The organism is Acidovorax sp. Root275 (assembly GCF_001428965.1).
GTDB classification, from domain to species: domain Bacteria; phylum Pseudomonadota; class Gammaproteobacteria; order Burkholderiales; family Burkholderiaceae_C; genus Acidovorax; species Acidovorax radicis.
Map to the genome: position 1 here is coordinate 1,574,459 of NZ_LMJH01000001.1, position 114,789 is coordinate 1,689,247.

Annotated in this window: 101 protein-coding genes, 1 tRNA gene, 1 other RNA gene and 1 pseudogene (1 of these 104 running past the window's edge); 30 read left to right on the forward strand and 74 right to left on the reverse strand. The window is 63.4% G+C overall.

All coding sequences use genetic code 11. The features are described 5' to 3' along the window. Nucleotides 1–216 precede the first annotated feature (216 nt). Both ASE52_RS06995 and ASE52_RS07000 read left to right on the forward strand, forming a co-directional pair. The gene (locus tag ASE52_RS06995) at nt 217–543 is read left to right on the forward strand and encodes a hypothetical protein (RefSeq protein ID WP_198928066.1); all 327 of its coding nucleotides are present in this window, start codon (nt 217–219) and stop codon (nt 541–543) included. A 183-nt stretch (nt 544–726) separates the two neighbouring features. Beyond that, the gene (locus ASE52_RS07000; protein WP_241776934.1) at nt 727–1,110 is read left to right on the forward strand and encodes a sugar-binding protein; all 384 of its coding nucleotides are present in this window, start codon (nt 727–729) and stop codon (nt 1,108–1,110) included. 67 nt (nt 1,111–1,177) lie between these two features. Here the strand turns inward: ASE52_RS07000 and ASE52_RS07005 are convergent, their stop codons facing one another. Together ASE52_RS07005 and ASE52_RS07010 are read right to left on the reverse strand one after the other, a co-directional pair. Next, nucleotides 1,178–2,380 (reverse strand): multidrug effflux MFS transporter, encoded by a 1,203-nt coding sequence (locus ASE52_RS07005; RefSeq protein ID WP_010465582.1) that lies wholly within the window; start codon nt 2,378–2,380, stop codon nt 1,178–1,180. Nucleotides 2,381–2,491: 111 nt separating this feature from the next. Beyond that, nucleotides 2,492–3,514, reverse strand: a complete 1,023-nt coding sequence (locus ASE52_RS07010) for a diguanylate cyclase (RefSeq protein WP_057224762.1) — start codon at nt 3,512–3,514, stop codon at nt 2,492–2,494. A gap of 364 nt (nt 3,515–3,878) precedes the next feature. Between ASE52_RS07010 and ASE52_RS07015 the strand changes: the two genes are divergently transcribed. Both ASE52_RS07015 and ASE52_RS07020 read left to right on the forward strand, forming a co-directional pair. After that, the gene (locus ASE52_RS07015; RefSeq protein WP_057224763.1) at nt 3,879–4,733 is read left to right on the forward strand and encodes a GGDEF domain-containing protein; all 855 of its coding nucleotides are present in this window, start codon (nt 3,879–3,881) and stop codon (nt 4,731–4,733) included. Between the two features lie 132 nt (nt 4,734–4,865). Continuing rightward, a complete protein-coding gene (locus ASE52_RS07020; protein WP_241776935.1) occupies nt 4,866–5,483 on the forward strand; it encodes a BON domain-containing protein in 618 nt (205 codons plus the stop codon). Between the two features lie 56 nt (nt 5,484–5,539). Here ASE52_RS07020 and ASE52_RS07025 read toward each other — a convergent pair whose 3' ends face one another. The 6 genes from ASE52_RS07025 to ASE52_RS07050 all read right to left on the reverse strand — a co-directional run bounded on the left by ASE52_RS07025 (nt 5,540) and on the right by ASE52_RS07050 (nt 18,040). Next, a complete protein-coding gene (locus tag ASE52_RS07025; RefSeq protein WP_057224766.1) occupies nt 5,540–6,241 on the reverse strand; it encodes a Crp/Fnr family transcriptional regulator in 702 nt (233 codons plus the stop codon). 172 nt (nt 6,242–6,413) lie between these two features. After that, a complete protein-coding gene (locus ASE52_RS07030; RefSeq protein WP_057224768.1) occupies nt 6,414–7,088 on the reverse strand; it encodes a Crp/Fnr family transcriptional regulator in 675 nt (224 codons plus the stop codon). 195 nt (nt 7,089–7,283) lie between these two features. Next, the gene (locus ASE52_RS07035; RefSeq protein ID WP_057225290.1) at nt 7,284–15,932 is read right to left on the reverse strand and encodes a glucoamylase family protein; all 8,649 of its coding nucleotides are present in this window, start codon (nt 15,930–15,932) and stop codon (nt 7,284–7,286) included. Between the two features lie 59 nt (nt 15,933–15,991). Beyond that, on the reverse strand, nt 15,992–16,234 hold the full coding sequence (locus ASE52_RS07040) for a hypothetical protein (RefSeq protein ID WP_010465589.1): 243 nt from the start codon (nt 16,232–16,234) through the stop codon (nt 15,992–15,994). 383 nt (nt 16,235–16,617) lie between these two features. Further along, nucleotides 16,618–17,067 (reverse strand): type II 3-dehydroquinate dehydratase, encoded by a 450-nt coding sequence (locus ASE52_RS07045; protein ID WP_010465590.1) that lies wholly within the window; start codon nt 17,065–17,067, stop codon nt 16,618–16,620. A gap of 19 nt (nt 17,068–17,086) precedes the next feature. Next, nucleotides 17,087–18,040, reverse strand: a complete 954-nt coding sequence (locus ASE52_RS07050) for a TRAP transporter substrate-binding protein (RefSeq protein ID WP_050812563.1) — start codon at nt 18,038–18,040, stop codon at nt 17,087–17,089. Between the two features lie 242 nt (nt 18,041–18,282). Here ASE52_RS07050 and ASE52_RS07055 point away from each other — a divergent pair, with 242 nt between their 5' ends. Beyond that, nucleotides 18,283–19,065 (forward strand): IclR family transcriptional regulator, encoded by a 783-nt coding sequence (locus tag ASE52_RS07055; RefSeq protein ID WP_010465592.1) that lies wholly within the window; start codon nt 18,283–18,285, stop codon nt 19,063–19,065. Nucleotides 19,066–19,070: 5 nt separating this feature from the next. Here ASE52_RS07055 and ASE52_RS07060 read toward each other — a convergent pair whose 3' ends face one another. The 20 genes from ASE52_RS07060 to ASE52_RS07155 form a co-directional block, all read right to left on the reverse strand. Continuing rightward, nucleotides 19,071–19,661, reverse strand: coding sequence for a methylated-DNA--[protein]-cysteine S-methyltransferase (locus ASE52_RS07060; RefSeq protein ID WP_057224770.1), 591 nt, complete (start codon nt 19,659–19,661; stop codon nt 19,071–19,073). Nucleotides 19,662–19,711: 50 nt separating this feature from the next. Further along, the gene (locus ASE52_RS07065; RefSeq protein ID WP_057224772.1) at nt 19,712–20,617 is read right to left on the reverse strand and encodes an SDR family oxidoreductase; all 906 of its coding nucleotides are present in this window, start codon (nt 20,615–20,617) and stop codon (nt 19,712–19,714) included. Then, nucleotides 20,618–21,553, reverse strand: a complete 936-nt coding sequence (locus tag ASE52_RS07070) for a glutathione S-transferase family protein (RefSeq protein WP_057224773.1) — start codon at nt 21,551–21,553, stop codon at nt 20,618–20,620. A 30-nt stretch (nt 21,554–21,583) separates the two neighbouring features. After that, the gene (locus ASE52_RS07075) at nt 21,584–23,275 is read right to left on the reverse strand and encodes an isovaleryl-CoA dehydrogenase (RefSeq protein ID WP_057224775.1); all 1,692 of its coding nucleotides are present in this window, start codon (nt 23,273–23,275) and stop codon (nt 21,584–21,586) included. Continuing rightward, nucleotides 23,272–23,724 carry a GNAT family N-acetyltransferase gene (locus ASE52_RS07080; protein ID WP_057224777.1) on the reverse strand — a complete coding sequence of 151 codons (453 nt, stop codon included), beginning with the start codon at nt 23,722–23,724 and terminating at the stop codon, nt 23,272–23,274. The genes ASE52_RS07075 and ASE52_RS07080 overlap by 4 nt, the downstream gene beginning before the upstream one ends. Continuing rightward, nucleotides 23,724–24,740 carry an NADP-dependent oxidoreductase gene (locus tag ASE52_RS07085; protein WP_010465598.1) on the reverse strand — a complete coding sequence of 339 codons (1,017 nt, stop codon included), beginning with the start codon at nt 24,738–24,740 and terminating at the stop codon, nt 23,724–23,726. Before ASE52_RS07085 ends, ASE52_RS07080 begins: the two co-directional genes overlap by 1 nt. Before the next feature lie 95 nt (nt 24,741–24,835). Continuing rightward, on the reverse strand, nt 24,836–25,267 hold the full coding sequence (locus ASE52_RS07090) for a PaaI family thioesterase (RefSeq protein ID WP_010465599.1): 432 nt from the start codon (nt 25,265–25,267) through the stop codon (nt 24,836–24,838). Between the two features lie 153 nt (nt 25,268–25,420). Continuing rightward, nucleotides 25,421–26,212: an SDR family oxidoreductase gene (locus ASE52_RS07095; RefSeq protein ID WP_010465601.1), complete on the reverse strand. Its 792-nt coding sequence runs from the start codon at nt 26,210–26,212 to the stop codon at nt 25,421–25,423. 114 nt (nt 26,213–26,326) lie between these two features. Then, nucleotides 26,327–26,536, reverse strand: a complete 210-nt coding sequence (locus ASE52_RS07100) for a hypothetical protein (RefSeq protein ID WP_010465603.1) — start codon at nt 26,534–26,536, stop codon at nt 26,327–26,329. After that, nucleotides 26,536–28,401 carry an acyl-CoA dehydrogenase gene (locus ASE52_RS07105; RefSeq protein WP_010465604.1) on the reverse strand — a complete coding sequence of 622 codons (1,866 nt, stop codon included), beginning with the start codon at nt 28,399–28,401 and terminating at the stop codon, nt 26,536–26,538. Before ASE52_RS07105 ends, ASE52_RS07100 begins: the two co-directional genes overlap by 1 nt. 55 nt (nt 28,402–28,456) lie before the next feature. After that, on the reverse strand, nt 28,457–28,939 hold the full coding sequence (locus tag ASE52_RS07110; RefSeq protein WP_010465606.1) for a hypothetical protein: 483 nt from the start codon (nt 28,937–28,939) through the stop codon (nt 28,457–28,459). A 184-nt stretch (nt 28,940–29,123) separates the two neighbouring features. Continuing rightward, complete coding sequence (locus tag ASE52_RS07115) at nt 29,124–29,591, reverse strand: PaaI family thioesterase (RefSeq protein WP_010465608.1); 468 nt, start codon at nt 29,589–29,591, stop codon at nt 29,124–29,126. Between the two features lie 27 nt (nt 29,592–29,618). Continuing rightward, nucleotides 29,619–30,794: an acetyl-CoA C-acyltransferase gene (locus ASE52_RS07120; protein WP_010465610.1), complete on the reverse strand. Its 1,176-nt coding sequence runs from the start codon at nt 30,792–30,794 to the stop codon at nt 29,619–29,621. Nucleotides 30,795–30,871: 77 nt separating this feature from the next. Next, entirely contained in the window at nt 30,872–32,971 is a 2,100-nt protein-coding gene (locus ASE52_RS07125; RefSeq protein WP_057224779.1) for a 3-hydroxyacyl-CoA dehydrogenase NAD-binding domain-containing protein, read from the reverse strand. Between the two features lie 440 nt (nt 32,972–33,411). Then, on the reverse strand, nt 33,412–34,107 hold the full coding sequence (locus ASE52_RS07130; protein ID WP_057224781.1) for an ABC transporter ATP-binding protein: 696 nt from the start codon (nt 34,105–34,107) through the stop codon (nt 33,412–33,414). Nucleotide 34,108: 1 nt separating this feature from the next. Further along, a complete protein-coding gene (locus ASE52_RS07135) occupies nt 34,109–34,900 on the reverse strand; it encodes an ABC transporter ATP-binding protein (protein ID WP_057224782.1) in 792 nt (263 codons plus the stop codon). Nucleotides 34,901–34,902: 2 nt separating this feature from the next. Then, complete coding sequence (locus ASE52_RS07140; protein ID WP_057224784.1) at nt 34,903–36,231, reverse strand: branched-chain amino acid ABC transporter permease; 1,329 nt, start codon at nt 36,229–36,231, stop codon at nt 34,903–34,905. A 4-nt stretch (nt 36,232–36,235) separates the two neighbouring features. Further along, entirely contained in the window at nt 36,236–37,189 is a 954-nt protein-coding gene (locus ASE52_RS07145; RefSeq protein WP_010465619.1) for a branched-chain amino acid ABC transporter permease, read from the reverse strand. Nucleotides 37,190–37,263: 74 nt separating this feature from the next. After that, nucleotides 37,264–38,496 (reverse strand): branched-chain amino acid ABC transporter substrate-binding protein, encoded by a 1,233-nt coding sequence (locus tag ASE52_RS07150; RefSeq protein WP_010465621.1) that lies wholly within the window; start codon nt 38,494–38,496, stop codon nt 37,264–37,266. 267 nt (nt 38,497–38,763) lie between these two features. Next, complete coding sequence (locus ASE52_RS07155; RefSeq protein WP_057224786.1) at nt 38,764–40,407, reverse strand: 3-(methylthio)propionyl-CoA ligase; 1,644 nt, start codon at nt 40,405–40,407, stop codon at nt 38,764–38,766. A gap of 222 nt (nt 40,408–40,629) precedes the next feature. On the opposite strand from ASE52_RS07155, the gene ASE52_RS07160 reads away from it, so the two are divergent. Beyond that, nucleotides 40,630–41,316: a Crp/Fnr family transcriptional regulator gene (locus tag ASE52_RS07160; RefSeq protein ID WP_010465625.1), complete on the forward strand. Its 687-nt coding sequence runs from the start codon at nt 40,630–40,632 to the stop codon at nt 41,314–41,316. A 40-nt stretch (nt 41,317–41,356) separates the two neighbouring features. Here the strand turns inward: ASE52_RS07160 and ASE52_RS07165 are convergent, their stop codons facing one another. Then, the gene (locus tag ASE52_RS07165; protein WP_057224788.1) at nt 41,357–43,063 is read right to left on the reverse strand and encodes a carboxylesterase family protein; all 1,707 of its coding nucleotides are present in this window, start codon (nt 43,061–43,063) and stop codon (nt 41,357–41,359) included. Nucleotides 43,064–43,246: 183 nt separating this feature from the next. On the opposite strand from ASE52_RS07165, the gene ASE52_RS07170 reads away from it, so the two are divergent. The 6 genes from ASE52_RS07170 (at nt 43,247) to ASE52_RS07195 (ending at nt 47,958) form a co-directional block, all read left to right on the forward strand. Next, a complete protein-coding gene (locus tag ASE52_RS07170) occupies nt 43,247–44,296 on the forward strand; it encodes an AraC family transcriptional regulator (RefSeq protein WP_057224790.1) in 1,050 nt (349 codons plus the stop codon). 67 nt (nt 44,297–44,363) lie between these two features. Next, nucleotides 44,364–45,848, forward strand: a complete 1,485-nt coding sequence (locus ASE52_RS07175) for a protein adenylyltransferase SelO (RefSeq protein WP_057224792.1) — start codon at nt 44,364–44,366, stop codon at nt 45,846–45,848. Next, nucleotides 45,845–46,258, forward strand: a complete 414-nt coding sequence (msrB, locus tag ASE52_RS07180; RefSeq protein WP_010465633.1) for a peptide-methionine (R)-S-oxide reductase MsrB — start codon at nt 45,845–45,847, stop codon at nt 46,256–46,258. Before ASE52_RS07175 ends, msrB begins: the two co-directional genes overlap by 4 nt. A gap of 24 nt (nt 46,259–46,282) precedes the next feature. Next, complete coding sequence (locus ASE52_RS07185; protein WP_010465636.1) at nt 46,283–46,831, forward strand: septation protein A; 549 nt, start codon at nt 46,283–46,285, stop codon at nt 46,829–46,831. Nucleotides 46,832–46,844: 13 nt separating this feature from the next. Beyond that, complete coding sequence (locus ASE52_RS07190) at nt 46,845–47,105, forward strand: BolA family protein (RefSeq protein WP_057224794.1); 261 nt, start codon at nt 46,845–46,847, stop codon at nt 47,103–47,105. Between the two features lie 67 nt (nt 47,106–47,172). After that, entirely contained in the window at nt 47,173–47,958 is a 786-nt protein-coding gene (locus ASE52_RS07195) for a peptidylprolyl isomerase (RefSeq protein WP_029414250.1), read from the forward strand. Between the two features lie 146 nt (nt 47,959–48,104). Here the strand turns inward: ASE52_RS07195 and ASE52_RS07200 are convergent, their stop codons facing one another. From ASE52_RS07200 to ASE52_RS07215, 4 genes are all read right to left on the reverse strand, one after another. After that, nucleotides 48,105–48,899 (reverse strand): heparan-alpha-glucosaminide N-acetyltransferase, encoded by a 795-nt coding sequence (locus ASE52_RS07200; protein ID WP_057225292.1) that lies wholly within the window; start codon nt 48,897–48,899, stop codon nt 48,105–48,107. Between the two features lie 172 nt (nt 48,900–49,071). Beyond that, nucleotides 49,072–49,148: transfer RNA gene (locus tag ASE52_RS07205), tRNA-Pro, on the reverse strand. Nucleotides 49,149–49,356: 208 nt separating this feature from the next. Beyond that, complete coding sequence (gene infA, locus ASE52_RS07210; RefSeq protein WP_010465645.1) at nt 49,357–49,608, reverse strand: translation initiation factor IF-1; 252 nt, start codon at nt 49,606–49,608, stop codon at nt 49,357–49,359. A 228-nt stretch (nt 49,609–49,836) separates the two neighbouring features. Continuing rightward, complete coding sequence (locus ASE52_RS07215; protein ID WP_140426191.1) at nt 49,837–50,862, reverse strand: HPP family protein; 1,026 nt, start codon at nt 50,860–50,862, stop codon at nt 49,837–49,839. A 725-nt stretch (nt 50,863–51,587) separates the two neighbouring features. Here ASE52_RS07215 and ASE52_RS07220 point away from each other — a divergent pair. From ASE52_RS07220 to asd, 7 genes are all read left to right on the forward strand, one after another. Then, nucleotides 51,588–52,775: an ABC transporter substrate-binding protein gene (locus tag ASE52_RS07220; RefSeq protein WP_057224798.1), complete on the forward strand. Its 1,188-nt coding sequence runs from the start codon at nt 51,588–51,590 to the stop codon at nt 52,773–52,775. Nucleotides 52,776–52,932: 157 nt separating this feature from the next. Next, nucleotides 52,933–53,574 (forward strand): LysE family translocator, encoded by a 642-nt coding sequence (locus ASE52_RS07225; RefSeq protein ID WP_010465650.1) that lies wholly within the window; start codon nt 52,933–52,935, stop codon nt 53,572–53,574. Nucleotides 53,575–53,595: 21 nt separating this feature from the next. Continuing rightward, a complete protein-coding gene (locus tag ASE52_RS07230) occupies nt 53,596–54,459 on the forward strand; it encodes a branched-chain amino acid ABC transporter permease (RefSeq protein WP_010465652.1) in 864 nt (287 codons plus the stop codon). Between the two features lie 58 nt (nt 54,460–54,517). Further along, nucleotides 54,518–55,516, forward strand: a complete 999-nt coding sequence (locus tag ASE52_RS07235) for a branched-chain amino acid ABC transporter permease (protein ID WP_010465654.1) — start codon at nt 54,518–54,520, stop codon at nt 55,514–55,516. Beyond that, on the forward strand, nt 55,509–56,282 hold the full coding sequence (locus ASE52_RS07240; protein WP_057224800.1) for an ABC transporter ATP-binding protein: 774 nt from the start codon (nt 55,509–55,511) through the stop codon (nt 56,280–56,282). Before ASE52_RS07235 ends, ASE52_RS07240 begins: the two co-directional genes overlap by 8 nt. A gap of 1 nt (nt 56,283) precedes the next feature. Beyond that, complete coding sequence (locus ASE52_RS07245) at nt 56,284–56,997, forward strand: ABC transporter ATP-binding protein (protein ID WP_057224802.1); 714 nt, start codon at nt 56,284–56,286, stop codon at nt 56,995–56,997. 63 nt (nt 56,998–57,060) lie between these two features. Then, nucleotides 57,061–57,912 (forward strand): archaetidylserine decarboxylase, encoded by an 852-nt coding sequence (asd, locus tag ASE52_RS07250; RefSeq protein ID WP_057224805.1) that lies wholly within the window; start codon nt 57,061–57,063, stop codon nt 57,910–57,912. Between the two features lie 36 nt (nt 57,913–57,948). Here asd and ASE52_RS07255 read toward each other — a convergent pair whose 3' ends face one another. From ASE52_RS07255 to ASE52_RS25005, 23 genes are all read right to left on the reverse strand, one after another. Further along, nucleotides 57,949–58,158: a hypothetical protein gene (locus tag ASE52_RS07255; protein WP_010465662.1), complete on the reverse strand. Its 210-nt coding sequence runs from the start codon at nt 58,156–58,158 to the stop codon at nt 57,949–57,951. A gap of 176 nt (nt 58,159–58,334) precedes the next feature. Further along, entirely contained in the window at nt 58,335–59,156 is an 822-nt protein-coding gene (hutG, locus tag ASE52_RS07260) for an N-formylglutamate deformylase (RefSeq protein WP_057224806.1), read from the reverse strand. A gap of 29 nt (nt 59,157–59,185) precedes the next feature. Then, nucleotides 59,186–60,583, reverse strand: a complete 1,398-nt coding sequence (locus ASE52_RS07265; RefSeq protein WP_057224807.1) for a formimidoylglutamate deiminase — start codon at nt 60,581–60,583, stop codon at nt 59,186–59,188. Further along, the gene (hutI, locus tag ASE52_RS07270; protein WP_057225294.1) at nt 60,573–61,907 is read right to left on the reverse strand and encodes an imidazolonepropionase; all 1,335 of its coding nucleotides are present in this window, start codon (nt 61,905–61,907) and stop codon (nt 60,573–60,575) included. Before hutI ends, ASE52_RS07265 begins: the two co-directional genes overlap by 11 nt. A gap of 88 nt (nt 61,908–61,995) precedes the next feature. After that, a complete protein-coding gene (locus ASE52_RS07275; RefSeq protein ID WP_241776936.1) occupies nt 61,996–62,634 on the reverse strand; it encodes a HutD family protein in 639 nt (212 codons plus the stop codon). After that, a complete protein-coding gene (locus ASE52_RS07280) occupies nt 62,634–63,521 on the reverse strand; it encodes a phytanoyl-CoA dioxygenase family protein (RefSeq protein WP_057224808.1) in 888 nt (295 codons plus the stop codon). Before ASE52_RS07280 ends, ASE52_RS07275 begins: the two co-directional genes overlap by 1 nt. Before the next feature lie 58 nt (nt 63,522–63,579). Next, nucleotides 63,580–64,374 (reverse strand): amino acid ABC transporter ATP-binding protein, encoded by a 795-nt coding sequence (locus ASE52_RS07285; protein ID WP_277814399.1) that lies wholly within the window; start codon nt 64,372–64,374, stop codon nt 63,580–63,582. Beyond that, complete coding sequence (locus tag ASE52_RS07290; protein ID WP_010465675.1) at nt 64,371–65,039, reverse strand: amino acid ABC transporter permease; 669 nt, start codon at nt 65,037–65,039, stop codon at nt 64,371–64,373. Before ASE52_RS07290 ends, ASE52_RS07285 begins: the two co-directional genes overlap by 4 nt. A 29-nt stretch (nt 65,040–65,068) precedes the next feature. Further along, nucleotides 65,069–65,818: a glutamine ABC transporter substrate-binding protein gene (locus ASE52_RS07295; protein ID WP_010465677.1), complete on the reverse strand. Its 750-nt coding sequence runs from the start codon at nt 65,816–65,818 to the stop codon at nt 65,069–65,071. Nucleotides 65,819–65,848: 30 nt separating this feature from the next. Then, a complete protein-coding gene (locus ASE52_RS07300; RefSeq protein WP_241776937.1) occupies nt 65,849–66,595 on the reverse strand; it encodes an IclR family transcriptional regulator in 747 nt (248 codons plus the stop codon). Between the two features lie 106 nt (nt 66,596–66,701). Beyond that, nucleotides 66,702–68,438, reverse strand: coding sequence for a urocanate hydratase (gene hutU / locus ASE52_RS07305; protein WP_057224812.1), 1,737 nt, complete (start codon nt 68,436–68,438; stop codon nt 66,702–66,704). A gap of 161 nt (nt 68,439–68,599) precedes the next feature. Further along, nucleotides 68,600–70,141, reverse strand: a complete 1,542-nt coding sequence (gene hutH / locus ASE52_RS07310) for a histidine ammonia-lyase (protein ID WP_057224814.1) — start codon at nt 70,139–70,141, stop codon at nt 68,600–68,602. Between the two features lie 64 nt (nt 70,142–70,205). After that, entirely contained in the window at nt 70,206–70,922 is a 717-nt protein-coding gene (hutC, locus tag ASE52_RS07315; protein ID WP_225585014.1) for a histidine utilization repressor, read from the reverse strand. A gap of 151 nt (nt 70,923–71,073) precedes the next feature. Then, nucleotides 71,074–71,853 carry an ABC transporter ATP-binding protein gene (locus tag ASE52_RS07320; RefSeq protein WP_010465688.1) on the reverse strand — a complete coding sequence of 260 codons (780 nt, stop codon included), beginning with the start codon at nt 71,851–71,853 and terminating at the stop codon, nt 71,074–71,076. Then, nucleotides 71,850–72,686 carry an ABC transporter permease gene (locus ASE52_RS07325; RefSeq protein WP_057224818.1) on the reverse strand — a complete coding sequence of 279 codons (837 nt, stop codon included), beginning with the start codon at nt 72,684–72,686 and terminating at the stop codon, nt 71,850–71,852. Before ASE52_RS07325 ends, ASE52_RS07320 begins: the two co-directional genes overlap by 4 nt. A 21-nt stretch (nt 72,687–72,707) precedes the next feature. Next, nucleotides 72,708–73,673, reverse strand: coding sequence for an ABC transporter substrate-binding protein (locus ASE52_RS07330; protein WP_082606814.1), 966 nt, complete (start codon nt 73,671–73,673; stop codon nt 72,708–72,710). 419 nt (nt 73,674–74,092) lie between these two features. Then, entirely contained in the window at nt 74,093–75,496 is a 1,404-nt protein-coding gene (locus ASE52_RS07335; RefSeq protein ID WP_057224822.1) for a HAMP domain-containing sensor histidine kinase, read from the reverse strand. After that, entirely contained in the window at nt 75,493–76,218 is a 726-nt protein-coding gene (locus ASE52_RS07340; protein ID WP_057224823.1) for a response regulator transcription factor, read from the reverse strand. The genes ASE52_RS07335 and ASE52_RS07340 overlap by 4 nt, the downstream gene beginning before the upstream one ends. Nucleotides 76,219–76,235: 17 nt before the next feature. Beyond that, nucleotides 76,236–76,562 carry a hypothetical protein gene (locus ASE52_RS07345; RefSeq protein ID WP_035198355.1) on the reverse strand — a complete coding sequence of 109 codons (327 nt, stop codon included), beginning with the start codon at nt 76,560–76,562 and terminating at the stop codon, nt 76,236–76,238. A 17-nt stretch (nt 76,563–76,579) separates the two neighbouring features. Further along, on the reverse strand, nt 76,580–77,047 hold the full coding sequence (locus ASE52_RS07350) for a Spy/CpxP family protein refolding chaperone (protein ID WP_057224825.1): 468 nt from the start codon (nt 77,045–77,047) through the stop codon (nt 76,580–76,582). 161 nt (nt 77,048–77,208) lie between these two features. After that, a complete protein-coding gene (locus ASE52_RS07355) occupies nt 77,209–77,484 on the reverse strand; it encodes a hypothetical protein (RefSeq protein WP_010465701.1) in 276 nt (91 codons plus the stop codon). 41 nt (nt 77,485–77,525) lie between these two features. Next, a complete protein-coding gene (locus tag ASE52_RS25575) occupies nt 77,526–77,726 on the reverse strand; it encodes a hypothetical protein (RefSeq protein WP_140426153.1) in 201 nt (66 codons plus the stop codon). Nucleotides 77,727–78,359: 633 nt separating this feature from the next. Further along, nucleotides 78,360–78,620, reverse strand: a complete 261-nt coding sequence (locus ASE52_RS25005; RefSeq protein WP_081474688.1) for a hypothetical protein — start codon at nt 78,618–78,620, stop codon at nt 78,360–78,362. Between the two features lie 1,433 nt (nt 78,621–80,053). Between ASE52_RS25005 and ASE52_RS25010 the strand changes: the two are divergent. Beyond that, nucleotides 80,054–80,343 (forward strand): annotated as a pseudogene (locus ASE52_RS25010) (type I restriction-modification system subunit M N-terminal domain-containing protein); the annotation flags it as partial. A 332-nt stretch (nt 80,344–80,675) separates the two neighbouring features. Here the strand turns inward: ASE52_RS25010 and mcrC are convergent. The 18 genes from mcrC to ompA form a co-directional block, all read right to left on the reverse strand. Next, nucleotides 80,676–81,797, reverse strand: a complete 1,122-nt coding sequence (gene mcrC, locus ASE52_RS07375) for a 5-methylcytosine-specific restriction endonuclease system specificity protein McrC (protein ID WP_057224831.1) — start codon at nt 81,795–81,797, stop codon at nt 80,676–80,678. Further along, complete coding sequence (locus tag ASE52_RS07380) at nt 81,797–84,001, reverse strand: AAA family ATPase (protein ID WP_057224833.1); 2,205 nt, start codon at nt 83,999–84,001, stop codon at nt 81,797–81,799. Before ASE52_RS07380 ends, mcrC begins: the two co-directional genes overlap by 1 nt. Further along, nucleotides 83,998–85,086 carry a hypothetical protein gene (locus ASE52_RS07385; RefSeq protein WP_057224835.1) on the reverse strand — a complete coding sequence of 363 codons (1,089 nt, stop codon included), beginning with the start codon at nt 85,084–85,086 and terminating at the stop codon, nt 83,998–84,000. The genes ASE52_RS07380 and ASE52_RS07385 overlap by 4 nt, the downstream gene beginning before the upstream one ends. Further along, the gene (locus ASE52_RS07390; protein WP_057224837.1) at nt 85,086–86,960 is read right to left on the reverse strand and encodes a restriction system-associated AAA family ATPase; all 1,875 of its coding nucleotides are present in this window, start codon (nt 86,958–86,960) and stop codon (nt 85,086–85,088) included. Before ASE52_RS07390 ends, ASE52_RS07385 begins: the two co-directional genes overlap by 1 nt. Next, on the reverse strand, nt 86,957–88,159 hold the full coding sequence (locus tag ASE52_RS07395) for a restriction endonuclease subunit S (RefSeq protein ID WP_347230958.1): 1,203 nt from the start codon (nt 88,157–88,159) through the stop codon (nt 86,957–86,959). The genes ASE52_RS07390 and ASE52_RS07395 overlap by 4 nt, the downstream gene beginning before the upstream one ends. Nucleotides 88,160–88,536: 377 nt before the next feature. Beyond that, nucleotides 88,537–90,231, reverse strand: coding sequence for a class I SAM-dependent DNA methyltransferase (locus ASE52_RS07400; protein WP_057224841.1), 1,695 nt, complete (start codon nt 90,229–90,231; stop codon nt 88,537–88,539). Nucleotides 90,232–90,246: 15 nt separating this feature from the next. Next, nucleotides 90,247–93,045, reverse strand: coding sequence for a DEAD/DEAH box helicase family protein (locus ASE52_RS07405; RefSeq protein WP_057224844.1), 2,799 nt, complete (start codon nt 93,043–93,045; stop codon nt 90,247–90,249). A gap of 410 nt (nt 93,046–93,455) precedes the next feature. Beyond that, the gene (locus tag ASE52_RS07410) at nt 93,456–94,139 is read right to left on the reverse strand and encodes a hypothetical protein (protein ID WP_057224846.1); all 684 of its coding nucleotides are present in this window, start codon (nt 94,137–94,139) and stop codon (nt 93,456–93,458) included. Continuing rightward, complete coding sequence (locus tag ASE52_RS25580; RefSeq protein WP_140426154.1) at nt 94,136–94,633, reverse strand: hypothetical protein; 498 nt, start codon at nt 94,631–94,633, stop codon at nt 94,136–94,138. The genes ASE52_RS07410 and ASE52_RS25580 overlap by 4 nt, the downstream gene beginning before the upstream one ends. Then, nucleotides 94,633–97,047, reverse strand: coding sequence for a DUF3987 domain-containing protein (locus ASE52_RS25020; protein ID WP_082606788.1), 2,415 nt, complete (start codon nt 97,045–97,047; stop codon nt 94,633–94,635). The genes ASE52_RS25580 and ASE52_RS25020 overlap by 1 nt, the downstream gene beginning before the upstream one ends. Next, complete coding sequence (locus tag ASE52_RS07425; RefSeq protein ID WP_057224850.1) at nt 97,044–97,283, reverse strand: hypothetical protein; 240 nt, start codon at nt 97,281–97,283, stop codon at nt 97,044–97,046. Before ASE52_RS07425 ends, ASE52_RS25020 begins: the two co-directional genes overlap by 4 nt. Before the next feature lie 16 nt (nt 97,284–97,299). Further along, nucleotides 97,300–97,548: an AlpA family phage regulatory protein gene (locus ASE52_RS07430; protein ID WP_057224853.1), complete on the reverse strand. Its 249-nt coding sequence runs from the start codon at nt 97,546–97,548 to the stop codon at nt 97,300–97,302. A 137-nt stretch (nt 97,549–97,685) separates the two neighbouring features. Then, entirely contained in the window at nt 97,686–98,219 is a 534-nt protein-coding gene (locus ASE52_RS07435) for a hypothetical protein (protein WP_057224855.1), read from the reverse strand. A gap of 100 nt (nt 98,220–98,319) precedes the next feature. Next, the gene (locus ASE52_RS07440) at nt 98,320–99,558 is read right to left on the reverse strand and encodes a site-specific integrase (RefSeq protein WP_057224857.1); all 1,239 of its coding nucleotides are present in this window, start codon (nt 99,556–99,558) and stop codon (nt 98,320–98,322) included. A gap of 207 nt (nt 99,559–99,765) precedes the next feature. Further along, nucleotides 99,766–100,152: a transfer-messenger RNA gene (gene ssrA, locus ASE52_RS25025) on the reverse strand. Between the two features lie 12 nt (nt 100,153–100,164). Continuing rightward, entirely contained in the window at nt 100,165–100,830 is a 666-nt protein-coding gene (locus ASE52_RS07445) for an HAD-IA family hydrolase (RefSeq protein WP_057224859.1), read from the reverse strand. Nucleotides 100,831–100,841: 11 nt separating this feature from the next. Further along, on the reverse strand, nt 100,842–101,552 hold the full coding sequence (gene ubiG, locus ASE52_RS07450; protein ID WP_057224861.1) for a bifunctional 2-polyprenyl-6-hydroxyphenol methylase/3-demethylubiquinol 3-O-methyltransferase UbiG: 711 nt from the start codon (nt 101,550–101,552) through the stop codon (nt 100,842–100,844). Nucleotides 101,553–101,643: 91 nt separating this feature from the next. Continuing rightward, nucleotides 101,644–102,285 (reverse strand): outer membrane protein OmpA, encoded by a 642-nt coding sequence (gene ompA / locus ASE52_RS07455; protein ID WP_029414265.1) that lies wholly within the window; start codon nt 102,283–102,285, stop codon nt 101,644–101,646. Between the two features lie 224 nt (nt 102,286–102,509). On the opposite strand from ompA, the gene gyrA reads away from it, so the two are divergent. From gyrA to ASE52_RS07505, 10 genes are all read left to right on the forward strand, one after another. Beyond that, on the forward strand, nt 102,510–105,182 hold the full coding sequence (gene gyrA / locus ASE52_RS07460) for a DNA gyrase subunit A (RefSeq protein WP_057224863.1): 2,673 nt from the start codon (nt 102,510–102,512) through the stop codon (nt 105,180–105,182). A 109-nt stretch (nt 105,183–105,291) separates the two neighbouring features. Beyond that, complete coding sequence (serC, locus tag ASE52_RS07465; RefSeq protein WP_057224866.1) at nt 105,292–106,401, forward strand: 3-phosphoserine/phosphohydroxythreonine transaminase; 1,110 nt, start codon at nt 105,292–105,294, stop codon at nt 106,399–106,401. A 68-nt stretch (nt 106,402–106,469) separates the two neighbouring features. Continuing rightward, nucleotides 106,470–107,567: a prephenate dehydratase gene (gene pheA / locus ASE52_RS07470; RefSeq protein ID WP_010465745.1), complete on the forward strand. Its 1,098-nt coding sequence runs from the start codon at nt 106,470–106,472 to the stop codon at nt 107,565–107,567. A 12-nt stretch (nt 107,568–107,579) separates the two neighbouring features. Beyond that, nucleotides 107,580–108,464 carry a prephenate dehydrogenase/arogenate dehydrogenase family protein gene (locus tag ASE52_RS07475; RefSeq protein ID WP_010465746.1) on the forward strand — a complete coding sequence of 295 codons (885 nt, stop codon included), beginning with the start codon at nt 107,580–107,582 and terminating at the stop codon, nt 108,462–108,464. A gap of 50 nt (nt 108,465–108,514) precedes the next feature. After that, nucleotides 108,515–110,557 (forward strand): bifunctional 3-phosphoshikimate 1-carboxyvinyltransferase/cytidylate kinase, encoded by a 2,043-nt coding sequence (locus tag ASE52_RS07480; RefSeq protein ID WP_057224868.1) that lies wholly within the window; start codon nt 108,515–108,517, stop codon nt 110,555–110,557. A gap of 209 nt (nt 110,558–110,766) precedes the next feature. Continuing rightward, complete coding sequence (gene rpsA, locus ASE52_RS07485; RefSeq protein WP_010465748.1) at nt 110,767–112,452, forward strand: 30S ribosomal protein S1; 1,686 nt, start codon at nt 110,767–110,769, stop codon at nt 112,450–112,452. 85 nt (nt 112,453–112,537) lie between these two features. Then, the gene (locus tag ASE52_RS07490; RefSeq protein WP_010465749.1) at nt 112,538–112,888 is read left to right on the forward strand and encodes an integration host factor subunit beta; all 351 of its coding nucleotides are present in this window, start codon (nt 112,538–112,540) and stop codon (nt 112,886–112,888) included. 121 nt (nt 112,889–113,009) lie between these two features. Continuing rightward, the gene (locus ASE52_RS07495; protein WP_057224871.1) at nt 113,010–113,339 is read left to right on the forward strand and encodes a LapA family protein; all 330 of its coding nucleotides are present in this window, start codon (nt 113,010–113,012) and stop codon (nt 113,337–113,339) included. Further along, the gene (gene lapB / locus ASE52_RS07500) at nt 113,329–114,486 is read left to right on the forward strand and encodes a lipopolysaccharide assembly protein LapB (protein WP_057224873.1); all 1,158 of its coding nucleotides are present in this window, start codon (nt 113,329–113,331) and stop codon (nt 114,484–114,486) included. The genes ASE52_RS07495 and lapB overlap by 11 nt, the downstream gene beginning before the upstream one ends. 46 nt (nt 114,487–114,532) lie before the next feature. Continuing rightward, nucleotides 114,533–114,789 carry the 5' portion of a helix-hairpin-helix domain-containing protein gene (locus ASE52_RS07505; protein WP_057224875.1) on the forward strand. 175 nt of this gene lie beyond the right edge of the window, so 257 of the gene's 432 nt are visible here — the first part of the coding sequence; its start codon is at nt 114,533–114,535; its stop codon lies off the right edge, out of view.

Below are 114,789 nucleotides of genomic sequence, written 5' to 3' on the forward strand. Positions count from 1 at the left end.
GAGGTGCCGCGTCGATCCCGCCGGATCCTGCGTCGGGAAGCGAACCTGACAGGGGAGGACTAACCAAGGCTGGACGAGCGCAACAAAAGCACGGGGATCGAGTAGGTAGCGCCTTCGATCCGGTGAAAGGCACTCCAGAGGATAAAAATACTCAAGGTCAACGAACGTTGGACGGCATTGTGAATTCCCCGGAGCGCGTTGACGGACCAAACCGTCATGGAGGCGTTGACGTTCGCGAAAGCCCTGGTGGGCGTGGCGCTCGGTTTGGGCCGGATGGGAAATTCACAGGGTTCCTTGAACCATAAGAGGCAGCATATGAGAGATGTCAAATGGCAGACGGTAGTTTTGAGTGAACCTGGATATGAGCATCTTATTGCTGAGGTGAGCTATGAGGGACAGTTCTTGCTGCTGTTGGATCGCGAGCAAGGGCGCGATTCAGTATGCATTGCATTCCCAAAGAATGATGGGAAGTTGGGACAACGCATTCTTCTTTCAGAGTTCATTGCGAATCTCAAAAGCGCTGCTGAAAATTTGTGCCAATAACGTTTTCTCAGAGGCCAAGTCAGCTGCAGCCTTTTGGACTTGTGTCCATATCAGCCAGTCATTAGCCACCGATTGCGGAGATAACAGGCCATCCACAATACTGGCTGGTATGCGAAGGTTCGGATGCAGATGACGTCTGTGACTCGGGGCTGGATCTAATGGCTTTGAACTCGAGCTACAGAGGTGTCGCAAAAAACCATGGTGGGCACTGGCCGGTTTTTATCGACCAGGAAAGCCAATCAATCCTACGACGCCATGGGCAACATCATCGTGCGCGGCCCCCGGACTTTCGAGTACGACAGCGTTCCCAACCTCAAGTGCATCAACTGCTCCACCGCCGCCGCCCGGGTGCAGTACACCTACGACGGGGACCAAAAGCGCACGCAGGTCATCCAGGGAGGCATCACAACGCATGAGTTCTACGGCGTGCACGGCAACCTGCTGGCCGAATACTCCCCTGGCTCCCGCAAGCTGGTTCAGTACATCTATCTGAACGGCGAGCGCGTAGCACAGAAAGAGTCCGCACAGTGGCCGTCTCATCGCGGCCAATTACTCCTATATTCATAGCTGTTAGCGCTTACCCATTAAGCGCTAGCAGTATTTTTTCCATGTTTTTACAAGAGTTGCTGCACAGCTAGGCATGTACCAGCGCGCCGCGCTTGCCACCCAGCGTGATCCACGCCAGCGCCACGCCCACCAGTGCGCCGGTGGCCATGCCGATCACCATGGGCAAGGGCTTGCCGGTGGCAAACAGGCCCACCACGCCCATGGCCAGGGCGCCGGTCAGCATCTGCAGTGTGCCCAGAAGGGCCGACGCCGTGCCGGCGATGGCGCCGTGTTTCTCCAGCGCCAGCACCGAGGTGGTGGGGATCACCAGCCCCATGAGCGCGCTGGCCACAAAGTACAAGCCGATCAGCACGGCCAGGTCATCACCCCCGGCCAGGTAATACAGCAGCAAGGACGCCATCACCGCGCCCGACGCCGTGGCCGCCACCTTCACCACCCGCGCCATGCCAAAACGCTCGCCGAGCGTGGCGGTGAACTGGGAGGCGCCGATGAACGCCGCCGCGTTGACCCCGAACGCCACGCTGTACTGCGTGGGCGACAGGCCGTAGTGGTTGATGAGCACAAAAGGCGAGCCCGCCAGGTACACAAAAAACCCGGCCATGGCACAGCCACCAATGAACACCAGGCCCAGGTAGTGCCAGTCGCGCAGCAGCAGCGCATAGGCGCGCAGGGCGCCGCCCAGGCTGCTTTCCACGCGGTCGGACGCAGGGCGTGTCTCGTGCAGGCCGCCGTACACCAGCGCCAGCCCCGCCACGGCGGCCACGGCCACCACCCAAAACACACCACGCCAGCCCGTGAGCGCAATCACCCCACTGCCCGCCAGCGGCGCCAGGATGGGCGACACGCTGAACACCAGGATCAGCAACGACATCAGCCGCGCTGCATCGGTGCCCGTGTGCAGGTCACGCACCACGGCACGCGGTATGGCCATGCCCGCCGCCGCGCCCAGGCCCTGCAGGAAACGCAGGGCCACCAGGGTTTCGATGTCCGTCGCCAGCGCGCAGCCCACGCTGGTCAGCGTGAAAAGGCCCAGGCCCAAGTACAGCGGTGGCTTGCGCCCCACCATGTCGGAGACGGGGCCATAGAACAGCTGGCCCGCCCCCAGCGCCAGGAAAAAAGCCGTCAGGCTCCACTGCACGGCACCCACCGACGCCCCCAGGCTGGCGCCAATGTCTGGCAGCGCGGGCAGGTACATATCGATGGCAAACGGCCCAATGGCCGAGAGCAGGCCCAGGATGAGGGCCATTTTGTAGAAGCGGGAGAAATGCATAGCCGCCCATTGTCACCATTTCGGTGCATGCATTTCGGGTAAACCCTGCATGGACGGCATAAGAGTGCGGCCATGCCACTGCGGGCAGTGGTCGCACCAAAGCCCAACCCCTCAGTCTGGAGCCTGCTCGATGCGATTGCGCCCGCCCTGCTTTGCGCGGTACATGGCGCGGTCGGCGCGGCGCACCAGTTCTTCGGGGGCCTGGTCGCGCTGGGGCACCACGGTGGCCACGCCAAAACTCACGGTCACGATGCCAGAGGGTGCGCCCTCATGCGGCAGGGCCAGCGCCTGGATGGCGTGCTGGATCTGGTGGGCCACGTCCATGGCGGCCTGGGCATCCGACGCGGGCAACAGCACCACGAATTCCTCGCCGCCAAAGCGTGCTGCCAGGTCCCCCTCGCGGCGCCCGCCGGTTTGCGCCAGGGTCAGGGCCAGCGCCTGCAGGCAGGCATCGCCCGCCAGATGGCCGTAGTGGTCGTTGAAATGCTTGAACACGTCCACGTCCAGCATGATCAGCGACAGGGGGGCCTGGGCGCGCTGGGCACGCGCCCATTCGTGCGCCAGGGCCTGGTCAAAGTGGCGCCGGTTGGCGATGCCGGTGAGCCCGTCGGTGTTGCTGATCCATTGCAGCTGTTGGTTGGCCTGGGCCAGGGCCTGGGTGCGCTCGTCAACCAGCGCCTGCAACTCGCGGTTGTGCTCCTGCAGCCGGTCCACCGGGTACACCTCGCCCGCACGGGCCACACCAAACGGGATGGAGATGCTGCTGTGCGCAATCTTCCAGTCATCGCCCTCGTGGCGAAACACCAGCACCAGCCGCGCGGTCTCGCGTGCAAACAATGCGTCGGGGATGGGCAGCTGGATATGAAAGAACGCGGTGACGGCCACCACGTCATCACTCAGCTCCTGGGGGAAAAGGTCCACCACGTCAATGCCGATGCGGCCTGGCACCTGGGCAAAGTCCTGCAGCGTGACCTCGACCCACTCGCTGCGGCTCTTGATCAGCTGGTCGCTGCTGCCCGCAAAGCCGCTGAAGTTATCGCTAAAGCGCGTGACCAGACGTGCATCCCGCGCGGCATACATCTCGATGTACTCATCGAACAACAGGCGGATCAGTCGCTGGCGTTCCGGTGACATGGGCGGGTTCCTCTGGAGCAGCGGTGGGGTGGTGCGCGCAACCCGCAGCGCAAACTGCGGCCGGGCGCTCTGATGAATGTAGCACTCAACGCCCTTCTGTAAAGGCTGTGGTGGCTGCGCGCAACATCCAGCCTGCCAACCGAACTCGGCCACGCCGATCCAGCCCGTACCGCGCAAGACACTTTCACCCACCACCCCGACCCCGCGTTCAGCCTATGTGCGCTGGCAGACAGTGAACGCCCTTTCAAGCCGTCAGACTGTGTCACGAGTAAGGACGTTGTTCTGATGGCGGTGGTTTGGTCCCAGTTCCGCGCTGCCCAGATCTTTCTCAGGCCAAGGCAGCGTCTCCAAAAAGGAGCGGCGCATGGGTATCCACCAACGACAATTCCTGTTCGGCAAGACGCTCACCACATCGTGGCCCAGCGCAATACAGATTCAACACTGGACCCAGGTGCTGGGGACGCTGCGCGCGCGCCTTCTCAATCCCTCTGGCGATACCATCCCGAATGGACTGGCGCCCACACCCACCGCCAAACCAGGGCCGGACTTCAATCTGCGCGAGTGTGTTGCTGCCCTGGAGGAGATGCACCAGGCACTCGAACGAGAGACTGCGCAGCGGCAGGAGCTGGAGCGCACCTACCAAGGCACCCACCTAGCGCTCATTCAAGCCGAGGCCGACCTGGCCTGCGTGCGCAGCGGTGAACGGCGGGCGCGCCACCAGGCACTGCATGACGAACTGACGGCGCTGCCCAACCGCCGGCACCTGCTGCAGCAGCTGGGCCATGCCCTGGCGCAGCGCCGCCCCGGCCACCCAGGGCCCACGGTGATCTACATCGACCTCGACCACTTCAAGGCCGTCAACGACACCCATGGGCATGGCGTAGGTGACGAGGTGCTGCGCATAGCGGCCGCCCGCCTGAGTGCGGCGGTACGCCATGGCGACCTCGTGGTGCGCCTGGGTGGTGACGAATTTGCCTGCCTGCTGCAAGGTATTGCCGACACGGGACCGTTGCGCCAGCTGTGCAGCAAGTTGCTGGACGCTGTGTCCCGCCCCATGAAAGTCGCCAGCCTGCAATTGCGGGTGTGCCCAAGCATTGGCGTTGCCATCTGCCCGCAGCACGGCACGGCGGCCGAAGACCTGCTGGCATGCGCCGACGCGGCGATGTACGCGGCCAAGCGAGACCGGCGTGGATTCGCGTTTTATGGTGAAGCGAGCTGATCCAGTGAGCGCTTTTCGCACAAAGTAATACACCCCCGTGGGTACGGTTACGAACAGACGGCCGCTGCGCACCATGGGACAGTGCAAACAACAGCCACCACCATGGTGGCCGCCTTTCCAAAGGACTGTTTCATGCGCCATCCCACACCCCGCCAATTTTCTGGCGCCCTTCTGGGGGCGCTTGCTGTCATGTCGCTGCAGGGCTGCAAGCGCATCGACATGGTCACCGACTGGGCACCTGCCAGTCCCTCACCTACCGCGTACCTGGAGGACAGTGTGCTGACCTCCCGGGTTCGGGCCGCACTCATCCTCTCGCCGGTGGTGAACAGCTTTCACATCGGTGTCGAATCGCACCGGGGCGTGGTGCTGCTCAGCGGCATGGCGGCAGACCCCACACAGATTGATCTGGCGGTGTTTGTGGCGCAAACCGTGCCCGGCGTGAGCTCGGTGGACAGCTTCATGTTTTCCACGGGCATACCCCCCGCTCTGGCCATCGGCAAGAACTACACCCCCAGCCCGACAGCCCTGCGCACCCAGCGCCTTCTGGGCCATGCCCCCCACCCTGAAGCCACCCATCCTGAGGAGCCGCCTTCGGTCCCGCCCCCCGCCGTGGTGCCATTGAGCGATCCCCTGGCGCTGGAAACCGATCAGTCCGCAGACAATACCCCCAAGCAGAGCCGCTGGGTGAGCCTGGCCCACAGCGTGTTAGGCGTTCGCAGCATTCAGGACGAACTGTTGATCAAGCAGTAAGCCCCACCTGGCCCCATCACAGGGGCGCCGGGACCTGCCAACGGGCGCAGCGTGCCTCAGCGCTGGGCCTTCATCAACCGCTGGTAGATCTGCTTGTCGGCGGCATAGCAACTGCAGGCCTCGGCCTCCAGCGCCGGGCGGTCGAGCACGGTGAGTTCGCCCCGGTGGTAGGTAATAAGCCCATCGTCCTGAAAGTGGCTCGCCGCCTCGGTCACCCCCACCCTTCGCACGCCGAGCATCAGCGCCATGAATTCCTGGGTGACATGAAAGTGCTCTGACTGCGACCGGTCCTGGCTCATCAGCAGCCAGCGCGCCAGGCGCGGCGCAATCAGGTGATAGCGCTGGCACGCCGCCGCCAGCGTCTGCTGGTGCAGGCGCGCCAGCAGACAGGCCTGGAGCAGGGTTTCCAGTGCCGGAATCTCTGTGATCTGTGCCCGGAGTTCGTGGGCGCCAATGCGCCAGCTGGACCCAGCCCCCTGCACCAAGGCACGCCAGGGTGTGGCGGCCAATCCCAAGATCAGCTCTGACCCGAGCATGGCCTCGGCCCCCACCATGCCGACTTCCAGCGGGGGGTGGCTGTCCACATCGATCACCAGGGACAAAAAACCTTCAATGGGGAAGTGGGCATATTCGAGCGGCTTGCCCCGCACGCTCAATTCTGCGGAAAGCACGAGTTCGAACGGCTCGCAATGGTCCAGCAGTTGCTGGCGCGCAGCCGGGGGCAGCCGGTGAAGAAGGGCGTTTTCGGGGCGGTGCATCCAGGTGTCTCACGGGTCGGCCAGCGCCGCTCAAAGAAGCGGCATCATGACAACCGCGTGGAGGCTTTCCCCGCGCAGGTCTTCGGCCAGTGTGGGCGCCCCTTGGCACCCTGACTGTCTGCCAGCGCACACAGCACGCCCCGCCCGGCCCTCCCATCAGTGGGGAGGCGCGCTAACTGGCAACGCCCTTGGGCAGCAACCGGTCGTATTCCTTTTTGACGACTTCGTAGCACTCGCAGGTGCGGCCCTCCAGGCCCGGGCGATCCAGCACATTGATGTGCCCCCGGGCGTAGCTGATCAGCCCCGACCGCTGCAGCTTGAGGGCCGCTTCGGTCACGCCTTCCCGCCGTACGCCCAGCATGTTGGCGATCAGTTCCTGTGTCATCACCAGCTGGTTGCTTTGCAGACGGTCCAGGCTCAGCAGCAGCCAGCGGCACAGCTGCTGATCCAGCGAATGGTGGCGGTTGCACACGGCGGTCTGCGCCATCTGGGTGATGAGCGCCTGCGTGTAGCGCAGCAGCAGGTGCATGACGGGCCCCGAGCGGGCAAACTCTTGCTTCATGACATCGGCGCGCAAGCGGTAACCCGAACCCGCGCTTTGCACCACAGCCCGGCTCGGGGTTGAGCCGCCGCCCATGAAGATGGAGACGCCCACCAGCCCCTCAAAACCGACCACTGCAATCTCTGCCGAAGCCCCGTCCTCCAGCACATAAAGCAGGGACACGATGGCGTTGGTAGGGAAATACACATACGGCATGGCCGCACCGGATTCATACAACACCTGCCCCAACGGCAGCTCCACCGACTCCAGTTGCGGCAGCCAGCGCTGCAGCTCCAGCTCCGGCAAGGCGGCCAGCAGCTGATTCTGAAGGGGCGAATTGGATCTTTTGATGGTGGCACCTTTGGTAACGCGAGGCGCACGGCCGTCGCGGTTGGGCCTGCCACGCTGGGCAAGCAGCCAGTTTGCGGGGCTGAACCCTTCTGGTCTGTACGGTATCGCACATACACACATTTACCAAATGGCGCCCATCCGTGGGTGGTACTACGCAGCGCCAGAAACCGTGTTCGCATGCACCGGAAGGGGAATCACACAACACAGGTCCGAAGACAGATCGATCCATCGCAACCGTTCACCCACCTGAAGCCAGCGCGCACCAGCCGGGGCATTCATGGGCAGGCTGGGTGGCCCAGCCCCTGGGGACATCCGCACCAGAATGAATCGCAGCGTGCACCCACCGCGCACCAGGGTCAGTTCGGCACCCGGCCATTGCGATGGCAGGCAAGGCGTGAAAAACAGCTCCTGTGCCCGCATCTGCAGCCCTACGATGGACTCCACCGCCGCCCGGTGCAGCCAGCCCGCCGCGCCGGTGTACCAGCTCCAGCCGCCCCGCCCCACATAGGGCGGCTGGCTGTAGATGTCGGCCGCCATCACATAGGGCTCCACGGCATACACCGGCCCCCACACGGGGTGCTGGGCCCGGTGCGCCGGGCTCAAGTAGGTGAAGTAGCGGTAGGGCACATCGAACGCACCGGGGTGCTCATCAAGCCCCTGCACTGCCAGTTCTGCGGCGGCCATCAGGGCCCATACGCCGCCATGGGCATACTGCCCGCCGTTCTCGCGCACGCCGGGTGGGTAGGCCTGGATGTAGCCGGCGCTGGGTGAGGCATGGCGCAATGGGGGCGCGAGCAGTTGGATCAAGCCTGCTGCGGGGTTGACCAGATGCGCCTCGACCGCGTCCATCGCGCCGCGCTGCCGCTCAGGCGCTGCGGCGCCCGAAAGCACCGCCCAGGCCTGGGCAATCAGGTCAATGCGACCCTCGTCCCGCGTGGGGCTGCCCAGTGCCGTGCCGTCGTCAAAAAAGGCGCGCTGGTACCAGTCGCCGTCCCACGCCTGGTTTTCCAATGCAGCCCGCCAGCCGGTCAATGCGGTGTCCCAGCGCTGCACGCGGTCCAGATCGCCCTGATCGCGGGCCAGCGGAATCCAGTCGGTGACGATCGCGCACAAAAACCACGCCAGCCACACCGATTCGCCGCGCCCGCCGTCGCCCACGCGGTTCATGCCGTCGTTCCAGTCGCCACCGCCCATCAGCGGCAGACCGTGTGCGCCGGTGCGCAGGCTGCGGTCGATGGTGCGTGCGGCATGCTCATACACACTGGCTGTGGTGGTGCTGGCGCCGGGGGATTCGTAGATGTCCTCAGCGCCCTCAGGAATGGCGGAGCCTTCAAGGAACGCCACCTGCTCCTCCAGCAAACTTTTGTCGGCGGTGCGCTCCAGATACTGCGCGCAGGCAAAGGGCAGCCACAGCAGGTCGTCCGAGAAATGGGTGCGCACCCCTGCCCCGCCCGGCGTGTGCCACCAATGCTGCACATCGCCCGCCTCAAACTGGCGCGACGCGCACAGCACGATCTGCGCGCGCAAGGTGCCCGGCTGCGCCCAGGCCAGCGCCATGGCATCCTGCAACTGGTCGCGGTAGCCCGTGGCACCACCCGCCTGGTAAAAGCCCGCCTTGGCATACAGGCGCGAGGACACCGTCTGGTACAGCAGCCAGCGGTTGACCAGCACATCGAACAGCGGATCGGGCGTGGCCACCTGCGTTGCGCCCAGCAGCAGGTTCCATCCATCGAGGGTCGCTTTCTCCCGCACACGGGCCGCCACGGCCATGGCCTCATGCGCGAGCGTGCGCGCCGCTGCCTCGGTGGGCGCGTAGCCCATCAGGTACACGCGCTCGAACGCCGCCCCGGCCCGCAAGGTCACCATGCGCGACAGGGCTGCACAAGGGTCCAGCCCAAACCCGCTGCGCTGCCCCAGTTGCAGGGGCACCACCAGGTCGCCCTGCGCATCGAAAAACTCGCGGCGGTCGCAGGTCCAGTCCAGGCTCTCGTTGGCACGGTCGTCCGTGCCCGGCCCGGCCGAGGCCTCGCAGAAAAAGGCCGTGCCCCCCCCAAAGCCTGCGGCCGCCTCGGTCTGCGTGCACAACAAGCCCAGCAAGCGGCCATCGGGCAGCGGTGCAAAACACGGTGCGGTGGCCAGCGTGGCACGGTCGCCGCGCTTTTCACCCATCATCCATTCCACCATGCCCACCAGGCGCAGATGCTCGCGCCGATTGCCCAGGTTGCGCACCTGCACATGCACCTGTTTGATGGCAGTGATGGGGTCCACACACCAGCGCACCGCTACATCCAGCGAGCCTCGGCGGTGGCGGATGGTGGTGGTGCCCTGGGCATGTTCCACGCCGTACACCACATCGGATGCGCCCCAGGCCGAGGGCGTCAGGCTCCACACCTCGCGCGTGCGGCGGTCCTGCAGCAGCAGCCATTCGGCGGGCGGGTCGCCCACCGGGTCGTTCGACCAAGCCGTGAGCTGGTTCAGGCGGCTGTTAAGCGCCCAGGTGTTGCCTGCGCCACTTTCAGACACCATGGCCCCCAGCTGGGCATTGGCCAGCACATTGACCCAGGGTTTGGCTGGCCGCAACACAGCCGACACATCGAACCCGAAGGTGCCGGTGACCGGTGCAAAGCCGCCCACCGGTGCGGGCACCCGCGTGCTGCCCTGGTGCGTGGGCACTTCGTCGGTGGCACCGCCGCGCCAGGGGCTGGCCATGGATGCGCCATGGGCCGCCACCCAGGCCTTCACCTGGTGGATCAGTGCATGGCCATCGGCCTGCAGGGTGATGCGGGCCAGGCTCGCCAACGTGCCCAGTTGCGGTGCCGACAGCTCATCGATCCGCAGTACACGCAAGCTGGTCACGGCCGGACCGGTGTGTGTGGCGAGATCGGCATCGTGGTGCTCGCGCAGCAGCGTCAGCTCGCGCTGCAGGGGCATATGGTACGAATGGGATTCACTGCTGAGCACCACCAGGTCGCAGGCCACACCACCATGCGCCCATTCGCGCAGCGCCTGGGCCAGCGTGCGCAGCAGGCCCATGCCCTGGGGCGATCCGGCCATCACCAGCACGATGGGCCGGTCGCCCGACAGGCCCAGTTGCCACAACACACGGCGGTCGCACACGCGGTGGACCACCTGGGGCTCTGTCAACAGGCCCGCAGGCACGGCATGGATCTTGGGCAGCGTGAACACCAGCGCCGTGGTCAATGCCTGCAGTGCGGGCAGGTAGTCGCGGTGCGGGCGGTGCGATGCCCACTGGATGCTGGCCAGCGTGGCCGACATGGCCGAGGCGCGCTCCACATAGGTGGGCTGGCGGTACTTGTCGATGATGGCCAGCAGCGTGGCCGGGTCTGGCGATGCCGCTGTGGCAAATGTGACGCAGGCTTGCGCGCCTGGCGCAATGCGGAGCATCACCCCCAGGGCGGCCACGGGGTCCAGCCCCGTGTCCAGCGCGGCGGGCGCCTCCGGCACACGGCTCAGCAGGGCCAACGGCTGGCCGGGCGTGTGGTTGCGCCCCAGCCAGAGCTGGCGGTCGGTCTGGCAACGCAGGCCCAGTACATGGCCTTGCGTCTCGGCCACAAAGTGGGTGGCCTGCAGCGTGGTCTCGGTCTGCAGGCGGGGCGTTCTGATGAACCGCAGCGCCTGCTGTTCGGGCAGCCAGTCGGCGGCAATGAAAAGGTTGGAGAACGCCGGGTGCGCCTCGTCGGCCGCATGGGTGGCCAGGGTGATGTCCAGGGCCGAGATCAGCTCCAGCTCGACCACCTCGTCGCCCAGGTTGCTCACCACCACCTTGCGCAGTTCGATGTCGTCTTCCGGGCTCACCCACACCGTGGCGTGCACGCGCAGCCCCGGCCACAGTGCGTCAAAACACACGCGGTCGGTGTGGAAGATGCTGCCGTACACCGCTCGCGCATCGGGAGCGGGGTGGCTGGTGACGGACGCGGGCACGCTGGAGCCCATCTGCCGCACATACAGAAAACTGCCGTGCGCATCCCGCAGCGCATCGTCGCGCCAGCGGGTGATGCCCGTCTGGTGCCAGCGGCTCCAGCCCGCCCCATTGGCACGCAGGGTGACGCTGTAGCGCCCGTTGCCCAGCAGGTGTGTCGGCTCCAGCGAGTGGGCACCCGGGGTGACAGAGCGCACATGGTCGGGCGTTTTTTGCTGGCGCGCATGCGGCGGCAGGCGCGGCGGCGTCGCTTGCAAGGTGGGCAGCTCGCGCGGGGCGCGCTCCTGCAGCAGCGGCAGCACGGCCTCGATGCGAGCATGCGCCGTGCCCCAGCGCTGGGCCACTCCACGCAGCAGCACATTGGCCAGCGCCACGATGGTCATGCCCTGGTGGTGGGCCATGTAGGTGCTGACCAGCGTGAGCCGCTCGCCATGGGTCTGGCGTTCGGGCGTGAAGTCCAGTGCTTCGTAAAAGCCGTAGCGCCCACGCGCCGACAGTGCAGCCAGGGTGCGGAAGTTCGCGCAGGCCGCGCGGGCATCCACCTGCGTAGCCAGCGCCGTGGCATAGGGTGCAATCACCAGCTCGCCCACGGGCGCGCGGCGCAAGGCCAGGCGGGGCACGCCCTGCGGGGCGTATTGGTACGCCAGCGTGTGGTCGCGTCCGGAATAGGCACATTCGGAAATGCCCCAGGGCATGTCCTTGCCCAGGCCCTGCACCAGCGCCACGTGCTCACGCAGGGCCGACCGCCCTGCCTCACCCAGGGCGCTGTGATACGGCTCGTCCATGACCAGTGTGGGCATGAGGTACTCGAACATCGAGCCCGACCACGAGCGCAGCACCGCATGGTGGCCGTTGGCAAAAAACGGCCGTCCCAGGGCCGCCCAGTGCCGCACGGGCAGGTCGCCCTTGGCCACGGCCAGCAGGCTGGTGGTGCGCGATTCGGACGCGAGCAGATCGTAGAACGAGGTGTCCAGCTGCTGCTCGTCCACCCGGTAGCCAATGTGCAGCAGGTGCCGCCGCGGGTGGTACAGAAACCGGAAGTCAGCCTGCCAGGCCAGTGCATCCAGCGCCTCGGCCAAGGCCACGAGGCGCCGCGTGGACTCGGGCGCGCCGCCGCTGTGCGCGGCCTGCTGGTCACGGTCCACCGACTGCAGCGTGGCCAGGTGGTCGGCCAGCAGCCAGAGCAGTTCGTCCTGCGCCGTGGGCGGGCTGTGCACGATGGCCGGGTGGCGTGGCTGGGCCATGCTGCGCAGCTCGTCCTGCGCCTGCGCCAGCAGCGCGCGAAACGCCGTGGCCTCAGGCAGGTGCGCGGGGTCGGGCGGGCGCAGGCCCAGCAGGCGGCTCAGCGCGGAGGGGTGCTGCAACCCGCGCATACCCAGGTGGTGGATGCCCAGCCGGGGCTGCAGCCGCGCCAGCGATGCGCGAATGGCCTGCTCACCCGCCTGCGGCGACAGCGGCTGCGCCGCCAGCGCGCTGCAGGCCTGCGCCACGGCCACCAGGTGCGCGCAGAGGTTGCCGCTGTCCACCGTGGACACATAACGCGGGTGCAGGGGCTGCAGGGTTTCGGTGTCGTACCAGTTCAGGAAGTGGCCTCGGTGCCGCTCCATCGCTTGCAGGGTCGCCAGTGTGGCTTCGAGCCGGTCGAGCAGCTCCAGCGTGCCGATCCAGCCGAACTGGCGTGCACAACTGGCACTCAGCAGGTACAGCCCGATGTTGGTGGGCGAGGTGCGGTGCGCCACCATTTCATACGGGGCGGTCTGCAGGTTGTCGGGCGGCAGGTAGTGGTTGTGTGCATCCACACAGCGCTCGAATAAACGCCAGGTGTCGCGCGCCACGCCGTGCAGCAGGTCCTGGTCTTGTGCCGACAGCGTTGGGCTGCCACGGCCAGACGGGACCCTGTTCGCCAGCCATACCAGCAGCGGCGACAGCGCCCACAGCGCCAGCAGCGCCCCCACCAGGGCCCAGGGTGCCTGGGTTCCACCGGCCCACAGCGCCACGCCACAGCCCAGCGCCAGCAAGGATGCCGCCTTGTGTCTGCGCAGCGTGGCGCCCAGGCCTGTGATCAGGGTGTTCTGCGCAGCCTCGGCCGTGGTCCACTCCAGCAGATGCCAACGGCTCACAGCCTGCCGGTGCACGGTGCGCACCACGGCATCGCCCAGCAACAGAGCCTGCTGCGGCAGCAGGGCCAGGTGCCACACGCCACTGGCCAGGGCCCTTAACAGGTCGCCCGATGCTTCGTGCACAAAACGCATGCCGACCAGCCCAAAACGGCTGGGCACCCAGCCCGCCAGTGCCCCCATCAAGGGCGCAGCCGCATAGGCCGCCACCACCAGCGCCAGCGTGCTGGCCAAGGGCAGGCCCAGCCCCGCCAGGGCCAGCACCACCAGCACCAGCGATGCGGGCGCCACGAGCGAACGGCGCAAGTTGTCCAGCAGCTTCCAGCGGTTGGTGGGTGAGAGGCCCCAGCGATGGGCCTGGGCCAGAAAGGGCCACAGCTGCCAGTCGCCCCGCGTCCAGCGGTGCAGGCGGGCGGCGGCGGTGTCGCTGTGCTCGGGCTCCGCCTCCACCAGCGTCACATCGCTCACCACGGCGCAGCGTGCCAGCGCGCCTTCAAGCAGGTCGTGGCTCAGCACCTGGTCGGCGGGCAGGCGCCCGCCCAGCACGGCGTGCACGGTGGCCACATGCAGCAGGCCCTTGCCAGTGAAACTGCCTTCGGCAAAAAAATCCTGGTACACGTCGGAGGTCATGGCGCTGTACGGGTCCAGTCCCTGCTGGCCCGCAAACAGCCACTGCCACAACGAGGTGGTGGCAGACGTGGGCAGTGGCGCGAGCACCCGGGGCTGCAGGATGCCGTAGCCCTGCACCACGCGCTGGCCTGTGGCATCCAGCCGGGGTTGGTTCTCGGGGTGTTCGGCCACGCCCACCAGGCTGCGCAGGCGGCCCGGGGGCAGTTGCGTATCGCTGTCCAGCGTGAGCACATAGCGGGTCTGCGGTGCCAGGTGCGAGAGTTCGTCCAGGTCCAGGAAGGCGCCCTGCCCCCCGGTGGCGAGTGCGGCCACCAGCTGTTCGAGCTTTCCGCGCTTTCGCTCCCAGCCAATCCACTGCTGCTGTGTGGGGCTGTAGGTGCGCGCACGGTGCAGCAGCACAAAACGCAGGGCACTGCTTGGAGTGACGGGGTGCTGCTGGTTCAGGGCCTGCATCTGGCTCTGGGCATGGGCCAGCAGCGCGCCGTCTTCGGGCAGGTCTTGCACATCGGCATCCACTCCGTCGGTCAGTAGCGCAAACTGCGCACAGGGCTCGGGGTTGGCCAGGTAATGCAGGTGCAGGCGGTGCACCAGCCGGTCGATGGTGCCAGTGCTGCTGAGCAGGGCCGGGATCGCTACCAGCACACGTGCCGATGCCGGAATGCCCGCTGGCAGCAGGTAGCGGGGCATGTACGTGGGCCGGACGGATTCGCCAATGAGCCGGTTGACCACGGCCACCACGATCTCGGACACCGGCAGCAGCAACAAGACGGCGAGCAGCGCCAAGCCCGCAAGATGGGCTGCGCTGGTATCGGGCCCCGCCTGCACACCCCACAGGGGCGCCATCAGCCAGGCCAGCAGGCCGAGCGAGCCCAGCAGCAAGGCGCCCAGGTACAGCGGCACACGCGACAGACCCACCGCAGAACGCCACAGGGCTACCGCATCGGCGGCATGGCGGCGTGTACCGAGGGCGTGCTCCAGCTGGCTGCGCCCGACGCCTTGCAGCCAATAGCCTGCCAACGCCTGCGCACTTTCGGGCTCATCCTGAGGCTCGCTGTGGCCGCCCGACATCAGCACCAGCAGCGCCTGTGCCACGGCGGCCTCACCCTGCCCGCTGCGGGCCGACAGGTTTTCAATGCCGTGCAAGGTGGTGTTGCGCGTGGACTCGTCCTCGGCCGCGAACACGGGCGACTGCAGCATGGCGCGCAGCACCAGGCTGGTCTGGCTGATGATGTCGGACCAGTCGGCCGCGCCCACCCGCCGCAGCGCCGTGACGGCATTGCCCATGCTCAGCTGATCCGCCGCCTGGTTGATCTGCTGCTGGGCCTGCAGCGCCACCAGGTCAGGCACAGCGGTCAACAACCACTGTTGCACCGGCAACAAGGGCTGCACCGGTGTATGCCCTCCAGGCGTTCTGCGCCCCGCCATGGATTGCGCCAGATGGGCCAGGAAAACGGGGGCCACGCCGCGCTGCTCCATGGCAGCGCACGCAGCGTCCAGGGTCTGGGTAGTCAGCTCCTCGCAGTGGGTGGCGCACAGGCTGGCCAGCTCCTGCGCAGCCTTGTGGCTGGCCAGGCGCTCGGCCAGGCGGCGCAGGTTTTCGATGAACACCACGCGCAGCGTGGTGGGCAACGCCCACAGCTCCCCCTGGCTCAGCTCACGGGTCTCCTGGTAAGCGTTCAGGTAGTGCACCAGCAGCGATTCATCGAACGCGCTGTCGGTGTGGGCCACAAACGACCAGGCCACACCGTACACACGCGGCAGGCCCACCAACGGGGCGTCTTTGAGCACCGGCAGCGAGCGGTAGTAACGCGGAGGCAGCCCGGCCCGGATCTCCTTGAGCTGGCTTTCGATCAGATGGAAGTTGTCAAACAGCCATTCAGCGGCGGGGCTGATGGCATGCTCGTCGTGGGGCGCGTCGAACAGGTAGCGGTGCGCAGCCCGCAACGCGCGGATGTTGCTCTGCAGACGCGGGTAAAACGTGGTGCGGCCAAAGGGTGCCTTGCCCGCGTCGTGGGAGGAACCGAGGTGCCGGCCATGCTCCTCGAAGCGGGCCGCGCCAAACACTTCGGCCCGCAGGGGTTCCAGCACCGGGCCTGCCCGGGCATCGAGCATGCGATCCATCGCGGAAGGAACCCAGGGCCATGGTGTGCGTAAGCCCATGCGCTTGCCCCCTATCGCACCAGCGATACGGCCCCCACCAGCAACGTGACCAGGAGTGCAACAGTCACGACATGTTCTGCAACCAAGGCCTGCAGCCATGCAGCGCCAGCGAGAAACTGGTCCAACGGCCCCCGCAACGCGCCGCAGTGCACCAGGTGTTCACCCAGGTGGGAGAGTTCCAGCAGCGAGATGTCTGCCGGCTGCCCCACGGAAGACGTGTCCCACGCAGAGGCAAGGGTGGATGGATGGGACATGGGCGGCTCCTGGTACAAGTGAATGGCGTAACCGCGTGGCGGGTACGCTCCGATCCTCTTGTACAAGGGACAGATACTGCGCGTCTGTGCGCTGTCGAACAGACCCCAGCGGGCCTGTTTTTTGCCCAGGCACCTCACCACCTGATGCCTGGCCTTGCCGGCACAGCTTTTGGCGAAGCGGGCTGTGTTGACGCCGCTACATATGCTACTATTTTTATAGCATGTTGCGCAATCCACCAAAGCGCCAGCGGCCTATTTGACCCAAAAATATCGAATCAACCACCGCTCACTAGCAGCACGGCAAAGGGCAGAGCCGGTCCATCGGGGGCCTGTGGCTTTTCAAAGGAGATGTTGAACGCACATCACGGTACATCCCACACCGCTCAGGCAACCTGGGCGGCCTCGCGCAGGCTGTCCACCAACGCCCGCAGCCCGGCCAGGTAGGAGTGGGGCCCGAAGCCCTGCACCGTGGCCTTGACGGCGGGCGAGATGATGGAGTGCGCGCGCCAGGCTTCGCGCGCGGCGATGTTGGACATGTGCACTTCGATCACCGGGAAAGGCATGGCCTTGATGGCGTCGTGCAGCGGCACGCCGTGCTGTGTCAGGCCCGCAGGATTCACGAGTGCGCCCTGCGCTGCATCGATGTTCGCGTGCAGGAAGTCGATGAGCGCGCCCTCATGGTTGGACTGCACGATGTCGAGCTCCACACCCAGCTCTGTAGCGAGCTTGAGCAAACGCTCGTTGATCTGGGCCAGCGTGGTGGTGCCATAGATATGGGGTTCGCGGCGCCCGAACAGGTTGAGGTTGGGGCCGTGGAGGATGAGAATTTTCATAGGTTTCGGACCAGGTGGCTTACTTGCGGATGCGGGCGAGTTCGTCGTTGTAGAGCTTGACGATCGCCGGGTCATAGGTGGCCGCGAACTTCTCGATCACGGGCTTGGCGATCTGCTGCATGCGCGCCAGCTCGGCGGGCGTGATCTCGTTGTAGGCCATGCCTTTGGCCTGCAGGTCACCCACCGAACGCTGCGCTGCGGCGCGGCTCACCTGGCGCTGGTAGCCACGCGACTCGCTGGCCGCGTCGTGCATCATCTTCTGCTCGGCGGGGGTGAGCTGGTCCCAGAACTTCTTGCTCACCAGCACGATGTTGGCGGCGTACACGTGGTTGGTGGCGCTCACGTACTTCTGCACCTCGAACATCTTGTTCGACAGGATCACCGCATAGGGGTTCTCCTGTCCGTCCACGGCCTTGGCTTCCAGCGCGCCGTACAGCTCGGCAAACGGCATGGGCACAGGGTTGGCCTTGAAGGCCTTGAAGGTCTCCAGGAACACCGGGTTGGGGATCACGCGCAGCTTGAGTCCATCAAAATCATCGGCCTTGGTGATGGGGCGCCTGCTGTTGGTCACGTTGCGAAAACCGAGGTCCCAGTAGCCCAGGGCCACCAGGCCCTTCTCGGGCAATCGGGCGATCAGCGCCTGGCCCAGCGGGCCGTCGAGCAGCGCATCGGCCTGCGCAAAGTTGGCCACCGAGAAGGGGAAGTCCACCAACCCGAATTCCTTGACGATGCCGGCCAGCGAGGTGGTGGCCGGGGCCGACATCTGCTGCACACCGCCCTGCAGCGCCGACTGCTGCTGCATCTCGTTGCCCAGCTGCGAGGCGGGGAACTCCATCACCTTCATCTTGCCGCCGCTCTTGGCCGCCAGCAGCTCGCTAAAACGCTTGACGCCAAAGCTCACGGGGTGGTCGGCATTGTTCAGGTGCCCGAAGCGGATCACGCGCTCCTGCTGCGCGGCGGCGGGCAGCGCCATCAAGAAGGACAGGCCAGCGGCCGCCAGGAGGCAAGCAGTTTTTTTCACAGGGACTTCTCCAACAAAAAGAGACCAGGGTTGTGCACCCCAGGCCCGGGGTGCATCTGGGACTGCATCGTATGAATAAAGTGGAAACTGTTTCCACAGTAGAAACCCTTTAACAATTTTTGATACATTGCGCCGGAAGAACCAGCGCTTGGGTATCCCGACAAAACCAGTTCACGATCACAAAAAGCCCCGCCATGAGCAGCATCCTTGAACGCAGTTTCAAAGTCCTGGAGCACCTTGCACCGCACCCGGAAGGCAAGGCCCTGTCGAGCCTGGCCTCGGAACTGGACATGCCACTGAGCGCCACGCACCGCCTGCTGGCCGAGTTGATCCGTTGCGGCTACGTGCGGCAGGACCAGAGCCAGGGCAACTACATGCTCACCATCAAGCTGGTGTCGCTGGGCCTGGGCTATCTGAGCGCCACGGGCGTGGTGGACATTGCCCAGCCCCTGCTGGACCGGCTGGCCGCCGAATCTGGCGAGCTGGTGCGTCTGGCCGTGGTGGACGGTGATGCGCTGACCTTTGTGGCCAAGGCGCAAGGGGCCGTGCGCGGCCTTCGCTACGACCCGGACATGGGCCTGTCGGTCAACCTGTCGTGCAGCTCGGCCGGCCACGCCTGGCTGTCCACGATGAGCGACGAAGAGGCCCTGGCCTTGGTTGCACGCCAGGGCTTTGGCAAGCCCGAAGACTACGGCCCCAACGCCCCCACCACCGTGAAGGCCCTGCTGGCCTACCTGCGCACCGCACGGCAGCAGGGCTTCAGCACCATCGTCGAGGTGTTTGCACCGGCCATGGCGGCCATGGCCGCGCCCATCCGACGGGGCAACGGCACGGTGATCGGGGTGGTGACCATTGCGGGCCCGCTGGTGCGCCTGACGCCCGAGCGCATGCAGGCCCTGGGCCCTGCCCTGCTGAACACCACGCACGAGCTGGCCATGGCCAGCGCGGGGTCGCCCCTGCTCAAAAAGCGCGGTTGATCCGTTCAGCCTCTGGGTGCAAACAGCGCCAGGGTCTCGTGCGCAAACGCGCCCTCGATCTCCAGCATGCGCATCTTGGTGGTGGCGCCGCCACCGGCCGAAAAACCGCCTGTCTTGCCGTTCGCCGCCAGGATACGGTGGCACGGCACCACAGGCGCAAACGGGTTGTGGCCCAACGCCTGGCCCACGGCACGCGCGGCACCCGGCTCGCCCAACGCGGCAGCCATCTCGCCATAGGTCATGGTTTTTCCGGGTGGGATGCGGCGGGCCAGTTCATACACGCGGGCGTTGAAGGGGGCCACGGTGTCCAGCGCCAAGGGCACATCACACAGGTCGTCGTGCGCTCCTTCGAGCAAGGCCACCACACGCGCTGCCCAGGCTGCTACCTCGGGTGGCATCCCGCTTTCAGCGAGCTGCGGAAACCGGCGCTGCATGCGGGCACGCGTTGGCACCTCGCCAGCATCTTCCGGCAGCTGCACACCCACCAGCCGTGCACCCTGCCACGCAATGCCGCAGTGGCCAATGGCGGTTGGAAACAGCGCATAGCCGCTTGTGAAAGCGTGCGCCGTTTCGAGGGTGTGTGGCTCAGCAGACATTTGCTATATTTTTAATAGCTATTCACGCTTCTATATCAAGCGCCAGGGGCTTATTCAGCCCTCAATGCGGCACGCAACTGCTCGCCGACCTCAGGCTTGCTGGCAAACGGATCGGTGGGGTTGCGGCCCAGCATGATGTCTTCCATCCGCGTCTGCACCGAGGCGATGGCCTTGGGATGGCTGTAGATGTAGAACTGGCCCTGGGCCGCTGCGTCAAACACCTTCTGCGCCACCTCGGCGGCCGTCACCTTGCCGCTGCCCACAGCCTTGTCGCTCATGGCCTGGCCGATGAGCTGGCTCTTGGTGGGCCTCTCGGCTGGCATGTCTTCGGGCCGGTTGCGGTGGCTCTGGCTGATACCGGTGGGCACGAAGAACGGACACAACACGCTGGCGCCGATCTGGTCGGTGACCAGCGACAAGTCCTGGTACAGCGTTTCCGACAGGCTCACCACGGCGTGCTTGCTCACGTTGTAGATGCCCATGTTGGGAGCGTCCACCAGGCCCGCCATGCTGGCGGTGTTGACGATGTGGCCGCGCCAGGCGGGGTCTGCCTTGGCGGCGGCCAGCATCATCGGTGTGAACAGGCGCACACCGTGCACCACACCCCAGAGGTTCACGCCCAGCACCCATTCCCAGTCCTTGATGGAGTTCTCCCACACCAGGCCGCCCGCGCCCACACCAGCGTTGTTGAAAACGAGGTGCGGCGCGCCAAAGCGCTGCTGCACATCGGCGGCCAGTTGCTCCATCTGCGCGGCGTTCGACACGTCGACCTTGCGCGCCAGCACCTGCACGCCCGCGGCCTGCATCTCGGCGGCAGCGGCGTCGAGCGCGTCCTGCTGCACGTCCACCAGCGCCAGGTTCATGCCCAGGCGGGCGCCGATGCGCGCGCATTCGAGGCCGAAGCCCGAGCCGGCGCCGGTCAGGACGGCGGTCTTGCCTTTGAAGTCGTCAATCATTTATTTCTCAACCTTTCGCAACGTGTATCCAATGCGGGGGAAATGCACCTGCACGGTGCCTGCGCGCGGGTCGGTGCGGCGCAGGGTGTAGCGGGTGCGGGTGGCGGCGATCAGTTCGCCCTCGGTCGGCTCGGTGCCAAAGCTTTCGGCGGCAATGGCGACCTGCGTGCCCAGGGGGATGCCGTGCTCGTCCTGGAACACGTCATCCATCAGCGGCAGCGGCTCAGCGCCAGCGGCCACGGTAATGGCGTCCTGCGCGGTGAACTTCTCCATGCGCCCGTGGCCCAGGGCCGCGATGCGGTCCATCCATTCGAGCACGGCGGGGGTGGCCGCGAAGATGTCGGCCATCACCGGCACGCACTGGCGCGTGAACCAAAGCGGGTGGTAGGTGGAAAAGTCGGCCAGGCAGGGCTCGGCGCCAAACAGGAAGTCATGCTCCTCGGCCATGTGCGCGATGCGGCGCAGGTACGAGCGGTAGGCGGCCGTGGCGTCTGCCGGGCGCAGGCGCTGCATGCCGGCACTCATCTCACGGCGGTCTTCGCTGAAGGCCTGGGCCACGTTGGGCGGCAGGTTGGCGAACATGGCGGACGCGCCCTTGGGCTGCAGGTTGTAAGCCATGGCCGCCCAGAACAGGCTGCTGTCGGCCCACTGCGCGAACACCCGTGCCACGCCCTTCAGGTGCGGCGGGTACAGCACGGGCTCGGGCTGCTCGTGCTCCAGCACATCGCAGATCAACGCGGAGTCGCAGTAGATGTCGGCACCCACCTGCAGGAACGGCGTCTTGCGGTAGCCGCCCGTGAGCGCCACCACATCGGGCTTGGGCGCGATGCTGGGGATGATCACGGACTTCCAGGCCAGCTTCTTGAAGCCCAGCACCAGGCGGATCTTTTCGGAAAACGGCGACGAGGGGTAGTGGTGCAGGATGAGATGAGACATGGATTTCTCCGCAAAATTCTGTGGGGTGAATCAGATCGGAAGCGCGCGGGCCAAGATGGCGTCAAGGTTCACGCCCGCGCCCAGCGTGCCGAAGCTGTAGCCCCAGTCCCCGCCCAGGCGCGAATCGCAGAAAGCACTGAACACAGCGCCGGGTGCACTGCGGTAGAGCAGTGCGGCCTGCACGGCCAGGGCCACGTCCTGCGCCAGGCGGCGGGCCTCGGCCTCGGTGGTCATCGCGTCCACACGCAAGGGCAGCGCGCTGGCCAGGCGGTCGAGCGCCGGGTGGGCGCCACGCGCGGGGGCCAGTTCGTCGGCCAGGGCCGCGGCGGTGTCGGCGCGGCGCACGGCGCGCAGCAGGTCGAGCGCCATGATGTTGCCCGCGCCTTCCCAGATGGAGTTGAGCGGCATCTCGCGGTAGATGCGGGCCATGGTGCCTTCGCCGCCCTCTTCCACGTAACCGTTGCCGCCCAGGCATTCCATGGCCTCCTGCGCGAACACGCTGCCGCGCTTGCACACCCAGAACTTGGCCACGGGCGTCAGCAAACGGGCCATCACGGCTTCGTGCTCGCTCTTGTCTTTGTGATCGAAAGCGCTCGCAAGCCTTATGGAAAGAGCGGTAGCCGCTTCACTTTCCAGAGCAAGATCGGCCAGCACATTGCGCATGAGGGGCTGCTCGATGAGCTTCTTGCCAAAGGCCGACCGCTGGCGCGTGTGGTGCAGCGCGATGCTCAGCGCCTGGCGCATGAGGCCGCAGGTGCCCAGGGCGCAGTCCAGCCGCGTCATGGTGCCCATCTCCAGGATCTGCGCCACGCCGCGGCCCTCTTCGCCCACACGCCAGGCGGTCGCGTCGATGAACTCGACTTCGGAGCTCGCGTTGGCGTGGTTGCCAAGCTTGTCCTTCAGGCGCTGGATGCGAATCGTGTTGAGCGTGCCGTTGCGGTCGTCCGGCAGCACGCGCGGCAGGAAGAAACAGGTCAGCCCGCCGGGCGCCTGCGCCAGCACCAGGAAGGCATCGCACATGGGGGCCGAGAAGAACCACTTGTGGCCCGTCAGCCGGTAGCGCGGGCCCCAGGCATCCTCGCCATCGGGCACGGCCTGGGTGGTGTTGGCGCGTACGTCCGACCCGCCCTGCTTCTCGGTCATGCCCATGCCCATCGTGAGCGCGGATTTTTGCGAGAACAAGGCCAGGCGCGGGTCGTACCGGGTGCTGGCCAGGCCCGCGCTCCAGTCGGCCCACACCGCGGCGTTGCCGCGCAGTGCAGGCGTGACGGCGTAGCTCATCGACACGGGGCACAGCACCGAGGGCTCGGCCTCGGTAAAGAGCATGAAGCCGGCAGCCCGCTCGGTGTGTGCGTACGCCGCAGCACCGCCGGTGCGCGACCAGGGCGTGGCGTGCAGGCCATGGCGCAGCGCCGCGCCGATCAGCGCGTGGTAGCTGGGGTGAAACTCGACCACATCGGTGCGGTGGCCGAAGCGGTCGTGCGTGTGCAGCTGCGGCGTGTGGGTATTGGCCAGGCGCGCGTGGGTCAACATCTCCGCCGACCCCATCTCTGCGCCCAGGGCCGTCAGGCCCGCCAGCGGCAGGCTGGGGGCGTGCGTGCGCAGCGCGTCCTGCAGGGGCTGGTTGGTGGTGAACAGGTTCACATCCGCCCAGGGCGTGCTCTGGTTGAACACGTCGTGGGTGCGTGCCAGGCTGGCAGTTGGGGCGGTCGCAGTGGTCATGGGGGACTCCACAACATCTCGATATGGGGAATGTCGTCTTCCAGGTATTCGTCGGACACGGCCACAAAGCCCAGGCTGCCGTAAAACCGCTGCAGGTGAGCCTGCGCGCTGATGCGGATGCTTCGGCCGGGCCACGCCTGGCTGCAGCGGGTTATGCCCTCCACCATCAGCGCACGGCCCGTGCCGTTGCCACGAGCCTCCTTGGCGGTGACCACGCGCCCGATGGAAGGCTCGGGGTAGTTCACGCCCGGGTCCACCACGCGCAGGCTGGCCTGGAGCGCACCGGCCTCGTCATAGCCCAGCAGGTGGTGCGACTTTTTGTCGGCGCCATCGGGGTCCTGGTAGGGCCCCTGCTCCAGGATGAAGACCTTGCAGCGCAGAGCGAGCGTGTCGTGCAGCGCGTGCACGCCCAAGTCGTCGAAGCGGGCCCAGATCCAGCGGAGCGTCATCAGATCAGCTTCACCAGTTGCTTGCCGAAGTTCTTGCCCTTGAGCAGACCGAGGAAGGCCTCGGGCGCGGCGGCAATGCCCTGGGCAACCGTCTCGCGTGGGCGCAGCTTGCCGGTGCCCACCAGCGTGCCCAGCTCCTTAAGCGCCTCGGGCCAGACTTCCATGTGCTCGCTGACGATGAAGCCTTCGACCTTCATGCGGTTGATGAGCATGAGCGCGGGGTTGGCCATGGGCAGCGGCGCGCCATCGTAGCCGGCGATCATGCCGCACAGGGCAATGCGGCTGAAGGCGTTCATGCGCAGCATCACGGCGTCCATGATCCAGCCGCCCACGTTCTCGAAGTAGCCGTCGATACCGTTGGGGCAGGCTTCCTTCAAGGCCTTGGACATGGCCTTCACATCGCTGTGTTCCTTGTAGTCGATGCAGGCGTCAAAGCCCAGTTCTTCCACCGCATACCTGCACTTGTCGGCACCACCGGCAATGCCCACGGCGCGGCAGCCACGCGCCTTGGCCAGCGCGGCAAAGGCGCTGCCCACGGCGCCGGTGGCGGCGCTCACCACCACGGTGTCACCCTCCTTGGGGGCGATGATCTTGACCAGGCCGTACCAGGCCGTCACGCCGGGCATGCCCACGGCGCCCAGGTAGTGCGACAGCGGCACGTGCGTGGTGTCCACCTTGCGCAGCGCGCCCACGGCATTGCCGTCCACCACGCTGTATTCCTGCCAGCCACCCATGCCCACCACCTTGTCGCCCACGGCGTACTTGGGGTGCTTGCTCTCGGCCACCTCGCCCACGGTGCCACCGATCATGACCTCGCCCAGGCCTTGAGAGGCGGCGTAGCTCTTGCTCTCGTTCATGCGGCCGCGCATGTACGGATCCAGGCTCAGGAAGTGGTGGCGCACCAGCACCTGGCCGTCCTGCAGCGCAGGCGTGTCGGTGGCCACCAGCTTGAAGTTGCTGGCCACGGCTTCGCCCTGGGGACGGTTGTCGAGAACGATTTGTTGGTTGCGGGGCATGAGAGGCTCCTTCAGAATGTCTATCACTATGAATTCAATAGCTACTAGCGCTTATGGATAAAGCGCCAGAGGCCAATTTGATCTAAAAATTTTGCTCAATCGGTGGAAATCACCTTGAGCCCGTTGGCGCTGCGGCTGTCCAACGGCAGGCGCCGCACGTACTTGAATGTGCCGGTGGCATGGCAACACACCTTGCCCTGCGCGTCGACCACCGTGCCTTCGGTAAAAGCCATGGTGGCCGTGCGATGAATGAGCCGTCCCTTGGCCACCAGCGGCCCGCGCGCGGGCTGCATGAAGCTGGTCTTCATCTCGATGGTGACCACGCCCATGTCGGGCGTGTCGCTGCGCGCAGCCGTGGCCATGGTCACGTCCAGCAGCGTCATCGATGCGCCGCCATGGGTCACATCGAAGGAGTTCAGGTGCTCGGGCTTCGCCTCGTAATGCAGCTCGGACTCGCCGCCCTCCATCCGGTGCAGCGTGAAGCCAAGGTGGCTGACAAAGGGGATTTCGACACCAAAACTTTTCACGGCATGTCCTCAGAACACAGAACTCAAAAACTGGCGCGGCCCCGGCCAGGGCAGCCTAGCAAGGGCCGCCCCGCAGCGAGGGCTGCGTCCCCCTTCCCGGCAAAGCCGAGAGAAGGGGGAAGCCGCGAAGCGGCTCAGGGGGAAGTACCCTGCCTAACCTCCCGTAACGATGCTCACGCCGCCATCCACCGCCAGCCACTGGCCGGTGATGTGCTTGCCCGCATCGGACGCATACAGCGCGCACAGGCCCTTCAGGTCCTCGTCGTCGCCCAGGCGGCCCAGGGGCGCGTGGGCCGCCAGTGCTTCCTCACCCATGGCCTTCAGGGTGCCCACTGTCATCCGGCTCGGGAAGAAACCGGGGCAGATGGCGTTGACACGAATGTTGTACTGGCCCCATTCTGCCGCCAGCGCACGGGTGAAATTGATCACCGCGCCCTTGGAAGTGTTATAGGCAATGGTGTTCATGCCCTTGGGGTTGCCACCGAGGCCGGCAATGGACGCCACGTTGATGATGCTGCCGCTGCGGCGCGCGATCATGCTGTGCTTGGCGATGTGCTGAGACAGGATGAAGTAGCCACGCACGTTGAGGTTCATCACCTTGTCCCACGCGTCCACGGGGTGGTCTTCGGCGGGGGCCCCCCAGGCAGCGCCGGCATTGTTCACCAGGATGTCCACGTGGCCCAGTCGCTCCAGCGTTTCATCGGCCAGGCGGCGGATGTCTTCTTCCTTGGCGCAATCGGCGGCGATCCAGCGGGCATCGATACCCGCGGTCTGCAGCTCGGCCGTGGCCTCTTCCAAGTCGGACGCCTTGCGTGAACTGAGCAGGATCTTGGCGCCCGCCTCGCCCAGCGAATGGGCCAGTTGCAGCCCCAGGCCACGCGAGCCGCCGGTGACCAGCGCGGTTTTGCCAGTGAGGTCGAACAGTTGTTGGATGGTACGGGTCATGCTGAAAGTCTCCTTCGGTGTTGGATGGATCTATTGATGGGTGTTGGCCCCACGCGCCGATGATTGTGCGGCGCAATGCGGGCACTTTGTGTCGCGGTGGTGTCGGGCGTCCAGCTACGGGCCGGGGTCGGCGTGCAACCGGGCCCGCACCGCAATCAGCGCCACGCCCGCTGCAGCCAACGCCCCACCGACCACGATGAAGCTCCAGCCCAGGGCGTCGTTGGTGCGTGCCGTGGCAATGCCCAGGATCAGCGTGAGCAAGCCGCCGTAGATCAACACCCAGATGAGCTTGTGCAGGCGTTGCAGGGTTTGCTGCGCCGCCATCAAAACGCCTCTTCAGGGAAGGCCGCGCAGGTGGCATCGCGCGTGCTGACCACCTGCAGCCAGGCGCCGATTTTCGGCAGTTCGTAGTGAAAGAAAAACCGCATGCCGCCCATGCGCCCCACGCTCGCGGGCTGGGCCAGATTGGCATCCTGGGCCAGCGTGGCCAGGGCCACGTCCAGCCACACCCAGGCCAGCACCATGTGGCCAAAGGCCTGCATGTAGGGCACCGCATTGGCCAGCGCGTCAGCCGGTTGGCCTGTGGCCCAGGCCGCCTTGGTGGCGGCCCCCACCTGCTGCAGCGCGGCACCCAGTGCATTGGCATGCGCGGCCAGCGTGGGCACCTGGATCGCGCGCTCGATGGTGGCGTTGATGCGGCCGGCCAGCAGCTGCAGGCCGCGCCCGCCTTCCATGAGCACCTTGCGGCCCAGCAAGTCCATGGCCTGAATGCCATGCGTGCCTTCGTGGATCATGTTCAGGCGGTTGTCGCGCCAGTACTGCTCCACCGGAAAATCGCGCGTGTAGCCGTAGCCGCCATGGATCTGGATGGCCAGGCTGTTGGCCTCCAGGCACCACTCGCTGGGCCAGCTCTTGGCGATGGGGGTGAGCACTTCCAGCAGCAGGCGGGCTTCGTCGGCCGCCACGGCATCACCGGTATGTTGCTCATCCACGAGCTTGGCGCAGAAGAGATTGAGCGCCAGCGCCCCTTCACCATAGGACTTCTGGGCCAGCAGCATGCGCTTGACGTCGGCGTGTTCAATGATGCGCACCTGGGGCTGGGCGGCGTCCTTGACCACGGCAGCCGCACCCGCGCCTGCAGCGTCCTTGGGGCCCTGCACCGGACGCCCTTGCGGCCGGTTCTTGGCGTAGTCCAGGCTGGCATAGTAGCCCGCCAGCCCCAGCATGGTGGCCGCCATGCCGATGCCGATGCGCGCCTCGTTCATCATGTGGAACATGCAGTGCAGGCCCTTGCCGGGCTGCCCCACCAGGTAACCCACGGCCCCTGCACGCCCATCCACCGGGAACTTGCCTTCACCAAAGTTGAGCAGCGTGTTGGTGGTGCCACGCCAGCCCAGCTTGTGGTTCAGGCCCGCCAGCGCCACGTCGTTGCGCACGCCGGTGAGCTTGCCATCGGTGTCCACGAGCTTCTTGGGCACGATGAACAGCGAGATGCCCTTGGTGCCAGGCACCAGCTTACCGTCCGGCCCCGGGATCTTGGCCAGCACCAGGTGCACGATGTTTTCGGTGAGCTCGTGGTCGCCCGAGCTGATCCACATCTTGTTGCCCGTCAGGCGATACCGCGCGCCCAGCGGGTCGGCCTCAAAGCCGTCGCCATCGGGCACGGCGCGCGTGGCCACATCCGACAGCGAGGAACCCGCCTGAGGCTCGGACAGGCACATGGTGCCCGACCATCGGCCGTTGAATTCATTGAGTGCGAACACCTGCTTTTGCGACTCGGTGCCATGCACCATGAGCAGGTTGGCATTGCCCGAGGTGAGCAGATTCGAGCCGATGCTGATGGACGCCACTGCAAAGAAGCTGTTGGCGGCCGCCTCTACGGTGTAGGGCAGCTGCATGCCACCGACCTCATAGTCCTGCGCTGCGGACAGAAGGCCGGATTCGGCGTAGGCCTTGCGCGCCTCGTAGGTCGCCTGGGGCAGGATGACCTTTTCACCGTCGAAATGCGGCTCCTCGATGTCCACCGTTCGGTTGAAGGGAGCGTACTTCTCACGGGCGATGCGCTCACAGGTGTCGAGCACCGCATCGAAAGTTTCGCGCGAGTGGTCTGTAAAACGCGCACGGGCCGTGAGGGACTGGGCCTCGAGCCATTCATACAGCAGAAAGTCGAGCGTGGAACGCAGGGTCATCAGAAGGTCTCCTTGTGGCTGCGTGCATGCCCGATGTGCCCTCACCCGATGGGGTTCAGCGTGCAGGCAGCACGATGTTCTTGAAACACCAGAACTCCATGTCCGAATCGGGCTTGGGCTGGCAATTGGCTTCTCCGAGCTGCAGGCGCGTGGCGCGTGCAGGCAGTGGCGGGAATGTGATCTTGACGAGCTTGGTGCGGCCGGGCTTGACCACGTCCATCTTCACGTTGCAGAACGTCAGGCCTCCAATCGACTGTTGCTGCAGCACGGCGCCGCTGCCCAGGTCCTTGAGCGTGAACGCATCGGCCGATCCGGTGGGCTGTGCACAGGCCTCAATTGCCTCGTCGGAGGTGTTCTTGACCAGCAACGTTACCCGCGTCTGTTTGGCGTCCACCACGATGTCCTGCAGGACCACATCCGGGTCAGATTCCAGCGGCAGCTGAAGCTTGTAGGTCTGGCTCTGGGCGTGGGCACCACATGCGACGGCAAAGGCCGAGAGGGCGAAAAACTGGCGAAAGGAGGGAAGCAGACAACGCATGGAAGGTACCGGGTTCGGGATGGAGAAAAAGAGACAGCTTCAAGACCACCGGCAAACCGGTGGTCGCGGCGGATTCTGCCCGTGCCAACCGCACCAGCGGGTGCTTCACGCCCCGACAAAGCAACAATTTGTAGCGTGCCCCCGCATCCCCTCCCCGCATCCGTTGGCGTATCCATCCATCACATCAGGCTGCCGCATCGGCAGCATCGCTCTCCGTCTGAGCAGCACCCAGCGCGGCAATCGTGCCCTGCGCCACGGCGCAAAGCTTCTCCTGTCCGTCCTGGATCACCAGCACCTCACACCGGCATACCGCCTGGCGCTTGCCATGGTGCACCGCCTCAGCGCGGGCCAGCAGGCGCTCGCCCACGGCGGGCCGCAGGTAGTTGATCTTGAACTCGGAGGTGACCACCGGCACCTGCATCGCCGTGCCCCCGGCGTAGGTCAGCGCGTTGTCTGCCAGGTAGCTCACCACTCCGCCATGGGCAAAACCGTGCTGCTGGCGCAGCTGCGGGGTGATGGCTAGCGACAGCTCGCACCTTCCCGGCGCCAGCGCCACAAGTTCCGCGCCCAACAACACACTGAAGGGCTGGTTGGCAAGCACCTGCCGCCCCAGCGCCAGAAAAGCCTCGGGCGAGGCCGTCCTGGAATGCATGTCAGTGGGACGGTCTGCGGCCACGGGTTACAGCACTTCGAAGATGCCTGCAGCGCCCATGCCACCGCCAATACACATGGTCACGCACACGCGCTTCGCGCCACGGCGCTTGCCTTCGATAAGAGCGTGGCCCGTGAGGCGCTGGCCCGACACACCATAGGGGTGACCCACGGCGATGGCGCCACCATTGACGTTCAGGCGATCAGCGGGAATGCCCAGCTTGTCGCGGCAATACAGCACCTGCACGGCGAACGCTTCGTTCAACTCCCACAGGTCGATGTCGTTGACCGTGAGGCCCAGCTTCTTGAGCACCTTCGGAACGGCAAACACGGGGCCGATGCCCATTTCATCCGGCTCGCACCCTGCCACAGCGAAACCCAGGAAGCGGCCCAGCGGCTTGAGGCCCTTCTTGCTGGCGTACTCTTCGCTGGTCACCACGCAGGCGCCCGCGCCGTCGGAGAACTGGCTGGCGTTGCCCGCCGAGATCAAACCGCCAGGCAATGCCGAGCGCAAACCGCTGATGGCTTCCACCGTCGTACCTTCACGCGTGCCTTCGTCACGGCTTACGGTCACTTGCTTGGTGATCAGGCCCAGCGTCTTGTCGGCCACACCGGCTGTGACGGTGATGGGGGCGATTTCGGCGTCGAACAGACCGGCCGCTTGCGCAGCGCAGGCCTTCTGCTGGCTGGCTGCACCGTATTCGTCCATGGCTTCGCGACCGATGTTGTAGCGCTTGGCCACTTGCTCGGCGGTCTGCAGCATGCTCCAGTAGATCTCGGGCTTTTGCTTGGCCAGCGCCAGGTCCTGGATCATGTGCAGGTTCATCTCCTGCTGGACGCAGGAGATGCTTTCCACACCACCGGCCACATACACGTCGGCTTCGCCGGCGATGATGCGCTGCGCGGCCAATGCAATGGTCTGCAGGCCCGATGAGCAGAAACGGTTGACGGTGACACCGGAGGCTGTGATGGGCAGGCCAGCTTTCAGCGCGATCTGGCGGGCGATGTTGCTGCCGGTGGCGCCTTCGGGCGTGGCGCAGCCCATGATGACGTCGTCCACGTCAGCGCCATCAATGCCTGCGCGCAGCACAGCCTGCTGCACGGCATGGCCGCCCAGCGTGGCGCCATGCGTCATGTTGAAAGAACCCTTCCAGCTCTTGGCGAGCGGGGTGCGGGCGGTGGAAACAATCACTGCGGAGGTCATGGGGGAATCCTTTCAGGGGGTGGAACGCACCCGTGGCGGCCTGGGGCCTGCGCACGCGGTGCAGCTTCGCATCAATGTCAGTTGAACGCCTTGCCTTCGGCTGCAAGTTTGGCCAGCAGAGGAGCGGGCTTCCAGAACGTCGCATCGTCGTTGGGGTTCTTGGCAAAACGGTCCATGGCCTGCACCACGTTGAAAAGGCCCACTTCGCTGGCGTAGTGCATGGGGCCGCCACGGTGGATGGGGAAGCCATAACCCGTGAGGTACACCATGTCGATGTCGCCGGACTTGCTGGCAATGCCGTCTTCCAGGATGTGTGCGCCTTCGTTGACCAGGGCGAACACCAGGCGCTGCACGATTTCTTCGTCCGAAATCTTGCGGGGCGTGATGCCCAGTTCCTTGCGGTGATCTTCGATCATCTTGTTGACCAGGTCGCTAGGGATCGCATCGCGCTTGCCGGCTTGGTAGTCGTACCAGCCTGCGCCGGTCTTCTGGCCAAAGCGGCCCAGCTCACACAGCTTGTCGGCGGTCCGGCTGTACTTCATGTCGGCGCGTTCAACGGAACGGCGCTTGCGGATCGCCCAGCCAATATCGTTGCCGGCCAGATCGCCCATGCGGAACGGGCCCATGGCAAAACCGAATTTTTCTACAGCCTTGTCCACCTGCTGGGGCGTGCAGCCCTCGTCCAGCAGAAATCCTGCCTGGCGGCTGTACTGCTCGATCATGCGGTTGCCGATGAAGCCGTCGCACACGCCGGAGACCACCGAGGTCTTCTTGATCTTCTTGCCAATCGCCATCACGGTGGCGAGCACGTCCTTGGCGGTTTCTTTGCCGCGCACGACTTCGAGCAACTTCATCACGTTGGCAGGGCTGAAGAAGTGCATGCCCACCACGTCCTGCGGACGCTTGGTGAAGGCAGCGATCTTGTCCACGTCGAGCGTGGAAGTGTTGGACGCCAGGATGGCGCCGGGCTTGGCCACGGCATCCAGCTGCTTGAACACGGCTTCCTTGACGCCCATCTCCTCGAACACGGCCTCGATGATGAGATCGCAGTCCTTGAAGTCGTCGTAGCTCAGCGTGGTGGACAGCAGGGCCATGCGCTGCTCGTACTTGTCCTGCTTGAGCTTGCCCTTCTTGACCTGGGCTTCGTAGTTCTTCTTGATCGTGGCGATGCCGCGATCCAGGGCTTCCTGCTTCATTTCCAGGATCTTGACGGGGATGCCGGCGTTCAGGAAGTTCATGGAAATTCCGCCGCCCATGGTGCCTGCGCCAATCACGCCCACCAGCTTGATGTCGCGCTTGGGGGTGTCGGAGGCCACATCAGGGATCTTGCTTGCGGCACGCTCGGCCATGAACAGATGGCGCAAGGCACGCGATTCTGGCGTCCACATCAGGTTGATGAAAATCTCGCGCTCGACCAGCATGCCTTCGGCAAACTTCTTCTTGGTGGCAGCTTCGACCGCGTCCACGCACTTGGCGGGCGCCGGGAAGTTCTTGGCCATGCCCTTGACCATGTTGCGCGCGAACTGGAAGTAGGCATCGCCTTCGGGGTGCTTGCAAGGGAAGTTGCGGACCAGCGGCAACGGACGGGCATCGGCCACGCTTTGGGCAAAGGCCAGGGCTTCAGCCGCCAGCGACTCAGCCGATGCGGCCAGCTTGTCGAACAACTTCTGGCCGGGCACGCCGGCAATCATTTCGCTCTTGACGGGCTCGCCGCTCACGATGAGGTTGAGCGCAGCCTCCACACCAATCACGCGTGGCAGGCGCTGTGTACCACCCGCGCCAGGAATCAGGCCCAGCTTGACTTCAGGCAGTGCAATCGAGCAGCCAGGCGCCGCAATGCGGTAGTGGCAACCCAGGGCCAGTTCCAGCCCGCCACCCATGGCGACGCTGTGCATGGCGGCCACGACGGGCTTGGCCGAGTTTTCGATGGCGGCAATCACCGACAGCAGGTTGGGTTCTTGCAGGGACTTGTCCGTGCCGAACTCCTTGATGTCCGCACCGCCAGAGAAGGCGCCGCCAGCCCCGGTGATGATGATGGAGGTGACCGCTGGATCGGCATTGGCACGGCTGAGGCCGTCCACGATGCCTTGCCGGGTCGCCAACCCGAGTCCGTTGACAGGAGGGTTGGCCATGGTGATCACGGCAACGGAGCCGTGGACTTTGTATTCAGCGGTCATGCTGGTGTTCCTTGCGTGCTGGGAAAGTGAAAAAGAACGGTCGTGCGTTTTTATTGTAGAGATTTCAAACCCGTTTGGCGTGTCAATTTGTCCCGGGCGGGACAAGGGGGTTTCGGACATCCCCTGAGGAGCACATTCCGGCTGGCAAAAAAAGAGGCGCCACCGAAGACCGGGCACCTCTGTGGATCAAGGCGAGCGGCATGCCTTCCAACGCATCCGCCCTGCCCCGAATCTTTGAAACTGGCGCGCCCCAAGGCCAGGGCAGCTGCGCAAGGGCCGCCCCGCCGCGCTGGCTGCGTCCCCCTTCCCGAATCGCGCAGCGATTTGAGAGAAGGGGCTGAGTGCCGTCCAAACCTGCCTGCGCAGGCTTGGACGGCACAAAGGGCTGCCGCCTCTGGCGGCTGCACCGAGGCGCGCAGCGCCTCAGGGGAATCGCCCTTCTAGACTTCAAGCCACTCTTTACGGATGTAGTTGTCCGCCCGCAGGCTGTCGGGCGTGCCCTGAAAGACGATGGAGCCATGGCCCATCACCAGCGCGCGGTCCGAGATTTTCATGGCGATGGTCAGCTTCTGCTCGATCAACAGCACCGAGATGCCGCGCGCCTTGATGGTCTGCAGGTACTGTCCCACCAGTTCGACGATCTTGGGCGCGAGGCCCTCGGTGGGCTCGTCAATGATGATGAGGTCCGGATCGCCCATCAACGTGCGGCACAGCGTCAGCATCTGCTGCTCACCGCCCGACATCACGCCCGCCTCGGTGTGCTGGCGTTCCTTGAGGCGCGGGAACATCTCGTACATGTCATCGAACGACCAGCGGCTGCCCCTGCCATTGCCCTTCTGGCCCAGCAGCAGGTTCTGGTGCACGGTGAGATTGGGAAACACATCGCGGCTTTCAGGCACATAGCCCAGACCGAGGTGGGCAATCTCATAGGCCTTCTTGCCGTTAAGGTCCTGCCCCTTGAAGTTGAGTGTGCCCTCCCAGTCCACCAGGCCCATGATGGCCTTGGCGGTGGTGGAGCGGCCCGAGCCGTTGCGCCCCAGCAGTGCCACGATCTCGCCGGGTTGCACGTCAAAGGTCACGCCATGCAGCACATGGCTCTTGCCGTAGTAAGCGTGGAGGTTTTCGATTTTCAGCATATCAGTGTCCCGCCCCCTGCTCGTCCGCAACCACCGAGCCCAGATAGGCCTCCTGCACACGCTGGTTGGCGCGCACCTTGTCGGGTGTGTCAAAGGCGATCACCTCGCCATAGACCACCACGGCGATCTTGTCGGCCAGACCAAACACCACGCCCATGTCATGCTCCACCGTCAGCAGGGTGCGACCCTCGGTCACCTCCTTGATGAGGTGGATGAAGCGCGTGGTCTCGGTCTTGCTCATGCCGGCCGTGGGCTCGTCGAGCAGGATCACGTTGGCGCCACCGGCGATGGTGATGCCAATCTCCAGCGCACGCTGCTCGGCATACGTGAGGTTCATGGCCAGCGTGTCGCGTTTCTTGTCGAGCTTGATCATCTCCATGAGTTGCTTGGCGCGCTCGTTGGCATCGTGCAGGTTCGACAGGAAGCGCAGGAACGTGTACTTGTAGCCCATGCTCCAGAGCACGCCGCAGCGCAGGTTCTCGAACACCGAGAGCTTGGGAAAGATGTTCGTGATCTGGAAGCTGCGCGACAGCCCCTTGCGGTTGATCTCGTACGGCGCCAGCCCATTGATGCGCTGGCCGTTGAGGATCACATCCCCACTGGTGGGCGCAAACCGCCCGCTGATCAGGTTGAAGAGCGTGGACTTGCCCGCGCCATTGGGGCCGATGATGGCCACACGTTCGCCAGGGGCTACTGCCAGGTTCGCGCCACGGATGATTTCTGTCTTGCCAAAGCTCTTGCGCAGGTCGCGCAGTTCCAGAGCATAGGCATTGGTTGGGTTGTCAGCTGCCATGTTTACAGCGCCTCCCCACGCTTGATTTCATGTTCGATCTCTTCCTGGATCGTGCTCCACTGCCGCACAAACTGGCGGCGGCAGAGTTCAAAGAGCCCGAAGCCCGTGACCATCACGAAAATGGCACCAAACCAGCTCGTGAAGCCTGCGGCGTTGAGCGTGGCCCCCAGGAACGTGAGCTCTGGCCCCAGGGCTGCGTTGAGCTGGAGGTGGTAGGTCATCTCGATCATGCAGGCCGCACCCATCACGCCCACCAGCGCGGTACCGGCCAGCGCCAGGTACGAACTCCAGAGCTGGCGCAGCTTGCCGTACTTGGCCAGCCGGAGGTTCATCATGATCAGGCTGGCAATGCCGCCAGGGGCATACATCACCATGAACAGGAACACGAGGCCCAGGTACAGCAGCCAGGCCTTGGACAGCTCGGACAGCAGCACCGATGCCAGCACCAGCAACACCGCACCAATGATGGGACCGAAGAAGAACGTGGCTCCACCCAGGAAGGTGAACAGCAGATAGCCACCTGAGCGGATCACACTCAGGCTGTCGGCACCCGTGATGATCTCGAAGTTGATGGTGGCCAGCCCCCCGCCGATGCCCGCGAAGAAGCCTGCAATGATGAAGGCGAAGTAGCGCACCCGCTGCGTGTTGTAGCCGATGAATTCCACGCGCTCAGGGTTGTCCCGCACCGCGTTCAAAATGCGGCCCAGTGGCGTGCCGGTGAAGGCAAACATGGCGGCAGTGCAGACGAAGCAATAGGCCGCGATCAGGTAGTACACCTGCATGCCCGAGCCGAAGTTCAGGCCGAAGAAGGCCTTGCCATACACACGGTCGGTGGTGATACCGCCCTCCCCGCCAAAGAACTCAGGGAACATCAAGGCCATGGAGGCGACCAGTTCGCCGATGCCCAGCGTGATCATGGCGAAGGTGGTGCCCGACTTCTTGGTGGTGACAAAACCAAGCAGGATGGCAAAAAATGCGCCGGCCAAGCCACCCACCAGCGGGATGAGCACCAGAGGAATGTTGACGGTGCCCTTGGTCGCCATGTTCATCGCATGGATGGCAATGAACGAGCCCAGCCCGGTGTACACCGCATGGCCAAAGCTCAGCATGCCCCCTTGGCCCAGCAGCATGTTGTAGGACAGGCAGATGATGATGAGGTAGCCGATCTGCGAGAGCATGGTCAGCGCCAGGCTGCTGCGAAACAGCATGGGAGCGACGACAAGCATGACCGCGAACAGGGTCCAGATGATGAACCGCCCCACGTTCCAGGGCTTGAACCGGTAGTGCGACGTGGCGCTGGAAATGGCAGTGGTTGTTGTTGTGGAATTCATGGCATCAGTCCTCCCGCGTGCCCAGCAAGCCCTTGGGGCGGAAGATCAGGATCAGCACGAGGAACAGGTACGGCAAGATGGGAGCCACCTGGGAAATCGTGAGTTTGAGCAAGGGGTAGCCGAAGGTCTGGTCGGTCACCGCCACGCCCACGGCCTTGAAGACATGGATCAGCGAATAGTCCAGTGCCACGGCAAAGGTCTGGACCAGGCCGATCAGCAGCGATGCCAGGAAGGCCCCTGCCAGCGAGCCCATGCCCCCCACCACCACCACCACGAAGATGATGGAGCCCACAGAGGCGGCCATCGCAGGCTCTGTGATGTAGGTATTACCGCCGATCACACCCGCCAGCCCCGCGAGGGCTGCGCCACCGCCAAACACCAGCATGAACACACGCGGCACGTTATGGCCCAGCGCCTCCACCATCTCTGGGTATTTCAGCGCTGCCTGGATCACGAGACCAATGCGGGTGCGCGTCAGCAGCAACCACACCGACACCAGCATGACCAGCGCCACCAGCATCACAAAGGAGCGCGACTTGGGAAACTGTGTTCCATACAGAGAGAACAGCGGGCCTTGCAGTTGCTCCGGCAGGCCATAAGGCACCGTGGAGCGGCCCCACACCAGTTGCACCAGTTCAAGGATCAGGTAAGACAGGCCAAAGGTCACCAGCAGTTCCGGCACATGCCCGAATTTGTGCACCCGGCGCAAACAGTAGCGCTCAAACGCAGCCCCCAGCACAAATACGACGAGGGGCGCCAGCACCAGCGCTGGCCAGAAGCCCACCACCCCGGAGATGGTGAACGCAAAATAGGCACCCAGCATGTAGAAGCTGGTGTGTGCGAAGTTGAGCACGCCCATCATGCTGAAAATCAGCGTGAGGCCAGAGCTCAGCATGAACAGCAGGAGCCCGTAGCTCACTCCATTCAGCAGCGAGATCACGAAAAACTCAGGATTCATTGGAATTTTTCACTGCAGGGGTAAAAAAAAGGCCCGAGTGGTCGGGCCTCGAAGCGATTGCGCAGGGCTTACGCTTACGGGCGCTTCATCTGGCACGAGGTGGGCGTGCTCGCCACATAGGGCTCGTAGTACTTCACTGGCACAAAGGTGTAGCCGGTGTTCTCAGAGTCGATAGGGAACTTGCCGCCCGCCTTTTCCCACTTGGAGATGAAAAGGCCCTGCTGCAGCTGGTGGTCGGTCTTGCGCATCTCGACTTCGCCGTTGAAGCTCTTGAACTTCATGCCTTCAAACACTGCAGCCACCTTGACGGGGTCGGTGGACTTGGCCTTGACGAAACCCTCGGACAACATGGTGAAGGCGTGGTACACGGCACCGGTGTACATGTCGTCGTTGAACTTCTTCTTGTAGTCCACCACGATCTTGTTGATTTCGCCCGGCAAGTTGATGTGCGCATAGGCCACCATGTACACACGGCCTGCAGCCGCAGAGCCCATGGCGGTGGGGCTGCCAGTGACCGAGCCGTAGTAGGTGTAGAAATTGACGTTGTTCAAGCCCGCATCGTTGGCCGCCTTGATGAGCAGCGCCAGGTCGGAACCCCAGTTGCCGGTGATCACACTGTCGGCACCCGACTGCTTGATCTTGGCGATGTAGGGCGAGAAATCACGCACCTGGGCCAGAGGGTGCAGGTCGTCGCCGACGAACTGCACGTCAGGGCGCTTGCGCTGCATCATTTCCTTGGCGAACTTCGAGACCTGGTGGCCGTGCGAATAGTTCTGGTTGATCAGGTAGACCTTCTTGACCTCGGGCAGGTCCTTCATGTACGTGGTCAGCGCTTCCATCTTCATGGAGGTGTCGGCGTCCAGACGGAAGTGCCAGTAGCTGCACTTGCTGTTGGTCAGATCCGGGTCCACGGCAGCGTAGTTCAGGAACAGGACTTCCTTGCCGGGGTTGCGCGCGTTGTGCTTTTCCAGCGCATCCATGATGGCCAAGGCAGGGCCGGAGCCGTTGCCCTGCACCACATAGCGTGCTCCCTGGTCCATGGCCGAGCGCAACGCGCTGGTGGTCTCTTGCGGGCTCAGCTTGTTGTCGATGCCGATGATCTCGAATTTGACGCCGGCCGCATTCTTCTTGTTGAACTCTTCGGAGATGAACTGGAAGCTCTTGAGCTGGTTCGTTCCCACTGCCGCCATCAGGCCGGAGAGCGGGTCGAGCCAGGCGATCTTCACAGTCTCACCCTTTTGAGCGAATGCCCCGCCAGCGCTTGCCAGTATTACCGATGCCGCTACAGCCTTAATAGCAAATTTCATGGTCTTGTCTCCTTGTAAATCAACACAACGCAGCGTACCGCGTTGCAACAAAGCGATGCTCAGGGATTGCCCCTACCAGCGTCGCACACGTGACTGGACTCGGTGTCACCCCCTGTGGCGCTGCGCGCCTTCCCCTCTCTCGCTGCGCGGGAGGGGACCGCACCCGGTGGCCCGGCAAAGCCGGCTCCACGGGTGCACTGGCCTGGTCTGCGCCAGATTCGGTGGCCACGACGATGGCTATGCATTGAGGCCACCGCCGTCATGCTTTCAGAGGCCCGGAAGCTTGTAATCCTTCAATTGCTCGCGCAGTTTGGTCTTGAGCATCTTGCCGGTCGCCCCCAGCGGAATCGCATCGACGAACACCACGTCATCGGGGATCTGCCACTTGGCGGTTTTCCCCTCGTAGAAGGCCAGCAGCGCTTCGCGCGTGACCTCGGTGCCGGGCCGCTTGACCACGGCCACGATGGGGCGTTCGTCCCACTTGGGGTGCGGCATGCCCACGCAGGCGGCCATGGCGATCGCCGGGTGCGCCATCGCGATGTTCTCGATGTCGATGGAGCTGATCCACTCGCCGCCGGACTTGATCACGTCCTTGCTGCGGTCGGTGATCTGCATGAAACCATCGGCGTCGATGGTGGCCACGTCACCCGTGGGGAACCAGCCCCGGCCCTGCGCGTCCTTGACGAGCGGGTGACCGCCCTCGCCCTTGAAGTAGCTGTCCACGATCCACGGGCCTTTGACCAGCAGGTCGCCGTAGGTCTTGCCATCCCACGGCAGCTCGCCGCCGTCGCCGCCCACGATCTTCATGTCCACGCCGTAGATCGCGCGGCCCTGCTTTTGCAGGACCTTCATTTGCTCGTCCTTGCTCAGCGCCAGGTGCTTGTTCTTCAGGGTGCACAGCGTGCCCAGCGGGCTCATCTCGGTCATGCCCCAGGCGTGTAGCACCTCCACGCCGTAGTCTTCCTTGAAGGCATGGATCATGGCGGGTGGGCAGGCCGAACCGCCGATGACGGTGCGCCTGAGTGTCGAGAACTTCAAGCCCGCAGGCTTCATGTGGCCCAGCATCATCTGCCACACGGTGGGCACGCCAGCGGCGTAGGTCACCTTCTCGGACTCGATCAGTTCGTAGATCGACTTGCCGTCCATGGCCGGGCCGGGGAACACCAGCTTGCAGCCGGTGAGTGCCGCCGAATACGGAATGCCCCAGGCGTTGACGTGGAACATGGGCACCACGGGCAGCACCGAGTCGCGCGCCGACAGGCACATCACATCGGGCAGCGCCGCGGCGTAGGCATGCAGCGTGGTGGAGCGGTGGCTGTACAGCGCAGCCTTGGGGTTGCCCGTGGTGCCACTGGTGTAGCACATGCTCGACGCCGAGTTCTCGTCGAATTCGGGCCAGGCGTAGTCGGGCGACTGCGCACCAATCCAGGCTTCGTAGCTGGTGAGGCCAGGGATACCGGAATCCGCAGGCAGCTTGTCGGCGTCGCACAGCGCCACCCACTTCTTCACCGTGGGGCACCTGGCATGCACGGCCTGCACCAGCGGCAGGAAGGTCAGGTCAAAACACAGCACCTGGTCTTCGGCGTGGTTCATGATCCAGGCGATCTGGTCGGGGTGCAGACGCGGATTGACGGTGTGCAGCACTCGGCCCGAGCCGGAGACGCCGAAGTACATCTCCATGTGGCGGTAGCCGTTCCAGGCCAGCGTGGCCACGCGGTCGCTGAACTGGAGCTTGAGCTCATCCAGTGCATTGGCCAGCCGGCGCGCCCGCGTACCCAGGTCGCGGTAGGTGTAGCGGTGGATGTCGCCCTCGACCCGGCGCGAGACGATTTCAGCGTCGCCATGGTGGCGCTCGGCGAACTCGATCAGCGACGAAATCAAGAGCGGTTGGCTCTGCATCAGACCCAGCATGGGTGCTCCTTGGATGTTGTGGTGAATGGAAAGATCATCGTAGCGCGGCACAGGCCTTCGGGGGTGTCACGCCGGTGGTGAAAACCCGCATCCTGCAACGTGCGCTCCGTCAATGCGAGGGCAGTGTGCGCCGCAGGCGCGGGCTTGCCAACACCTGTCGTCCCGTTGACAAACGCACAGGGATTACCCTGCATGGCGTGCGGAGCAAGGACAATGCGGCGCATGCTCTGCTTTGCGCCCACCGCCCAGCGATTCATCGAAGCCCAGCCCTGGTTCGCCAGCGTGCCCGCGGCCCTGCAGGAGCGGCTGCGGGGGGAGGTGCTCTCCACCCAGGGCGACAAGGGCGCCGTGATGATGCCCGCCGGCAGCCCCGTGCAGGGCTGGCATGCCGTGCTGTCAGGCCTGGTGATGCTGCAAAGCCCGGCCAGCAAGGGCCGGTCGTCGGCCTTCATCGGCGTGCCCGACGGCGAATGGTTTGGCGAGGGCTCGGCCATGAAGCCCGAGCCGCGCAAGTACAACGTGGTCGCGCTGCGGCCCACCACCTTGCTGTGCCTGCCGCTGCCGCTGTTTGATGTGCTGCGCGAGACGCACTTGGCGTTCAACCAGTTTCTGGTGCTACATCTCAACATGCGCCTGGGCCAGGCCATGACGATCATCGAGGCCGGGCGCACACAATCCCCCGAGCACCGTGTGGCGCTGTACCTGAGCCGCCTGTTCTGGCGCAGCACACGGCGGTTGAATCTCACGCAGGACGAGCTGGGCCAATTGGTGGGTCTGTCACGCCAGACGGTGAACAAGGTGTTGCGCGTGCTGGAAGACAGGGGCATCGTTTCGCTGGACTTCGGGCGTGTAGCCATCGTGGACGACGAGGCGTTGAACGCGTACCTCGCCGCCACGGCGGCACGCTGACACTCTGCAGATTGCACAGGCACGTTCACCAACACCCGCCTCACTGCACGCTCAGGCGCACGGCCTTCTGGTCTGCGTCGAATACAAGCCGGCTGGGCCACGGTGTCCAGCTTTGGTTGACCGTTGCGTTGTTCGGGTTGCCCGTGTGCACAAAGGCCCGCACGCTGTCCATCATGGCGCGCGATAGCGCCAGGCGGCCGGGCTGATTGGCCGTGCTGTTGGTGGCCTTGGCAAAGACCGAAGGCCCGAAATTGCCAAACACGAACGGCAGGTCAAACGCATGCGCTGCACCGTACACATCGTTCCAGGGTGCGGGTTGCTGAGCCCAGTTGAACTGGTAGCTCCATACCGTGGATTGCTGGCTGCGCAGGGTATTGAGCAGGCTGTCGCGGCTCGGGTCGATGAACACGCTGCCCAGCAACCGGGTGCGCGCGTTGTAGCCCGTGCTGGGCGCCGTGACCGGCAGGTAGGAGGCATCCAGGATGTCGCCGGCCGTGAGGGTAGTGGGCGCATCGGGGTTGAAGTTCTGCATCATCACAAAACGCTCGGCATCGGAGATTTTCATGCCCGGCTTTCCGCCCAGCAGTGCCAGGAACGGCGCAAACAGCTTGCCCTCCTCGGCCGTATATCCGGACAGCACGGGTACCTTGTGATAGCGGCCCGCACCGATTTCTGCAATCGGGTCTGCGGGCACCACCACACCGTCGGGGATGGGGCCGGAGCCCGTGAGCCCGTTTTTGAGCACCGCCTGCAGAACCACCCGTGCATCCTTGCCGCGCAGGTAGCTGGCCGCCTGCGCGGCAGGCCAGCCCGCCACCAATGCCTGGGCAGCGGGCAAGGCAGGCGCCAGGCCGTCGGCCAGCGCCAGGTGCGCCAGCAGCATGCCGGACTGGGTGGCATACCGCGATGCCGGGTTGAGCGTGGGAATCGAACCCGGCGGCAAGTTGGTCGCCAGCGAAATGCCGCCGCTCACCGGCAAGAGCTTGTGAAACAGTCCTGCGGCCTGAGGCGCCACCAGCAGCGCCAGCGCATTGATGGCGCCAGCGGACTGCCCCATCAGCGTGACATTGCCCACATTACCGCCAAAGCTGGCGATGTTGTTCTGGATGAAGCGAAGTGCCTGCACGTTGTCGAGCAGCGCGTAGTTGCCGGTGTAGGGCTGCGTGCCGGTGTGCAGTGGTGGCATCTGGAAGTAGCCCAGGACATCGAGCCGGTAGTTGGCCGTCACCACCACCGCGTTGGCAGAGCGCGCCAACGCTGCACCGTCGTAGACCGGGTCGGCCGTGTAGCCCGAGATGGCACTGCCGCCATGCAGAAACAGGAGTACCGGAAGGTTGTCCTGTGCTGTGGCAGGGCGCCAGATGTTGAGGGTCAGGCAGTCCTCGCTGCCCACCGGCGTGCCCAGGGTCTCGCCGATGGTGTTGTCAAAACGGTTGTTGGCACCGGGGCCGTAGATGCGCCCCATTTGCAGGCAGGCACTGCCAAAACGCGTGGCGTCGCGCTGGCCGGACCAGGCGGCAGGGGCCACGGGCGGCTGCCAGCGCAGCTCCCCCACAGGCGGTTTGGCGAACGGAATCCCCTTCCACGCGTAGGTGCCGGTCACCGCGCTGTCGTCCACGCCGCGCAAGGTGCCGTACGCGGTCTCGCGCACTTCGGGCGACGAACCCGCGCCACCGCCGCAGCCCGCCATCGCCGCCACGGAAAACACTGCTCCCAACCATTGCAAACGCCAGCGCGAATCGACCATGTCTTGTCTCCTTGGGGGTTTTCAGGAATGGGTCGAACCTCTGTCTGGAGTCACACTACCGCCAGGGCTCAACCTCGAAAGCGATTGTGTGAACTGGGTGGCCTTTGGCTACTATCGCAACCTTGCCAAAACACTGACTTCAGACCACCACCCCGCGTAAACCCTGAATCGAATGGCCACCCCATGACACCCCGCACTAGCTCTGCCGCCTGGGTACGCGGAATCACCGACATGATGTCTGCGGAAGGCTTGCCCGCTGCCGAGTTGTGTGCTGAAGCGGGCATCGATCTGGCGGCGCTCCAGCTGCCGCAAACCCGCGTGGACGTAGACAAGATAAGCCGGCTGTGGGAGCTGGCGGTAGCGCGCTCGGGCAAGGTGGCGCTGGGGCTGTGCCCGAAACTCACCGCCCGCTATGGCAATGTGGACGTGGTGGGCTATGCGCTGGCATCGGGCACCAATCTGCTGACCGGTTTTCAGCACCTCACGCGCCACATGGCGGTGATCTCGGACTGCACCACTTTCACGCTGGAGCGCGATGCACGCGGGTACTGGATCTCCATCGCCCATATCGGCGCCACCCGCCCCATTCCGCGACAACGTGTCGAATACGCCCTGCTCACGCTGTTCACGCTGTGCTGCTGGCTCACGCGCCGCGAGCTCCGGCCTCTGGCGGTGGAGCTGGTCACGCCGCAGCCCGCCACCACCAACGAGGCGCCCTACCACGTGGCGTTTGGCATGTTGCCCCGCTTCGGGCAGGCAGCCAACCGGTTTCTGCTGGCCGAGGCCGACCTGCTCGCCGATATCCCCACCCACAACCCCAGCCTGTGGGCCCTGCACGAGCGGCTGGTAGAGACCGAGCTGGACCAACTGGGCCAGTCTCTGATCAGCACCCGTGTGCGCACCGAGGTAGCCCGCATCCTGCATCGGGGCGAACCCCGCCGCGAGGACGTGGCCGCGCGCCTGCACCTGACCGACCGCACGCTGCAGCGGCGCCTGCAGGCCGAATCCGTGAGCTACCAGCAGTTGCTCGACGACACCCGCTGCGAACTGGCACGCCAGTACCTCAGCGATGAGCGCCGCAGCCTGGCCGAGGTGGCGGACCTGCTGGGCTTTGCCGACCAGAGCAATCTGTTTCGGGCTTGCAAGCGCTGGTTTGGCCTGCCACCGGGCCAGTACCGCGCGCAGGTATTGCACCCGGAGGCCGAAGGCCAAGGCTCTACCCAGGCCGCATAGGCCGCGCCGCGCCGCGCTTCAAGGCCCTGCAAGCGCCGGGGCATCCCTGGTGCGAGACAATCGGCCCATGAACCTGCCCGCCGAAAGCGAGACCCCCACCGCCGACCTCGGCCTGGCCTGGAACCACGGATTCGCAGCCTTGGGGCCAGACTTTTTCACCGAACTGCGCCCCACCCCGCTGCCCGCCCCCCACTGGGTGGGCACCAGCACCGCCGTCGCGCAGCTGATCGGCCTGGACACAGACTGGCTGCAGCGCGACGAAGCCCTGCAAGCCTTCACGGGCAACACGCTGCTTGCTGGCTCGCGGCCCCTGGCCAGCGTCTACAGCGGCCACCAATTCGGCGTGTGGGCCGGCCAACTGGGCGACGGCCGCGCCATCTTGCTGGGAGAGACGGAAAAGGGCCTGGAAATCCAGCTCAAAGGTGCCGGTCGCACCCCCTACTCCCGCATGGGTGACGGGCGGGCCGTGCTGCGCTCCAGCATCCGCGAATTCCTGTGCAGCGAGGCCATGCATGGCCTGGGCATTCCGACCTCGCGCGCGCTGTGCATCACCGGTTCGCCCGCGCCCGTGCGCCGCGAAGAGGTCGAGACAGCATCCGTGGTGACGCGGGTGGCCCCCAGCTTTGTGCGTTTTGGCCATTTCGAGCACTTTGCGGCCAACGATCTGCAACCGCAGCTCAAGACCCTGGCCGACTACGTCATCGACCGCTACTACCCTGAATGCCGGGACAACCACAACTTCGGAGGCAATGCGTATGCCGCGCTGCTGCAGGCTGTGAGCGAGCGCACGGCACGCCTCATGGCCCAGTGGCAGGCCGTGGGTTTTTGCCACGGGGTGATGAACACCGACAACATGAGCATCCTGGGCCTGACCATCGACTACGGCCCTTTCCAGTTTCTCGATGCCTTCGTGCCCGGCCACGTGTGCAACCACAGCGACAACCAGGGTCGCTATGCCTACAACCGCCAGCCCAACGTGGCGTACTGGAACCTGTTCTGCCTGGCGCAGGCCCTGCTGCCACTGATCGGCGACCAGGAACTGGCAAAGGGGGCCCTGGAGTCCTACAAGACCGTGTTCCCAGAAGCGTTCATGGCCCGCATGCGCGCCAAACTCGGTCTTGCGAGCGCCCGTGAAGGCGATGGCGAGCTGATTGACGGCATCTTGATGCTGCTGGCCCAGAACGGGGTGGACTACACGATCTTCTGGCGCCGCTTGTCGCATGCGGTGCAACAGGACGATTTTGAGCCGGCGCGCGACCTGTTCGCCGACCGTACCGCCTTTGACAACTGGTTGCTATCATATTCAGAGCTATTGGCGCTTGATAATAAAGCGCTATCGGCTAATTTGATGCTAAAAACCAATCCCAAGTTCGTTTTGCGCAACCACCTGGGCGAGCAGGCCATACGTGCCGCGAAACTTGGCGACTTCAGCGAACTCCAAACCCTGCAGCGGCTGCTGGAGCACCCCTTCGACGAGCACCCCGGGCACGACGCCTACGCAGCCTTCCCGCCCGACTGGGCCTCTTCCATCGAGATCAGCTGTTCATCATGACCTACCCCGTCCAGAAATCCGATGCCGAATGGCAAGCCATCCTCAAGGACAAGGGCGCGGAGCCCGTCGCCCTGCAGGTGACGCGCCATGCCGCCACCGAGCGCCCTTTTACCGGCAAATACGAAGCCCACTGGGCCGATGGCAGCTATCACTGCATCTGCTGTGGTGCGAAATTGTTCGATTCCGTGACCAAGTTCGACGCCGGCTGTGGCTGGCCCAGCTTCGCAGAAGCGATCCCAGGCGCCATCACCGAGATCGTGGACCGCAGCCATGGCATGGTCCGCACAGAGACGGTGTGTGCACAATGCGGGGCCCACCTGGGCCACGTCTTTGAAGATGGCCCCACCCCCACCGGCCTGCGCTACTGCATGAACTCGGCCTCGCTGGATTTCGAATCCGGCAAGGACTGAGCCCCGAGACCTGCCCTTGACTCCATGAAAATTCTGATCGACTTCTTCCCCATCCTGCTGTTCTTCGGGGCCTACAAGTTCTACGGCATCTATGTCGGCACGGCCGTGCTCATGGGCGCCACCGTCGCGCAGATGGCGCTGATCTACGCCATCGACCGGCGCCTGCAGACCATGCACAAGGTCACCCTGGTGCTGATCCTGCTGTTCGGCACGCTCACGCTGGTGCTGCAGGACGATCGCTTCATCAAGTGGAAGCCCACGGTGCTGTACGGTGCCATGTCCATCGCCCTCGCAGTGGCGGTGTGGGGCATGAAGAAGAACTTCCTCAAGATGCTGCTCGGCAGCCAGCTGACCCTGCCGGAGGGCGTGTGGCACCGCCTGAACGTCGCCTGGATCGTGTACTGCGCTTTCATGTCGGCCATCAACGCCTACGTGGTCGTCAATTTCAGCACCGAAGCCTGGGTGGATTTCAAGCTCTGGGGCTACGCCTTCCCGCTGGTCTTCCTGGTCGGCCAGGGCATCTATGTGGCGCCCCACATCAAGGGCGACGAAGGCGACGAGCCTGCCGCCTGAAGGACCACCTGCCATGACCACCCTCGCTCAGCAAATGCACCAGACCTTGGCGGACCGGCTTACGCCCACAGCGTTGGAAGTGCTTGACGAAAGCGCCGCCCATGCAGGGCACGCCGGGGCCAACGGCACCGGTTTTGGCACCCATTTCCGGGTCCGCATTTCGTCACCTTTGTTTACAGGCAAGCCCCGCGTCGCACAGCACCGCCTTGTGTATGATGCGCTGCAAGAATTTATTGACCAAGGCGTTCACGCCCTCGCCATTGAAGTTCTCTGAACCGGCCCCCATGTCCTTTGTTGCCGGAACTCAGCTGGCAAACAACCTCTCATTTTTTGGATTCCGCATGAAGAAACAGCTCCTGTCCGGCCTCGTAGCCGCTGCCGTGCTGGGCACGTTGGCCCTGCCCGTTTCCGCCCAAAACGTTGCCATCGTCAACGGCAAGGCCGTGCCAAAAGAGCGCGTTGAAGCGCTCAAGCAGCAAGTGGAACGCTCGGGCCGCCCCGTGACGCCTGACATCGAAGGCCAGATCAAGGACGAAGTCATCACCCGCGAAATCTTCATGCAGGAAGCGCAAAAGCGCGGCCTGGAAGGCTCGGCAGACTACAAGGCGCAAATGGATCTGGCCCGCCAGACCATCCTGATCCGCGAACTGTTCGCCGACTACCAGAAGAACAACCCCGTGACCGACGCCGAGATCAAGGCCGAGTACGACAAGTTCGTGGCAGCCAACGGCGGCAAGGAATACAAGGCCAGCCACATCCTGGTGGAAAAGGAAGCGGATGCCAAGGCCATCATCGCCTCCATCAAGAAGGGCGCCAAGTTTGAAGACATCGCCAAGAAGCAATCCAAGGACCCAGGTTCTGGCGCCAAGGGTGGCGATCTCGATTGGGCCAACCCCTCCAGCTATGTGAGCGAGTTCACGACAGCCCTGGTGAAGCTCGAGAAGGGCAAGATGACCGACGCTCCGGTGAAGAGCCAGTTCGGCTGGCACGTCATCCGCCTGGACGATGTGCGCCAGGCAGAACTGCCCAAGCTGGAAGAAGTGAAGCCCCAGGTGGCCCAACAGCTGCAACAGCAAAAACTGGCCAAGTTCCAGGAAGACCTGCGTGCAAAGGCCAAGGTCGAATAACTAGCGAACCCGCATCCGCCCCGGCGATGCACCCAAAAAAACGCGGCCCAGGCCGCGTTTTTTTATGGACGGATGCAAAGCGCCCCACGCCACAACAGCTGACCCTGGCAGCGAAATCAGTGGGCGCAGGCCCAACAACGATCTGACTAACCCTTCGACACCCAAGCCACCGCTGTGAGCACCCCGATCATCACCGGCTGATGGAGCATGTAGTAGCTCAGGCTCCATCGCCCCAGTAGAGCCAGGGGCCGCAGGCCGCGCGGAAGCGGCCATTGCACCCACCGCTCCCGCCCCGCGGCCATGGCCCATTGGCCGGCAGCCAGCCCCCACCACAACACGCCCAGCCAGGGCAGCACCGGCACGTAGTCTTCGGTAAAAGGCTTGCGCGATACCAGGCCCAGCCAGTTGAGGGCGCGCCCATTGAACCAGGGCGCAGCCTCCGCCCAGGCGCCCGCCAGAAGCTGATGCGCCACCGGTGGAAGCGCCACCGCCACCAGCCCTGCCAGCCACAACCACCGCCCCCAGCCAGCCGTACACCGGGCGATGAGCAACATCACGGCCATGCCATGCAGCACGCCAAAATGGATAAAGCTGTGGGGAAACATCACGAACGACCCCGCGGACACCAGCAACGCGCAGCCAGCGATCTGCAACCACCGCCGACCAAACCGTGGCCACCCCTGTCCTTGGTGCAGTGCAATGGCCTGCCCCAGTCCCGCGCAAAACAGGAACAGGCTCACGATGACCGTGCGCTGCGAGATCCAGAACGGATCCACACGGAAATTCTGTGGCCAGAAACCCAGATGGCTGAGGTCGAAGCAGAAGTGAAAGACTGTCATCCACACCATCGCCAGGCCGCGCAGGGCATCCACGCTGTCATAGCGCCGCAGTGGCGCGGGCGAGGCGAACGGTACAGACGGCAAGGGAAGCGCACGGTTCATGGCAATACCAGCGGAAGGTGTCAGCGCGGGCATTGGCCCGCCATCCAGACCCGATGGTACGGAAATCCAGCTCCGTCTCGCCACGCAGGTCGAACCTCAAATCCCCACAGAGGGAAAGAAGAAGAGGCAAGAAAAAAGGCCTTGCAGCATATGCTGCAAGGCCTTCAAACATTGGTCGGAGCGGCGGGATTCGAACTCGCGACCCTCTGCTCCCAAAGCAGATGCGCTACCAGGCTGCGCTACGCTCCGACAGCTCGTATTCTAACCCGACAATTTCCCTGTTTTTGGCTCCACACACGCTTTTTATGTTTTTTTCACAAAGCGATTTGCGAAGCCCAGAACCAGGAAAGCACCACCTCAGGGGGAAACAGTGCGCGAATGAAAGAACACAAGAAACAGTTGGACCCAAGAGCCGGAACAAGCACGAGCCAGTCCGGAAATCCCTCAGGCCCGAAGATCAGCGGTTGCCCGAGGGGCCTGGGCCGCGACCGGCCAGATGGCGGAAGGTGATGCGTCCTTTGGACAAGTCATAGGGCGACATTTCCAGCGACACCTTGTCACCCGCCAGAATGCGGATGTGATGCTTGCGCATCTTGCCGCCGGTGTAGGCGATCAGTTGGTGACCGTTGTCCAGCGTCACGCGAAAGCGTGAGTCAGGCAAGACTTCCGTCACGGAGCCTTGCATTTCAATGAGTTCTTCTTTGGCCATGTTCTATCTTTTCAAAACAAATATTCTGTGATCGGCGCCTGACGCTTTTGCATCCACCACGGCAGCTACGGCGCGGTCGGTGCTCGACACACGGTGCATTGCGGGCGGTGGGAGTCGCTGCACCCGGGGCGCAGATCAGGCAGAGGGCCGGGGGAGACGGCTTCACAATGGACAGGCATAAGCACTGTGCAAAGCCTGTCGATTGTACCGCGATGTACCCGGTCTTGCCTATGGGATGGCGGCGGCGTCCGACGGCGGGCGCCCTTGCACCAAAGCAGCACCCGCAGAATCGCGCTCGTCACGCCCTTGAACGGCTGCGGCCAAGGTCCGCACGAGGTCTGTCTGAGTGATCACCCCCACCAGACGGTCCTCGCCGTCCACGATGGGGATATGGTGGTGTCCACCTTGAGAAAACAGGGGCACGAGATCCATGGCGTGCTGCGCCATGCGGGCCACCTGGACTGGATGCGACATGATTTCACCCACCGCCTGGGGCTGGCCAGCGCGCCCCATGACCAGTGTGCGCAAGCGCTGCCCCAGACCTTCATGCATATCCAGGTTGGCCAGCCGCATGAAATCCGCCACCGTCACAATGCCAACCACCAAGCGTTGAGCATCCACCACAGGCAGTGCCTTGATCTGCTGGGCCCGCATGAGCGCCCAAGCATCTTTGAGAGAAACCCCGGCCTCCACCGCAAACGGCGGCTTGGACATGATGTCCGAGCAGCGCACGTCCCCCAGCGTCCTCTGAAAGGCGGCACGACCTGCGAGATGCAACAGCCCCTCCAGATCGGCACGGCTCACGTCCAGCACCTGGTTGTAGTGTGCGAGCGCTGCATCCACGTCCGAGGCGGTAAAAGCTCCCTGGACGACGTCGGTTCTGGCGGCCACACGTTGTGGATGGGGGTACCGGCGCCCCGTCAGGCCGTTGTAAACCATGGCGGCGACCAAAAGAACGACCACATTGAACAGGATGGGAAACGCTGCAAGGTGCCAGCCATCGCCCGCCGTCAGCACCACATACAGCGCCATTGCCCCTCCCGGTGGGTGCAGGCAGCGCAAGGGCACCATCAGCGCAATGGCCAGCCCCACAGCCACCGCCCCTGCAAGCGCCGGATCAGGAATGATGGCGGAGCAGACGGCGCCCACCAGCGCCGACAAGGTACTCCCCCCTAGCACCGGCCAAGGCTGGGCCAGTGGACTAGACGGCATGCCAAATACCAGCACCGCACTGGCACCCAGCGATGCCACCATCCAGGGACCCGAGTCACTCCCCCCAGCCCACCAACGGCTGAGCAATGCGGTCAGCAACACACCGGTCACCGCACCTACGATGAAACGCAGCCTTTCGCGACCATCAATACCCAGTGGTGCCGGCCAAAAATGACGCAACCATCGGGCTAGGCGCACGCGCACGGACGGGGAAGACGACGGAGTCGATGAGGAAGAGGACGATGAAAGAGGCATGAGGCAACGGGCCATGGCGGCCCGCCAGCTCTGGAACAGGGCGATACGCAGACTCCCCGGGGGCACCACAGGCCTCCAGTGTCACCCAAGCCACCATTTTTCCTGGAGCAACATCTCCTATTCCCCCAATAAAACCCTCTGCTCGGATGGCATTCGCTGTCCCGTCAAGGTGCGGTCTATGCTCGAAACTACTTATATCGAAGGCTTAAATAGCCTCCCACAGCCAAAAATGCATGATCTATACTGCACAAAAATGCAAAAAATGCACTTTAATTCATAAAACACTCATCCATGCACACGCTTTTGCAAAACCCGCCGCCGAAGCTTCGCACCCGCCCGGTTGCGTCTGAGCCGGTCTTCGCAGACCCGCCTGCACACCAGGTCGCGGTTGCAGCCTTGAACCAGCGCTCAACGCAGGGGCTCCGTTCCTTGCGGTACGGGTAACCCATAGGTATTCACCACCGAATGCTTGCAGTAAATTACTTTAAGCCTAAACAAAGGAGACAAGCCCAATGACCACCCGCCGCCTCGTCATCAGCCGCAGCGCCGCCCTTGTGGGCGCCGCATCCACAGGGCTGTTGCTGCCCTCCATCGTGCGTGCGCAAAGCGGCAAGGTGCGCGTGGGCTTCATGCTGCCCTACACCGGCACCTTTGCCCAACTGGGCGTAGCCATCGAGAACGGCGTACGCCTGGCCATCGACCAGCAGGGTGGAAAACTCGGGGGACGCGAGATCGAGTGGTTCAAGGTGGATGACGAATCCGAGCCCAGCAAGGGGGTCGAGAACGCCAGCAAGCTGGTGCAGCGCGACAAGGTGGATGTGCTGATTGGCACCGTACATTCGGGCGTGCAGATGGGCATCCAGAAGGTGGCGCGCGACACCGGCGTGCTCAATCTGATTCCCAACGCCGGCGTGCATGCCGCCACGCGCGCACTGTGTGCCCCCAACGTGTTCCGCACCTCGTTCAGCAATTCCCAGCCCACGCTGGCCCTGGGCAAGGCCATGGTCGAAAAGGGCCACAAGAAGGCGGTGTGGATCACCTGGAAATACGCAGCAGGGGACGAGGCCTTCGAAGGCTTCAAGCAAAGCTACACCGCAGCGGGCGGTACCATCGTGAAGGAACTGGGCCTGCCCTTCCCCAACGTGGAGTTCCAGGCGCTGCTGACCGAAATTGCCGCCCTCAAGCCTGACGCCGTCGCCTGCTTCTTTGCGGGCGGGGGGGCTGCCAAATTCATCCGCGACTATGCAGCCGCAGGCCTCAAGGACAAGATTCCGCTGTATGGCTCGGGCTTCCTCACCGAAGGCGTGCTGGACGCTGCAGGCCCCGCAGCCGACGGGATCATCACGACGATGCACTACAGCGACTCGCTCGACACGCCACGCAACAAGCAGTTCCGCCTCGAGTACGCCAAGGCTTTCCGCAGCCAGCCCGATGTCTATGCGGTGCAAGGCTACGACACGGGCCTGCTGCTGGTGCAAGGGGCCAACGCCGTCAAGGGCGACCTGTCCGCCAAGCCCGCCATCATCAAGGCCATGGAGAGCGCCACCATCGACAGCCCACGCGGCAAGTGGACCATGAGCAAGGCCCACAACCCCGTGCAGGACATCTACCTGCGCCGTGTAGAAAACAAGGAAAACAAGGTGATCGGCATTGCCGCCAAGGCCCTGGCCGACAGCGGTGCCGGGTGCCGCATGGGCTGACGCGCCCACCCCACTGACCGGGCCACGGCGCGCACTGGACCTTGGGTCCGGTTCGCCCCGCGGTTTTGACACAATGCACTGATGGACTGCCGCCACGGCAGGCCTGTCTGCTGTGCGCCCGGACTTTGCGGCCACCTTGCTTTCCCCATCCCCTCCTATGTCGCTCAGTACCTACCTGCTCTACCTCGCCGCAGTGGCCCTGCTGGTTCTTTCGCCCGGCCCGACGATGCTCATGTGCATGACCAATTCCCTCCAGCACGGCCCGCGCAAGGCCCTGGCCGCTGCTGCGGGCAGCGTGACAGCAGTCCTCGGTACCATGCTGCTCTCGGCCCTGGGCCTGGGGGCGCTGCTGGCGGCATCGGAAACTGCCTTCTGGGTACTCAAGGCGGCGGGCGCAGCGTATCTGATCTGGCTTGGCATCAAGACGTTTCGCAGCAAGACCACAGTGTTTGACGAGATGCCCGCCAGCGGCACGCCAGCCAAGGCCGTGGTGCCCGCACGCAAGCTCTACATCCAGGGTCTGATCGTGGGCGGCAGCAACCCCAAGGCTCTGCTGTTCTTCACGGCATTTTTTCCCCAGTTTCTGGACCCGACCGCCGCATGGGCGCCGCAGTTTGCCGTGCTGGCAAGCACCTTCGTGGCCTTTGAATTCACGGTGCTCACACTGTGTGCGCTGGGCGTGGCGCGCTTGGCACCCGTGCTGCGCTCCGGCGCACGCATGCGCTGGTTCAACCGCATCTCGGGCGGCCTGTTCACGCTGATGGGCACCCTGCTGCTGGCCACGCGCCGCGCCACCTGATCCACTGTCTGTTTGCCCACCATGGACTTCGCCACATTCCTGATCCAGCTGCTCAACAGCGTGCAATACGGGCTGCTGTTGTTCATGCTGGCTGCCGGCCTTACGCTGATCTTCGGGATCATGGGCGTGGTGAACCTGGCACACGGCAGCTTCTACATGCTGGGGGCCTACCTGGGCTATTCGCTGTCGGGCCACTTTGGCAGCCTCACGCTCGCCATCCTGGGCGGGGCTGTGCTGGCAGTGGTGTTTGGCCTCGCGCTGGAATGGCTGCTGTTTCGCCACTTCTACCATCGTGACCACCTGGATCAGGTGCTGCTGACCTTCGGTCTCATCTACATCTTTGAAGAGCTCCGTTCCATCCTCTGGGGCGACGACGTGCACGGCGTCCCGATCCCCGCGATGCTGGACTGGTCCATTCCGCTTACCGACACCCTCTCTTACCCGGTCTACCGGCTGTTCATCTCAGGCGTCTGTATGGCGCTGGCGCTGGGCCTGTATCTGCTGATCTCCAAAACACGGCTGGGCATGAAGATCCGTGCCGGAGCCTTCAACCGCGACATGGCCGAGTCGCTGGGGGTGAACATCAAGCTGATCCACGCCATCGTCTTTGCCCTGGGCGTGGGCCTGGCGGCCGTCGCAGGCATGGTGGCCGCGCCGGTATCCAGCGTCTATCCCAACATGGGGTCGTCCGTGCTCATCATGTGTTTTGTGGTGGTGGTGATCGGGGGCATCGGTTCCGTGCGTGGTGCGCTGATCTCCGCCCTGCTCGTGGGGCTGGTGGATACCTTTGGCAAGGTGTTGCTGCCATCGATGGCCGGGATGCTGGTCTACATGCTGATGGCAGCCGTGCTGCTGTGGAAACCCGAAGGCCTCTTTAAACAATGATGACCCCGATGCTTGTCACTTCGCGCGCACCACACGCTTCGCAGCCCGGCGGCCACCTATGAGCACCCCGCGCGCCAATATCGAGGTGCTGCCGCGCAGCGTGCAGTTTTCCCTGGCACTGGGGCTGGCGGCGCTGCTGCTGTTCCCGGTGGTCGGCAGCGACTTCTACGTGCAGATGGTCACACGCATGATGATCATGGCCATCTTCGCGATGAGCCTCGATCTGCTGCAGGGCGTGACCGGCCTGGTGTCGCTGGGCCATGCCGCCTACTTTGGCGTGGCGGGCTATGCGCTGGCCTTTCTCACGCCCGCCGATACGCCGGTGAGCCTGTGGTGGTCGCTGCCCCTGGCGGTGGTGGGCGCCGGACTGGTGGCCCTGATCATCGGTTTCTTCGTGGTGCGCACGCACGGCATCTACTTCATCATGGTCACCATGGCGTTCGCACAGATGGTGTTCTATCTGTTCTTCGACAACAAGGTGCTGGGCGGCTCGGACGGCCTGTACATCAACTTCCGGCCCGACGCCTCCATCTTCGGCTGGCTGCCGTTCGACCTGGAAGGCCGCAAGACCTTCTACTACTTCACGCTTGCGCTGGTAGTGATCGTCTATGTGCTGCTGCGCCGCCTGCTCTGGAGCCCGCTGGGCCGCGCACTGTCAGGCATCCGCATCAACGAGCACCGGATGCGCGCCATGGGCTTTGGCACACGCGGCTACAAGCTCACCGCCTTCACCGTGGCGGGTGCGCTCGCGGGGCTGGCGGGCTACCTGTGGGGCGCGCAGACGGGCTATGTGAACCCGGAGCTGATGGGCTTTCACATGAGCGCCCACGCCATCATGATGATCATCCTGGGCGGCATGGGCAATTTTGCCGGGGCGATCGTGGGCGCCTTTGCCTTCGAGTATCTGTTGCATGTATTCAAGGACATCACCAAACACTGGCAACTGCTGATGGGCAGCTTCATCGTGCTGGTGGTGGTGGCCGCGCCGCGCGGGCTGCTGGGCATGCTGGGGCAGCGCCGGGCCGCCAAGGCGCAGGAGGACCCACACCATGGCTGACGCCCTGCTCTCGGCCCGCCAGCTCACCAAACGCTTCGGAGGCCTGGCCGCCGTCAACGGCGTATCGCTGGACCTGTGGCGTGGTCAGATCCATGCCGTGATCGGCCCCAACGGCGCGGGCAAGTCCACGCTTACCAACCTGCTATCGGGCGACCTTCCACCCAGTTCGGGGCAGGTGCAGCTTGGGAGCTCCGACGTGACCGGCTGGGCACCCGAACGCATCTCGCGCCAGGGACTGGGCCGCAGCTACCAGAAGACCAACATCTTCTTGCCGCTTACCGTGCATGAAAACGTGCGCCTGGCCGCGCAGTCCCGAGACCCACAGCAGCCCTGGAACCCGCTGCGCTGGTGGAAGGACACGCGTGCAAACACTATCAAAAACAGAGCTACCAACGCAAGACTGGAAAGCGCTATCGAGCTTTCCGGCTTGAAAGACCGGCGCACAGCCATTGCCGGCGCCATGAGCCACGGCGAGCAGCGCCAGCTCGAAATTGCGATGACCCTGGCCACCGAGCCGCAGGTGTTGCTGCTCGACGAGCCACTGGCCGGCATGGGCGTGGCTGAGGCGGAACGCATAGTGGAGCTGCTGCAGCGCCTCAAGCCCGCCCACGCCATCATGCTGGTGGAGCACGACATGGACGCCGTGTTTGCACTGGCCGACCTCCTCACCGTGATGGTCAATGGTGAAGTGATCGCCCATGGCACACCGCCCGAGGTGCGCGCCGATGCCACGGTGCAAGCCGCCTACCTGGGGGAGGATCACTGAGATGAGCACTCCATGGATTGATGCCCGTGGCATCCACACTTTCTACGGCAGCAGCCACATCCTGCATGGCGTGGACTTTACGGTGGGCCAGGGGGAAACCATCGGCCTCATGGGCCGCAACGGCATGGGCAAGAGCACCTTGCTCAAGTCGCTCATGGGGCTCGTCAAGCCGCGCTCGGGCAGCGTGACGGTGTCAGGCCGCAACATGACCGGCAAACCGCCCTACGAGGTCGCCCGGTTGGGCATCGCCTACGTGCCCGAAGGCCGCGGCATCTTCGGCAACCTCAGCGTGGTCGAGAACCTGCAGATGGCGGCGCGCGCAGGTACACGTGGCCAGCGCGACTGGACCTATGACCGGGTGCTGGAGACATTTCCGCGCCTGAAGGAACGCCTGGGCCACGGCGGCCAGCAACTCAGCGGCGGCGAGCAGCAGATGCTGACCATTGGCCGCGCGTTGATGACCAACCCGGATGTGCTCATCCTCGACGAAGCGACCGAGGGCCTGGCCCCGCTGATCGCCCGCGAGATATGGCGCATCTGCAGCCTCATCAAGGACAGTGGCATCAGCAGCGTGATCGTGGACAAGAACTGGAAACACGTCACGCAGATCACCGACCGCAACATCATCCTGGTCAAGGGCCAAGTGGTGTTCGAGGGCAGTTCGGACGCGCTGCACGCACAGCCACAGCTGCTGGACCAGTACCTCGGGGTATGAAGCATGCGGGTGGCGGTGCCCCGCCGATAGAATCGTTCGCTTTCGTCTTCGAGGGGTTCGCCCGTGTCTGATCGCCTGGCAGTTCTGCCGCAATACCTCATGCCCAAGCAGGCAATGACCACCCTGGCTGGCAAATTTGCGTCGGCCCAGCTGGGCAGCCTGACCACCTCGGTGATCCGCCGTTTTGTGGCCCGCTACAACGTCAACATGGCCGAGGCGGCCAATCCCGACATCACCAGCTACGCATCGTTCAACGACTTCTTCACCAGGGCGTTGAGGCCAGGAGCTCGCCCGCTGGCCACGGCAGACCTGATCTGCCCGGTGGATGGCGCCATCAGCCAGTTGGGCCCCATCGCCAAGGACCAGGTCTTCCAGGCCAAGGGCCACACCTATTCCACCACCGCCCTGGTGGGTGGCGATGCGGCAGCGGCAGCCCGTTTTGACAACGGCCACTTCGCCACGCTGTACCTGAGCCCGCGCGACTACCACCGCATTCACATGCCGTGCGCGGGCGAGTTGACGCGCATGGTGCATGTGCCCGGCGATCTGTTTTCGGTCAACCCGACCACGGCGCGTGGCGTGCCGGGCCTGTTTGCGCGCAATGAGCGCGTGGTGTGCTTTTTTGAATCGGCCCAAGGCCCGTTCGTACTGGTGCTGGTGGGCGCCACCATTGTGGGCAGCATGGCCACGGTGTGGCATGGCCAGGTGAATCCGCCCCGCACGGGCACGCTGCGGCAGTGGGACTACGCCAAGGGGCAGGTGAGCCTGCGGCAGGGCGAAGAAATGGGACGCTTCCTGCTGGGCTCGACGGTGGTCATGCTGTTCCCGGCGGGGCCGCTGCAGTTCAACCCGCAGTGGGCACCCACAAGGCCCATCCAGCTGGGCGAGGCCATGGCGCAGCACACGGCGGGGTGAAGATTCAGCACACCGTGGTGCGGCGGATTTCTGCTGTCAGAACCTGTCGGGAACGCGTGTGAGGTGAAAAGCCGTGGGCTCCACCTGGAGGGAGTCCGGGTGCACGGGCGAATCCAGGCCCACCAAGTAGATCATGAGCGCATTGCGGCGCACCACCACATGGCTGACCGTCTCGCGCCGTTGCCCCCATTGCACGGAGGCACCGGGCTTGAAAAGGGGCATGTAGTAATAAGCCGCTGGGTCCATGGGGCTGCGGCTCCTTCCGCATTGGCTGGCAGGGTGGGGCTGAAAACAAGAAGCGCCCGCCCGACGATCCCGTGGAGGGACCGCTCAATCCATACTAGCATCAAAGCTTGGCCGCACTGGACCGGCCGCTACAAAAAATTGAGCAATATCAACATCCCCATGGCACGCGCGATGAATCACCGCCCACCATGTGAAGCCGCAAAAGCGAGCACGGCCCGCAGCATGCGCTCCAGGTGCGGCTGCACGCGCGCCGCCACCTCGGGCAGGTAGTCAAACGGCAAGACCTCCTGCATGTAACTGCACTGCGTCATCTCCAGCTGGATCGCGTGTACGCCCTGCCCCGGCTGGCCATAGTGCCGCGTGATGTGCCCGCCCTTGAAGCGGCCATTGAGCACGGCGGTATAGCCACTGGCTTCCTTTGCAATGGACAGCAGCTGCTGTGCCAGTGCGGGGTCGCAGCTTTCACCATTGGCCGTGCCCAGGTTCAGGTCCGGCAGCTTGCCTTCAAAAAAGCGGGGCAACACCGAGCGGATCGAATGGGCGTCCCACAACACCGCCACACCGTGTTGGGCGCGGATGCGATCCAACTCGGTACGCAGTTGCGCGTGGTACGGCGCCCAGACTGCATCACGCCGCGCAGCAACTTCTGCGTCATCGGGCACATCACCGTTGGCATAGATGGGCGTGTCGTCAAAGGTGTCGACCGGGCACAGGCCGGTGACGCTCTGGCCGGGGTACAGGCTGGCGCCGTCGGGCGGGCGGTTCAGATCGACCACATAACGCGAGTGCGTGGCCACCAGGATGGACGCGCCCAGGTCCTTGGCAAACCCATACAGCCGGCCCATGTGCCAGTCGGTGTCGGGCACATGGCGGGCATCCTCGGTAAATCGCGCTGCCAGCGCCGGGGGCACATAGGTGCCGGCATGGGGCATGGAGATCAGCAGCGGCTGCGTGCCTTGGTGAAAGACAAACGGGGGCGGTATATTTTTTTCGGTCATGGCGGGTTCAGAAATAAGACAAAGACAGCTCAGTCCGGCGCGATGGTGGCCGTCCGGGCAGCCACAAAGGCATTGGCTGCGGATTCGTGAAGCGTGTGCTGGCCGTCGGACACGCGGCGCACGCCGGCCACCCACAGGCTGTCGATGGCCGAGGTGCGGTGGCTGCCGAACACATGGGCCGACAACATGCTGTGCGCGGGCAGGTCGCGCAGCGCCACATGCTGCGCGTCCAACACCACCAGATCGGCCTGCTGGCCCACGGCAAGTCCCTTGACGGCGCGGCCCGAAGCCTGCGCACCACCGGCCACAGCCTGCAGCGTCATAGCGGTCGCCACCTCGGCCTGGGTGCTACTGGCCAGCACGTTGCGCTGGCGGCGCGACAGGCGCTGGCCGTACTCGAGCATCAGCAGCTCTTCGGCCGCATTCACGCAAGCGTGGCTGTCCGAGCCCACGCCCCAGCGGCCGCCATGTTTTAACCACAGTGGCATGTCGAAGATGCCATCGCCCAAATTGGCTTCGGTCGTGGGGCAGATGCCGGCCACGGCACCGGTGCGCGCGGCGGCTGCGTATTCATCCACCGTCATGTGCGTGGCATGCACCAGGCACCAGCGTGCGTCCACCGGGGCGTGGTCGAGCAGCCACTGCACGGGGCGCTGGCCGCTCCAGGAGATGCAGTCGTCGACCTCCTGCGTCTGCTCGGCGATATGGATGTGGATGGGCGCCTGCGGGTTCAGGGCGGTGAGGCCCTGCACGGCGGCACGCAGGCTGTCCGGCGGCACGGCGCGCAGCGAGTGCGGCGCCAGGCCCAGACCGGCCCCTTGCGCTTGTGCAGCGGGCGCGAGGCGCTCCAACAAGGAGAGCATGTTGTCCGTGCTGCGGATGAAGCGGGCCTGGTCCGCCCGCGGCGGCTTGGCGCCAAAGCCGCTGGTCTGATACAGCACCGGCAGCAGCGTGATGCCGATGCCCGCGTTGCGCGCCGCGCGCAGCAGGGCCAGCGACAGAGTGGCGTCGTCGGCATACGGCGTGCCGTCCTGATCGTGGTGCACGTAGTGGAACTCGCACACCGAGGTGTAGCCCGCCTCCAGCATCTCCACATAGAGCCAGGTGGCGATGGCCTCCAGCGACTCGGGCGTGATGCGTGCGGCAAAGCGGTACATCAGGTTGCGCCAGCTCCAAAAGCTGTCCTGGCTTTCGCCGCGGTATTCCGTCAGGCCCGCGAACGCGCGCTGGAACGCGTGCGAATGCAGGTTGGGCATGCCGGGGGCCACCGGGCCCGCAGCCACCGGCGTGCCCGCGGGCGCTGCAGCATCGGTGGCGATGTGGGTGAAGCGCCCTGCCCCATCCCACTGCAACAGCACGTTGCGCGCCCAGCCGGTGGGCAGCAGCGCATCGGCGGCGAAAAGGCTGTGCGGTGCGTCAAGCGCCATGGAGTGTCTCCTGATGCGTGTGGATGCCCAGGCCGTCGGCCGCCACGCCCCCCTGCCGCACGATGGTGCAGGCGGGCTTGTGGCCGTACCAGTAGGCCAGCTCGGCCGCGTCACCCAGCGGCCACAGAACGAAGTGGGCGGGCCGGCCGGCGGCGATAAGGCCGTGCGTGTCCTGCAGGCCCAGCGCGCGCGCGGCATGCGTGGTGATGCCGGCCAAGGCCTCGGGCACCGTCAGGCGAAACAGCGTGCACGCCATGTTGGCCATGAGCAGCAGGCTGAGCGCGGGCGAGGTGCCGGGGTTGTGGTCGGTGGACACCGCCATGGGCACGCCGGCTTCCCGCAGCTGCGCGATGGGCGGCAGGTGCGTGTCGCGCAGCGTGTAGTAGGCGCCGGGCAGCAGCACGGCCACGGTGCCGGCGGCCTTCATGGCGGCGATGCCGTCCTGCGACAGGTGCTCGATGTGGTCGCACGACAGCGCGCCGTAGCGCGCGGCCAGGGCCGCGCCGCCCATGTCGGAGAGCTGCTCGGCATGCAGCTTGGGCGGAAGGCCGAGCTTTTGCGCCGCCTGGAACACCTGCTCCGTTTCGGCCAGCGTGAAGGCGATGCGTTCGCAGAACACGTCCACCGCATCGACCAGGCCTTCGGCCGCGAGCGCGGGCATCATCTCCTGGCAGACCAGGTCGGTGTAGTCGCCACTGCGGCCTGCGTATTCGGGCGGCAGGGCATGTGCGCCGAGGAAGGTGGTGCGCACCGTCACCCCGAAGGCCTCGCCCAGGCGGCGGGCCACGCGCAGTTGCTTGCGCTCGTGCTCCAGCGCCAGGCCGTAGCCGGACTTGATCTCGATGGCGCAGACGCCTTCGTCGAGCAGGGCTTGCAGGCGGGGTGCTGCGAGGGCGAAGAGTTCGTCTTCGGACGCCTCGCGCGTGGCCTTGACGGACGACACGATGCCACCGCCGGCCTTGGCCACTTCTTCGTACGTGGCGCCCGCCAGTCGCATGGCGAATTCGTTGGCCCGCTGGCCGCCATAGACCAGGTGGGTGTGGCAGTCCACGAGGCCGGGCGTGGCCAGGGCGCCCTGTGCGTTCCAACGGCGCAGGGCCTGGTAGTCGGCAGGCAGCTGTGCTTCGGGCCCCACCCAGGCCATGCTGCCACCCTGCACCACCACGCAGATAGGCTCTCCCTCGGACACGGGCACGTCGGCCACGGCAAGGCCTGGCACGGGCTTCAGGTTCACCCATATGCCATCAGCGCTGCGAGGGCTGTCGACGCTGTTGGCGCTGTTGGTGCTGCCGGGGAGCGACGCACGGGTGTGTGGAGGTTGCATGTCTTTGTCTACCGAAGAAATCATGGGTGTCAATTGCTACAAAAAAAATAGCTGCTAGCGCTTATCCATCAAGCGCCATGGGCCATTTTTATTCATATTTTTCGCCGGAGCTGTGCTCCAGCGCTATCCACACCAAGGCGGGGGCGCCGGCCGCGCTGCCGGCGTGCACGGGCGCAAGGAGCCCTTGCACCGACCCCGCTTCGCCAGCCCACCAGAAGCCCTGCCCGGCCCGCAGCACGCGGTGATTGCCGCCCTGCGCGTCCAACCATTGCCAGTCGCCGTGCAGCGCCATGCAAAAGCCAGCGGCAGCGCCCCCAAGCGCCTGGTCATCACCGACCACCCGCAGCGCGCCCTGCCATACGCCGCGGCGCAGCATGAGGTTGAAATCCTTGGACGTGCCCCCCAGCATGGCGCCGTCCACCGCGTCGTCGCCCGAGAAAGCAAACGGCTGCCAGCGCTGGTCCAGCCGGTGCTCCCAGCCAGGGCTGCGCAAGTGCAGGCCGTCGCCGCCCAGCAGCATGATCTGGCGGTCAATGCCCGGGAACACGGAGAACGGACCGGGCCGGTCCACCGTGGCCAGGCTCACGCGCCACTCAAAGCCGTTCATGTCCGCACCGGGGGGCCAGCAGGCCAGCTCCTGCGTGCTGCCACCGCCGTTCTTCCAGGGCGTACTCGGAGTAATGGCCAGGTCAAAGAAGTTCATCACCATCGTTGTTGTCGTGTTCATCATGATGTTGCTATCTGCCCTGCACCTGTGACCAGCAGCGGAAACAGCGGGTGGTCCATCTCCGCGCCAGCGGGCAACTCGCCAGCCAGGCCCGGAAACTCAGGCGAAGTCTTCCACGGCCGGGGCGCATGGCGCGTGTCGTCACCCAGAAAGCGCACCGAAAACACGCGGCGGCGGTTAGTGCCCTCTACCCCACCCGCCGCATGCAGCGTGAGCATGTGAAAACACACCACGTCGCCCGGCTCGATCTCCCAGCCCACGATGGGGAAGGCGTCGCGGTCGGCCTCGACATCGGGCAAATCTTGCAGGCTGCCTTCGGGGAACCACTTCGCCTGGTTGTCCATGAAGGTGCGCGGCATGAGCCAGGGGCCCTTGTGCGAACCGGCCACAAATTCGAGCGTGGCCGCGCGCGACACTGGATCGACCGGAATCCACATGCTGATGTTCTGCTGGCCGTCGATGTTGTAGTAAGGCTGGTCCTGGTGCCAGGGCGTGCGCTGGCGCGTGCCCGGCTCCTTCACCAGCACATGGTCGTGGTACAGCCGCACGGTGCGCGACTGCATGAGGCGCTGCGCGGCCAGGGCCAGCGGCGTCTCGTGCACAAAGCGGCCGAACTGCGGAATGTCCTGCCAGTTGCAAAAGTCCTCGAAGAACCGGCCCGGGTCATCGGGCCGGCTGGCCACCTTGGCGCGCGGGCTGGGCGCGGCCAGGTTGGCGTCGATGCCCTCACGCAGCAGCGCTACCTCTTCGGGCGTGAGCAGCTGCTTGATGCACAACGCGCCGTCGCGGTCGAAGCGGGCAATGTCGTCTGCGGTCAGGCGTGCCTGCAAACGCTGGTGAAAGCGCTCTTGCAAGCGCTGGTCCATGGCGGGTGATAGCGGGGGCATGCGGGCTTGTCTCCTGTTGTGTTGTTGACCGTTGTCGTGCACCACGCCACACCCAGCCTCAGGCGCGCGTGAGCACGGCCTGCAGGAAGGAGCGCGTGCGCTCCTGCGTGGGGTTGGTGAAGATGGTGGCGGGCACGCCCGCCTCAATGATGCCGCCGCCGTCCATCACCACGACCACATCGCCCACCTCGCGTGCAAAGTCCATCTCGTGCGTGACCACCATCATGGTCATGCCTTCGCTGGCCAGCAGCTTCATGACCTGCAGCACCTCGCCCACCAGTTCCGGGTCCAGCGCCGACGTGGGCTCGTCGAACAGCATCACACGCGGCTCCATGGCCAGCGCGCGGGCAATGGCCACACGCTGCTTTTGCCCGCCCGACAGGCTTGCTGGCATGGCCAAAGCCTTGTGCACCAGGCCCACCTTGGTCAGCAGGGCCTGTGCGCGCTCGTCGGCCTCCTTGCGCGAGAGGCCGCGCAGCTTGCGCGGGCCCAGCGTGACGTTGTCGAGCACCGACAGGTGCGGAAACAGGTTGAACGACTGGAACACCATGCCCACCTCTTCGCGCAGGGCGTTCAGGTCATGATCGGGCAGCATGCGGCCGTCCTGCACCAGCGTGCGGCCACAGATCTCGACCGTGCCGCCTTCGGGCTGCTCCAGTCCGTTGCAGCAGCGCAGGAAAGTGCTCTTGCCCGAGCCGCTGGGCCCGATGACCACCACCACCTGCGACGGCAGCACGTCAAAGTCGATGCCGTTCAGCACCACATGGTTGTCAAACGACTTGCGCAGTCCGCGAATGCGCACGATGGGCTCGACGGATGGGCTTGCTCCGATCATCACAGAATTTTTCTTCATTGCACCATCCCCCCGGCACGCAGGCGCAGCTCCATGCGTCGCAGCACCAGCGAAGTGACACCCGTGAGGATGAAATACACCACCGCAATCGCCAGGTACACCTCCAGCGAGCGGTACGACACACTGATGATCTTCTGCCCTTCGTGCATCAGGTCGTGGATGGTGAGCAGCGACACCAGCGCCGAGTTCTTGATGAGCGCGATGAACTCATTGCCCAGTGGCGGAATCATGCGCACCACGGCCTGCGGCAGCACCACGGTGCGCATGGCCAGGCCCGACGACATGCCGATGGAGCGCGCCGCCTCCATCTGTCCCTTGTCGATGGACTGAATGGCGCCGCGCACCACCTCGGACACATAGGCGCCCGAGTAGATGCCCAGGCCAATCACGCCGCACACAAAAGCGGGCAGCAGGATGCCGAACTGCGGCAGGCCAAAGAACAGGATGAACAGCTGCACCAGCAGCGGCGTGCCACGGATCGCGGCCACGTAGGCAGTGCACAGGGCGTAGACCACCCGGCGCTTGGGGTTCAGGCGGCCAATGCCTACCAGGAGGCCCATGACACAGCCCAGCAGCAGCGAGGCGGCCGTGATTTCCACAGTGACCAGCGCGCCCGCCAGCAACTGGGGCAGCCCGGCCCAGACAGGAGAAAAATCGAGTTCCATGGCTCAGTTCGGCAACGTGTGGCTGCGGTTTACTTGGCAGCGCTGTTGCTGAACCACTTCTTGACGATGGCAGCATAGGTGCCGTCCGCCTTGAGCTTGGTGATGGCACCGTTGACGGCCTTCGTCAGCTCAGGCGTGTCCTTGCGCAGGGCCATGCCGTACTCTTCGGTGGTGAGCTGCTCGTCGAGCACGCGCAGGCCAGGACGGGTGCGCACATACTGGAACGCGGCGGGCTTGCCGGTCACGGCAGCGTCGGCGCGGCCGATGTCCACCAGGTTGAACATCTCCTGGTTCTTTTCGACCTCGACACGCTGCACCTTGGGGAATTTCTCGGTCAGGTACGCCACCGACTTGGTGCCCACCTGCACGCTGACCTTCTTGCCGTCCAGGTCGGCCAGCTTGTTGATGGCCTTGTTGTCGGCCTTCACCATCACCACCAGGCCGCCGGCATAGTAGGAGTCGGTGAAGTCCACCACCTTCTTACGCTCGTCGGTGATGTAGATGGCCGAGACCGCCATGTCAAAACGCTTAGAAATCAGGCCGGGAATCAGGCCCTTGAAGTCGATGTCCACCCACTCGACCTGCTTGCCCATGGTCTTGGCAATGGCCTCCACCAGCTCGATGTCGAAGCCCGTGCGTTTGCCGTTCTCGACAAACTCCATGGGCGGAAACGTGGCATCGGTGCCCACACGCAGGACGTTGTCCTGGGCCTGTGCACCCGTGGTGCAAAAGGCTGCGGCGGCCAGGCTGGCCAAAAGAAGGTTGCGACGAAGGTTCATGGGAAAGCTCCTGGGGAGGGGTGAGGGAAATCAGGGAGAAGTGAGTTGGCGAGAGATGCGCGCTGCGGCGACGACGGCCATGCCGGTGAGTGCGGCCTCCTGCCCCTGGGCTCGCAAGATCGGGGCCATCAGGGTGATGGCCCCGGCAGCCTGCCGGGGAGAGCCGAACACCGGCACGCTGACGCCCCAGACACCGGCATCCACCTCGCCGGAGCTGACGGCATAGCCCGCCTTGGCAATGGCGTCCAGCTCGGTCAGCGCCGCCTGGCGCTCAGCAGTGCCTGCACCGTAGTGCAGGTCCAGAATGGCATTGCGCGTGGCCGGGGCCACATGGGCCAGCAGGCACTTGGCGGAGGCGCCCGCGCGCAGCGGCACGCTGCGCCCTTTTTCAAACGAGCAGCGCAGAGCCTGCGTGCTGTCCACCATGTCCAGGCACACCACGCTGTCGTTCACGGCCACCACCAGCCCCACGCTTTCGTGGGACTGCCGGGCCAGGGCCTGCATGTCCGGCCGCGCGTGGTGCACCAAGTGCGACGCCATGTCAAAGCCCAGGGCCAGTTGCAGGCTGAGCGGCCCGGGCGCGTAGTGCCCGCTGCTCTCCAGCACAAAGCCCCACAGCTTGAGCCGCGCCAGTTGGCGATACAACGTGCTGCGTGCCAAGCCCGTGGCCTCCACCAGCTCGGCCGCCGACATGGGCTGACCATGCTGCGCCAGCACGGCCAGCACGTGCAGAACACGGTCGGCGGCGGCAACGGAGGTCAGTCCACGGGCGGTCATGGACTCAGTATCAAAGTATTGCAGCGACATTCCTACCCTGCATTCCCATTTGATGGGATTGCAGTTCCCTTTTTCACATTCCTGTCATTCCCTCACTTTCTTCGGACTACTTCACCATCGGCAGCTTCAGCCCCTGCTTCTTAGCCGTTTCCACCGCCAGCTCGTAACCTGCATCAGCATGCCGCATCACGCCACTGCCGCAGTCGTTGACCAGCACGCGCGCCAGGCGCTCGGCCGCGGCGTCGGTGCCGTCGGCCACGATGACCATGCCCGAGTGCTGCGAGTAGCCCATGCCCACGCCGCCGCCGTGGTGCAGGCTGACCCAGGTGGCGCCGCCCGAGGTATTGAGCAGCGCGTTGAGCAGCGGCCAGTCGCTCACGGCATCGGTGCCGTCCTTCATGGCTTCGGTCTCGCGGTTGGGGCTGGCCACGCTGCCCGTGTCCAGGTGGTCGCGGCCGATGACGATGGGAGCCTTCAACTCACCGCTCTTGACCATCTCGTTGAAGGCCAGGCCCGCGATGTGGCGCTCACCCAGACCCAGCCAGCAGATTCGCGCGGGCAGGCCCTGGAAGGCAATGCGCTCGCCCGCCATGTCGAGCCAGCGGTGCACGTGCTTGTTCTCGGGGAACAGCTCCTTGATCTTGGCGTCGGTCTTGCGGATGTCCTCGGGGTCGCCCGACAGCGCCACCCAGCGGAATGGACCCTTGCCTTCGCAGAACAGGGGGCGGATGTAGGCAGGTACGAAGCCAGGGAAGTCGAACGCGTTGGCCACGCCTTCGTCGAATGCCACCTGGCGGATGTTGTTGCCGTAGTCCACCGTGGGGATGCCCATGGACTGGAAGTCGAGCATGGCCTGCACGTGCACGGCGCACGAGCGGGCTGCGGCCTGCTTCAGGGCTTCGTGCTGGGTCACGTCCTGCTGCGCGGCGCGCCACTGCTCCACCGTCCAGCCCGCGGGCAGGTAGCCGTTGACGAGGTCGTGGGCCGAGGTCTGGTCGGTGACCAGGTCGGGCTTCAAGCCGCCGGCCTGGGCGCGTTTGACCAGCTCGGGCAGCACGTCGGCCGCGTTGCCCAGCAGCGCGATGGAGATGGCCTCCTTGGCCGCCGTGTGCTGCTGGATCAGCTCGAACGCATGGTCGATGTCGCGCGCCTGCTTGTCCACGTAGCGCGTGCGCAGGCGAAAGTCGATGCTGCTTTGCTGGCACTCGATGTTGAGCGACACCGCGCCCGCGAACGTGGCTGCCAGCGGCTGCGCGCCGCCCATGCCGCCCAGGCCCGCAGTCAGAATCCACTTGCCTTCGAGCGAGCCGCCGTAGTGCTTGCGGCCGGCCTCGGCAAAAGTCTCGTAGGTGCCCTGCACGATGCCCTGCGTGCCGATGTAGATCCAGCTGCCGGCGGTCATCTGGCCGTACATGAACAGGCCCTTCTGGTCCAGCTCGCTGAAGTGCTCCCAGTTGGCCCACTTAGGCACCAGGTTGGAGTTGGCCAGCAGCACGCGGGGCGCGTTGGCGTGGGTCTTGAACACGCCCACGGGCTTGCCGGACTGGATGAGCAGGGTTTCGTCGTCGTTCAGCTCCTTGAGCGAGGCGAGGATCTGGTCATAGCACTCCCAGTTGCGCGCGGCGCGGCCGATGCCGCCGTACACCACCAGGTCCTGCGGGCGCTCGGCCACTTCGGAGTCCAGGTTGTTCTGGATCATGCGGTAGGCCGCCTCGGTGAGCCAACTCTTGCAGGTGAGCTGGTTGCCGCGCGGCGCGCGGATCACGCGGCTGGCGTCGTGGCGCGGGTCGGTGCGGGTGGTGGTGGAAGCTGCGGCAGCGATGATGGCGTCGTTGGCGTTCATGGTGGGCTCCTGGGTGAATGTGATGGCGGTTGATCGATGTGGATGCGGAAACGGTCACCCACCCCGTTCGCCCTGAGCTTGTCGAAGGGCTTGCACAGGGAGGGCCCTGGCTTCGACAGGCTCAGCCCGAACGGTGTGGGGGGTGGATCCGCGCATGGGGCTCAAGCGAAGCTGGGCAGGCACTGCGTCAGCGCTGCGGGCCAAGCAGACTGCTGGGCCCAGTCGCGCATGGCTTCGATGTCGGTGGCGAGGTAGCGGTCTTGCTCCAGGTAGGCCACACGCTGGCGGATGGCGGTGAACTGGTCTTCGATCAAGGCAGAGCTCTTGATCGCGCGGTCAAACTCCATGCCCTGGGCAGCGGCCATGGCCTCGATGCCCACCATCACCGCCGCATTGCGCACCATGTCGCCCAGGCGCCGCGCGCCGTAGGTGGCCATGGAGACGTGGTCTTCCTGGTTGGCCGATGTGGGCAGGCTGGTCACGCTGCTGGGGTTGGCCAGGCACTGGTTCTCGGCCGCCAACGCGGCGGCGGTGACCTGCGCGATCATGAAGCCCGAGTTCACGCCGCTGTCGCGGATCAGGAAGGCCGGCAGGCCCGAGAGGCCCGGGTCGAGCAGCAGCGACAGGCGGCGCTCGGAGATGGCGCCGATCTCGGCCACGGCCAGCGCGATGATGTCGGCCACAAAGGCCACGGGCTCGGCGTGGAAGTTGCCGCCGGAGATGACGTCCCCGTTGTCGAACACGAGCGGGTTGTCGGATGCCGCGTTCGCCTCGATGGTCAGCACGCGCGCGGCGTGGTGCAGGTTGTCAAGGCACGCGCCCATCACCTGCGGCACGCAGCGGATGGAGTACGGGTCCTGCACGCGGCCGCAGTTCGGGTGCGAGGTGTCGATGGCGCTGCCGTCCAGCAGCGCGCGCACCGCGGCCGCCACGGCGATCTGCCCGGCCTGGCCACGCGCTTCGTGAATGCGTGCGTCGAACGGTTTGACCGAGCCCTTGATGGCTTCGAGCGACAGGCAGCCTGCCACCAGCGCGGCCGCGAACACGCTCTCTGCGCCGAACAGCCCAGCCAGCGCGAGCGAGGTGGACACCTGCGTGCCGTTGAGCAGCGCCAGCCCCTCCTTGGGGCCCAGCACGAACGGCGCCAGGCCGATGGAGCGCATGGCCTCGGCCCCGGACACCACCGTGCCGTTGACCTTGGCCTGCCCTTCGCCGATCAGCACGCAGGCCAGGTGAGCCAGTGGCGCCAGGTCGCCCGACGCGCCCACCGAGCCCTTGGCCGGGATCACGGGCAGCACGTTGGCATTGGCCATGGCCAGCAGCGCATCCACGATCTCGGGCCGGATGCCGGAGTGCCCGCGCGCCAGGCTGATGGCCTTGGTCGCCAGGATGAGGCGCACCACATCGTCCGCAAGCGCATCGCCCGTGCCCACGCTGTGCGACAGCACCAGATTGCGCTGCAGTTCGGCCAGGCGCTCATGGGCGATCTTGGTGCTGGCGAGCTTGCCGAAGCCGGTGTTGATGCCGTAGACCACCTGGTCTTCGTCCACGATGCGCTGCACCGTGGCCAGCGATGCTTGCATGAGCGCGCGTGCGGACGGGTCGAGCGACAGCTGCACGGGCGCGGCGTAGATGCTGCGCAGCGCAGCCAGCGACACATGGCCGGGGTGCAGGGTCAGAGATGAAGTGGTGGTTTTTGTCATGGCGTTGATCCTGTATATACAAGTAGTCACAAGCGGAAAAATCGAGGCTCTTCAGGCAGAACGTTCAGCCTGAGACGGGGTTTCCGTCGGCTCGGAAACGGCTGCCTAAACGGTAACGGGTGGCGGGGTGCAGGCAGCGCACCACGGTGATCGGCACGCCGCGCGACCAGGTGCGGCGGGTGAGCAGCAGGCAGGGCTCCTGCGGCGACATCTCCAGCAGCGTGGCCTGCTCTGCAGTGGGCATGACGGCGTCGACCACATGCTCGATCTGGTCGAACGGCACGTTGCGCACCAGGTATTCGGAGGGCTGCAGCAGCGTGAAGTCCTGCGCAGCGAACTGGGGCACCTGGCGGGGGTTCACGTGGCGGTCTTCCAGTTGCACGGGCACGCCGTCTTCGCGGTGGATGCACAGCGAGTGGAACACCGACTCGCCGGTGCGCAGGTCCAGCGCGGCGGCCACTTCGAGCGTGGCCGAGATGCGCTCCACTGCCAGCACGTCGCAGCGGTAATCGTGCCCGCGCTGGCGGATCTCGCCGGCCAGGTTGGCGATCTGCAGCAGCGTGGACTGGGGTTTGTCTTCGGCCACGAAGCTGCCCACACCGGCCACGCGCACGATGCGGCCCTGCTCCACCAGTTCGCGCAGCGCGCGGTTCACCGTCATGCGCGAGATGCCGAACTGGGTGACCAGCTCGTTCTCGGACGGCAGGCGGTCGCCCGCGCGCCAGATGCCTTCCTGGATCTTGCGCGAGATGTGGTCCTTGACCTGCTCGTACAGCGCCATGGCCTGCGCGGGCGCGGCCACGGCTGCTGCGCCCTGGGACGGGGCGGCCACGCGGCTGGCGCTGCGTGATGGAGCGGGAGCAGCGGGAGCAACAGCAACAGCGGGACGGCGGGAAGGATGGGCGCTCATGAGTCGGTGTGCTCGGTTCGGCTCAATGCAGGTCTGCCGCCATGGACTCGGCGCGGATTTCTTCCGTCAGGCGCGCCTTGAGGTCCATGAACTCGGGGCTGGTCTTGATGGTGTAGTGGCGTGGGTGGGGCAAGTCCACCGCCAGCTCGGTCTTGATGCGGCCGGGCCGGGCGCTGAACACGGCCACGCGGTTGGCCATGAAGATGGCTTCGTCGATATCGTGGGTGACGAAGAGCACCGTCTTGCGCTCGGCCTCCCAGATGCCCAGCAGCAGCTCCTGCATGAGTACGCGGGTCTGGTTGTCGAGCGCGCCGAAGGGCTCGTCCATCAGCAGGATCTTGGGGTCGTTGGCCAGCGCGCGCGCAATGGCGGTGCGCTGCTGCATGCCGCCCGACAGCTGCTTAGGAAAGTGCTGCTCGAAGCCGCGCAGACCCACCTTGGCGATGAAGTACGCGGCGCGCTCTTTCTGCTGCGATTCAGGCATGCCGCGCTCGCGCAGGCCGAAGCGGATGTTCTGCTCGATGGTGAGCCAGGGGAACAGCGTGTAGCTCTGGAACACCATGCCGCGCTCGGGCCCGGGGCCTTCGACCGGTGCGCCATCGAGCAGCACGCGGCCGCTGGTGGCGTGGTCCAGCCCCGCCACGATGCGCAGCAGCGTGGACTTGCCGCAGCCCGAGGGGCCGAGGATGGTGACGAAGTCGTTGTCCTGCACTTCGAAGTCGACCGGCTGCAGCGCCTGGGTGCGCTGGCCCTTGGCGGTCTCGAAGACGCGCGACACGGCTTGAATGGAAACGCGGCTCATCGCACAAAACTCCAGGCAAACAGACGGTGGTTGAGCGCCTTGAAGGCGAAGTCGGACACCAGCCCAATGAGGCCGATGATGATGATGCCGAAGATGATCTGGCCGGTGTTGAGCAGCGACTGGCTGTCCGTGATCATGTGGCCGATGCCGCTCGACGACCCGATCAGCTCGGCCACGATGACGTAGGTCCAGGCCCAGCCCAGCACCAGGCGCAGGGTTTCGGCGATCTCGGGCGCGGCGCCGGGGATGAGCACGCGGGTGACGATGCCCTTGTGGCCCGCACCCAGCGTGTAGGCAGCCTCCACCAGGTCGCGCCGCGCACCGCCCACCGTCACAGCCACCATGAGCGTGATCTGAAACACCGAGCCGATGAAGATGACGAGGATCTTCTGCGTCTCGCCAATGCCAGCCCAGAGGATCAGCAGCGGAATGAAGGCCGACGCGGGCAGGTAGCGGCAGAACGAGACGAAGGGCTCAAAGAACGCCTCGATGCCCTTGTACGCGCCCATCGCGATGCCCAGCGGCACGGCGATGACAGCGGCCAGGATGAAGCCGCCGAACACGCGCCACACCGTCATGCCGATGTCTTTGTGAAAGCCGTATTCGCTGAACAGCAGCCAGCCTTCCTTGGCCATGGTGACGGGGCTCGCCAGGAACGTGGGCGAGACGAATCCGCCCAGCGTGAAGAACGCCCACACCAGCACGAACAACACAAAAAAACCGAAGCCCAGCAGCCAGCGCGCACGGGCAGTCACAGGCTCCAGTGGAGCGAGCGAACGCCGGCGCACACGTGCTTTAGGCTCGATAACGGACAGGGGTTGCACGGCAGACATGGCGCGTTTTTCTTCCGGTTTTTACTTGATGAAGCTCGCGTCGAACGTGACGGCCAGATCCTCATTCGCCTTGCGGATGATGCCGGCCTCCAGCAGGATGGCCGTGGCGTCCTTCATGAACGTGGTCAGCTCGCCGGCAAAGAATTTCTGGTTGGCGGCCTTGTCCTGCCAGCGCAGGAAGGACGACGACTTGGCGAACTGCTCGCCCGACTGCTTGACCGCCGCGCCCATGATCTCGTTGGACTTTGTCGGGTCGGCCTTGATCATGTCCAGCGCCTGGAAGTACGAGTTGGCCAGGGCCTGCGCGGCCTTGCCGTTGGCCTTGAGCCAGGTGGGGTCGCAACCCACGGTGTCCATCACCATGGGGTAGTCGAGCGTGGTGGCCAAGATCTTGCCCGCGGCAGGGTTGTCGCGCACGGTTGAGAGGTAAGGCTCGTACGTCATGGCAGCGTCGTTCTGCCCTGCCACGAAGGCCTGCGCAGCCGCCTGGGGCGACAGCGTGGTGGTCTTCACGTCCTTGAGGCTCATGCCGTTCTTGCTGAGCATCCAGGCCAGGCCAAAGTACGGAGCAGTGCCGGGTGCGTCCACGCCGATGGTCTTGCCCTTCAGGTCCGCAAAGCCCTTGATGTCGCCGCGCACCGCGATGCCGTCGGCGCCGTAGGACTTGTCCATCTGGAAGATCTGCACGATGGGCACTCCGTTGGCGTTCCATGCCACATGCGTCTCGACCGTGGTGGCGGCGCACTGGATGGACTTGGAGGCCAAGGCCAGGTGGCGGTCCTTCTGCGGGATCATCTTGATCTCCACATCGAGGCCGTTCTTCTTGAAGATGCCCGCCTTGTCGGCCAGGGTGAGCGGCGCAAAGCCCGTCCAGCCGGACATGCCCAGCACAATCTTGGTCTCTTGCGCCTGGGCCGGTGCAGCCACTGCCATCACGCAAGCCGCGGCTGCCGCCAGCGACGTCCATTTCACAACCGATCGAGTCATCATCTGCTCCTGTTTGAAGAAAGTACCTTTGCCCACTCCGGCCGGGTCGCACCCGCTTGCAGCCGCCATGATGACAGCCCAAGCATACCTGTATATACAGGGTAAACGCTAGACTCTCACCGTGTTGGGGGTGGTACCAAGGTTCAGCAAGATCGGGGCCAGCCAAATGCACGAGCGGTTTGACGCCCGATCAGCCCGATCAAGAAACTATCAAAACAATAGCTACCAGCGCATACCTATAAAGCGCTAGCGGCCAATTTTATCCATTTTTAGTTTGACAGAGCGCCAGAACCTCCACAGGGGCATGGAGGCCAAACCCAGCACTGCACTCCGATGGCGGCTGCGCTCGCACCACCCCAGTGCGCCATGCCTCAGCGGGCAGGCGACCGCACCGTACTCAACCGGTACTCAACCGGCATTCAGCCCGCAGCGCCCTGCGGTGTACCGTCCGGGCACGGCAGGCGCGCGGTCACCCGCAGGCCCGGTTCGGCGTTGCGCACCAGCAGCGTGCCGCCGTGGGCTTGCGTGACCAGGCGACACAGGTACAGCCCCAGCCCCACCCCACCCGTGGTGCGTTGGCGCGCAGTGTCAGGGCGGTAGAACGCCTGGGCCAGATGTGGCAGATGCTCGGGCGGTACGCCAGGGCCGTGGTCCCGCACCTCGATCTCCACCACGCCTTCGTGCAGCCGCAGTTCGATCTGCGGCGGCTGGGCCGCCGGGTCGTTGTGGCGCAGGCTGTTGTCCAGCAGATTGCGCATCAGCAGGCGCACGCGGGATCGGTCGAGCATGCAGGTGGGCAAGGTGCCGGTCACCAGCAGCGTGATCGCCGTAGCCCCGGGGTGCCGCACTTCCAGCTCCGCCACTACCTCCCGCGCGAGTTCGGCCAGGTTGGTGGGTTCGCGGTGCAGGGCCGCATGGCGTCCGGCCAGGCGCTCGCTTTCGAGCAGGTCGGTGATGAGCCGGGCCATCTCACCCAGATCGCGCATCAGGGCCGCACGCTGAGCCAGTACATCGGGCGACTCGGGCAGCAGCTCGGTGTTCAGGCGCGCCCGCGTGAGGGGGCTGCGCAGTTCGTGGCTCATGGCCAGCAGCAGGGCCCGCTTGGCCTCCAGCATCTGGTGGATGTCTTCGCCCATGGTGTTGATCGTGCCCGCCAGCTGGCCCAGCTCGTCGGGCCGGTGCGCGTGGCGCACCGGAATCGGCTCGCCAAAGTCGCCATTGCCAAAGCGCCGTGCGCCATGCCGGATGTCGTCCAGGGGCCGCAGCAGGTGGCGCACATACACATAGGCCAGCGCGGTGAGCAACAACAATACCGTGAGCGTGCCCCACGCAATGCGTGGGCGCTTGTCCCACGACAGCGCGTTGAGCCCGAATTCGATGTGGTGGCCATCGGCCGTGGTGCGCTGCAGCAGCCGGTAGCCGGTGTCTTCCCGGCTCCAGTGGTCCTGGCGCTCCACCTTGTCGCTCATCCAGTCAGGGCGCGCCCGGTCGGGATGCGAATCCCAGTGGACCTGCGGCCCGTCGATGCGCAACGTCACTGGCAGCCGGTTCGCAATGGCCTGGGCCCGCTCGATGCTGGGAGGACTGCCGATCTCGGCGGTGAGACGATCCACATAGTCCATCAGCAGCGGGCGCGCGGCTTCCTTCCAGCCCAGGGCCACCACCTTCTGCATGCCCCCCATGAAAACCACCGCGACGGTCACGGCCAGGGCCATGAACACCAACACCAGGCGGATGCGCAGCGAATACCCGACAGCGTCGCGCGCGCGCTGGTGCCAGGGACAACCGGGATCGTGCCCAGGCAGCGAATCAGAGGACTTCATGACGAGATCGATGTCGAGGATGGGGCGCCAGACGCGCTTGCCGCCCTGCGCAGCGCCAGCGAATATCCCGCGTTGCGCAGCGTCTTGATGCAGTCCAACGGCTCCAGCTTCTTGCGCAGGCGGCTGACCACAATGTCCACTGCGCGCGTGTACAGCTCGGCCTCGTGCCCGCGCAACTGGTTGAGGATGTCATCCCGGCTGAACACCTTGCCCGGCTCCCTCGCCAACAGGTGCAGCAGGTCGAACTCGGTGCCCGTCAACTCCAACGCCGCCCCCTGGCGCACCACGCTGCGGCGGGCTGCGTCAATGCTCAGGCCTTCAAACTCCAACGTGGCATCGGCAACGCTGCCAGGTGTGCTGGTACGGCGGCGGCGCAGCACTGTCTGCAGCCGGGCCACCAGCTCGCGCGGTTCAAAGGGCTTTGGCAAGTAATCATCCGCACCCAGCTCCAGCCCTACCACGCGGTCCATCACCTCACCCCGGGCCGTCAGCATCACGATGGGCAGATCGCCCTGCTTGCGGATGGTGCGGCACAGTTCAAACCCATCCATTTCAGGCAGCATGACATCCAGGATGGCGGCATCAAACCCGCCCGCTGCCAACTGGGCCAGTCCGTCGCTGGGTTTGAGTGCGTGGATCAACTCCAGCTCGAACCGCTGAAAATAGATAGCCAGCGGGGGGCCAAGCTGCGCGTCGTCGTCAATAAGCAGGATGCGGTGCATGAGCAATTCTCACACCGTCAGGCGCTAGCTCCATGGGCCACCCCTCCCGCACAGTCCACCACACGCAATGCGCGGTGTCGCACGATCAACTTGCGAAGGCGGCCCTGTGCGCCGGAATGGAGTGTGTCAAAGTGGTCGGCGGCGGCCAACAGAGCGGGCAAGGTCTGGGCCGCCGTTGCGGGCCGGCGGGCAACCAGGCCCAGTGCATGTTCACGGTCAAAACGCGGCCCCCAGACCAGCGACATCAACTCATCGTGGGGATCGGGCATGCCCGCCAGCAGCGCAGGCCCATGTTTGCGCACGCCCTGTGCCAGGCGGTGGATGGGTTCCAGCGTGGGTGACATGTGAAAGCCCCCCGCCATCAGCCGCGCGCCATCCAGCCCTTGCGCCGCTGCATCAGCTCGCGCACTTTCTGCTGCTGGTCGGGGTTCAGGCTGTCGTAAAAATCAGCCAGCGCGCTGATCACTTCAGGGCTATTGGCCTGGACTGCGCGGGTCTTTTCCTCCAGCAGCGTCTGCGCCCGCACACGGTCGAATGTGGCACCTGCCACGATGGCCTGCATCTCTGCGCGGGGGTCTGCAGCCTTGCCGATGAAGGCTGTGCGCTGGACCTCCATTTTGTCGGCCAGTACATTGAGCTTGAGCTTTTGCGCATCGTTCAGGTCTAACTTGCTGCTGACCCGCTCGACGACCTTGCCACGCACTTCGGCCATCTTTTCGGCACTCATCGGGCCACGGTGATGGTGGCCGCTTGAGCAGGCCGTCAAACCGCCTACCGCGATAGAGACGCCGAAGATGCCCGCCAGGGTTTTCTTGATCCAGGGTTTCATGGTGCAGTCCTTTCATGGACGGTGTTGAACATGACCCTGATGGTGCCGACAGAGCGTGCCGATGTGGTCTCGACGCAGTTTCGGTTTATTTCATTTTGTTTCGCCGTCACAGCATGGTGTGACAACTGCCCAGCGCCTGCCCACGGGGCAAGCCGGGCATTTCAACGCAACACGGCCGATAGAACGACCAAGCGGTCTGCCAGCTCTGAGGCCCCGGTACGCATCTGGTCCAGCGGTATGGTGCCCACACTCCAACCGCCGTACCAGATGTCAAAGGCCGTGACGCCAGGAAAGCCTGCGCCCTGGCCATACGCCTGGATCGCCTGGTCTATTTCGGGGTGCAAACTGGGCACGCCCAGCAGCAGTTTTCCATCGAATACCCTTGCCAGATACTGCTGAGCCCCCTCCGGCCGGATATGCAGCGTCAGCACTGACATCGCTTTTTCCCATACGAATCCGTCTTCAGACACAACACCATTCAACCCATTGCTTGCAGCTCTCGATATTCAAGGTCTGCAAATTGCAACTCGCGCTCCAGACCGTGGCCGTCATTGCGGTCAGGACACAGGTTGTCGGTTTGCTGGCGCTGCAGGAGTGTGTCAGTGGGCTGACCCATCTGCATCAAAGGGGCCTCTGGGCAAGCTTCGAGATGGTGGGACGTTGGATGGAAGAAAAACATGGTGCACTCCAAGAGCTGGGCTTTTAAAAAGCCCCGTCAGGACATTAAGGTCCGGGCCTGCCAAGGCCCACGTCAGAACCCCGTGGGGACAGACGTAGGACTGCGCCTACAAACCCAGTTAAGTGGCATGCGCGGGCAAAAGCTGTGAGGTCACCCCTGCGAGGTGGGGCGGTACGCTGCTGTGGTCAGCACTGGGAGTTCGTCTGTACCCCAAGGCATCACCTTCCCCAGCCAGCAGTCCGATGGAGTCCAGCGCAGTCGGCGGGTCACAAGGCTCTGCATACACACGCAATGCAATGTCTTCAGCCGCTGGCGAAAAATACAACCAGAGGTTGTCGTGCTCTTTGTCATAGCAAGAAAAAAGCGCCCTCCCGGACCCTGGAGGGCACATCAGAAACTTTGACATGAACATCTGCTGGATCCGCAAAGCTGGATCGAAAGCCTGTTCGTCATTGCCCAGAGCCAATTTGTACCAACTGCTCATATGCGCCTTTCGTGTGGTCGTGCCAGTAATACGGAACATTCATCGTATTTTTGGCCTGCGACTACGGCACTTCTTGTGCAGCGCATCAATCTGTAGGACAGATTCTTCCAATGCCTCAGGTGCTGCCGGGCATCGCCATGGCTTGGCAATCAATCGTAGGAGGACTCCAGATCACAATGTGGCTCCCGACGGGGCGCTCTCACACGAGATCCGTAGGCTCTCAGCGTTGCACAGCCGAGGCCGGTGATGTAAAGCACCTGGGCTTTCTGGTGGGGGGAATCAACCGGCGGAAGCTGCACCTCCACCATTCCAGCAGCGCGCAAGACACGCAGTTTGTCGATGTTGACGACATCCGATTCAATCAGGGGAAGCGCGTCGCGCTCCAACTCCCTTAAGTACTCCATTGGCATGGTGGCCTCCGGCTTGAACGAGGAAAGATTGTGAAGCGCGAGCCTCTGCGGCTCAAGAATTGATACAAGAAGCTACAACCTTGCAGCTCCTGCACGCCGCATTACCAATGAAGTGCCCGTGTAGCTTGGTGGCGGGCCCGTGACGCCCTAAAACCCACACCCCAACTGTTGCCATTCAGACATGCGCTTGGTCCGCCAAAGAATGGGCCACAAGCCCATGCCGATTTTTGTGATCTTCTTCAGGAGCAATCCATGGCGGCCGCGGTGCTTTACCGCCATTGCGCAGAGACGAAGTCGTTGAACCACCTGCCTTCAGGCGGCAAACTGCTCAACAAGCCCCGGACATGGACGAATACCACCACGCCATCTGCATCCGTCTGCCGAAACGCGAGGAACCTGCAGCGCCATCGCAGTTGGCACTTCAGCAATCTGGGCAATACGGACTTATTTCACGATTGCAAGCTGCGCCCCTGGTGCGCGGTTCGAAACCCGGCTTAGGATGCACCTACCGTCAAATCCGGCGGTTCGCCCCCCCTGTGCGAGTGATGCAATGATTTAGCCCGCCTCGTGCGGGCTATTTTTTTCACTTCTGGACGTTGACGCCATGGAAGCTGAAGCCAGCTCATTTGGAGCATAGCCATTCATTGATAACCGATCAGCTACCGAAGATCAAAAACAAGAAAGGGACAGCTGCTCCCCACGCCGTAGATGAGACGACCTGGTGCTTTGAGAGTCGGACGACCTATCACAACCCCTCGCAATCAACTCCGAAAATTTCTCGCGACCACCCGAAAAACCGAAGCGCTGAAGGCAAGGGCTGAGCTCAGGAGGTTGTTTGGTTGCAGGTACAGAGTCTCCTATGACAACCCCCTTTCGAAAGAGGGAAGTGGGGGTACACAACACCGATTTCACCAGATTTCTCGGTTTGTACCCCAATTGCACCCCCAGTTTGCGTTGGCTGGGGATGGGCAAGCCTGGACGGCCATGGACGCTAAGCCCTTGATTTACCAAAGAAAAAGGGCGTCCACTGGATTAGTGTGGACGCCCTTGGACGGGTGTATGGTGGGCTGGCGTCTACTGAATGAAGTCCGTAAGCCATTGTTTTATAGAAACTTTTACGCTTGATTCCGCCTGATTGTTCCCCGATTTGTTCCCCGGTCACGCCGTGGATACCTGTTGACGGGGGCGCACCCGGATCCACGCTCGCAAAACTAAAAATTAGTTTGGCGGTGTAGTAAATATCCCATCAGGCCAACACTAGATGAACCAACCCAAGAGTCCGTGGCGTCCTCTAATTCGCGATTGCATCGTGTTCTGCAGGAAACACTCATCGAGCTGGGCCGCGCACAAGGGATGAGCGCTGGCTGACATTCTTTTATTGGCACATCTGCGCACATGCCAATAATGCATAGGTACCTTCCCATTGCATCTACATACTCGGCGAGATCAAAAAAACCCTCTGGGCCACCGCCGATAAGCTCCGCGCCAACATGGACGCCGCCGAATACAAGCAGCTGGTGCTCGGCCTCATCTTCGCAAATACCTCTCTGACACCTTTGCCGCCCGCCGCGCCGAGCTGACGGCCCGCCTCACCAACCCCGACGAATACTTCTACGGCGACGCCGACCCTGCCGACATCGAAGCCGAGCTGGAAGACCGCGACTATCACAAAGAGATCAACGTCTTCTGGGTGCCCGAAGGCGCGCGATGGGAGGCGCTGCGTGTTGGGTATAGCTGGGGCGGGGCTTAGCGTAAGAGGACGGCTTGGCTTGCCGCTGTTCACGGCGCAAACCGTGCTGCCTTCTGCACCTCGTTGTTGGCCTCCTGCACAAACCGGATTTCGTTGGTCGGGATGCCCATGTCGATCTTCGTTGTCCTTGATCGACTGATGGGCGCTTCAGGGCGAGGTCTGCGTAAGCGCCAATTTCGCCCCCAAAGTCGACGTGCGCAGCGACACCTGTGCGGAAGGCGGCCATCAATTGTGATCCGAGCCAGATCAAACTGGACTGAACGCACAGTTGGCTCTGGCTCATTCCGACGCGATTCAGGTGCGCATCAGCACCACACCTCGACGCACCTCAACAACTGCGCACGAATCTCGGCAGGCTTGGCGGTCAAGTCAACGGTCGCAAAGCGGAGCGGATGGCCCTGTATGACGACCGTCTCATCGATCATCGTTCCAGCGGAGGGGTGCAGCAGCAAGCCGCTTGCGGAGTCTGCCAGCGGACCGCCGCAGCCGACCTGTGACCTCAGATAGGCATACATCTGGTAGATGTAGCCGCTGCGCAGGCTTTGCTCCCGATACCACCCCGCCGTAACGATGGAGGTGAACTTGGTGTCGATGACGATACGTCGCCCCGAGCCACCATGGTCGAGCACTACGTCGGTCCGCATGGCAGGCAAGATGTCGTCAATACGTTCCGTCTTGGACGAGATTTGCCACTGCAGCGTGGAGCCGCAACGTACATGCCACCCGAGTGGATTGAGCGCCACTGCATACAGGCCGCCAACGGCGCGCTCAAACAGACGGCGAACCCACGCCTCATCCCGGCCAGGCATCGCCAGTACGTTGCCACCGGCAGATTCCGTGGGTAGTGCTAGGTCATAGGCAAGCTTGGCCGCTTCCACCATGAACTGGTCGTTCGCATCATGGCGTCCGAAGCGATCAGCGCTCATTTGTGCGCGGGTCGGCGGCTGGCCTGCGACGCCTCGGGCCCGCATCGCTGCTGCGAGAGACCGACACCGATGGGCGGCAGTGGGCTTCTTGACCAGACGAGCAACTGACTCCAATGCTGCGCGGACAAAACGATTCCGTGGCGTGTCGATGGTGAGTTCGGCAAAGCGGCAGGCCACCAAGCCGCGATCCAACAATTGGCGCCGTTCAGTGGTCAGCACATCGATGCGCCCACGAACGCGGCTGAGCCACTCTTCCCGAGGTCTGTAGCCCAGGCTCAGCTGACGGTGCAGCCGAATCTCAACGGCATGGGCTAAAATTTCCGCCACCAGATCGGGCAATTCATCTGGGCTTTCTTCGACCTTCACATGGGCGGCGCCGCCAGATCGAAACAGGTCTGACGCATACAGCATCAAGAGCCACAGGTTCCGGACAGGAATGCGCCCCACGAATCCGGGCGTGAACCCCGATTCGGTGAAACCCGGTGGAGCGATACGGCCCATCACCAGCCCTGCAACAACCGTGATGTGGCCTGACGTGCCTCCTCAGGGGAGTCAAACCAATACTCTTCCAGCAGCGGGCCGATCTCCGTCTCCACGACTTGCTGGAACCACCGCCGGGTACTACCCCCATCCAGCCGATGCACAGGCGTGACGTAGCTGTGACCGATTCGGAACTGTTTGCCCAAGCGTGCATCCGCTGCAATCTGTTCGTTCAGCTCGGCCATGCGTCGCTCGATGTCTGACGCGAGCGCTTCATCCACAGCGCATGCTGACACCACCCAGCTACGCCAGGCTGGCCCGAAGCGAGGCTCAAGGCCAACAAACGCAAAGCGGCGCCGCAACGCCAGATCGACCAGCGCCAACGACCGATCAGCGATGTTCATGGTGCCGATCACATGAAGGTTCTCAGGGATGTGAACCGGCCGACGCACGCCGTCAGCATCCGGGTAGCACAGCTCCAACGCCTCGCTGGGGGTGCGCTTGCCTGCCTCCAGCAGCGTCAGCAATTCACCGAACACCTGGGCCGGATTGCCTCGGTTGATCTCCTCGATGACGACAACGAACTTGGCAGCGGGCTCCTTTTTCGCAGCCGTGATGGCCTCCATGAAGACGCCATCGGCGAGCGTGAGTTTTCCCTCGCCAGTGGGCCGCCAGCCGCGCACGAAGTCCTCGTACGAAAGATTCGGGTGGAACTGGACAGCTCTGACCTTGCTCTCGTCCTTTTGCCCCATCAAGGTAAAGGCCAGTCGCTTGGCCAGCCAGGTCTTGCCGGTGCCAGGTGGCCCTTGCAAGATCAGGTTCTTCTTGGTGCGCAGCCGATCGAGCATTAACTCAAGCTCTGGCTCCGACATGAAGCAGCCGTCACGGGTGATGTCGTCAAGCGTGTATGGCACGATGGGTGCCTGAGTCTGGACGACCTCGGCTGCAAGCTCATCGCCCGAGTCATCGTGGGGGATGTCTGGCGTGGCGTCATCCTCCTGAAGGGCAGGCGTCGCATCCTTGAACTGCCAAGATGCCAGCGACAATTCCGGGAAGCTGTGCACCGGGTAGTCGTCCTCCGCGAACCGCGTGCGCAAGTCGTCGGCAAGTTGCAAATACGCGGCCGCCTCACAAGGCGCTTGCGGGGCTGGCGTGGTGATCGGAACGCCGAGACGCTTCCGGATGTAATGCCGTGACTGGCTGTCCAGCGTCGGAAACTCCCAGGGAATGGCCCAATACAAACCAGTGGACAGGTTCCACGCCACACCCCAGACCTGGGTGGCGGCGTCATAGGCCTCTATGAACTCGTCGCGAGTGCCTGGCCCGTTGCCTTCAGCCAGCGCCTGCGCCGCAGCAAAGACACGCCAAAGGGCATCAATGTCACCCGCGCCTCGCTTGTCCGCGTACCGGAAGAACCAGGACCGTTGGTTGTTGAGCACGGGGATGCCTTCGAACGTCGCGGGCACAGGCACAGTGACGCCAAGCAACTTCGCCAGCTCTGCCGCAATCAGCTTGCGGTTGGCGTCCGTCATGCCTCGGTTGAACGTGCCCATCACCGTGAACGGGCAGATGTCCTGCAGGGGGCCGCTGCTTCCGTCCGGGAATTTGTCCTGCAGATAGCCCAGACCTTGGACGTGCTGAGCAATCTGGTGGATGCCCTGAATGAGCGGCGCTCGGTTGCTTGCGTAGGCCAGCAGCTTCTCGGCGACAGCCTCGTAGAAGTCTGCCCACTGGAACAGGGTGCCGAAGCGATCCTTCCAGTACGGCGCGTTGCGGAATCGCTCAATGTCTTGCGGCTTGCCTTCAAACGCAAACTCGATCAGCGCATCCGCATTCCATTCGCCGGGCACAACGCGCCAGATGGTTGGGCGGTACGTGGAGAAGTACCACTCACGCACGCCATCGGCGGGCTGCCACTGCACCTTGACGCACTCACCGTCCTGCGGATTCTCGGTAATGACACCGGTGGCTTTGATGCCCATGACGGACACCGTCTGCTGGCGGTTGTCGAAGGGCAGACCGTGCTTGCGCACGTACGCCGCCTTGATAGCAATTCGCTCGCCAGGCCGCATGGATCGCACCAGGGCTTGTTCCTTCTGATTTGGACTGCGGACCTCCCAGATGCCCTCTTCGAGGAAGCGAGCACTCTGGTCGTCGGTATGGCCAAAGCTGGCCCCGACGAACCAGGTTGTACCGGAAGACTCGCGTAGACTTGCGCTACTCATGCAGCTTTCTCCTCATTGAATATCCCTTTCTTTCGACAGGCATCGAGAAAAGGCTGTTTAAGGAAATTGCAATCGGCGAATGGGCGTTTTCCGGTGTTGAACGCCAACGTCTTGAGAAAATCTTGAGGATCTTTCCCAAGCTCTCTCCATTCATCCAGAACCTGCGTGAGCCAAGCTTTGCCATCACTTTCCGTACAAAGCTTCGACTTGTAGCGCTCTTCGATCCCGTACACATCCTTCCACGTGTCAAGCTCCTGCGTCATGGACGCAGGGCCAAATTGCAGGGTGATATCGGCCGGCGTCAGCTTGGCGATGTCGGAATGCTGCAGGTCTATTTGCAGCTCGATGGAATGAGGCGTCGTCTTGTAGGGGTAGAAGGAGGAGCGTCGATGAACAGCCCTCGTTGGATCTTTAAGCGGGTAGGCTGGATCCCTGCTGGTCTTATAGCTGCTGTTGCAGTGGTGACAGGCTGGGACGAGGTTACGGAAGTTGATGGAGTTGAACGGATACAGCGCTTTGGGCAGGTAGTGGTCATAGGCCTCTCGCTTGCTGTGGTACTCGCCCAGCAAATCGTTGATGCCGCAAAATGGGCATTTGCCTGCCTTGTTGGCCTGTACAAAGGTCTGGTAATGGTCGTCGATGTCGCCGCACTTTTTTCTCAGAGCGGCAACGTCCACATGCGAGTAAAGCCCTTTGAAGAATGACGCCAGCTGGTCACGTAAGTCTTTGAGCTCGTTGGGAAAATCAGCGTATCGCTTCAGTGACATGGCATGGTCGTTGGCGCATACCCCTTCCACATCGTTATTCGCTCTGTACCAAAGACGAAGCTGCTCGACCTGGCAAGCAGTCAGCGGCCCGAAGAGCGCATAGATGCGTTCTACATGTCCTGCGAAAAACTCGGCACCTTTGCTGTCGTCGTAGTGAAACGCCGTCATCGCCTCAAGCAGCTCAGGATTCCAGGCGAACAGATCCAGACGGTAGGGGCCTTTTGACGGTGCCTGGCACCATACTGCATAGAAGATGAAGTCGATAAACGCCTGCATCTTTTCCATCGGGTGCGGGACATAGGTGTAAGGAAATAGCATCAGCCCTGCGCCTCCCCATCGCCTGGCTGATCGCCATCGAGAATGGCCTTGATCAGCAAAACCTTTTCCACCGAGTCACCGAGCTGCTGATGAATCTCCGTGATCAGGGATTCCTTATCTTCGGTGCCCTTTTCAAAACGAGCCCGCAACACGTCCAACAAGGCCTGTGCATGGCCGCCGATCGTTTCGCGCTTGCCGAAGGTGTTCATGGTGATCTTGTTGATCGACGCGCCCAGCGTGTTGTACGGCGGGTGGCTGACGCTGACTTTGCCACTCGATTTTTCCTTAGCAAACACCAGCACCTTCTCTGGCTTGCTATCAGAAATCAGAAATGGCGTGTGGGTGGTGATCAGCATTTCCTGTGCGCATTCGCCATTGCCCGGCAGGCACTGGCGCAAGCGGCTGATGAAGTTGGCGCGCCAGTTGGGGTTGAAGTGCGTTTCGGGCTCGTCGAGCAGGAATAGGCTGTTGGTGTCGCGGAAGAGAAGGCAGAGCCCGAGGCTGTGCAGCAATTGGTGCTCGCCGTCCGATAACTCCTTGAGCACCATTGGCTTAGCCACGCCTTGCTTGGTAAAGCGAACAAACTTGAAGCGCATGATGCGCTGGTCGGATGCTAAGGTTGGCACCGTCTCGCTGACGTAGTGGCTGGTCGACGTGTACAGATCGGTCTTCAGAAACTCGCTGACGGCATACAGGTTGAGCGTCAACAGCACCTGAAACGCCTGGAACAGCACCAGCGCCGAGCCGTCGAAGTTCTCGCGGAATGCCTGGCGGGTTGACTCATTCACCCAGTAGTCGAGCACAAGGGTATCGCTGGCCTCGTCGATGTAACTGAGCGTGGCGCAACGCTTGAGGGCGCTCACCACCAGTGAGGACTTCTCGTCACCCTCCAGCAGCTGAAGCACGTTCAGACGATAGCGGGTACTTCCTGGCTCATCAGTTTCCGAGAGCGCGGGATTGCCTTTAATGATCTCGCGGCGAACCCAATCATCAACTGATTGGCTGATCTCAGACTCTGAGAGCCCGCTTGTTCGAGCTTGCGCCTGTATTCGATTTCGTCGCTCGCGCTTCTGATCTTCATCGGCGAGATCGAAGGCTTCCAGTTGTATTGCATTGATCGGAATTCGGCGGCGCAGGATGATGCGGAACTCCCGCAAGGCCTCGATGCCCATATCCTCGCGGAAGGGCTGGAGTGTGGCCTCGTCCTGAAAAAGCAGGTTGCACAGCAGGATGGCCTGGCTGAATCCGCTGTCCAGGTACGCCAGCCGTGTCTCCGGATGGCCGGGGTAGCTTAGTTGCCGTGTCAGTGCATTCCAGTACTCGTCGAACTGCACGAAGCGCATCTTGAAGAACGGCAGGCTGAGGATCTCGTTCTCGCCCGAGGAATAGCCCAGCACGTACTGCGGCACCAGGAGATCCCGCTCTTCATCGGTCAAGCGACTGGAAGAAAAACCCTCGGAAGGGAATGCTTCGTTGTTCTCCCAGCGTAGCCAGGGCGACTCTCCCGCTTCCTTGATCACCACTACGTGCGCGAATGTCGGGCTGCCGGAGGTTCTGTATCCCTTGGGCAGCTTGATCAAGTATTCGAGCTCATAGGCATCGGGCGAAACCTTCTGCGCCTCGTCTTGCAGAGCCTCAGGCAGAAAGCTGCGACGCACACGCAGCACTTCCAGCTGAAAAAAGATCGCCGCCAGCGCTTCGAGTAGGTTGGATTTACCGCTGCCATTGGGTCCGGCACAGACGAAGGGCGCAAAGTCGTTCGCTTGCGCCAACTCGTCCTGCAAGCTCCACTCGGTGCGGAAGTGGTGCTCGAAGCCACAGGGCAGGCTGCGAAAACCTGCAGGGTCGGTGATCTTAAGGCGCAGCAGCTTCATGCCAGGCTTTGCTCGGCGGCAGCTTTGAGCTCGATGCGGTTGCCGTCGTCGTCAAACGCCTGCGTCATGGCACCAGCGGCCAAGGCCTTGAACACCCAGGACTTGATGGACTCGTAGTCGCTGGCAGTCCATTCGAAATCATTGTCCGGGTGCAGTTCGCTCAGCCGGGTTTGCGCGGCGGCGATGAAGCGTTCGAGGGAGAAAGCCGCACTGCCTAACTGCGTGCGATAAGCCTCCAACCAGAAACGCAGCAGCGGCGCAAGCTGTGTACGGTCTTGCAGTGCGGGCAGCAGTAAATCGGTTTCGGGCAGCTCGATCACCGGAGTGGTGATCGGCACAGGCACGGCAGCAGCCACGGGGCTTTCTCCTTCGATGTGTACGGCAGGCAGGGTCACCCGCGACAAATCCAACTCGCCCTTGAAGGCCTGCTGGCTCAGTGCACCATAGAGGGCTTCGAGGTCAGTGAGGCTTTGTTGGTAGCAGGACTTGATCGCTTCGACCTTTTCGACGATTGCGGAAAATTGGTCCTGAAGTTCGATAGATGGATACGGAAACTCCAGTGAATCGAGCACTCCGGTGTTCATGTGGGTAAAGGCGCCATCTGCTCCTGTCTTCAAGCGCCCTACTCGCCCCTTGCAGTACAGCATCAATGAAACGAAGTGCAGGGGTCGCAACTCATCGCCTAATCGAACACGAATCAGATTAGTGCTGATGATCGAAGGCTGTTCATTCATGCGAGCGACACACATCTTTCCAACGGTGCCGGCCCGCGAAACGATGATGTCGCCATCCTTCACCGAGTACGCCGCAAGATCGTCATACTTGTCAGCTGTGATCCACATGCGAAACGGAAGCGCCATTCGTCCATCTGAGGCGATGTTGTCCATATTCCAGACTGGCACGCCCGCATCGACGAACTCCTCCTTCTTCAATGCACTTCCGAATGGGCCGCACTTAGTTCCCTCTTTCGAATTGACATAAAACTCCGAAAGCTTTCTTACAGGGAAAGCATGAGGATTCAGAATCGGGTCACCGAACATCTTCAGAAACACGCTCCTGAGCAGATCGTCGAGTTGTTGCAGGTGTTGTTTGCGCTGGGCAATCAGTCCTTCCACTTTTCCGAGCAGATGGGCAATGCGGACTTGGTCGTCGAGAGGCGGGAGCGGCATTTCGTGTGCCCAGAATGATTTCATCTTCATTCGTGGCATCTTTGCCCCATCTACTTGCGCACTTGCCCAGGAGACGAACTCGGGGGATCGCAGATAGAAGCACAAAAACTCGCGATTCAGTTCTCCGAGACTTGGTCTAAGCGGGACCAGCTCCGTTGTTGCAATGCCATTACTGTCAGGGCAGATAACTTTATTCAGATATGGGCGTAGTTTTGAGTAGAGGACATTTCCAGTGTCAAATACGAACGTAGATGTGCCTGCATCCGAGGCCCGTCCATAATTGCGGCGCCCGATCTTTCCTGATCCAGACTCAATCTGGTCCAGCGTAAGATGCCAGACAGTTTCGTCCGGTGCCGGCTTGGCGGGTGATGCACCGGAAGGCGCGATTTCAGACAGCTTTCGAAATCTCATCCCACCATCCCCTTCAACTCCAGCAACTCGCGCACGATGCCGCTTTGCACCTTGGCGAGCTCCGCTTCGTCTATATCACCCACTTCGGCCTGAATCAACCGATCCAGAATCACACCCGGTGCGTCGTAGTGCACTTCCTCGAAGACATCCTGCTTGTAGCGAGAGAGCGAGAGGTCATAGTTGTTCTTTTCGTCGGCAATCTCGGCGCGCGGCACCATGAAGCACTTGGCGGTGCGGTCGATGTCAGTGGCGGCATCTCGGGCGTGATATCTGCCAATGATGTCTTGCAGGTCGCCGTAGCCTTCCTTCTTGCTGCGCTTGTCGTCCAGCGAATAGCCGTCGGCAGCCATTTCGTAAAACCAGACGTGTTCGGTGGCGGCTTTGCTCACCTTGTCTTTCGGCCCCCAGACCTTGGTGAACAGCAGAACGGCGGTGCTGACCCCGGCATAGGGTTTGAACACGCCACTGGGCAGGGTGATCACGGCCTTGAGGTCGCAACGCTCCACAAGCATCTGGCGCAGCGTCTTGAAGGCCCCGCCGGAGCCGAACATCACGCCCTGCGGCACGATCACGCAGGCGGTGCCGCCCTTCTTGAGAAGGCGATAGATATTCTCGACAAACAGCAACTCGGTCTTGGTGGTGCCCAGTTGCAGGTTCTCGTTGATGTCGCCCTTGTCGATGCTGCCGGTGAAGGGCGGGTTTGCCATCACGATGTCGTACTCGGCTTCCTCGGTGTAGCTCTTGCTGAGGGTGTCCTTGTAGTCGATGTGCGGCTCGTCGATGCCGTGCATCATCAGGTTCATCAGCCCAAGGCGCACCATGGTCTGGTCGATGTCGTAGCCCCACAGCGAGCTGGCGAGCTTGGCTTGTACGGCCGTTGTCAGCGTTGCGGCTTTTGACGTTCGTTTGAATCCGTCTTCGTCTGTTGAAAGTTCGTTCGTGCCAGATTCAATCGCCAACTGCGTGACCAAATATTGATAGGCGCCCAGCAAAAAGCCCCCGGTGCCGCAGGCCGGGTCTGCAACCTTGAATGGCTTGGCAGGACTTGAACGGAGGAGTGCGGAAACATCTGGCCGCACCAGATCGGCCATCAGTTTGATGATGTGGCGCGGGGTGCGGAACTGGCCGTTCTTGCCGGCGGTGGCGATCTCGGACAGCAGGAACTCGTAGACATCGCCCTGAATATCCTGAAAGGCCTGGCCTTTCTCCTTCGAGTCCTTCTCCATCACCTCGAAGATGTTGTCGATAGTCTTCACCGCTTCCACCAGCAGGGCGGGCTTGGGGACGATGAAGACAGCGTTCTTCATGTGGTGGGTGAAGTTGGATTCGGCGCCGTTCAGGTCTTTGAGGAAGGGGAACACCTTGCCCTGCACGTGCTGCAGCATCTCTTCGGCCTGCATGCGTTTGAATTCGCTCCAGCGTAGGCTGCGCTTTTCGATGGGGCGCTGTTCCGCTGCTGGCCAGTTGCGTTCTTCGGGCGGAATCCACGTGCCCGTGAATTTGGAGATGTAGTTCTCGCCGGTCCATTCGGCATCGGCCTGGCGCTTCTGGTCCAGCTCATCCAGCCGCTTCATGAACAGCAGGTAGGTGATCTGCTCGATGGCGGTAAGCGGGTTGCTGATGCCGCCGCTCCAGAACTTGTTCCAGAGCTGGTCGATCTTGCTTTTGAGTTCGGGGTTGTTTTGCAGCATGGTGTGCCCTGTTACTTAGGCAGCCAACCGTTCGGTCAGCTGCAGGATCTCGTTGATTTCAAGTGGGCTAAACACGCCACGGATGCCTTGCGGATGGATGACCGTGAAGGGGGCGTTGATTAGGTCTTTCTTCTCCACCTTTTCGCGCTCGATGACAAAGCCCTTCAGAAGATTGAGGAATTCCATCTGCCGGCTGCTGAGCGTGGTGTGGGCGCGGATAAATTGGTCAAAGGCGGCGCTGACCTCATCCGGGAAGCTCCTGAGCACTTCAATACCCAGGATGTGGCGGATAAACTGGATAAAACGCGCCTTGCGGTTCTTATAGACCTGACGCAGCAGGTCTTCGGTGATGTGCGGGTGTTCTTCGTGCAGGAGTTCGGCCAGTTCGTTGGCCTCTTCGCTGCTCACTGCCTCGCCGTTCTTGATCTTCTGCAGCACCAGATTGTGCGCGGTGAGTTCGGCAATCAGGTTTTCGAGCATTTCGCGGTAGCGGGTGATGCTGACCGCCTCATGCTGTGGGCCGAACTCCACCCATTCTTTTTTGTGCAGTTCATCGACCAGATCGAGGTAGGTTTGTTCCTGGCCGGTGGATTGCTCGCGGAATTTCATCAGCGGGCCGAGTTTGGCGACCAGTTCGTCGAAGGCGTCTTCATCCGCCTTGGCCCAGTAGTGGCTGGTTTGCGCGGCGCGGATCAGGGCCTCTTCATGCTTGACGAAGCTGACGGAGAGCGGCAGTTCGCTGATCTGCTCGACGATGCTTTCCTTGAGGGTGTCGGCCTGTTCCTTTTCTTCGCTCAAAACGGCCAGCGAGTACTCCAGCACGTCGCGCTCGAAGCGCATGGCCTTGAAGTCGGCCTCGGACAGTGTGCGGAACAGCGGCTTGATTTCTGCGCGTAGGAACTCCAGTCGGTCGTGGCTGAGGCTGATCCAGAAGTTGTCGTCGTCCAGCCGCGCCAGCGCAGAGGCGGCTTCTTTGATCACCACCGAGTCTTTGGGCAGTGCGCTGATCTGCAGGCGCAGCTTGGCGATTTCGCGCACGGCGATGTCGGCATGGTCGCTGTCGTTGGCCTTCTCGATCTTGTCGAGCCGCAGGCCTACCAGCCGCACGGGCAGCGGCAACTGGGCTTTCAGTTCCTTGCCTTTGGGGTTGAGCTTGAAGTATTCGAAGTTGTCCCAGCAGTCGAGAATCAGGAACACGTCTTTCTCAAGACACCACGGCTTGGGCTTGCTGGTTTCCAGCAGGCGGGTGCCGCGCCCGACCATCTGCCAGAACTTGGTGTACGAGTAGACCGGCTTGGCGAACACGAGGTTGACGATTTCGCGCACGTCGATGCCGGTATCGAGCATGTCTACGCTGATGGCAATGCGAGGCATGTCGTTGTTGGTGAACTGATCGAGCAGGCCGCCTTTGCCGTAGACGCGCGGGTCGTCTGACACCAGCACCTTGGCCAGCTCACCGTGGTGTTGCGGGTAGAGCTTGTCGAAGATTTCTTCAATGCGCCGGGCGTGGGCCTTGGTGGCGCAAAAGAAGATGGTCTTGCCCGGCAGCACGCCGTTGGCGTCCTTGATGGCCTCCTCCATGAATTCGCGGACGATCAAGGTATTGGTGCCTTTGTTGATCACCTGCTTTTCAAGCTGGGTGCCCTCGAAGTTAATGTCTTCAACTTCCTTGCCTTGAAGAATCAGCTTCTTCTGGTCTTCCAACGAAATGGTGCGCTTGCTGATGCCTTCCATCTGAAACTTGGTCTGAATCTTCATGACCTGAAAGTTGCAGAGGTATGGAGGCACGTTGTTCACGGCTTCTTCATAGGTGTAGGCAAACGTGGGAATGCCGGCTTCGCAATGGAAAAGCTGGAAGGTGTTGTGGTCGATGATGTCGGTAGGCGTGGCCGTTAAGCCCAGCGTGATGGCCTTGAAGTAGTCCAGCACTTCGCCAAATGTGTTGTAGATGGAGCGATGGCTCTCATCGACGACGATGAAATCGAAGAAGTGCGGAGACAGGTGCTGTGCCTCGTCTCGAATGATATTAAGCATCGTCGGATAGGTGGCGACGTACACACGACGGTCCGTGGCAATCAGCTTTTCGCCGATATTGGGCCAACGCGGTTCATTGGGCATGTGCTCCTTGAAGGCGGCCAGTGCCTGTTCACGTAACGCGATGCGGTCCACGAGAAACAGCACTTTTTCCGCGTGCCCAGCGCGCATCAAGGCATCGACCATGGCAATGCATGTTCGCGTCTTGCCAGTCCCGGTGGCCATCACCAGCAGGAAGTCACGCTTCTTCTGCTCTATGCCATCAAGCACCGAGCGAATCGCGCGGATCTGGTAGTCGCGCCCGGCGATCGAGGTGTTGATGAATTCCTGCGTCAGCGGCTTGCGGTTACGGCGGATGTAGGCAAAGCGCTCCAGGTCGTCGCGGGTGGGATATCCGACCACTTTGCGCGGTGGGGCGTTCTCCAAATCCCAGAAGTACAGATCATGGCCGTTGGTGTAGAAGCAGAACGGCAGCTCACCTCCCAGCTGCCTCTGGATGTTGTAGCAGTACTGCTTGGCCTGCTCACGGCCAATGGCGGCATCACGGCTGGTCTTCTTGGCCTCGATCACTGCCAAGGGTTTGCGATCTTTGCCAAGCAGGACGTAGTCGCTGAACTGATGGCCCTCGTAGGGCATGCGCGGCTCCTCTACCCCATCAGGCAGGGAGGTAAGGATGTCGAATTCCTCAACAATCTGGGTCGGATCTTTCACGTCCCAACCTGCCAAGGCAAGTTGCTGGTCGATCAGTTCCGATCTGGTTTGGGCCTCTGTTTTGGTCACGTCTTTATCACCGTCGCAGCTTGGTCTCGCTCAGCTACGGGAGGCGCAACGCATCCCGCCCAGTGCCGAACGCCTGCTTCTCCCCAGGATGTAGTCTATCGGTAAGATCCTTGCTGCCCACGAGGGGGCGAACGTGATTGAAATGGCGCATGACTGCGCTGTGTCTAGGGTGGCAGGACCAGCGAGCAGGCCAGGCCGATCCGGGCGGACATTGCCTGCAGGTACCGTTACAGGAATGCCCTCGCGCTGTGGCGCGGCCATCGGCCCGCTAGCACATTAGCCGCTGCGTTGCACGTTAGAACTGATCAAGCACTCGCTGTTGTTCCTGAAGGCCTTTGTTCAGACGCCGAGTAATGTCACGCAGCTCCCGCCAGTAACCACCTTTGAAAGCGTTGCGCGAGACCGTGGCCTTACCGGCTGCGCTTGTCGGCCCGGTGGACTGCAGCCAGGGCTTCTGCTCCCTGATGCGTGCCGCCTGCTGCGCCCGCCGCTCCGGTGTCCAGCCATTGCTGCTTTTCATGGCTCAGCTCCTTCAGTTTGTTTTCTTCAAAAACTTTTTCTCGCGCGCCCATGGGGGCGGTCTGGGGGCCATTGTTGATCTGCTGCGGGCCCGTGGTCACGTTGGCCTGCTTGGCATAGACGACGGGCGGGTTCTTGATATTGGCCAGCGTTTCGAGGGTGGCGCGGCATTGGCTTTGGGCCTTGAGCGCCAGGCGCAGTGCGGTTTCTTGCTGGCGTAAAAGGCTCGCCTGCAAGCCGGTCTCGGTCAACTTCACGAACAGAGATTGCAGGGCGGTAGCCTGGTTCATCAGCATGGCCTCAGCCGCTCGCAGGTCACCCTTGTGCACCGCCTGCGTCTGCTGACGCAGCGCCTCGATCAAGGCGGGGGTATCCAGTTGGTCTATCAACTCGCGGCGCTCGCGATTGGTGATCACCCGGAAACTCCCCATTTCGGGCGAGATCATCAGGTTGGCGAAGTTAAGAGCGGTCTCCTCCGACGTTGCACTGTTGATGGAGGGCACCGTTTTGCGGTTCAAGCGTTGTGTGGAAGGGGCGTTTTCTGGCGCTTCGGGTTTCTTGGCGGGCTTGCTCACGGGGTATTGCCTTGACTGTAAAAGTTAATGAAGCCTGCACAGCGCTGCAGCTGGTGTGTCAGGCTGCCCGGCAGCAGCGTATCTGCCATGTGCGCGCCGATACCTGCCATCACGGTGTTGCTGCAACGCCAGCGTCCGGCGCCTTGCAAATGGACGCACTCCATGCAGATGCGTCGGTCGTCCATTTCCCTGTCCCGCGTTACCAGCCTATCGGCCAGTGCCTCGGCATCGTCCAGCGTCAGCCTCTTGTCGGTAAAGCGCGCCAGTCGCGCCGTAAAGATGTCAATCTCTGCGGTGTTCATTGCCGGGCCATGGGGCCAGCACCAGCGGTCGGGGTCTGCCGTCGCTTCGTTGGCCGGTGGGTGCCGCGGGGCTTTGAAGTTTTCAGAAGCCCCATCGGAGCACGCTACAAAACCTACGAAACCGGGTTCTGTAGGTTTCGTAGCGTAAGTGCGCGCCTTTGATGCGGCTTTCAGCCGCTTCAGCCACTTCATCACTGACCCCCTTTCACCAGCGTGGGGTGCAGCACGTAGCGCTCGCCGGGGCGGCCTCCCGCCCCACTGCTGGGCGTGGCTTCACGCTCCAACCAATCGTAGTCGGTCAACAGATTGGCAGCTTTGCGCACCGCTTCGGTTGTGCCCAGCCCTGTCCAGTGCTTGACCGCTATTTGGCGAGGAGTGAAGGCATCCAGCAAGACGCCGTCGCTGTCGGCCAGCTTGCCTGCCTTGATCTTGTCCAGCAGTTGCTTTGCTGCGCCGGTTTCGGGCATCACCGCCGCTGCATAAAGGCGCTCGGCATGGGTGCGCAGGTAGTCACCCCATGCCAGCGCCCGGCCCATCTCCTGTGCATGGATCAAGTGACCACTGTCCGGTGTGTCCACCAGGGCAAACATCAGTGCCAGCGCCGGGATCAGCTTGCGGTACTTGGCAAGGTGTGACACCAGGGCCGGGTGCAGCTCATCCCCGCGCAGTTCCGTCTCAAACGGGATCAGCCATTCCTCAAACAAGGCCTGTGCTTCAGGCGTAAAGCGCCACTCCTGTGCGTCGCTGTCGGTGGCTGGCTGCAGCTGATTCAAGCGCTCAAACACCGCCCATGCAGCCTGTTTTGCGGGGGTGTCGGGCCACCGATCCACATAGACGAATTCGCGGTTTACATCGGGCCAAACGGTCAGGCCAAAGCGCTGCAGCAAGCCGTCATCACCCGCACCGCCTGCCACGGCATCGCGCACATAGCTTTGGACCTTGCCGGGCTGGATACCGCCCAACATTGCCAGACACACGCGGGGCACAAACGATTCACCGCGTCCGATGCGGTCCACGGCGTGGCCTTGGTTGCCGTCATAGCCCGTCAGGTAGAAGCCCCGTGCGCCTTCTTGCCCCTGCTTGTCCATGCTGCACAGCAGGCCGTGGATTTCATCGCGGTAAACCAGCGTGCCCCATGGGTTCACCGTCAGCAGCTCGGCCAGTTTTTCCACCGTGGCATCGTTGACCACGTAGCGCCGCATGGTGGGCTCTGCGGTCAGGTTGTCCACTGGCTGCAGCAGCGCCCGCGCTCTGGCTGGGTCTTTGGCGGCTTGGACGGCTGCCTGCTTTTCGTTGGCCTTGGCGGCCAGCTGGGCCACTTTGCAATCGAGTTGCCAGGCTTCGTGCGCCGCCTGCCATTGTTCCCGCTCTGTTTTTTCAAGACGCTGCAGCGGCTTCAATACCTCGCTCAGTGCGGGCGACTTCATCACGCCAGGGCGGCCCACGATGGCGCCCCACAGGTTGGGCGTCACAGCCCAATCGTCGCGGGCCTTGGGTTTGACCACGGCACGCGCGCCGATCAGGCTGGAGAGGGCCACCAAAGCCCCCACCGCCGTAAAGTCGGGCGGGCACTGCATACGCTCCGCAATGTCTGCCACCCAGCCGCGCAGGGCCTCGGGCAGCAGCTCTGCATCAAAGGGTGCCACCGGTGGCAGGCCGCTGGGCAGGGGCACGGGGTCAGGCCAGCCGCTGTCGGTGCATGCCTTGACGGCACCATCAATGCACGCCTTCACCGCGTCCAACCTCAGCAGTTGGTACAGGTCATTAAAGTCCGTCGCCTTATCTGGGCGGCGGTCGCCAAAGTCAGGTATTGACAGGTCGCCGCCCACGGCCTGCGCCGCCTCGGTGGCTTTGGTCAGGCCGGGATTTCCATCGGTGCGCCAGTCATCGTCGGCGGCCAGGATCAGGCGAAGCTTGGGGTACTTGTTATGCAGGGCCTGGGTAACCTCCAACAGGTTGCCTGCGTTCATCGCGCAAGCGACGGCATGGCCGGTGGCCTCGTGGATGGATGCACCAGTGGCGAAGCCCTCGCACACGATCAACACGCCCTTGGGCTTGCCGATGCCAAAGTAGCAGCCTTTGATACGCCCGCTCGGTTGAAAGCGCTTGTCCCCCTCCGGGCCGATGGCTTGAAGGCTGTGCAGTTGCGTTGCCGTATCGCGCAGCGGGACCAGCAGCGCCTCACCCTCGGCCTTGATGCCGTGGGGCTGAATGCCCTTGCGCACCAGGTACGGATGATCCGCCGGGGCCGGTAGAGCAGCTTCCCAGCGCTGCGCCGCCGCCGTCGCTGCATTGTGCTGACGCTGGGCCTTGTCGGCTTCGCGCTGCTCGGCAATGGCCTGCATGCGCTGTTGGTGGGCGCTGCGCTCGGCTAGGGTCATTGCCTGGGTGTCTTTGCTGCACCAGGTCTGAGATAGCCCGCTGCGCCAGCAACCAAAAGCGCCCGCCGGAACGTCGCCATCGTCGTGCAGAACGTACCAGCCCGATTGATCCATGCGCTTGCCGTTGGTGCTGAATCGGTACAGCGTGCCGTCGCCGTGGATCACCTCGGGCACGGGCAGGCCAGCGCCTGCAATGGCTTGTTGGAATTGTTCGGATGCGATCACAGCCGCCCTCCAATCTGCGCCAGAAACAGCGCTGTATCGTGCAGGCTGGGCAGATAGCGCACCAGCCCCGAGCGCTCGGCCCAATAGGTGGTTGTGCCGTCTTTGGACGTGACGCTGTGCAGGTGATGGCCTCGCTGGGCATAGGCTCTGCACAGGGCGATAAAATCACTGTGATCCGGTTTTGGAATAGCGCCCTTGGAGCCCGCCAGCTCCGGGGCGTTTTTGTTGTGGGGCATACTCATTCGCGCCCCCTCAAACCGTCGCCAGTTGCTCTACTCGCTTGGCATGCAGACGGTTCACCAGCTCGCGGATTTCCTCATCAGACTGGCCTGCGATACGGGCGCGTACAACCGCCTTCACCTCATAGTCAGGCCAGGCCTTCGCACGCTGCCCGATGGCTACGGGCTTGGTGAAAAGCCCCGCCCGGATGGCGTTGTAAATGCTGGTGTTGCTGCGGTCGCCTGTTTCAGCCTTGCAGGCGTCGATTCTCCAAAGTGCCATTGCTGCCCATCCTTTCACGGCATTGGTTGCCGGTGTTTCGATGCGTGGCAGTTTGGTTTTTGGGGGTGGTTATTTGAAGCCTGTCAGCCGGTACAGTGCAGGGCCTGCCGGTACAACATAAAGCCTGCCCGCAGGGCCTACAGTGTGCCGGTAGAGCGTAGTTTTTTCCACTCGCCTACCCAATCGCGGGCAGTGCGGAATTTGACAGGGGCGATTTTCCCGGCTATGGCTTCAGCAGCAGAATCCATGCTCTTGAAGTTTGGCATGTTTGTGTCAAGCCACGCGAAAACATCTTGCTTGATGGCGCGGTTTTCTTGGTGACGTGCAGTGACACCCGCCTTAGCGAGAGTTCTTTTCCCTGCTTGGAATGCTTTGGGCAGAAGCTGAATCAACTTGGATTGCAGCTCATTGGCTATCGCCATGTCTCGTACTGCCTCATCCCGCGTTTGAATTGCCTTCTGAGCAATGACTATAGCCTCATTCATAGGTGTGGCGAGCTCTTTTGCGAATTTCAACGTCTGCTCTGTGTATCGGAGAAAAACTCTTGTTGTCGCCAGTGCGGTAACAAGCTCTTTAGAACTGAGCTTCGCCGCCTTGATATCGGCAATCTCTTCTTCGACTTCCTTTTTGAGAGCCTCCAAATCGTCGGCCGAATCTTCTTGCAACTGCATAACGTTCCCTGTCTCTCTCCCCCCGCAAAGAAGCCAGCGCCGCCGGGTCAGGGTGTCCCGGTTGTCCCCCGTCGGGTAAGGCGTGGCGTCAAACTGTTCTCTATGCCCGCTTGAGTTGCACCACATCCGCACCAGCGGCCAGCTTGTCCAGGTAGTCCGCCCAGCGCTGCATCATGGTCTGGCGCTGCTTCAGGTAGGTGGTGCGGTTGTAGGCGCGTCCGTTGGCATCTCGCACGGAATGCGCCAATTGCGCCTCAATCACCAGCGGGTCACATTCCAATTGCTCGGCCAGCATGGTGCGTGCCGTTGCACGAAACCCATGCCAGGTCTGAATGTCGGGTGTGTAGCCCATGGATATTAGCGCCGTGCGCACCGAGTTTTCCGATATGGGCTTGCTGCGCTGGCGTTCGCCGGGGAACACCAGCCCGGTTGATTCGGTGTAAGGCTTCAGGACTTCCAGTATCTGCACGGCCTGGGTGGGTAGGGGAACAAGGTGGGGCTGTCCGTTTTCCTTGCCGTCCTTGGTTCGCTTCATGCGTGCAGCGGGAATCGTCCACAACGCTGTCTCCAGGTCGATTTCTGCCCAGCTTGCGCCGCGCAGTTCGCCGGGGCGCTGGAACAGCAGGGGGGCAAGTTTCAACGCCGCCCGCACCACGGGGCCGCCCTTGTAACCCCTGATTGCGCGCAGCAGCTCGCCCAGCCGCTCGGGGTCAGTGATAGCAGCGAAGTGCGTTCCCCGGTAGGGGGCCAATGCGCCTTTCAGGTCGCCGGTAATGTCCCGGTTCACTCTGCCCGTGGCTACCCCGTAGCGCCACACTTGCCGCGCCAGCATCAGGCCACGGTCGGCGGTCTCTACAGCGCCGCGTTCCTCGATCTTGCGCAGCGTTGCCAGCAGTTCCACGGGTTCGATATCGGCCAGCCGCCGATCCCCCAGCCAGGGGAACAGGTCGCGCTCAAACTGGCGCTTTGCCCGCACTGCATGAGCTTCGCTCCATTGGGGTTCCTGCTTTTCGTACCACTCCAGGGCCACCACTTTGAAGCTGTCCCCTGCCGGATTCATCGCTTTGAGCTTTTCCACCTTGCGGGCTTGAATGGGGTCTTGGCCCTCGGCTTTTTGCAACTTGGCAGCATCCCGTGCCCGCCGTGCTGCTGTCAGGCCCACAATCGGATAGCTGCCCAGCGCCAGCCTGGTTTCCTTGCCGTCACGGTAGATTTTCTGGAACCAGCGCTTGGAACCTGCCGGACTGATTTCCAGATACAGCCCCGCGCTGTCGGTCAGGCGCTCCCTTTTCTTGTCGGGTGGGCAGGTGGCATTTCGGCACTGGGCGTCGGTCAGCATGGGACGTTTCCTGGGGTGTTCCCCGCTCTCGGCAGGGCAGTTGTTCCCCGCCTACCGGGGAAAATGGGGCTTTGTTCCCCGATATGTTCCCCGCTCACCGTTTGGCTGTCAATGTTTGCACTTGTCTGTCCTTGCCCCGTAAGTACCTGATTTACCAATGAAAAAGGCCGCCAGGTGGTTATCCTTGGCGGCCTTTGTTCTGATGGATGGTGGAGCTGGCGGGAATTGAACCCGCGTCCGTAAGCCTTCATCGGGCAGATCTACATGTTTAGCGGTCTGATTTGAATCTCGCTACTTGTGTCGCGCAGTCGCACGCTACACAGGCCGCCAGTACCCTATTTTCTTGCCCCAACCCAAGGTACCCGGATCAGAGCCAGCCCATGTAATTATCCTTGCAGCCGGGAGGCGCTGATTACTCAGAACCCCCTTGCCCAGCCCATCGGCCAACTGTTGCAAGGCTCACTGGCAATTAAGCAGCGAGTGCGAAACGTTCGTCGTTTGCAGTTAGTTTTTTAAATCGAGATTTACGAGCGTGACTCAAGCTCGACATGCACCACACCGATTCCGAACCCACGTCGAAACCAGGACAGCCCCAGAACTTCTATTTTAGGCGGTCCCCAGCAATTGCAAGAGCTCGGACGGAGATTTAATTGCCGCGTGGGCACCCCACTCCATCGGGTTCGTCTTGGCCCCCAGATATCCATAGGTTGCCGCAACAGTCCCCATGCCCGCAGCGAGGCCCGCCACAATGTCGCGCTCATCGTCGCCTACGTAGATGCACTGGCTGGGTTCAATTTTCAAGCGGGATGCCGCTTCTAGCAAAGGGGCAGGATGGGGTTTTGCATGGGGAGTGGTGTCTCCACTGACCACTGCCCCTGCGGTCGCAAACAATGGGATCGCACGGGTCAGGGGATCGGTAAAACGGGCCGCCTTGTTGGTGACAACACCCCATGCAAGCTTGCGCTGCAGGATCTGGGACACCAGTTCTGGCACTCCTTCAAAAATGCTGGTGTGCTCTGTCATGCGCAACTCGTAGTTCACGAAGAACTCCTCGCGCATGGTTAAAAATTCTGGATGGTCGGGCGCCATGCCAAATGCCTCACCCAACATGCCGCGGGCACCAGCCCCCGCCATGGGGCGATACCGTGCCAGTGGGAGGGATGGCAAGCCCCGGTCCGTGCGCATCTTGTCAGCAGCAGCGCCCAAATCAGGGGCACTGTCAATCAGCGTTCCATCCAGATCAAACAGCACCGCGCGAATATTTTGAAACATAGCTTTCGGTGTCAGGCAGTGCGGCAGGTGGCAAATAGGTAGTTCACGCTGGTGTCGTCACTCAGCCAGTAACGCCGCGTGAGAGGGTTGTACTCCAGGCCCCTGGTGTTCTGAACATTAAGGCCCGCACCGCGACAACTGGCCGCCAGTTCGCTGGGCCGAATCATTTTGGCGTATTCGTGTGTTCCACGGGGTAGCATGTTCAAGACATATTCGGCGCCCACGATGGCCAACATAAAAGCCTTGGCGTTGCGATGAATGGTGGAAAAAAACACCCACCCGCCCGGCTTCACCAGTTCAGCGCAGGCACGCACCACAGACGCCGGGTCAGGCACGTGTTCCAGCATTTCCATGCAGGTCACCACGTCAAAACTGGCTGGCTGTTCTTTGGCAAGCGCCTCCACACTGACTTCCCGGTACTGGATGTGGGTGGTTTGGGCCTCCAGCGCATGCAACTGCGCCACTCGCAGGGCCTTGGAGGCCAGGTCAATACCGGTCACATCCGCGCCTTTTCGGGCCATGGAATCAGCCAGGATGCCACCACCGCAGCCGACGTCCAGTACGCGTTTGCCCGACAAGTTGCACTGCGCATTGATCCAATCAAGTCGCAACGGGTTGATCTGGTGCAAAGGGCGAAATTCACTTTCAGGGTCCCACCAGCGATGGGCCAACTCCGAGAACTTGGCCAGTTCGGCCGGGTCTGCATTAACAGTTTCACTCATGTCGCTGATTCTCCACGACGCAAGACAATGGATAAAACCCCAAACGCAAAAAAGCCCCGTTACCGGGGCTTTTTGTGAAGCAATCCGAGGATTACTTGGAAGCGCGGGTACCGACCACTTCGATTTCCACGCGACGGTTCTTCGCACGGCCTTCGGCAGTCTTGTTGTCGGCGACGGGTTGCTTTTCACCCTTGCCTTCGGTGTAAACGCGGTTCTTTTCGATGCCCTTGGACACCAAGTAAGCCTTCACGGCTTCGGAACGACGCACCGACAGCTTCTGGTTGTAAGCATCGGAGCCCACGGAGTCAGTGTGACCCACGGCAATGATCACTTCCAGGTTGATGTCCTTGACCTTGGAGACCAGGTCATCCAGCTTGGCCTTGCCTTCTGGCTTCAGCACCGACTTGTCGAAGTCGAAGAATGCGTCAGCGGCGTAGGTCACCTTGGTGGCCACAGCGGGTGCTGGAGCAGCTGGGGCTGGAGCAGCGGCAGCAGGAGCTGGGGTGGCAGCTGGAGCGGCGGCAGCAGGAGCTGGAGCAGCGATAGCGCCATCGCAACCTGGGGCAGCCGTTGCAGGCGTCCAGTTGGCATTGCGCCAGCAGTATTCGTTGGTGCCGTTCTTCCAGACCAGTTGGCCAGAAGCATCTCTCCAGTTGTCAACGGTTTGTGCGCCAGCGGCGGTTGCGAGCGCTGCAGAGGCAAACAACATCGCCACTTTGTTCAGTTTCTTCATGGTTCTCCTCTTGGGGAAAAAGCCGCAGCCGCGCTGCGAATCAGGACGCTTGGAGTGACCATCACCCAAAGCGTTCAAACGATTGTGCCATACGTAACAGGGCAAAAGCGGGGGCACCCACCTGGGGCCCGTAGGACAAAACCGGAATTGCTTCGATATGTTGCGTGGTCGCTACACGGTCTTACCTCTAAAATGGTTCTCCTTCGCCGCCACCGCCGTCCCCAATGACCCAGTTTGCCAAAGAAACCCTGCCGATCAGCCTCGAAGAAGAGATGCGGCGCAGTTACCTTGATTACGCGATGAGCGTGATCGTGGGCCGGGCCCTGCCCGACGCGCGCGATGGCTTGAAGCCTGTGCACCGCCGCGTACTTTTTGCGATGCACGAGCTCAACAACGACTGGAACCGACCCTATAAAAAGTCGGCCCGTATCGTGGGCGACGTGATTGGTAAATACCACCCCCACGGTGATTCTGCTGTCTACGACACCATCGTGCGAATGGCGCAGGATTTTTCGCTGCGCCACATGCTGGTAGACGGCCAGGGAAATTTCGGGTCAGTGGATGGAGATAACGCTGCTGCAATGCGGTATACCGAAATCCGCCTGGCCAAAATCGCGCATGAAATGCTGGGCGATATCGACAAGGAAACGGTCGATTTCGGACCCAACTATGACGGCAGCGAAAAGGAGCCGCTGGTATTGCCCAGCAAACTCCCCAATCTGCTGGTGAATGGATCGGCCGGTATTGCAGTGGGCATGGCCACCAACATCCCGCCGCACAACCTCAATGAAGTGGTGGATGCCTGCCTGCACATGCTGCGCAACCCGGATGTGTCCATCGACGAGTTGATGGAGATCATCCCGGCACCTGACTTCCCCACCGCCGGCATCATCTACGGCATCAATGGCGTGAAGGACGGCTACCGCACAGGGCGCGGGCGCGTGATCATGCGTGCCAAGTGCCACTTCGAGGACATTGATCGCGGACAGCGCCAAGCGATCATCGTGGATGAGCTGCCCTACCAGGTCAACAAGAAGACGCTGCAGGAGCGCATGGCCGAGCTGGTGCACGAGAAGAAGATCGAAGGCATCAGCCATATCCAGGATGAGTCCGACAAGTCGGGCATGCGCCTGGTGATCGAACTCAAGCGCGGCGAAGTGCCCGAGGTGGTGCTCAACAACCTGTACAAGCAGACGCAGCTGCAGGACACCTTCGGCATGAACATGGTGGCGCTGATCGACGGCCAGCCCCGCCTGTGCAACCTGCGTGACTTGATCAGCGTCTTCCTGCAACACCGCCGCGAGGTTGTCACCCGCCGCACGGTGTTCGAGCTGCGCAAGGCGCGCGACCGAGGCCATGTGCTCGAAGGCCTGGCCGTGGCCCTGGCCAACATCGACGACTTCATCGCCATCATCCGCAACGCCCCCACCCCGCCAGTGGCTAAGGCCGAGCTGATGGCCCGCCCGTGGGACAGCAAGCTGGTGCGCGAGATGCTCACCCGCACGCGTGCTGACGGCGGCGTGGTCAACGCCGACGACTACCGGCCCGACGGCCTGGAAAAGGAACTTGGCATGGGCCAGGACGGCCTGTACCGCCTGTCGGAAACGCAGGCCCAGGAAATCCTGCAGATGCGCCTGCAGCGCCTGACTGGCCTGGAGCAGGACAAGATCGTGGCCGAGTACAAGGAAGTCATGGCGGTCATCGAAGACCTGCTGGACATCCTGGCGAAGCCCGAGCGCGTATCGGTCATCATCGGCGACGAACTTACCTCGATCAAGACGGAATTCGGCCAGCACAAGCTGGGTGCCCGCCGCAGCATCGTCGAATACAGCGCACAGGACCTCTCCACCGAAGACCTGATCACCCCCACCGACATGGTGGTCACGCTCAGCCACACGGGCTATATCAAGAGCCAGCCTTTGTCCGAATACCGCGCCCAAAAGCGCGGCGGGCGCGGCAAACAGGCCACGGCGACCAAGGAAGACGACTGGATCGACCAGCTCTTCATCGCCAATACGCACGACTACATCCTGTGCTTCTCCAACCGCGGCCGCCTGTACTGGCTCAAGGTCTGGGAAGTGCCTGCTGGCTCGCGCGGCTCGCGGGGCCGCCCCATCGTCAACATGTTCCCGCTGCAGGACGGCGAAAAGATCAATGTCGTGCTGCCGCTCACGGGCGACATGCGCACCTTCCCGGCAGATCGCTATGTCTTTATGGGCACCAGCATGGGCACCGTGAAGAAAACGGCGCTCGATGAATTCAGCAACCCGCGCAAGGGCGGCATCATCGCCGTCAACCTGGACGATGGCGACTACCTGATCGGTGCGGCGCTGACCGATGGCCAGCACGACGTGATGCTGTTCAGCGACGGCGGCAAGGCGGTGCGCTTCGACGAAAACGACGTGCGCCCCCTGGGTCGCCAGGCCCGCGGCGTGCGCGGCATGATGCTGGAAGATGGCCAGAGCGTGATCGCCATGCTGGTGGCTGAGGACGAGACGCAGAGCGTGCTCACCGCCACCGAAAACGGCTACGGCAAGCGCACCAGCATCGTCGAATACACCCGCCACGGCCGTGGCACCAAAGGCATGATCGCCATCCAGCAAAGCGAGCGCAATGGCAAGGTGGTGGCCGCCACGCTGGTGCATGCGGACGACGAGATCATGCTGATCACCGACAAGGGCGTGCTGGTGCGCACCCGGGTCTCCGAGATCCGGGAACTGGGCCGCGCCACGCAGGGCGTGACGCTGATCGCGCTGGACGAAGGCTCCAAGCTCAGCGGCCTGCAGCGCATTGTTGAAAACGATGCCAACGTGGCCGGCCCCGAAGCTGATGGTGAAGACACCTCCGACGGCGAAGCCCCGCCAGCCGCAGACACCCCGGAAACACCAGACGCCTGAGCCAGCCCGGCGGGTGCGGTGCCCATGGTGCCACACCCAGTATGCTATTAAAACTGAAGCTGCTAGCGCTTACCCAATAAGCGTCAGCAGCCTTTTTGATTCAAAAAACATGACACGCCCGTACAACTTCTCGGCCGGCCCGGCCGCCATACCCACCGAAGTCCTGGAGCAGGCAGCCGCCGAGATGCTTGATTGGCATGGCAGCGGCATGGGCGTGATGGAAATGAGCCACCGGGGCAAGGAGTTCCTGTCCATCTACGAACAGGCAGAAGCTGATCTGCGTGCACTTCTGGCCGTGCCCTCGCATTTCAAGATCCTGTTCATGCAAGGCGGTGGCCTGGCCGAGAACGCCATCGTCCCGCTCAATCTCTCGCGCGCTGGCGTGGTCGATTTTGTGGTGACCGGCAGCTGGAGCCAGAAGTCGCAGAAGGAAGCTCGCAAATACGCGTCCGAAGTGAACATCGTGGCCTCCGCAGAAGACACCGGCTTCACCACCCTGCCCAACCCGGCCTCCTGGACGGTCAGCCGGGGCGCTAGCTACCTGCATCTCTGTAGCAACGAGACCATCAATGGCACCGAGTTCCACCAGCTGCCCGACCTGAAGGCGTTGGGCACCGATGCCCCCCTGGTCATTGATTTTTCGTCCCATGTCGCATCGCGGCCGGTGGACTGGTCGCGTGTCGGGCTGGCCTTTGGCGGTGCGCAGAAGAACCTCGGGCCTGCCGGCCTTACGCTGGTGATCGTGCGTGAAGACCTTCTGGGCCATGCCCTGCCCGCCTGCCCCAGTGCGTTTGACTACCGCGTGGTGGCAGAGAACCAGTCGATGTACAACACCCCCCCCACTTGGGGCATCTACGTTGCGGGCCTGACCTTCCAGTGGCTCAAGCGCCAGACCGAAGGGGCGTTGAGCGGCGTCGAAGCCATGGAGCAGCGCAACGTGGCCAAGGCCGAGCTTCTCTACGGCGCCATCGACAGCTCGCAGCTGTATGTGAACAAGGTGGCGGCCAACTGCCGCTCGCGCATGAACGTCCCCTTCTTCCTGCGCGACGAAAGCCGCAATGATGCCTTCCTGGCCGGCGCCAAGGAACGCGGCCTGTTGCAACTCAAGGGCCACAAGTCCGTGGGTGGCATGCGTGCCAGCATCTACAACGCCATGCCGCTGGCGGGTGTGCAGACGCTGGTGGACTACATGCGAGAATTTGAGCAAAAACACGCCTGAGAAGGCGTGAACGCTGGCGACACACCGGCCAAAAAACAGCCCCGCAGCAAGAAGACATTTCCCCATTCATGAACACTCCGCAAGCCTCACCCGACCTCGCCAGCCTGCGCGTGCAGATCGACTCCATCGACCAGCAACTACTGACGCTGCTGAACCAGCGGGCGCTGGTGGCCGAGCAGGTAGGCGAAGTGAAAAAGCGCGAAGGCACGCCATTCTTTCGCCCTGACCGCGTAGCGCAGGTGATCGAGAAGATCCAGACGGCCAACCCCGGCCCGCTCAAGGGGCCCCACGTGGCCGCCATCTGGCGCGAAATCATGTCCGCCTGCCTGGCGCTCGAATCGCCCCAGCGCGTGGCCGTGCTCGGCCCCGAAGGCACTTTCTGCGAGCAGGCTGCCATCGAGTTCTTTGGCGGCGCGGCCGACCTGATGTACTGCGCCAACTTCGACGAGGTGTTCCACGCCACCGCGGCTGGCAGCGCCCAGTACGGCGTGGTGGGGGTAGAGAATTCCACCGAAGGCGTGGTGACCCGCTCGCTCGACCTGTTCCTGCACACCCCCACCCACGTGGTGGGTGAAGTCAGCCTGCTGGTGCGCCACAACCTGCTGCGCACCAGCAACTCGCTGGACGGCATCGAGGTGGTGCTGGCCCACCCGCAAGCGCTGGCCCAATGCCAGGCGTGGTTGACCAAGCACCTGCCGCATGCCGAGCGCCGCCCCGTATCGAGCAACGCCGAGGGTGCCCGGCTGGCAACCACCAACCCGGCCTGGGCCGGGCTGTCGAGCGAACGTGCTGCCACACAATTTGGCCTGCATATCGTCGCCCACGCCATCCAGGACGACGCGTACAACCGCACGCGTTTTGCCATCATCTGCCTGCCCCACACGCTGCAGACGCCACCGCCCTCGGGCAAGGACTGCACCAGCCTGGTCGTCTCGGTGCCCAACCAGCCCGGCGCCGTGCATGACCTGCTCGTGCCCCTCAAAACACATGGCGTGTCGATGACGCGTTTTGAATCGCGCCCCGCACGCACGGGCCAGTGGGAGTACTACTTCTACATCGACCTCGACGGCCACCCCGCCCAGCCCCACGTGGCACGGGCCCTGGAAGAATTGCGCAGCCTGTGCGCGTTCTACAAGGTCCTGGGAACCTACCCCGTGTCCTCGTAAGGAGCCGCCGCCATGTTTGAACAATTGGGATTGATCGGCTGCGGGCTCATGGGCGGCTCGTTTGCGCTGGCCATGAAGAAGGCCGGCCTCGTCAAGCGCGTGGTGGGCTACAGCAAGTCGCCCTCCACCACCGACCGCGCCCGCCAGATGGGTGTGATCGATGTCGAGGCCCCCTCCGCCTTGCTGGCCGTGGCCGGTGCAGACATCGTGCTGGTGGCCGTGCCCGTGGCCGCCACCGAAGCCACGCTCAAGGCCATCAAGCACCTGGTCACCCCCCAGATGCTGATCATGGACGTGGGCTCCACGAAGGCCGACGTGGTGCAGGCCGCGCGCCGCGCCTTGCGCGACCAGGTGGGCTCCTTTGTGCCCGCACACCCCATCACAGGACGCGAAGTTTCGGGCGTGGAACATGCCGAGGCCGATCTCTACAGCGGGCGCCAGGTCATCCTGACCCCCACCGAGCGCACCTTCACCGCACAGCTGCAAAAAGCCCAGGAGATCTGGACAGCGCTGGGCAGCCGCGTCTCCAGCATGTCGCCCGAGTCGCACGATGCAGCTTTCGCGGCCGTCAGCCACCTGCCCCATGTGCTGGCGTTTGCCATGATGAACAGCATCACGGGCCAGGCACACGGTGACGACTTCCTGTCGCTGGCGGGCCCGGGTTTCCGCGACTTCACGCGCATCGCCGCCAGTGACCCCAAGGTGTGGCGCGATATCCTGCTGTCCAACCGCGAAGAGCTGATCGCCCAGTCCAAGCTGTTCCAGCAGGCGCTGCACACTCTTGAGCAGGCCATGCAAAAGGGCGATGCCCAGGCGCTGGAAGACATGCTGACCCTGGCCAGCGAGACCCGTGCCCACTGGCGCATGGGGGCCCAAAGAACCTCCAAACAGCGCTGACCCGCCCACCCACTGCTGCGCCAGCGCGCACCACCTGCTCCCTAGCCCCCATGTTCAGCACCGCATTCCTCGACCTTCCTGCGCTTGACGCTGCCGGAGGCGAAGTCCACCTGCCCGGCTCCAAGAGCATCTCCAACCGTGTGCTGCTGCTGGCCGCGCTGAGCAACGGCACCACCACCGTGCACGACCTGCTGGCGTCCGACGACACCCGCGTGATGCTTGATGCGCTGCGCCAGATCGGCTGCACGGTGGATGAAGCGGGCAGCACCGTGCACATCACAGGCCTGGGCGGCCGCGCACCCCAATCGCCGGCCCAGCTCTTCATGGGCAACGCCGGCACTGCCATGCGCCCCCTCACGGCCGCGCTGGCCTTGCTGGGGGGCGAATTCGAGCTGTCTGGCGTCCCGCGCATGCACGAACGCCCTATCGGCGACCTGGTGGACGCGCTGCGCCAGCTCGGCTGCCAGATCGACTACCTGGGCAACGACGGCTACCCGCCGCTGCGCATCGCCCACGCCAACGGTGTGCCCGCCTTGGCGCTCGCCACTCCCATCCGCGTGCGCGGCGATGTGTCAAGCCAGTTCCTCACCGCCCTGCTCATGGCACTGCCCCTGGCAGCTGGCTCCCAGAACATCGTGATCGATGTGGTGGGAGAGCTGATTTCCAAGCCCTACATCGCGATCACACTCCAGTTGCTCGCACGCTTTGGCATCGTGGTCGAGCACCAGAACTGGCAGCGGTTCACGATTGCAGCGGGCAGCCGCTACCAGTCGCCGGGCGCCATCCATGTCGAGGCTGACGCCTCGTCCGCTAGCTATTTCATAGCGCTTGGCGCAATCACATCAAGCGCCAGCGGCCAAAAAGGCATCAAAATTCAGGGCGTGGGCCTGGAGTCGATCCAGGGTGACATCCGCTTTGTCGAAGCGGCCCGTGCCATGGGCGCCGTGATCACCGGCGGCCCCAACTGGCTGCACATCCAGCGGGGCGAGCCTGGCCAGGGCTGGCCGCTCAAGGCCATCGACCTGGACTGCAACCACATCCCCGATGCCGCCATGACCCTGGCCGTGATGGCGCTGTATGCCGAGGGAACCACCACCCTGCGCAACATCGCCAGCTGGCGTGTGAAGGAGACCGACCGCATCGCCGCCATGGCCAACGAGCTGCGCAAGCTCGGCGCCAAGGTCGAAGAAGGCGCGGATTTCATCCGCGTGACCCCGCCCGCGCAAAGGGCCGACTGGAAACCCGCCAGCATCCACACCTACGACGACCACCGCGTGGCCATGTGTTTCTCGCTGGCAGCCTTCAACCCGGCAGGCCTGCCCGTGCGCATCGAAGATCCCAAATGCGTGGCCAAGACCTTCCCTGACTACTTTGAAGCCCTGTTCTCGGTCGCGCAGACCGCCACGGACCATATCCCAGTGATCTGCATCGATGGCCCTACCGCCTCCGGCAAGGGAACGGTGGCTGCGGCTGTCGCACAGCGCCTGGGCTACCGGTTTCTGGATTCGGGCGCGATGTACCGTATCACCGCGTTGGCCGCCCTGCGCGCCGGCCTGGCCATCGATGCGGCCCACGAAGCCCGCATTGCGGCCATGGCCCAGACGCTGCCCGTGCGCTTCGAAAACGGCCGGGTGTGGCTGGGCAGCGACGATGTGACGGAAGCCATTCGTACCGAGGAGGCCGGCATGAACGCGTCCCGCGTCTCCGCCCTGCCCGCTGTGCGCGAGGCCCTGGTAGACCTGCAACACAGCTTCCGGCGCTTGCCCGGGCTGGTGGCCGACGGCCGCGACATGGGCACGGTGATCTTTCCAGAGGCCCCTCTCAAGGTGTATTTGACGGCCAGCGCGGCGTGTCGCGCCGAGCGGCGTTATAAACAGTTGATTTCAAAGGGTTTTTCGGCTAGTATCGAAGACCTTCGCGCAGATCTTGAAGCGCGCGACGCCCGGGACAGTACCCGCAGCGTCGCTCCTCTCAAGCCCGCGCAGGACGCTCTGGTCCTGGACAACTCCACCTTGACGATTGATGAAGCCGTCGAGCAGGTGCTGGCCTGGTGGCAGGAGCGCCAACCTTTCGCAGGGTCTGCGCAAGGTTGAAACGTGTGGGGCCTTCCGTCAAAAACGGGGCTCCGCAAGCAAGGCTGAAAGGCCCTGCAACAGGCCCACGCAACCCCTCTCGCGCGCCAGCGCACAGGTTGTGTGGATCGATAACCTAACCCGCGGTTCTACCGCAAAAAACCACCGCAAGCAGCTATAAAAACGGTAGCAATAGTGCTCCCGGAATCCTGTTTGTGGCAAGGAAACACATGTCCGAATCTTTTGCCGCCCTTTTTGAAGAATCTTTGACGCGCACAGAAATGCGCCCAGGCGAAGTCATCACCGCTGAAGTCGTGCGCGTCGAGCACAACTTCGTGGTCGTGAACGCTGGCCTCAAGTCCGAAGCCTACGTGCCGCTGGAAGAGTTCAAGAACGACAAGGGCGAAGTCGAAGTCCAAGTGGGTGACTTCGTGTCGGTGGCCATTGGCTCCATCGAAAACGGCTACGGCGACACCATCCTGTCGCGCGACACTGCCAAGCGTCTGGCTTCGTGGATGAGCCTGGAAAAGGCCCTGGAATCCGGCGAATTCGTTACTGGCACGACCAGCGGCAAGGTCAAGGGCGGCCTGACCGTCCTGGTCAACGGCATCCGCGCATTCCTGCCCGGTTCGCTGATCGATACCCGTCCGATCAAGGATCTGACGCCGTACGAAAACAAGACCATGGAATTCAAGGTCATCAAGCTGGACCGCAAGCGCAACAACGTGGTGCTGAGCCGCCGCGCTGTGGTGGAAGCCTCCATGGGCGAAGAGCGCGCCAAGCTGATGGAAACCCTGAAGGAAGGCTCCATCGTTCAAGGCGTGGTCAAGAACATCACCGAATACGGTGCGTTCGTGGACCTGGGCGGTATCGACGGCCTGCTGCACATCACCGACATGGCATGGCGCCGTGTGCGTCACCCTTCCGAAGTGGTGACGGCTGGCCAGGAAATCACGGCCAAGATCCTGAAGTTCGACACCGAGAAGAACCGTGTCTCGCTGGGTCTGAAGCAAATGGGCGACGACCCATGGATGGGCGTGAACCGCCGCTACCCACAATCGACCCGCCTGTTCGGCAAGATCACGAACATCGCCGACTACGGCGCATTTGTGGAACTCGAACCCGGCATCGAAGGCCTGGTGCACGTGTCTGAAATGGACTGGACCAACAAGAACATCGCTCCCGCCAAGCTGGTTTCGCTGGGCGACGAAGTCGAAGTCATGGTTCTGGAAATCGACGAAGACAAGCGCCGCATCAGCCTGGGCATGAAGCAGTGCAAGGCCAACCCATGGCAAGAATTCGCTCAGGACACCAAGCGCGGCGACCGCGTCAAGGGTCCTATCAAGTCGATCACCGACTTCGGCGTGTTCGTGGGCCTGGCTGCCGGCATCGACGGCCTGGTGCACTTGTCCGACCTGTCGTGGAACGAAGCCGGCGAAGCCGCAGTTCGTAACTACAAGAAGGGCCAGGAAGTGGAAGCCATCGTGCTGGCCGTGGACGTGGACCGTGAACGCATCTCGCTGGGTATCAAGCAGCTCGACGGCGACCCATTCACCACGTTCGTGACCGTGAACGACAAGGGCCAGACGGTGACCGGCAAGGTCAAGACCGTGGACGCCCGTGGCGCTGAAATCGACCTCGGCGAAGACATCGTGGGCTACCTGCGCGCTTCGGAAATCTCCCGCGACCGCGTGGAAGATGCCCGCAACGTGCTCAAGGAAGGCGACGAAGTCACCGCTGTGGTGGTCAATGTGGATCGCAAGACCCGCAACATCCAGCTGTCGATCAAGCAAAAGGACATGGCTGACGAACAAGGCGCCATGGCCAACCTGAGCCAACAGTCCAGCCGCGAAAGCGCCGGCACGACCAGCCTGGGCGCCCTGCTGCGCGCCAAGCTGGACAACTCGGAAAAGTAAAGCGCTGACCCGTTAAACGGTCAGACAGCGGGCGCCTCGGCGCCCGCTCTTTTTTCAGCAAAGACCTGCCACCCGCAGTCCGCCTATGCCCCAAGACTCCATGACCCGCTCAGACCTCGTTGAAGAACTGGCCGCACGTTTTGGCCAGCTGACACACCGCGATGCCGAATACGCCGTCAAGACCATCCTGGACGCCGTGGGCGAAGCCCTGGTGCGCGGGCACCGCATCGAGATCCGGGGTTTTGGCAGCTTCTCGGTGAACCACCGCCCCCCCCGCATGGGCCGCAATCCGCGCAGCGGCGAGGCCGTGGCCATTCCCGAAAAACGTGTACCCCATTTCAAGCCAGGCAAGGCCCTGCGCGAGGCCGTGGACAAGCGCACTGCCGAAATGGAAGAAAACTCCGGGGCAGCCGGCAGCACGTCCATTCAAAAATGATAGCTTCCAGCGCTTTATAGATAAGCGCCAGAGGCACATTTGATCTGAATTCTCATCCGGCAAGGGCCGTGCAGCCCCCCAGGCCCAAGCTCTTAGAATCGCCCCACCACTGGGGAGACCGATGAAATACCTCCTGTGGCTGCTCAAGGCAGCCATTTTTTTTACACTGTTTGCCTTCGCGCTGAACAACCAGCAGGACGCCACCGTGCACTTCTTCTTTGGCACGCAATGGCGCGCGCCGTTGGTGCTGGTGGTGCTGACCGCCTTCTCTGCGGGCCTGGCCGTCGGAGTGCTGGGCATGGTGCCGCGCTGGTGGAGGCACCGCGCCGCAGCGCGCCGCGCCCATGCAGCAGTGGCCGTGCCCACGCCCGTTGCCTCCCCCACCGCAGCCACTACAACCCCCCCTGCACCGCCACCGCCGCCAGACCTGCCTTCCGCCCATGGAATTTGACCTGACCTGGATCCTGCTGGGTCTGCCCGTGGCCTTTGTGCTGGGCTGGCTGGCTTCGCGTTTTGACCTGCGCCAGCTGCGCGCCGAAAACCGCCGCGCACCCAAGGCGTACTTCAAAGGCCTGAACTTCCTGCTCAACGAGCAACAAGACCAGGCGATCGACGCCTTCATCGAGGCCGTGCAAAACGACCCCGACACCTCCGAACTGCACTTTGCGCTGGGCAACCTGTTCCGCCGCCGGGGCGAATACGACCGTGCCGTGCGCGTACACGAGCACCTGCTCTCGCGCGGCGACCTGAGCCGCACCGACCGCGAACGTGCCCAGCACGCACTGGCGCTCGACTTCCTCAAGGCCGGCCTGCTCGACCGGGCGGAAGAAGCCTTGCACCGCCTGGAAGGCACCCCCTTCGAGGCCCAGGCCCGCCTGGCGCTGCTGGCCATTTATGAGCGTTCACGCGATTGGCCCCATGCCGCCACCATCGCCCGCAAGATGCACGACGCCGATCAGGGCGACTTCAGCACCCGCCAGGCCCACTACCTGTGCGAGCAGGCCCTGGCGCTGAGTGCACAGGGTGACCTTCCCGGCGCCCAGGCCTTGCTGGAGCAGGCCGTGGCCGCCGCCCCCGAGGCCGCCCGTGCACGCATCGAGCTGGCGCGGCTGCAGCGCCTCATGGGCCAGCCCGCCGCCGTGTTGGCCACCCTGAAAACGCTGGGCGAGCGCAATCCGGCCGCCCTGCCTCTGGCCGCTCCGCTGATGGTCGAGGCGGCTACCGCCACGGGGCGCACGCCTGAAGTGCAGGCATTGCTGCAGGCCCACTATGCGCAGGCCCCTTCACTGGATGTGCTGGAGAGCATCGTGGCCATGGAGACCGCCAACGAGGCCACCCGTGGGTCCGCCCGGCAGCGCTACGTGCAGCACCTGGACAAGGAGCGCTCGCTGGTCGCCGCCGCCAAATGGCTGGCCACCGAGAAACTGGAGCACGAAGAATTTCATCCCCAGATCCAGCGTGCGCTGGAACATGCCGTCAAGCCGCTCACACGCTACCGCTGTGCGGCCTGCGGCTTCGAGGCACGGCAGCATTTCTGGCAGTGCCCCGGCTGCCAGACCTGGGACAGCTACCCCGCCCGCCGTGTCGAAGAACTCTGAAATCCTTCGGTCGCACCCCGCCACGAACACCGGTAAACCAATCACCATGCTGAAAAAACTGCTCGCCCTCGTCGCCATGCTGTTTGCCGTGGCATCTTTCGCCGCCGTGGACGTGAACACGGCCACCGAGGCGGAGCTCGACGGTATCAAGGGCATCGGACCAGGCCTGTCGGGCCGCATCCTGGAAGAACGCAGAAGTGCTCCTTTCAAGGACTGGAACGACTTCATCGGCCGCGTGGGTGGTGTGGGCCACAAAAGCGCGGTGAACTTCTCCAAGGAAGGCCTCACCGTGGGTGGTAAAAA

Coding starts and splice junctions, on each gene's coding strand:
- ASE52_RS07190 (WP_057224794.1), top strand. CDS start 46,845: ATGACCACCCTCGCTCAGCAAATGCACCAGACCTTGGCGGACCGGCTT.
- hutU (WP_057224812.1), bottom strand. CDS start 68,438: ATGAACGCCAACGACGCCATCATCGCTGCCGCAGCTTCCACCACCACC.
- ASE52_RS07005 (WP_010465582.1), bottom strand. CDS start 2,380: ATGCATTTCTCCCGCTTCTACAAAATGGCCCTCATCCTGGGCCTGCTC.
- ASE52_RS07130 (WP_057224781.1), bottom strand. CDS start 34,107: ATGCTGAAAATCGAAAACCTCCACGCTTACTACGGCAAGAGCCATGTG.
- ASE52_RS07045 (WP_010465590.1), bottom strand. CDS start 17,067: ATGAAAATTCTCATCCTCCACGGCCCCAACCTCAACCTGTTCGGGCGC.
- ASE52_RS07080 (WP_057224777.1), bottom strand. CDS start 23,724: ATGACGCTCCGCTGGATCTGGGCCCGCTTCGACGACTTGGGCGTGCAC.
- ASE52_RS07320 (WP_010465688.1), bottom strand. CDS start 71,853: ATGAGCCGCGTTTCCATTCAAGCCGTGTCGCGCGTCTTCGAGACCGCC.
- ASE52_RS07345 (WP_035198355.1), bottom strand. CDS start 76,562: ATGTCACCCACGCTGGAACCCATCCACCGCCTGGCACAGGGCGTGCGC.
- hutG (WP_057224806.1), bottom strand. CDS start 59,156: ATGACCGAAAAAAATATACCGCCCCCGTTTGTCTTTCACCAAGGCACG.
- ASE52_RS07490 (WP_010465749.1), top strand. CDS start 112,538: ATGCCCCAAGACTCCATGACCCGCTCAGACCTCGTTGAAGAACTGGCC.
- ASE52_RS07145 (WP_010465619.1), bottom strand. CDS start 37,189: ATGAATCCTGAGTTTTTCGTGATCTCGCTGCTGAATGGAGTGAGCTAC.
- ASE52_RS07390 (WP_057224837.1), bottom strand. CDS start 86,960: ATGAAGCTGCTGCGCCTTAAGATCACCGACCCTGCAGGTTTTCGCAGC.
- hutI (WP_057225294.1), bottom strand. CDS start 61,907: ATGCAACCTCCACACACCCGTGCGTCGCTCCCCGGCAGCACCAACAGC.
- ASE52_RS07195 (WP_029414250.1), top strand. CDS start 47,173: ATGAAGAAACAGCTCCTGTCCGGCCTCGTAGCCGCTGCCGTGCTGGGC.
- ASE52_RS07395 (WP_347230958.1), bottom strand. CDS start 88,159: ATGAAGATGAAATCATTCTGGGCACACGAAATGCCGCTCCCGCCTCTC.
- ASE52_RS07220 (WP_057224798.1), top strand. CDS start 51,588: ATGACCACCCGCCGCCTCGTCATCAGCCGCAGCGCCGCCCTTGTGGGC.
- ASE52_RS07095 (WP_010465601.1), bottom strand. CDS start 26,212: ATGACCCGTACCATCCAACAACTGTTCGACCTCACTGGCAAAACCGCG.
- ASE52_RS07035 (WP_057225290.1), bottom strand. CDS start 15,932: ATGCTCGATGCCCGGGCAGGCCCGGTGCTGGAACCCCTGCGGGCCGAA.
- ASE52_RS07050 (WP_050812563.1), bottom strand. CDS start 18,040: ATGGCGCTGCCCGCCGCCGCGCAGCAGGAGCGCGTGATCCGCTTCGGG.
- ASE52_RS07280 (WP_057224808.1), bottom strand. CDS start 63,521: ATGCCCCCGCTATCACCCGCCATGGACCAGCGCTTGCAAGAGCGCTTT.
- ASE52_RS07075 (WP_057224775.1), bottom strand. CDS start 23,275: ATGACCACTGCGACCGCCCCAACTGCCAGCCTGGCACGCACCCACGAC.
- ompA (WP_029414265.1), bottom strand. CDS start 102,285: ATGAAGAAACTGAACAAAGTGGCGATGTTGTTTGCCTCTGCAGCGCTC.
- ASE52_RS07165 (WP_057224788.1), bottom strand. CDS start 43,063: ATGGTCGATTCGCGCTGGCGTTTGCAATGGTTGGGAGCAGTGTTTTCC.
- pheA (WP_010465745.1), top strand. CDS start 106,470: ATGAACACTCCGCAAGCCTCACCCGACCTCGCCAGCCTGCGCGTGCAG.
- ASE52_RS07105 (WP_010465604.1), bottom strand. CDS start 28,401: ATGACCCTGCGTTCCACGCTCGACTTTCTGCTGTATGAATGGCTCGAG.
- ASE52_RS07245 (WP_057224802.1), top strand. CDS start 56,284: ATGAGCACTCCATGGATTGATGCCCGTGGCATCCACACTTTCTACGGC.
- ASE52_RS07025 (WP_057224766.1), bottom strand. CDS start 6,241: ATGCACCGCCCCGAAAACGCCCTTCTTCACCGGCTGCCCCCGGCTGCG.
- ASE52_RS07290 (WP_010465675.1), bottom strand. CDS start 65,039: ATGGAACTCGATTTTTCTCCTGTCTGGGCCGGGCTGCCCCAGTTGCTG.
- ASE52_RS07070 (WP_057224773.1), bottom strand. CDS start 21,553: ATGTCTCATCTCATCCTGCACCACTACCCCTCGTCGCCGTTTTCCGAA.
- mcrC (WP_057224831.1), bottom strand. CDS start 81,797: ATGGGCCGTATCGCTCCACCGGGTTTCACCGAATCGGGGTTCACGCCC.
- ASE52_RS07325 (WP_057224818.1), bottom strand. CDS start 72,686: ATGTCTGCCGTGCAACCCCTGTCCGTTATCGAGCCTAAAGCACGTGTG.
- ASE52_RS25580 (WP_140426154.1), bottom strand. CDS start 94,633: ATGAAGTGGCTGAAGCGGCTGAAAGCCGCATCAAAGGCGCGCACTTAC.
- ASE52_RS07170 (WP_057224790.1), top strand. CDS start 43,247: ATGACACCCCGCACTAGCTCTGCCGCCTGGGTACGCGGAATCACCGAC.
- infA (WP_010465645.1), bottom strand. CDS start 49,608: ATGGCCAAAGAAGAACTCATTGAAATGCAAGGCTCCGTGACGGAAGTC.
- ASE52_RS07115 (WP_010465608.1), bottom strand. CDS start 29,591: ATGCATTCCAGGACGGCCTCGCCCGAGGCTTTTCTGGCGCTGGGGCGG.
- ASE52_RS07445 (WP_057224859.1), bottom strand. CDS start 100,830: ATGTTTCAAAATATTCGCGCGGTGCTGTTTGATCTGGATGGAACGCTG.
- serC (WP_057224866.1), top strand. CDS start 105,292: ATGACACGCCCGTACAACTTCTCGGCCGGCCCGGCCGCCATACCCACC.
- ASE52_RS07275 (WP_241776936.1), bottom strand. CDS start 62,634: ATGAACACGACAACAACGATGGTGATGAACTTCTTTGACCTGGCCATT.
- ASE52_RS07120 (WP_010465610.1), bottom strand. CDS start 30,794: ATGACCTCCGCAGTGATTGTTTCCACCGCCCGCACCCCGCTCGCCAAG.
- ASE52_RS07215 (WP_140426191.1), bottom strand. CDS start 50,862: ATGGTGGCATCGCTGGGTGCCAGTGCGGTGCTGGTATTTGGCATGCCG.
- msrB (WP_010465633.1), top strand. CDS start 45,845: ATGACCTACCCCGTCCAGAAATCCGATGCCGAATGGCAAGCCATCCTC.
- ubiG (WP_057224861.1), bottom strand. CDS start 101,552: ATGAGTGAAACTGTTAATGCAGACCCGGCCGAACTGGCCAAGTTCTCG.
- rpsA (WP_010465748.1), top strand. CDS start 110,767: ATGTCCGAATCTTTTGCCGCCCTTTTTGAAGAATCTTTGACGCGCACA.
- ASE52_RS07475 (WP_010465746.1), top strand. CDS start 107,580: ATGTTTGAACAATTGGGATTGATCGGCTGCGGGCTCATGGGCGGCTCG.
- ASE52_RS07135 (WP_057224782.1), bottom strand. CDS start 34,900: ATGGCAGCTGACAACCCAACCAATGCCTATGCTCTGGAACTGCGCGAC.
- ASE52_RS07185 (WP_010465636.1), top strand. CDS start 46,283: ATGAAAATTCTGATCGACTTCTTCCCCATCCTGCTGTTCTTCGGGGCC.
- ASE52_RS07060 (WP_057224770.1), bottom strand. CDS start 19,661: ATGTCTGCTGAGCCACACACCCTCGAAACGGCGCACGCTTTCACAAGC.
- ASE52_RS06995 (WP_198928066.1), top strand. CDS start 217: ATGGAGGCGTTGACGTTCGCGAAAGCCCTGGTGGGCGTGGCGCTCGGT.
- hutC (WP_225585014.1), bottom strand. CDS start 70,922: ATGGCGCTGTACGAGCAGGTCAAGGACCACATCTCGCGCAAGATCCAG.
- ASE52_RS07140 (WP_057224784.1), bottom strand. CDS start 36,231: ATGAATTCCACAACAACAACCACTGCCATTTCCAGCGCCACGTCGCAC.
- ASE52_RS07350 (WP_057224825.1), bottom strand. CDS start 77,047: ATGAAACCCTGGATCAAGAAAACCCTGGCGGGCATCTTCGGCGTCTCT.
- ASE52_RS07055 (WP_010465592.1), top strand. CDS start 18,283: ATGAGCAGCATCCTTGAACGCAGTTTCAAAGTCCTGGAGCACCTTGCA.
- ASE52_RS07385 (WP_057224835.1), bottom strand. CDS start 85,086: ATGCTATTTCCTTACACCTATGTCCCGCACCCGATGGAAAAGATGCAG.
- ASE52_RS07330 (WP_082606814.1), bottom strand. CDS start 73,673: ATGACTCGATCGGTTGTGAAATGGACGTCGCTGGCGGCAGCCGCGGCT.
- ASE52_RS07285 (WP_277814399.1), bottom strand. CDS start 64,374: ATGAAGAAAAATTCTGTGATGATCGGAGCAAGCCCATCCGTCGAGCCC.
- ASE52_RS07160 (WP_010465625.1), top strand. CDS start 40,630: ATGCTCTGCTTTGCGCCCACCGCCCAGCGATTCATCGAAGCCCAGCCC.
- ASE52_RS07340 (WP_057224823.1), bottom strand. CDS start 76,218: ATGCACCGCATCCTGCTTATTGACGACGACGCGCAGCTTGGCCCCCCG.
- ASE52_RS07230 (WP_010465652.1), top strand. CDS start 53,596: ATGGACTTCGCCACATTCCTGATCCAGCTGCTCAACAGCGTGCAATAC.
- ASE52_RS07110 (WP_010465606.1), bottom strand. CDS start 28,939: ATGCGTTGTCTGCTTCCCTCCTTTCGCCAGTTTTTCGCCCTCTCGGCC.
- hutH (WP_057224814.1), bottom strand. CDS start 70,141: ATGACAAAAACCACCACTTCATCTCTGACCCTGCACCCCGGCCATGTG.
- ASE52_RS07225 (WP_010465650.1), top strand. CDS start 52,933: ATGTCGCTCAGTACCTACCTGCTCTACCTCGCCGCAGTGGCCCTGCTG.
- ASE52_RS07065 (WP_057224772.1), bottom strand. CDS start 20,617: ATGATTGACGACTTCAAAGGCAAGACCGCCGTCCTGACCGGCGCCGGC.
- ASE52_RS07175 (WP_057224792.1), top strand. CDS start 44,364: ATGAACCTGCCCGCCGAAAGCGAGACCCCCACCGCCGACCTCGGCCTG.
- ASE52_RS07240 (WP_057224800.1), top strand. CDS start 55,509: ATGGCTGACGCCCTGCTCTCGGCCCGCCAGCTCACCAAACGCTTCGGA.
- ASE52_RS07020 (WP_241776935.1), top strand. CDS start 4,866: ATGCGCCATCCCACACCCCGCCAATTTTCTGGCGCCCTTCTGGGGGCG.
- ASE52_RS25005 (WP_081474688.1), bottom strand. CDS start 78,620: ATGCCAATGGAGTACTTAAGGGAGTTGGAGCGCGACGCGCTTCCCCTG.
- ASE52_RS07355 (WP_010465701.1), bottom strand. CDS start 77,484: ATGTCAGTGCTGACGCTGCATATCCGGCCGGAGGGGGCTCAGCAGTAT.
- ASE52_RS25575 (WP_140426153.1), bottom strand. CDS start 77,726: ATGTTTTTCTTCCATCCAACGTCCCACCATCTCGAAGCTTGCCCAGAG.
- ASE52_RS07425 (WP_057224850.1), bottom strand. CDS start 97,283: ATGCCCCACAACAAAAACGCCCCGGAGCTGGCGGGCTCCAAGGGCGCT.
- ASE52_RS07495 (WP_057224871.1), top strand. CDS start 113,010: ATGAAATACCTCCTGTGGCTGCTCAAGGCAGCCATTTTTTTTACACTG.
- ASE52_RS07300 (WP_241776937.1), bottom strand. CDS start 66,595: ATGACCGCCCGTGGACTGACCTCCGTTGCCGCCGCCGACCGTGTTCTG.
- ASE52_RS07010 (WP_057224762.1), bottom strand. CDS start 3,514: ATGTCACCGGAACGCCAGCGACTGATCCGCCTGTTGTTCGATGAGTAC.
- ASE52_RS07015 (WP_057224763.1), top strand. CDS start 3,879: ATGGGTATCCACCAACGACAATTCCTGTTCGGCAAGACGCTCACCACA.
- lapB (WP_057224873.1), top strand. CDS start 113,329: ATGGAATTTGACCTGACCTGGATCCTGCTGGGTCTGCCCGTGGCCTTT.
- ASE52_RS07040 (WP_010465589.1), bottom strand. CDS start 16,234: ATGTCCCATCCATCCACCCTTGCCTCTGCGTGGGACACGTCTTCCGTG.
- ASE52_RS07100 (WP_010465603.1), bottom strand. CDS start 26,536: ATGGCGGCGCAGCAAACCCTGCAACGCCTGCACAAGCTCATCTGGGTG.
- ASE52_RS07435 (WP_057224855.1), bottom strand. CDS start 98,219: ATGCAGTTGCAAGAAGATTCGGCCGACGATTTGGAGGCTCTCAAAAAG.
- gyrA (WP_057224863.1), top strand. CDS start 102,510: ATGACCCAGTTTGCCAAAGAAACCCTGCCGATCAGCCTCGAAGAAGAG.
- ASE52_RS07200 (WP_057225292.1), bottom strand. CDS start 48,899: ATGAACCGTGCGCTTCCCTTGCCGTCTGTACCGTTCGCCTCGCCCGCG.
- ASE52_RS07255 (WP_010465662.1), bottom strand. CDS start 58,158: ATGGACCCAGCGGCTTATTACTACATGCCCCTTTTCAAGCCCGGTGCC.
- ASE52_RS07235 (WP_010465654.1), top strand. CDS start 54,518: ATGAGCACCCCGCGCGCCAATATCGAGGTGCTGCCGCGCAGCGTGCAG.
- ASE52_RS07335 (WP_057224822.1), bottom strand. CDS start 75,496: ATGAAGTCCTCTGATTCGCTGCCTGGGCACGATCCCGGTTGTCCCTGG.
- ASE52_RS07430 (WP_057224853.1), bottom strand. CDS start 97,548: ATGGCACTTTGGAGAATCGACGCCTGCAAGGCTGAAACAGGCGACCGC.
- ASE52_RS07380 (WP_057224833.1), bottom strand. CDS start 84,001: ATGAGTAGCGCAAGTCTACGCGAGTCTTCCGGTACAACCTGGTTCGTC.
- ASE52_RS07480 (WP_057224868.1), top strand. CDS start 108,515: ATGTTCAGCACCGCATTCCTCGACCTTCCTGCGCTTGACGCTGCCGGA.
- ASE52_RS07295 (WP_010465677.1), bottom strand. CDS start 65,818: ATGAACCTTCGTCGCAACCTTCTTTTGGCCAGCCTGGCCGCCGCAGCC.
- ASE52_RS07440 (WP_057224857.1), bottom strand. CDS start 99,558: ATGCTGACCGACGCCCAGTGCCGAAATGCCACCTGCCCACCCGACAAG.
- ASE52_RS07265 (WP_057224807.1), bottom strand. CDS start 60,583: ATGGCGCTTGACGCACCGCACAGCCTTTTCGCCGCCGATGCGCTGCTG.
- ASE52_RS07125 (WP_057224779.1), bottom strand. CDS start 32,971: ATGACCGCTGAATACAAAGTCCACGGCTCCGTTGCCGTGATCACCATG.
- ASE52_RS07150 (WP_010465621.1), bottom strand. CDS start 38,496: ATGAAATTTGCTATTAAGGCTGTAGCGGCATCGGTAATACTGGCAAGC.
- ASE52_RS07400 (WP_057224841.1), bottom strand. CDS start 90,231: ATGCTGCAAAACAACCCCGAACTCAAAAGCAAGATCGACCAGCTCTGG.
- ASE52_RS07085 (WP_010465598.1), bottom strand. CDS start 24,740: ATGCCCCGCAACCAACAAATCGTTCTCGACAACCGTCCCCAGGGCGAA.
- ASE52_RS07155 (WP_057224786.1), bottom strand. CDS start 40,407: ATGCTGGGTCTGATGCAGAGCCAACCGCTCTTGATTTCGTCGCTGATC.